Source organism: Pseudonocardia sp. Cha107L01, from assembly GCF_052566575.1.
Map to the genome: position 1 here is coordinate 8,025,688 of NZ_CP199579.1, position 114,626 is coordinate 8,140,313.

The window sequence follows — 114,626 nt, forward strand, 5'->3', positions numbered from 1 at the left end:
GGCTCCTGTGGGTCGGCCGCGTATCTCGACACGGAGATCGTCGCCGAGGACATCGCCACCGACCGGCGCTGGGTCAGGTACCGCGAGCTCGCGCTGCCGCACGGGTTGCGCGCGTGCTGGTCCCGCCCGATCCGAGGACGGACCGGCATCCTGGGGACATTCGCGGTGTATCACGGCGCGCCGCACCAGCCGACCGAGCGCGAGCAGCGGCTGGTCGAGCGGTTCACCCACCTCGCGTCGGTGGCGATCGAGCACGCCCGGCTCTACGGAGAGCTCGCCGTGAGCGAGGACCGGCTCCGCCGTGCCTTCGAGGACAGCGCCGTCGGCATGGCACTGACTACGCTCGACGGCCGGTTCGGCAAGGTCAACCGGGCGCTCCGGGACATGCTGGGGCGATCCGAGCAGGACCTGCTGGCCGCCGACATGTCGTCGCTGCAGCACCCCGACGCGGATCGCACCGCGATCGACGCGCTGCGGCCACTGACCGGCGGCGAGGGCGACTCGGCGCAGTTCGAGACCACTCTCGCGCGCCCCGGCGGCAGCGCGGTACGCGTCGCGGTGACCGCCTCGATCGTCCGGAGCGCGGACGGCACGCCGGTCTACCTCCTGATGAACGTCCTCGACGTCACCGCGAGCCGCGCGGCGCAGCGTGAGCGTCGCGCGCGCCGGGAGGCCGAGGTGGCCCGCGGCGTCGCGGAGGCGGCCAGTCGGGCCAAGTCGGACTTCGTCTCCGCGCTCAGCCACGAGATGCGCACCCCGCTGCAGGCGATCACCGGGTTCACCGAGCTACTGGGCACACTCGACCTGCCCGCGGAGCGCCGCACCGCCGCGCTCGGCCACATCGCGAGTGCCTCCTCGCACATTCTGGAGTTGGTCGACGACGTGCTCGACATCGCCAAGATCGAGGCCGGCGCCCTGCCGTTGCACCTCGCGGAGATCAACCTGGCCGACCTGGTCGGCGAGGTCATCGAACTACTCGAGCCCGTCGCCGCTGAGCGCGGGGTCCGGCTGCGCGCGGGATCTGTCCTCGGCACGGTCCGCGCGGACGGACGTAGGCTCCGTCAGATCCTGCTCAATCTGGTGACCAACGGCGCACGCCACAACCACCCGGGCGGCTGGGTGCTGGTCACGGCGTGGCCCGACCCGCCCGACTGTGTCGCGGTTCGGGTGTCGGACTCGGGGGCGGGGATTCCCAAGGAGCTGATCGACCGGCTCTTCGTCCCGTTCGATCGCCTCGGCGTCGAGGACGATCTGGGAGCCGGCCTGGGGATGGTTCTCGCGCGGGGCCTGACGGACGCGATGGGGGGTGGGCTGTCGGTGCACAGCACAGTGGGCGCGGGGACCACCGTGGAGCTGCGGCTGCCCGCCGCGCGCTGACGCGGACCTCACCCACCCCGGTCAGTAACCGTCGACGTCGACGATGGCCTTGGCAAAGGACCGTGGATCTTCCTGGGGCACATTGTGACCGATACCCGGCAGGACTCGGTGCGAATACTTGCCCGAGAACTTGTTTCGATAGGCCGTTCCGCCCGAGGCCGCGCCGAGACGATCTTCCAGATGAGCTTGTTGAAGTCGTGCGTGTTCTGCCGGTAGCCCAGCACGCCGCGATCGGTGGAGAAGTAGTACTGGTACCACCAGCCCAGTTCGGCCGCCGGCGGCAACGGCTGCGGACCGCCGTGCAGATGCGCCTGCTGCTCCTGCCTGCTAGCAGGCTATGGCACACCAGGACGTGCGTGTCCGACCTACCGCCGGGGGCGGGGCAGGCGTGAACTGACCGGGTGGCCGATCGCCCGACTGAAGCGCTCGACCACCCGCTTGCGGGTCGTACCCAGAACCATCGCGATCGGCGTCCAGCTCCAACCGATCTCCTTCGCCCGCTTCACCGCGTCGGCGAGCTCGGCCTCCGGCGCGCCCACTGTTGCCAGTGCGCTGATCACCCGGAGATGGTCACCGTCGCCGTCCACACCCGGATCGTCGAACGACCGCACGTCGAGCCAGTCCTCGAGGACACCGGTGTTCCGGTCGAGCACAACCCTGATCTTCGGCGTATGAGCCATCGCAAGGGGTTCCCGGCGGGTCGGCCCGGCGAAACTGATCCCGGGGACAACCGCCCGAGGGTGTACTTTTGGCGACGAGGCGAACACACACAGTGACCTTATCGCGGGACGGCGCGCGGGACTTCAGCCCGGTTCGACTCAGCCCGGTTCGAGCTGTCGCCGGAGGTTCTCCAACGTCTTCGCGAGCAGCCGGGAGACGTGCATCTGGGAGACGCCGACCTGTTCCGCGATCTGGGTCTGGGTCAGCTCGCCGAAGAAGCGCAGCATCACGACGTTGCGTTCGCGTTCGGGCAGCGCCTCGAGCAGTGGGCGCAGGACGTGGCGGTACTCCACCATCTCCAGCCGGGAGTCGGCCTCGCCGAGCATGTTGCCCAGGTAGCTGCCCTCCCCCTCGTCGGTGGAGAGTTTCAGGTCGAGGGAGGTGCTGGTGTAGGCCTCTCCCGCCTGCAGCCCCTCCACGACCTCCTCGAGGGTGAGACCCAGCTCCGCGGCGATCTCGCTGGGCCGCGGTGCCCGGTTGAGCTGGGCGGACAGGGTGGAGCTGACGTTCGCGATCGAGACGTGCAGTTCCTTGAGCTTGCGCGGTACCCGCATCGACCAGGTGCGATCGCGGAAGTAGCGGCGGATCTCGCCCTGGATCGTCGGGATGGCGAAGCTGAGGAAGTTCGCCCCGTGATCGGGCTGGAAGCGGTCCACCGCGTTGAGGACCCCGATGGACGCGACCTGGATCAGGTCCTCGACCGGTACCCCACGGTCTCGGTACTTGATCGCCAGGCGGCGTGCCACCGGCAGGTATCCGGTGATCAGCCGTTCGCGCAGCTCGTCGCGGCGCGCCCCCGGTTCCAGGCCGGCGTACTCCTCGAGCAGCGGCTCCAGATCGCCGAACTCGTCATCACCACGCCGCTCGGGCTCCCCCGCTGCCTCGGGCTCCGTACTGGTCAGCGGCGGGCGGGTAGTCACCCGCCGGCGCTCTTCTTGGCCATGCGGATGACGACCTCGTCGCCGTGGACGCCCACCCCGTGCTCGGTACTGAGCTCATCGGCGAGCGACCCGAGCACGTGCCAGCCGAACCCGCCGGTATCGATCCGCCGATCCGGGGGCTGCACGCGAGCGCTGATGTCGACCCGCAGGTAACCGCCGGCGAGGCTGAACACCGCCCGCATGAGGTGGGTCGGGCTGGCCAGCCGCGCCAACGCCGTACAGGCCTCGTCCACGGCCATCCGCACGTCCGAGATCGCGTCCAGGTCGAAGTCGGCACGGCTGGTGACGTCGGCAGCCACCGCGCGCACCGTGGCGATCGACTTCGCTCGCGGGGGTAGTCGGAGCTCGATCAGGAGATCACTGGTGTCACCATCGTCTTCCCGCACAGCGGTGATGCTCCTCCGTCCTGGTCGGCGTGACCACACCCGACTGGTCACAACACGCGCCGCCACGCCGGGCGGTCACCACATCGGGCGATCTTGGCGACCGCCCGGCGTCCCCAATGGACAAGGCCGAAATCACCACTAGAGTGACATCACGAGTTCATGGTAACCGTGAGTGCTGAGAGGTTGCTCCGGTCACTACCCCGCGAACTCGGGACTTACCGCTTGTCGCTGGGGAGCGGATGAGCGGCTGCGATGGCCGGGGCTGGTTGTCTCGGGGGATGACCGGCCCCGGCTAAAAAAAACGTTGGCGCGCGCGGACCGGGTGTCCGGCCGCCCTGACCGTCGCCCGCCGGGCCCGCCCCAGCACAATTGGCCGCCGTGCAACCGTTTCGGCGCCCGCTCCGTCCTATGGGAGTGTCCAGCCCGGCGAACGGAGATCTCGAATGAAGCGTGTCCTGTCCACCTCGGCCGGCCTCGCGCTCGGCGCGCTCGTGCTGACCGCCTGTTCCGCGACCGCGGCGGCGCCGGCCGGCACCGCCGATGCCGGCATCACCGCCCGCGGCCTCGGCACGGTCACCGGTACCCCGGACGTGGTGACCGTCGTGCTCGGTGTGCAGACGCAGGGGCCGAGCGCGAAGGGAGCGCTCGACGCCAACACCCAACAGGCCACCGCGCTCATCAACATGTTGAAGAGCAGAGGGGTGGCCGAGGCCGACCTGCAGACCAGCCAGCTCTCGGTGGATCCCTCGTACAACCCGGCCAACGGGCGGATCTCCGGCTACCAGGTGACGAACCAGGTCACCGCCACCCTGCACAACGTCGGCGCCGCGGGCGCGATCATCGACGCCGCCGGTGAGGCGGCCGGCGACGCCGTGCGGGTCCAGCAGCTGAGCTTCTCCATCGACGACGACAGCGCACTGCGGGCCAAGGCCAGGGCCGACGCGGTGAAGCAGGCCCAGGCCCAGGCGCGCCAGCTGGCGGACGCGGCCGGGGTGCGGCTCGGCCGGATCCGGTCCATCTCGGAAAGCCCCGCCGCGCCGCCGCCGAGCCCCATGTACCGCCAGTCCATGGACGCGGCCGCCGGCGCACCGGTGCCGATCCAGCCGGGCGCCCAGACGCTCAACGTCTCCGTCGACATCGTCTACGACATCGACCAGTAGTCGGGCTCAGTAGTCGGGCTGTAGTCAGGGAATGATCAGCTGAGCGGGCTTCTCGGCCCGCGCCGAGGCGTCGCGGTCGGGCCTGGCGAGCTCCAGCCCGGTCCACCGCGGCGGTACCCCCGCCACGTTCCACTGGTGCAGCAGCAACGCGACCTTCGCCCGCATCTCGGTGCGCAGCCGCAGGAACCCCTCGACCGGGTCGGCGCCGACCTGGCCGAGCAGGAGCCACCAGGCCCAGGCCGCGGCGCCGGCGTTGGCCACGAAGTCGGGGATCACCGGGATGCCGCGGGCGACCAGCATCGCCTCGGCCTCCGGCGTCGTCGCGGAGTTGGCCGCCTCGACGACGACCTTCGCGGCGACGTCGAACATGTTGTCGGCGGTGATCGCGTAGGAGATCGCGGCGGGCACCAGGATGTCCGCCGGTGTGGAGATCACCGCATCCCTGGGCAGCAGCTGGACGTCCGGGGACACCCGCGAGCGGTCGATCTCACCGAAGGCGTCGCGCAGCTCCAGCAGCACCGGGATGTCCAGGCCCTCCGCGCGGTGGAGCGTGCCGGCGGCGTCGGCCACCGCGACCACCCGCATCCCCGCCTCGTGCAGGTACCAGGCGGCGGCGCCGCCCATGGTGCCGATGCCCTGGATCGCCACCGTCGTCTCCGCCACCGGCCAGTCCCACGCCTCGCCGGCGCCCAGGCACGCCTGTGCCACGCCGTAACCGCCGATCACGTCGCCGAGCAACCCGCCCGGCACGGCCGCGGTCAGCCCGGCCCGCACCCGGCGCAGGGTGCGTTCCGGGTCGGCGGAACGGGTGATCGCCGCGTGGTAGGACTGCTGCAGCCCGAGGCGGGCGAACACGTCGTCGATGAGGTGCTGCGGGACGCCGAGATCCTCCGCGGTCACCCAGTGCGCGTCCAACCAGGGGCGCATGGCCTCGCAGAAGCGTTCCAGGACCCCGATGGCACGCGGGTCCTTCGGGTCGAAGTCGATGCCACCCTTGGCGCCACCGACGGGCAGGCCGAAGGTTGCCGTCTTGGCGGCCATCCCCCGCGCCAGGTCCTCGACCTCCGTCACGGTGCAGCCGGCCCGCATCCGGGTTCCGCCGGTCGCCAGCCCGGAGACCAACGTGTGCACGACGAGGTAACCGCGGGTCCCGGTGACCGGATCGGTCCACGTCAGCCGCATCAGGGGCTCGTGGTCGTGCGAGCTCGTCGCACCGGCACCGGACATGTCGCGCGGCTCCCCGCCCGTGACACCCATCGGGTCCTGCATCGTCGTCACGTCAACCCACTCCCACCTGAACTCGTACCCACCGTCCCCGCCGCCCTCCAGGTGCATCCGGACACGCCGAGGCCCAGGCACACCCCGCATCGGGATCGACGTATGCACAGGTGTGCTGAGCTGCGACATCTCCGGGCGGCTACCTCTCGCGCCGGTGATTCCACAGTGCTCCCAGCACGGACCTCGCGTCCAGTTACGGAACATGCACGGTTGCGTTAACGCTTCCTGCACAGCGGCGCCCGAGCGCTTCCGGTTGGGGCCGACGCAGTCCCTGCATACCCTGGCCGGATGGAGCTTTCGTTGCAGCGGTTGCGAATGCTTCGGGAACTGCACCGCCGCGGCACCGTCACCGCCGCGGCCGCCGCCCTGCACTACACCGCCTCCGCCGTCTCCCAGCAGCTGGCCCAGCTCGAACGCGACGTCGGCGCCCGCCTCTTCGAACGACTGGGGCGGCGGGTGCAGCTCACCGAGCTCGGCCTGGTGCTCACCGAGCACGCCGAGGAGATCATCGGGTCGGTGGAGCGGGCCACGCTGGCGCTGGAGGAGGCGCAGGAAGGGGTCTCCGTCCGGCTCACCGCCGGGGTGTGGGCGTCCGTGGCGTCCGGGCTGCTGCCGGCCGCGCTCACCGCGCTGGCCGCCGAGCACCCCGGCATCCAGGTGCGGACCCGGGAGCTCGCGCCGGAGGACACCGAGGGCGCGGTGCGCGACGGCGCCCTCGACTTCTCATTCGTGATCGACTACTCGAACTACCCGATGTCCTGGGACCCCGCGCTGGCCCGGGTGGTGATCGCCGTGGAGCGGCTGCACGCCGCGGTGCCGGCCGGCGCCGTGCCCTCGGCCACCCTCTCCCTGCCGGGGCTGGCCGAGCACCCCTGGATCCTGGCCGGCCCCCGGTCGCACTTCGGCCGCGCCGTGCGCATCGCCTGCCAGCGCAACGGGTTCGAGCCGAAGATCAACCACGAGGTCGGCGAGCAGGCCACCGCGTTGGCGATGGTCGCCGCCGGGCTGGGCGTCACGCTGGTGTCCGATCTCGGGCTGTCGCTGTGCCCGCCCGGGGTGGACATCGTCTCGCTGACCGAGCCGGTGATGCGGACGGTGTCCATCGCCTACCGGATGAAGGCCGCCCGCCGCCCGTCGCTGGAGCTGGTCATCGAGGCGGTGCGGGCCGCGGCGGCCGAGAAGGGCCTCGGGGCGGCGGCTCTGCCCCTGACACTGCCCGAGGTGCGCTGACGTCGCTCAGGGATCCGCGCGACAACGGCGAAGACCCGCTACCACGCGCGAGTTCTACGGGAACGTCCTCGGCTTCGCCAGGGGCCGCTCCGACACCCGCTGGACCGACTGGAACTTTCGCGGCCACCAGGTTGTCACCCACCAGGTCGGCGACGGCACCGCGAGGCCCCCCGGCGGTTTGGACGGCACCGCCGGCACGAACCCGGTCGACGGGCACGAGGTGCCGGTACCGCATTTCGGGCTGGTGCTGTCCGTCCCGGAGTTCAAGGACCTGGCAGCGAAACTCGAGGCCGCCGGCACCGACGTCGTGATCAAGCCGTACGTCCGCTTCGAGGGCCAGCCGGGCGAGCAGTGGACCATGTTCTTCCTCGACCCCTCCGGAAATGCACTGGAGTTCAAGGGTTTCGCCGACCTGGGCCAGGCTGTTCGCCGTCTGACCCGCGGCGGCAGGGCCCGGCGTTGACGACCTCCCGGTGCGGAGATCGTAAGTCGTTACGATGATTTCGAACCCCTGATGCAGAAGTCTGATGGGCGAGGTGCAGCTCTGCGCTGGGCAGTGGCGCCGTTCGTGAGGGCCCCTCGTCGGCACGGTCGGATGGCCGTTGCCCCGGACGACGTCAATGCGGGAAGGGGTGAGGTATGACCTTTGCAAGTACGTTTCGAGTCCTGCTCGCCAGGTGGTACATCACAATTCCGGGACTGCTCCTCTCACTGGCCCTGGCCGGCCTGACTTTCCTGGCTGTCCCTCCGCAGTACTCCTCGAACGCCGTCGCGGTGCTGGTCCAGCCGAAGCTGCACGGCAAGGACCCGACAACCAACCCGTTCCTCACTTTCGACTCCAGCCTGAGCACCACGGCACTGATCATCGTCCAGGCCCTGGACACACCGGAGACCGCGGCGTCGATCGGGCTGTCGCCCGGTGGCGACAGCTACACGGTCAAGGACGTCGGCACCATCGACGTCGGTGACCAGGTCGTGCAGCCGTTCATCTACATCAAGTCACAGGCGTCGACCGAACAGGCCGCCGTGGACATCGTGAACAACGTGTTGGACCTGGCCAGCCAGGATCTGCTCGGCCGGCAGAAGGACAACAAGGTACTGCCGCAGAACTTGATCAAGCTGAACGACGTGGTCGGCACCTCGCCGCCGAAGCCGGTCCTCGGGATCGCGCTCGCGGCGGCCGGTGGGGCCTTGCTGCTCGTGCTCCTCGCGACGACCCTGCTGGCATTCCGGGCCGACAAGGCCGCCGCCAAGCGGCGAGCGCAGGCCGCCTCCGACGCTATCGCCGCCGCCCCCGACGCGCTCACCCCAGACGCGCTCACCCCAGACGCTGTCACCGCCGCCGCTGTCACCGCCGCCGCGCGCACCCCCGACGCCGCCGCCGTCGCCGCCGCGGCTGTCGCCTCCGCCGCTGTCACGTCCGACGCGGTCACCGCCGCCGCTGTCGCTCCCCGCGTCGAGCAAGAAGCCGCTGTCTCTCCCCGCGTCGAGCAAGAAGCCGCCGAGAAGCCCGAGGAAGAGGTCCCGCAGAAAGTCGCCGCCGCTGCCCGGCCGAAATCCACCGCCACCCGGCGGCCGCCCAAGGGCAGGTCGGACAGCACGGTCCGGGCCGGCGACTCCTTCCCCTCGGCCAAGGCACCACTGGCGAAGTCGGGTACCAACGGCTCCGGCCGTCCGTAGGCCGGGCAGATGGACACGTCGACGATCCAGATCAACTACGTCACCGAGTGGTGGCCGCTGCTGCTCATCGGCGTCTCGCTGCTCGCGCTCGTGACCACCGTGCTGTGGGTGGTCGCCAAGCTACGGAATCCGAGTGCCCCGCTCGCGGCACTGGTCGGCGCCACCGCTGGATTCCAGACGGCGCAGGTGGCGAGCATCCACGTGTTCTGCTTCGCGGTGGCACTCTGGCTGCTGATCGGCGCGCTGCGGCGACCGAGGGACCGGCTGCGGTTCGGTTGGCCGCTGCTGGTCGTGGCCTGTGCCTGCCTGCTCGCCTCCACCGTGCTGACCGGCGAGATGGTGAACAGCAAGCTGGTCGCGATCCAGTTGGTGCTGCTGGCAGGTACGTCGGCGTGCCTGATCGCGTTCGGCAGCACCGAGGATGTGCGGCCGTTCCTGCTCGGGTTGCTCACGGTGACCAGCCTCGCCTGCGTCGCCGCGGTGGCGCAGTATGCCGGTGTGCTGCCGTACAAGATCTATCTCGGCACGCACCGGCCCATCGGCTTCTACAGCGAACCGGACTGGCTGGGCATGTTCAGCGCGGTCGGGCTGATGATCGCGTTTCGGAACAAGATCGGCTGGCTGCGCACGCCGTTGGTGTTCCTGCATGTCATCGTCCTGCTCCTGGCGGCGGCCCGGGCGGCGTGGCTCGCGGTGGTCGTGGTCGCCATCGTCGGCTACGTCGTCGGCAAGGTGACCCGTAGGTCCGGCAGGACGAAGGCCGAACCGCTGCGCGGCGGATTCCGCATGGCGGTCGGGTCGATCGTCGTGGTGCTCGTCGCGCTCGCGCTGAGTCCGGAGCTGAGCGACTCGCTGCAGTCCCGCATCGCTGGCGTCTCGGGCGGCCGGACGGAGGTCGGCGCCATGGCGCGGCAACAGCAGAACAACTCTCTGCTCGAGCTGGAGTCACTGGCGCCGTGGACCGGGCTCGGTCTCTCCGCCAGTGGCCGGGTCGGGGTCTCCGGGCGGATCGGCTACATCGGCACGTCGAAGAACAACATCGCGAGCAACTGGCTGCTCGGTTGGTGGGTGGACGGCGGCCTCTTCGCGATCCCGATCATCCTGCTGTTCCTGGGAGCCGCCGCACGCCGGGTGACCGTGACATCCGGCCTGCTGCTGGGCGTCGTCCTGGTGTCCAGCCTGTTCTCCAACGCGACGCTGATTCCGATCTCCTGGCTCGCGCTGGCGATGTGCCTGATGCGGACCACCCCGAACGACCCGGATCCCCCGCCCGAGCTCAAACCCGAGGCCAAACCCGAGCCTCGAGCGGAGCCCATCGAGGCGGCCGAGCCGGCCGCGCTGGAGGTCGCCCGGGTGGCCTGACCCCCTGTTGTTCGTAGGGCCGTGCTGGTCCAACCGTCGTCTTCGACCCTCGGATGCCGAGCTGGTTGCTGAGCCGGTCGGTCCCATGGCGTACCGCCACACAGCGCAGAGCTCAGGTCGTCACAGCGAACGGACAGGTCGGCACGGTGTGGTTGCGGGCATGCTGACAACGCACCCGCGACGTGGCTCGGAACTCCCGGGGCCGCCACACCGGCTGCCGGTCGGCGACGACGAGGACTTCGCCGCCGGCAGGCGTGCCGCGACCGGCTTCATCCAGCACCGGGCCCGGGGTGACAGCGAGGCCCAGTCGCTGCTGGTCGACCAGCTTCTGGAGACCTACGCCGGCGCCTGGGGACTCACCCAGGGGCTGGCCGGATTCACCTACACCCTCGCCGAGGACAGGTTCGGGGACGACGCGCTCCGCCGGGTGTGGGCGCTCGCCGGCAGCCGCGAGGCCAGTGCGTTCATCGAGCGCTTCGCCCTCGGCGACGCCGTCGGGCAGCACCTGCTGCTGCGCGACCGGATCACCGGCCGCGAGGCGTGGGGGTTCGTGCTCGACCTCGCCGACATGGGGATAGCGCTCGCGGAGGCCCGGTTCGGTTCCGGCGGTGCCTGGGCGCGGGCGCTGACCGAGAGGGCCTACGCCGGGGGCTGACCTCGGCGGGGTCGCCCGCTCAGCGGTGTGGCCCGGCGTTGGCGGGGTGTCGGCGCCGGTAGGTGGCCGAGCTCGCCTTCTCCCCGCAGGCAGCCATCGCGCACCACCGGCGGGCCCCCGGTCGCGAGCGGTCGACGAAGAACAGTGAGCAGTCGTGGCCGATGCAGGCCCGGATCCGGTGCCGGTAACTGCCAGTGAACAGCTCGACGGCATCCCTGGCCACGATGGCCAGGACGGTATCCAGCGGCGCCCGCTCGGGCGGGAGCGGGGTGATCCCGTCCGGACCGATCAGCGCGCCCGGCGGACCGGGCCGGGCAGCGGCGTTGACCAGCTCGATCGCCGCCGGGGGGGCCGGCCGTTGGTCGACCCGGGCGCGGGTCAGGTCATGGATCGCCTCCCGCAGCACCCGTGCTCCGGCCACGTCACCGTCGGTGACCGGACCCAGCGCCCCAGGCAGTGCGGCGGCCCGCAGCCAGGTACCCAGCTCGGCGGGCCCGGCGAGAAGCTCCCGGTCCCCCATGCCGCGCTTGGCGAGCGTGGCGACGAAGTCGAGACACAGCGCGCTGGACCGGAACGGGAACCCGGCGCGGCGCAGGTCCTTGGTGGTGACCAGCGCAGGGTCCACCCCGGCCTCGGTTCGCATCGTCGACGACACCCGCTCACCCCGTAGTTGAGAGCGACCATCTTTCCACACTGCGTGAGGGGTTTGACAAATCACTTCGGTCGGGAGACGCTCGGAACCGTGCGAGGGATCGAGCTGCTTCTGGTTCGCCGCCGCGTCGTGGACTTCATGACGATGGCCGGCGCTGCCTGTCCGCGCTAACGCCGCGTACCGGGTCACCCCCGAATCAGCGCCACGCTGACTCGCGCTGACTCCCCCGCGCCACCTTCTCCAGGCGCACCCCCGTTCGTACCTGGGCATGTCGCCCACCATCAGCCACGTCCGCGGCAGCGGAGAGGAATCACCTCCGATGAGCAGTGCAACTTCCCCTGACACACCCCTGAGCTGGGACGAACCCCCCGGACTCGCGCCGAGGGGCACCGTGGTGGTGCTGGCGGGTCGGGGCGAGCGGCCCGGCGTCTACGAGCGCTTCGGCCGGCGGCTCGCCGCCGACGCCTACCGGGTCCGGGCGGTCGGCGACGCCACCGCCGACGCCGGCGTCGAGGCGGTGAGCCTGCAGGTGAAGTCGCTGCTCGAGGAGCCAGGTCGGCCGGGCCCGCTGGTACTGGCCGGCTCGGACACCGGGGCGCTGCTGGCGCTGCGGCTGGTGGCGCTCGGCTCGGTCACCGTGGACGGCCTGATCCTCGCCGGGTTGCCCGACCCCACACTCGACACCGCGCTCGACACAGGGCCCGATACAGCGCTCGACACAGGGCCCGACGCCGTGGCCGAGCCGGAGCTGCGCGCGTCCTGCCCGGCGCACCAGAAGCTGCTGCGCGACGCCGACCGCGACCTGTTCCAGACCGGCGCGCTGACCCGCGAGCGCATCCCGGCGGAGCTGCGTGAGCCGATCGAGGACACCGCCGCCGGCGTTGCGGTCCCCGTTCTCGGACTGCACGGCGACAACGACCAGCTCAGCCCGCTCGCCCAGGTACGCGCGCGCTACACCGGGCTGCCGCACGCCGAGCTACTGACCGTGGCGGACGGCAGGCACGACGTGCTCAACGCGGCGAACCACCGCAGCGTGGCGGCCAGCGTGGTGCTCTGGCTCGAGCGGCTGCGCCTCGGGGCCGGGCTGCCGCCGATCGTGACCCCGGTTCCCGGCGCCGGGCAGGTGCCGGCATGACCGGGCGCGTGGACACCAACACCGACACCAACACCGACACCAACGCCGACTCCGCCACAGCCACCGCCACAGCCACCGAGGCCGAGCAGGCCCGGCGCGCGGTGCTGATCAGCGCGGACGAGCTGGCCGAACTGGTCCGCGGCGGCACGGCGCCGACGCTGCTGGACGTGCGGTGGGCGCTGGGCGACCCGGACGGCCGCGCGCACTACCTCGCCGGGCACCTGCCGGGCGCGGTCTACGTCGACCTCGACACCGAGCTCGCCGCGCCGGCCACCTCGGCGGCCGGGCGCCACCCGCTCCCCCGGCTCGCCGACCTGGGGGCGGCGGCCCGCCGCTGGGGGGTCAGCACCGGGCGGCCGGTGGTGGTCTACGACAACAGCGGTGGTACCGCCGCGGCGCGCGCCTGGTGGCTGCTGCGCTGGGCCGGCGTCCCGGACGTCCGGCTGCTGGACGGCGCGCTCGGTGCCTGGCGCGAGCGCGGCTTCGAGCTGGCCACCGGCGACGAGCGGCCGGCGCCCGGTGACATCGAGCTGACCGGAGGGCACCTGCCGGTGCTGACCGCCGACGGGGCCGCCGCGCTCGCCGAGGGCACCGGCGGGGTGCTGCTGGATGCCCGAGCCGGCGAGCGGTACCGCGGCGAGGTGGAGCCGGTCGACCCGAGGGCCGGGCACATCCCCGGTGCTCGCTCCGCCCCGACCGCCGCCAACCTGAGCGCCGGCGGCACCATCCTGCCCACCGACGAGCTGCGCGACCGCTTCGGGCGCCTCGGCGCGGACCGCGCCACCGAGGTCGGCGTGTACTGCGGATCCGGGGTCACCGCCGCGCACGAGGTCGCCGCGCTCGCCGTCGCCGGCATCGCCGCCGCGCTCTACCCAGGTTCCTGGTCGGCGTGGTCCGCCGATCCAACTCGGCCCGCCGCCACCGGCGCGGACCCGCTGACCAGTGAGGACGTCACATGACCACCACCCAGGAGACGGCCCTGCCGAGCCAGCGGGGCGCACCCCCACCGGCGCCGACGGACCGGGTCACCATCCAGCCGGTCCTCAGCACCCACCGATGGAGCCCGCCACGCCCGGTGCGCCGGGCCGCCGGGCCGATCGGCACGCTGCTGCTCTGGTATCTGCTCAGCGCGACGGGCGTGCTGTCCCCCGAGGTGCTGGCCAGCCCCGCCACGGTGTTCGGCAAGGCACTGGGCATGATCGCCGACGGCGAGCTGCCGGCCGCCATCGCGGTGTCCGGTCAGCGGGTGGTCCTCGGGTTCCTGATCGGCGGCGTGATCGGCACCGCGCTGGCGCTGCTCGCCGGGCTGCTCCGGCTCGGCGAGGACCTGGTCGACTCCACCGTCGGCATGTTCCGCACGCTGCCCTGGGTCGGGCTGATCCCGCTGTTCATCATCTGGTTCGGCATCAACGAGGAACCCAAGATCGCGCTGATCGCGCTTGGCGTCACGTTCCCGATCTACTTCAACATCTACGCCGGCATCCGAGGGGTGGACGCGCAGCTGGTGGAGGCCGGGCGGGTGCTCGGGTTGCGGCGCTGGGGGCTGATCCGGCACGTCGTGCTGCCCGGTGCCCTGCCGGGCGCACTGGTCGGCCTGCGGTACGCGCTCGGCACGGCCTGGCTGGCACTGGTCTGGGCGGAGCAGGTCAACGCCTCGCAGGGCATCGGCTACCTGATGAACAACGCCCAGCAGTTCTTCCAGACCGACGTGATCGTGGTCTGCCTGGTGACCTACGCGGTACTGGGCCTGGTGTGCGACCTGTTCGTCCGGTTGATCAGCAGGTCCGTGCTGTCCTGGCGCGCGTCGTTCGAGGGGGCGTGACCGGAGTGACCGCCACAACCGAGACCCAGACGTCCGAGACCGCCGCGGTGAGCATCCGCGGCCTGAGCAAGGTGTTCGGCGACCGCGCCGTCATCGACGGGCTGGACCTGGACATCCGACCGGGCGAGTTCGTCGCGCTGCTCGGGCGTTCCGGCTGCGGCAAGAGCACCCTGCTGCGCATCCTGGCCGGCCTCGACAGTGAGATCGACGGCCTGGCCACCGTGCCCCGCCGGCGCGCGGTGGCGTTCCAGGCCCCCCGGCTGATGCCCTGGAAGCGGGTCTGGCACAACGTCGTCCTCGGGCTGCCCGGGCGCCCCGACCGGGCGCTGGCGCAGCGGTACCTGGACGAGGTCGGCCTTTCCGCCAAGACCACGGTGTGGCCCAAGACGCTGTCCGGTGGCGAGGCCCAGCGGGTCTCCCTGGCCAGGGCGCTGGTGCGCGAACCGGAGCTGCTGCTGCTCGACGAGCCGTTCGGTGCGCTCGACGCGCTGACCAGGGTGAAGGCGCAGCAGCTGGTCGCCGACCTGTGGGCGAGGCACCGGTGCGCGGTGCTGCTGGTCACCCACGACGTGGAGGAGGCGCTGCTGCTCGCCGACCGGGTGCTGGTGATGGACGGCGGCGTGATCGCCCACGAGGTCACCGTGGCGCTGCCCCGACCCCGCCCTATCGACCACCCGACACTGGTCCGACTGCGTACCGAGCTGCTCGGCCGCCTCGGCATCGTCGAGCCGGACCGGCATGCCAGTGTCGACTGACCCGCGCGGCCGCCGGTCCGCCCGGTTCTGGGTGCTCGGGGTGGCCGCCGCGCTGCTGCTGGCCGGCTGCGCCGGGTCCGGGGCCGGCTCGGCGGGCGGCCAGCTCACCCTCACGCTGGGCGACCAGGCCAACGGGCTGCAGACCCTGATGAAGGCCGCCGGCGCGCTGGAGGGCACCTCGTACCAGGTGAAGTGGGCCGAGTTCCAAGGCGCCGCGCCACTGTTCCAGGCCATGCAGGGCGGCCGGGTGGACACCGGCTACGCCGCCGACCTGCCGACCCTGGCCGCGATCAGCGGCAAGCTGCCGATCAAGTTGGTCGGCGCGCTGCAGGGGTCCGGGGCGAACGACGCGATCCTGGTCCGGGCCGATTCGCCGATCAGGACGGTGGCCGACCTGAAGGGCAAGACGGTGGTGGTGTCCTCCGCACGGGGCAGCATCGCGGAGTACCTGCTGGCCACCGCGCTGCAACAGGCCGGCCTGAAGTACACCGACGTGACCGTCCAGTTCGTGCTCCCGACGGCGGCGCAGGCCGCGTTCAACTCGGGCCAGACCCAGATCTGGGCCACCTTCGAGCCGTACCAGTCGATCGGTGTCCGATCCGGCGGCCGCACCCTGGTCGACGGGCAGGACGGCCGGGTCAGCGGCGTCGGCTTCGTCTCCGCGGCGGCGTCCTCGCTGACCGACCCGGCCAGGAAGGCGGCGATCGGCGACTTCCTCAACCGGCTGGCCAAGGCGGAGAACTGGGCGAACACCCACCAGGCCGAGTACGCGAAGGTCTACGCGCAGACCAATGACGTCGCACCCGAGGTGGCCGCCCAGGTGGTGGCGCACGCCCGCACCAGCGTCGTGCCGATCACCCCGGACATCGTGGCCAAGGTGCAGGCGGTGTCCGACCTCATGCACGGGATCGGCTCGCTGCCCACCGGCGTCGAGGTCGCCTCGGTCGCCGACACCACCGTCTACCAGCCCGTCGCGGGCAACTGACCACGGCGAGAGGGATCCCGATGCCGGTCGAGTTCATCAGTGCCACCAACGCCAACGCCGCATCCGACATCAACCCCGCCGGCACCGGTTTCGACGTCGAGTACGCCCGCCGCTACGCCCGCGCGCTGGACGACGGCGGCTTCGACTACACGCTCGTCGCGTACCACTCCTCGTGGGCGGACGCGAACCAGCTCGCCCAGTTCGTGGTCGGCAACACCGAGCGGATCAAGCCGATGCTCGCGCACCGCCCCGGTGTGGTGTTCCCGACCAACGCGGCGCGGGTGTTCGCCACCCTGGACCAGATCGCCGGTGGCCGGCTGGCCATCCACATCATCTCCGGCGGCAACGACGCCGAACAGCACCGCGAGGGCGACTACCTGACCAAGGCGCAGCGCTACGCCCGCGCCGACGAGTACATCCAGATCCTGCGCAGGTCCTGGCACGAACCGGAGCCGTTCTCCCACCACGGCACCTACTACCGGTTCGAGGACTTCCGCTCCGACGTGCGCCCGTTCCAGCCGACCATCCCGATCTCGGTGGGCGGCTCGTCGGCGGACGCCTACCGGGTGGGTGGCCAACAGGGCGACATCTTCGGGCTCTGGGGTGAGCCGCTGGCCGATACCGCCGAGCAGATCGCCGCCGTCAACGCGATCGCCGACGCGGCCGGGCGGGCGCACCCGAGGATCTGGGTGTCCTTCCGGCCGATCATCGCCGCCACCGACGAGCTGGCCTGGGAGAAGGCACACCGGACACTGCACCGGGTGCGCGCGGCCCGGCCGGTGCGCGCGGCCACGTCCCACTACCCCACCGCCGAGGCGGGCAGGCCGGCGAATGTGGGTTCCCAGCGGCTGCTCGAGGTGGCCGCGCGGGGCGAGCTGCACGACCGGGCGCTGTGGACGCCGCTGGTCACCGCGACCAATGCCGCCGGCAGCTCGACCGCACTGGTCGGCAGCTACGAGACCGTCGCCGCCGCGCTGCTGGACTACGTCGACATCGGCTGCGAACTGCTCTCGGTCCGCGGCTACGACCCGCTCAACGACGCCATCGACCTGGGTCGGTACGTGCTGCCGCTGGTCCGCCAGGAACTCGCCCACCGCACCGCTGCCTGACCCACTCGAGAGGACCCGCCCGTGCCGGACTCCGCATTACCCCGCTCGGTGCGTGCCCTCTGTGTGCTGGCGGTACTGACCGTGGCCGCGTCGGCGTGCAGCTCCGGGACCCCGGCGGCGTCAGCGGCGGGCGACCTGTCGTCGGTCACCCTGCGGGTAGGGGCGACCGGGTGGGCGACCGCGCAGGCCGCGCTACAGGTCGCCGGCCTGGACATCACCCCGTACCGGGTGCGGTGGGCGGTGTTCCCCGGCGGGGACAAGCAGCTGCAGGCGCTGCAGGGCGGTGCTCTGGACCTGGCCGAGTCCAGTGAGATCCCACCGATCTTCGCCGCGGCCGCCGGAAACCCGAAGTTCAAGGTGGTTGCGGTACAGCGGGCGAACACCCTGCAGCAGGAGGTCGTGGTCAAGGCGGGCTCGGCACTGACCGACCTCGGCCAGCTGAAGGGCCGGAAGGTCGGCTACGTCCGCAACACCACCGCCCAGTACTTCCTGGACCGGCTGCTGCAGCGGGCCGGGCTGCGCTGGACGGACATCGAGGCGGTACCGCTGAGTCCCAACGACGGGGTGACCGCGCTGAACAGCGGCGCGATCGACGCGCTCGCCAGCTACGGGAACTCGATCATCACTGTGCACCAGAGCGGCGGCCGGACGCTCGGCGACGGCAAGGACATCCTGTCCGGGAACTTCCCCTGGGAGGCGTCCACCGAGGCGATCGGGGACCCCGGCAGGCGCGCCGCCGTGGCCGACCTGTTGGCTCGGATCAGCCGGGCGTACGCCGTCATCCGCGCCACTCGGATGGATGCGTTCGCGCAGCGCACGGCCGAGGCCACCCACGAACCGCCGGAGCAGGCGCGCGGCCAGCTCGCCGAGGAGGAGGCGCAACGCCCCACCGAGGTGGTGCCCACCAGTGCGGCCGCGATCTCCTCGCAACAGGCCGTGGCGGACACCTTCGCCGAGCTCGGGTCCATCCCGGCCGGTCTCGACGTCGCCGCCTTCTGGACCGAGAACCTCAACGGCGAGCTGACCGCCGCGCTGTCCAGCCCGCCACCACGAAGGTAGTTACGAGCTCATGACACCACCGCACGCCGCCCTGACCGCGCGCACCGAACTGCCGGTGCCCCGGTGGGAGTCGCTGCGCGAGGTCACCTCGACGCTGGCCGACACCGCCGGGGAGTACGACCGGTCGGCGGACTTCCCGGCCAAGGGCATCGCGGCGGTGCACGAGGCCGGGCTGCTCACCGCGTCGGTCGCCACCGACCTCGGCGGTCCGGGGGTCGGGGTGGCCGGTCAGTGCCGGCTGCTGGCCGCGCTCGGCGAGGGCGACCCGTCGGTCGCTCTGATCGCCGCGATGACCCTGCTGAGCCACGCCAAGCAGGCCCGGGCCCGGTTCTGGCCGGCCGAGCTCTACGCCACCGTGCTCGCCGAGTCGGCCCGCCGGCCCACCCTGCTCAACGCGGTGCGGGTGGAGCCCGAGCTGGGCTCGCCGGCGCGCGGTGGGCTGCCCGCCACGGTGGCGCGGCGGACGGCCACCGGGTGGTCGGTCAGCGGCCACAAACGCTTCGCCACCGGCGCCGAGGGGCTGAGCTACTTCCTGGTCTGGGCCCGCACGGACGAGCCGGCGCCCCGGGTCGGCACCTTCGCGGTGCCCGGTGACTCCCCTGGCATCGAGATCCGGCGCAACTGGCACCAACTCGGGCTGCGGGCGAGCGGCAGCCACGACGTCGTGTTCAGCGACGTGCACATCCCGGCCGGCCACCTCGTCGAGGCCACCGAGCTGGGCGCGGCCGCCGAGCAGGACAACCTGGCCATCGGGCCCACCGCCCTGCCGCTGGCCGCGCTCTATCTCGGCGTCGGCCGGGCCGCCCAGCGGTACTTCCACCGGTTCGCCTGGGAACGGGTCCCGGCGAACCTCGGCCGGCCGGTGGCCACCACGGACCGGTTCGGTCAGGCGGCCGGCGAGATCGAGGTGCTGCTCGCCGGCGCCGAGGAGCTGCTGTTCGGCCTCGCCGAGCGGATCGACCGGGGCGACGATGTGCCACCGAGGCGAGCGCTGGGCGCCAGGGTGCTGGCCGACCGGCAGGTGCTGGCCGCCGTACAGACTGCCCTGCGGCTGCTCGGCAATCCCGGCCTGAGCCAGGACAACCCGCTCGAACGCCACTTCCGCGACGTCCAGTCCGCCGCGGTGCACGCCCCGCAGGAGGACACCGCGCTGCTCACCATCGGCCGTGCGACGCTCAGGGGCGTCACGGGCTCAGAGCACTAGTCGCGGAAAGTGGAAAGCCGGAGCTACGGTCCCGGTCGGGACGGTAGCTCCGGCTATGGGCCACCCGTCCGCTCCCCAGCGACAGATGGCGTGTCCAGTCGGGCGCCCAGTCAGCGCACCGATCTCAGTTCCGCTCGCCGGCCGCGGGGAACGTCACCACGACAACGGCAGCGCTTCGTCCCAGAGTGCGCGTCCGCGTAGCTCATACCCACCTCGCCGCTGCCGTGAAATCGTCGGCCCGCGGCGCTGCTACGCCCGACACGTGCGGCGCCCGCTGTCCTGCTTGCATTCTTCGTCCTGCTGAGCGGAGGAAAAGTTACGCCCAGATCCGGCGCGCGCTCTACCGCCGTTCAGCCGAACTCAAGTGGGATTGCGAGCAATTCGGCGCCCGAGTGATCCACCGGTACCGGGTCGACTCCGCGGGCCGGTCGGGCCGTCACCCGAACGTCGGATCGCGGGGCCATGACCGATGGGCCGACCGGGGCGCCACGCCGGCTAAACCTTCCAACGGCGCAACTCGCAGGCTGAACGGGTGGCATCCCGGTGCGACCCGGAACTCTCCGAGTACGTTGGCCACCGCTTCCCTCAGCATCGCCGGAGGGATCATGACTGCGGCAACGCGAACACCATCGCGCCGGGGGTGCGCGCCGCGCTCGCCGACATCTACCGCCAGCACACCGGTGGTTCGGCCGCGCAGGCTCAGGCCTGGCTGGCCGAACTGCGGGCGGCGGACCGATTCCTGGAGGACGTCTGGGGCGGCTGAGCGCCGCGCTAGCCGGATACCGGGCCGGCGTGTCCCGGACCGGCGGAGGCGGGCCGGGCGGCGGTGCGCAACCGGTGCACGACGCGGGTGAGCACCGCCAGGTCCGCCGGCTCCACGTCGGCCCAGCCGGGCGGTGGCGGCGGCACCACCGCGTCGATGGTGGCCAGCATCGCGTTGCCCTCGGCGGTCAGCTCCACGAGCTTGCAGCGCCGGTCGGTGGGGTGTGGCCGCCGAACCATCAGACCGCGCGCGCAGAGGTCGTCCACGGCGACGGTGGCCGCCGGGCGGTCCACCATCATGGCCTCGGCCAGCGCGCCGTGGGTCATCGGACCGAACCGCCGCAGTCGGCGCAGCGCCCGGACCCGGGAGAACGGCAGACCGGTCACCTCGGCGATCTGCTGGCGGGCCTCGTCCAGACCGTCGACGACCAGCATCCGGAAGTCGCGCCAGAGTTCGGCGGGGTCGAGACCGTCCATCAGGGACGCACCGGTGCGGTGCGGGCCGGTACCGCGATGGGATCCTCGAAGTCGTCGAACAGCGCCGCGGCACGGCGGGCGGTGCCCAGTGCCCACCGGCCGGTGGTGACCAGCCCGAGGGCGGCGACGAACACGCCCACCCCGAACACCATCCACCAGACGGTGTGGGTGGCCTCGGTGAACGGCACCCCGCCCCGGGCCAGCGTCGCGCCCACCAGCGAGCCGGACACCGCCACCCCCAGGGTCGTCCCGGTCTGGCGGCTGGTGGAAGCGACCGAGGCGGCGACACCGGCCATCGAACGGGGCATCCCGGACACCGCGGAGTTGGTGATCGGCGGGTTGATCCAACCCTGGCCGAGCCCGAAGAGCACGTACACCCCGAGCAGCGCGATCAACGGCGTGTGCGGAGCCAGCCAGGTGAACGACAGCCCGGCGAGCGCCATCCCGGTACCGGCGACCAGCAGCGGCACCCTCGGCCCCCACCGGCCGACCACCCGACCCGAGATCGGCGCCAGTACCACGATCAGCACGGCGATCGGCAGCGTGCACAGCCCGGCCTGCAGCGCGGAGTACCCCCGCACGTCCTGCAGGTAGAGCGTGTTGAGGAACAGGAACGAGCCGTAGGCGCAGAACCCGGCGACGGCGGTCACCGTCGCCCCGCTGAACGGCATGCTGCGGAAGAACCGCAGCTCCAGCAGCGGGTCGGTGTGCCGCGGCTCGTAGATCAGCAGCGCAACCAGCGCGGCCACCGCCACCGCGGCCAGCACCAGGGTCTCGGTGGACACCCAGCCGACCCTCGGTGCCTCGATGATCCCGTAGACGATGGAGCCCAGTACCACGATCACCAGTACCTGCCCGACCGGGTCGAACCGGCGGGCCCGGACGGCGCGTGACTCGGGCACGAACAGCGCGGTGCCCACGATCGCCGCGATCACGATCGGCACGTTGATCCAGAAGATCGACCGCCAGCCGGCGGAGTCGACCAGCGCGCCCCCGACGATCGGCCCGAGCCCGAGCGAGAGTCCCTGCACGCCACCCCACACACCGATGGCCTTGGCCCGCTCGGCGCGGTCGGTGAAGGTGTTCGAGATGATCGACATCGCCACCGGGTTCAGCATCGTGCCGCCGACGGCCTGCAGCGCGCGCGCCGCGATCAGCCAGCCGACGGTGGGCGCCAGGCTGCACAGCAACGAGCCGAGGCCGAACGAGGCCAAGCCCACCTGGAAGGTGCGGCGGCGCCCGACCCGGTCGGCGGTGGACCCGGCGAGCATCAGGAAACTGGCCAGTACCAGCGTGTATGCGTCAAGAGTCCACTGCAGGCTGGACACCGAGGCGTCAAGCTCCCGACGCAGCGACGGCAGCGCCACGTTGACGATGGTCGCGTCCATGCCGACGACCAGCAGGCTCATGCAGCAGATCGCCAGCACCAGCATCCGGCGGCGGGGGCTGAGCTCGGGCACCTGGATCCCATCTCTTGAGCAACGCTAACTATTAGTAGAATACAACGGTTACCCGGCCGTGCCGATGTGAGCCGGCACCCACTCCCGGAGACGGCCCTTCTAGGTCGCGGCGCCCGCCGCGGCCGGCGCGCGCTCGGCGCTCAGGTCGATCCCCTTGGTCTCCGGCATGAACCAGACCGTGAGCATCGTGACCACCCCGAGGCCGATCGCGTACCAGACGAACACCTGGGGCAGGTGCCGCTGGTTGAAGTAGGTCTGCAGGTAGGGCGCGGTGCCACCGAACAGCGCCACCGCGAGCGAGTACGGCACCCCGACCCCGGCGGCCCTGATCCCGGTCGGGAAGAGCTCGGCGAGCACGGCGGGCCCGATCGCGGAGATCGCCGAGATGATGACCAGCGCGATACTCATCGCCACCAGCAACTGCCAGGTCTCACCCCGGATCAGCGAGTCCAGCGGGAAGTACAGCAGCGCCAGCGCCCCCATCGCGATCAGCATCACCGGGCGGCGGCCGATCCGGTCCGACAGGGCGCCCCATAGCGGCAACGCGAGCATGTACAGCACGGTGGCCGCCGATCCGGCCCACAGCGCGCCCGCCGGATTGGTACCCCGCTCGGCAATCGCGAATGCCGGAGCCGAGATCGCCCACACGTAGTAGATGACGGTGCCGCCCATGGTGAAGCCGATGACCCGCAGCAACGGCACCGGATGGGCCAGTACCTGCCGCGCGATCGACTGTTGAGGCTCGGCCTGGCGCACCGGCCGCTGCGCCTCGAAGATCTCCGTCTCCCGCATCCGGACCCGCAGGACCAGCGCATAGAGCCCGAACAGCCCGCCGAGCAGGAACGGGATCCGCCACCCGAAGCTGATCATCTGCTCATGGCTGAGCGCACCGGAGAGCACCGCGCCGAGCAGGGTGCCGCCCAGTACCCCGACCGAGCCCGAGAAGTAGATCACGCTGGACCACAACCCGCGCCGCTGCCGGGGCGCCACCTCGGACAGGTAGGTCTGCGCGGCCGGCAGCTCACCGCCGTGCGCCAGCCCCTGCAGCAGCCGGGCCAGCACCAGGATGATCGGCGCCGCCACCCCGATGGTCGCCGCCGTCGGGATCACCGCGATGACCAGGCTGCCCGTCGAGGCCATCGCGACCGACCAGACCATGGCCGACTTGCGGCCGCGCCGGTCGGCCAGCCAGCCGAGCAGGAAGCCACCGAACGGCCTGGCCACGAACCCGGCGGCGAACACCGCCAGCGTCTTGAGGAACGCCGCGCCCGGTGTGCCGGTGAAGAACTGGGACGCGAAGAACGCCGAGAAGGTGGCGTAGATGCCCCAGTCGTACCACTCCATCGCATTGCCGGCACCAAGGCCGACCAGGTCCCAACCCCGCCGCGGCCCTGCCGACTCCCCTGCCGACTCCCCGGCCGACCCGCCCGCCGATCCCGGGGCCGACTCCCCCGCCGGCGCCCGCTCCGGCACGGTCACGCGTGCAACCGTTCCGCCGCGAGGCCGGCCAGTAGCGCGGCCGCCGTGGGCAGCACCGAGGCGTCGAACCGGGCCAGCGGCGAGTGGTTCCCCGGTGCCTTCGCCGGATCGGAGTCGGGCATGCAGGCGCCGAGTACGAACATCACCCCGGGCACCGCGTCGAGTACCCGGGAGAAGTCCTCCGAGGCGTTCACCGGGTTCGGCATGGCGACGTAGCGCTGCTCACCGAGCAGCTCGCGGGCGAACCCGGCGGCGAACTCGGCCTCGGCGGCGTCGTTGACCGTGGCCGGGTACTGGGCCCGCAGCTCGACGTCCACATCGACGCCGTGCGCGGCGGCCACCCCGCGCAGGCAGCGGGTGAAGGTGTCGCGCAGCTTGTCCTCGGCGGCCGGGTTGAACGCCCGCACGGTGGCCTCGAAGGACGCCGTGTCCGGGATGATGTTGCGCGCGGTGCCGGCGCGCAGCACGCCGACGGTGAGGATCACCGGGTCGAACACGTCGAACGAGCGGGTCAACGCGACCTGCAGCGCGCCGACCATCTCCGCCGCCGCCGCGATCGGGTCCCTGGCCAGGTGCGGCCATGCGCCGTGACCGCCGGCGCCGCGCACCGTGACGTCCAGCTCGTACGAAGCGGACAACATCACCCCGGGCCGCCCGGACACCACGCCACCGGGCAGCCCCTGGGACAGCACGTGCAGCGCGTAGGCGTGGTCGGGGCGCCGCCCGGCCGCGTCCAGCACGCCCTCCCGGATCATCGCGCCGGCGCCGTCGTAACCCTCCTCGCCGGGCTGGAACATGAACACCACGTCGCCCGCCAGCCGGTCGCGGTGCGCGCACAACAGCCGAGCCGCGCCGACCAGCGCACTCGTGTGCAGATCGTGGCCGCAGGCGTGCATCGCGCCGTTGTCGGCGGCGAAGCCCTCCCCGGAGCGCTCGTCGACCGGCAGCGCGTCCATGTCACCGCGCAGCAGCACCGTCTTGGGCTCGGCGGCGGGCTCGGCGGCGGCGGGCTCGACACTGCGCCGGGTGCCCCGCAGCACGGCGGTGACCGAGGTGGTCCCGACACCGGTTTCGATCTCCAGCGGCAGCCCGCTCAATGCCGTCAGCACCCGCTCCTGGGTGCGCGGCAGTTGCAGCCCGACCTCGGGATCGCGGTGCAGCGCCTCGCGCAGCGCCAGCAGGTCGGGTTGGAGCGAGCGAGCATCGTCGCGCAGGTCCACCGGTAGGCCCCTCTCCCTCGGTACATGCACGCAGATACCGAGTATGGGCTGGCTCACCAGGCGCGGCCAACGTTGCCGCAATTCGTCGTCAGCGCCCGGTCACAGCAGTTGCTCCCGGTAGAGGCCGAGCGCGCGCACCACGGGCTCGTTGGTGTAGGAGAAGAGCATCGCCGCAGCCGAGCGCGAGCTGTTGACGTGCTGGTAGCTCGCCCACGACGGGACGGTCAACACGTCGTGCTCGGCCCAGTGGAACTCCTCGCCGTCGACCACGGTGGTGCCCTCCCCGCGCACCACGTGCAGGATCGTGGCGGCGGTGTGCCGGCGCGCCGCCCCGCGGAAACCGGGGGCCAGGCGCTGGATGCGGCACGACATGGTCGGCAGCACCGGGCCGCCGTTCCACGGGTTGGTGTACTCCAGCAGCACGCCGTCGACCGCGCTGCCCGCCGCGCTGTCGGCGATCGACTCGAACGCGCGCTGCGTCTCCACCCACGGGTAGTTGCCGATCGGCGAGCTGACCGTGCGCTCGCTGACCCAGGCCGGGTTGAGCCGACCGTGGATGAACTGCCGCGACGAAAGGCCGTCGGGCACCGACGCCGGCTGCGCGGTCTCCGGGTAGAGCTCGAAGAACCCGGTGTCCAGCGCATTGACCAGCGGGAAGTCCAGCCCGTCCAACCACATCATCGGGCCGTCCCCCTCGTGGTAGTGGTCGTGCCACCGCCAGCCCGGGGTGAGCAGGAGGTCGCCGGGATGCATGTGCACCCGCTCCCCGGCCACCGTGGTGTACGCCCCGGAGCCCTCGATGATGAACCGGAACGCGTTGGAGGTGTGCCGGTGTGCCTGCGCCTGCTCGCCCGGCAGGATCACCTGGATACCCGCATACAGGCCGGTAGCGGTGGCCGACTGCTCCCGCAGACCGGGGTTCACCAGCATCAACACCCGCCGCTGCGCCTCCTCGATGGACAGCGCCCCGGCAAAGTGCAGCATGTACGGCCGCAGCGCGCGGTAGGACCAGTGGAACGGCACCGCCCTGCTGATCGGTTCCGTGGTGAACAGGTTGCCGAGGTGCCGCCACAGCGCACCCACACCGAGCTCGGCCATCTCCCGGTAGGCCCCGTCACCGGTCATGTCGTCGCCGGTCAGGTCGTCGCCGGTCCTGTCACTGGGTACCGTCGAGGTCATCGCACGTCCTCCCTGATGTCGCCGGCCGGGTTCGGGCACAGCGGGTCGCCGTAGAGCCAGTCGACGGGCTCGAAGTCGTCCGCCGCGCGCTGGCCGAGCAACGCGGCGCGTTCGGTCGCGCCGATGCCACCGACGTGCAGGATCTCGCCCCAGGTCCGTGCCGTCGTCTGCACCCGGGCGGTGCGCGGGAACCGGATCGCCTCGTAGGTCTTGAACGCGGCCTCGACGTCACCGGGGTGCGCCGACACGCTGTCCGCCAGCACCACCGCGTCCTCGATGGCCTGGCAGGCGCCCTGCGCGAGGTACTGCAGCATCGGGTGGGCCGCATCGCCGAGCAGCGTCAGATGGCCCTGGCTCCAGCCGGCGGCGGGTAGGCGGTCCACCATGGCCCAGCGCCTAGACCGGTCGACCATCTCCACCCCCCTGGTGACCTCGGCGCAGGTGCCCTGGAACGCGCGGTCCAGCTGCGCGTCGATGTCGCTGGTGTGACTGGTGCCGCTCTTGCCGCTGTTCTCGCCGCTGGCGGTCGGGAAGGCGCGGGTGTCGAAGGTGGCGACCTGGTTGCACAGCTCACCGCGGCGCACCGGGTACTGCACCAGGTGCCGGCCGGCGCCGACCCAGATCACCATGCCGTCCGGCTCCGGCAGGCCGCCGCGCGCGACCAGCTCCGCGACCCCCACGGTGCCCCGGTAGGCGACGTAACCGCTGTCCACCGGCGGTCCGTCCGCCACCAGTAGCCCCCGGGCAAGCGAGTGCACCCCGTCCGCCGCCACCAGCGCGTCGGTGTCGTACCGGGTGCCGTCGGCGCAGCGGACCAGTGCCCCGCCGGCGCGGGGCTCGACCTCGAGAACCCGCTTGGCCGGCAGCAGCTCGACGAGGCCGGTGTCCCGGCAGGCCTCGACCACCGCGCGGTGCAGGTCGGCGCGGTGGGTCACGAGGTACCGGTAGCCGAACCGCTCCCGGAACGCGTCCGCCGTCTCCAGCGCGGTGATCGGCGCACCGGTGACGGCGTCGCGCAGCAGCAGTCGCCGGGGGAAGAACGCGTCCCGGGTGACGGCGGGGAGCACGCCGAGCCGGTCCAGCATCCGCGACGCGTTCGGCCCGACCTGCAGCCCCGCCCCGACCTCGCCGAACTCGGCCGCCCGCTCGAGCACCAGGACCCGGAGGCCCTCGCGGGCCAGTGCCAGGGCCGCGGCCAGCCCACCGATACCGCCGCCCATGACCAGGAACTCAGCACGCCGAGGTTTCACCGGACCGCTCTCCCTCATTTTCATCAGTATACGGACGAAAATGGCGGACGGATGCCTCCGCATCAAGCCCCGCACCGAATGCGCACCCTGGACCGGCCCGGCCCGACCGAACTCCGGCGGGCCCCCTCGGCCGCGTCGGGCACCTCCGGCGACGGCAGCGTCACCCCGGCCAGGGGGCGCTACTCGTCCTGGTAGTCGAGCAGTCCCCGGTGCTGCTCGAGCAGGGACTGGAGCAGCCCGAGCACCGAGGCCCGCTCAGCATCGGACAGGCCCGCCAACATGGTCTCGTTGACAGCCGCGGCGCGCACTGTCGCCTCCGCGTACACCGAGCGCCCGGCCGCGGTGAGCCGAACCACCCGGCGCCGCGCGTCGGACGAGTCCTTCACCTGGCTGACCAGGCGCCGCGCCACCAATCTACGAACTACGTCGGCGGCACTGGAGCGGTCCAGCCGGGCCCGGGAGCGCAGCGCGGTCTGGTTGAGCGGACCTTCGTGGGCCAGCGCGTGCAGCACGGCGAACTGCGGCGAGGTCAGGCCCGCCGGGAACACGCCGGACCAGATCGCCACATGCAGTTGCTGACACGCCCGCAACAGGTGCCCGATCATCCGCGAGAGGTCGAGCTCGACGGGCTCGACCGCGCCGGTTTGCTCGGTTCGGGCCACCACCACACCTCCGCCCTCCCCGCTGCGGAGCGAGCGGGACCGCACGGCACGCCCCATTCGCCGGGGACGCAACCCTACCGAGCCGGTGGAGCCGCTTGACCACCTGACCCGATCTGCTTATCGTCCGTATACTGATGAATTAACTGGACCTACGATGAACATCCCGACGGACAGCTGGCAGGACGGACTCCCATGCGACTGGTGACCTTCGACGACGGCCGGGTCGGCTATCTCGCCGAGGACCGGGTGGTCGACCTCGGCGACCTGGTGGGCGGCTACAGCCACCCCGGCACGATCAGCGCGATGCGCCGCCTGCTGACCGACTGGGGCGCACTGCGGGAGCAGCTGCCGACCGCGACGGCGGCCAACAGCGTGGCGCTGTCCTCGGTGCGCCTCGGCCCCCCGGTGCCGGACCCGACCAAGATCGTGGCGGCACCGGTCAACTACCGGGACCACAAGTCCGAGATGAAGATGTCCGTCGACATCAGCGACCTCGCCGTGTTCCTCAAGGCCCCGTCCTCGCTGATCGCGCACGGCGGCACGGTGCGGCTCCCCTACTCCGACCGACGGGTCGACCAGGAGGGCGAGCTCGCCGCGGTCATCGGCCGGCGCGCCCGCAACGTCGCGGTGGCCGACGCGCTCGACCACGTCGCCGGCTACACCGGACTGCTCGACATCACGATGCGCGGCGGCGAGGACAGGTCCACCCGCAAGTCGTTCGACACCTTCACCCCGCTCGGCCCGTGGCTGGTCACCAGCGACGAGGCCGCCGCACCCGACGACATCGACCTGGACTGCACGGTCGCCGGCGAGCACCGCCAGTCCAGCAATACCAAGAACCTCATCTGGGGAGTGGCCGAGCTGGTCGCCTACATCTCCACGGTGATGACCCTGGAGGTCGGCGACGTGATCGCCACCGGCACCCCGTCCGGCGTCGGGCCACTCGCCGACGGCGACGAGGTGTCCGTGACGCTGTCCAGCATCGGCACCCTCAGCGTGACCGTGACCAGCGACAACCCCGGCCCGTCCCCGACCGGCACCAGGAACCGCTGACCCCCCGAGCACCGGAGAGAGCCCGATGGCCACCATCGCCGACATTTGGACCACCTGGTCCCGGATCCCGCTCGGCGCCGGCCGGGGCGGGTCGGGTGCCACCACAGTCGACCTGCTGCTGGTCACGGTCGCCGACGACGAGGGCGCCACCGGGACCGGCTTCACCTACGCGCTGACCGGCGGCGCCGACGGCGTGCACGCGCTGCTGACCGGGACCGTACGGGCCCACACCCTGGGTTGCGACCTGGACACCTGGCCGCGGTGCTGGCAGCGGATCTGGGACGACACCCACCGACTGGGCCGGGGCTTCGCACTGCCCGCGCTGTCCGCCCTGGACATCGCGGTGTGGGACCTGCGCGCCCGCCGGGCCGGGCTCCCGCTGTTCCGCTTCCTGGGTGTGCACCACGACGAGGTCGACGTCTACGGCAGCGGCAGGGCCACCCACGGGATGAGCATCGAGCAGCTCGTCGAGGGCACCCGGAGCTACCTCGCGGAGGGCTACACCGCCGTCAAGCTGCGCGTCGGCGCCCGGCGCGCGGAAGACGACCTCGCCCGGGTCGCCGCCGTCCGGGAGGCGGTCGGTGACGGCGTCCGCATCATGGTCGACTGCAACGAGCGCCTCGACCTGCCCACCGCGCGGTGGCTGGGCGGCCGACTCGCCGGACTGGGCGTGTTCTGGCTGGAGGAGCCGCTGCGCTCGGACGACGTCGCCGGGCACGCCAGCCTCAGCGCCGCCATGCCCATCCCGATCGCGGTCGGCGAGCACCTGCACGGCCGTTTCGAGTTCGCCGCCTACCTGCATCAGCGGGCCGCGTCGGTGCTGCAGCCGGACGTGCCGCTGACCGGCGGGATCACCGAGTGGCTGCGGATCTCCGCGGTCGCCGAGGTCTTCGGCGCCACCCTGAGCCCGCACTTCCTGCCGGAACTGCACATCCACCTGGCCGCGGCGGTACCGAACTGCCCCTACGTGGAGCACTTCCCGCTCATCGACGACGTGCTCCGGGAGACGCTGCGGGTCAAGGACGGCCGGGCAGCCCCGCCGGAGCGACCGGGCCACGGGATGCTCTGGAACCTCGACCAGCTCGAGGACCTCCGAGTGCGCTGAGCCCTGACCGATATAACCTATCCGCATTCCGGTGACCTTTGGATACTAAAGTCGCCACCATCCCCTAAAGTAGTATGGGACCGAGAACACACCGGTCCAACCTGCACTCCGACCCAGTCAGTGACGCACACCAACAGGCCAATCGTAAAAGTTTACGATGCGCCTAATTCTTTTTGGTGTTAATCCTTTCACCATGGTTATCATCCTTCCGGATGTAACCCGAAGGTGTGCGGGGCTCTTGACTACGGGGAGGCAGTGGGTGACGGCCCAAACCGAGCGAGCGTCTGTACTCCCGGTAAACAATGCGGAATCACTCGAGGAATTACTCGAGCACGGGCCGTTTGCCGCCGCGCTACGGTCCGCGATCGCCGCGCGGGGGCTCAGCCTCGACCGCATCCAGGACCACCTCCTCCGCCGCGGCATCAAACTCAGCATTGCGACGCTGAGTTACTGGCAATCAGGCCAGCGGCGCCCGGAACGGCCCGCATCCCTGCGCGCGCTCAAACATATCGAGGTCATTCTCGGGCTGCCCACCGACGCGTTGAGCGCACTGCTCGGCCCGGCCAACCGGCGGGAGAACCGGGGCCTCACCGAAGCCGCGCCGGCAATCACCGACCTGTGGCCGCGCAACCCTGCGGTGGCGGACCTGCTGGCCGGCGTGCCCACCCAGGTCGACACCTCGATGCGCCGGCTCACCCAGCACGACCGGGTCACCCTCGGGCCCGACGGCCGGATCATGTCGATGAGGTGCACGCAGCTCATGCGCGCCGACCGGGACGGAGCCGACCATTTCCTGTTCGTCTTCGACTGGGAGGGCCAGGGCCACAGTCCGCCGGTCGTGACCAACCTGCGGAACTGCCGACTCGGCCGGGTCGTGTTCAACACGATGAAGGGCCTGTTCGCCGGCGAGTTCCTCTTCGAGCGGCCACTGCGCCGCGGCGAGACCGTCCTCATCGAATACGAGTTCCGCAACCCGACCCGGAACGCGAGGCCCCGCAAGCCGAGCGACTCCTACTCCCGTCGGTTCGGCCGCCCGATCCGTGAGTACGTGCTCGAGATGTGCTTCGACAAGCAGGCCCTCCCCCGGCAGTGTCAGCATTTCGCGAGCCAACTCGAGGACGAAGAGCCGAAGCTGGTCCGCAATCTCCACATGGGCGTCTCGAATAGCGTCCTCGCAATCGGCCGCGACTTCGGTCCGGGATACTTCGGTGTCCACTGGCGGCTGGGTAGGTAACTCCGCCGACGATTCCGATCCGAACGGACCGCACGTCCGATTTCCCATATCTCCGGCGTGCCCGCAATGCCCGGCGGACGGCAACCAGCCGTCCGCCGGGCCTTTTTCGATCACACCCGCCGACTCGACGGCCTGCTCAATCGACTCCCCGACGGCGTTCACAGCGCCCGAAAGTTAATGTGAAAGGCGCCGTTCACAGCACCCGAAAGTTAATGTGAAAAGCTTGATCGGGGCAATTCTCAGTCGATCTTGACCAAGTTACCGACGGGTCACTACCGTCTCTCCTGTGAATCACCTTTGATTCCGCGGCGAACGGATTCGCCGAATGAGAACGGCTTGAGCGCCCCGCTCGGAGTACTTGATTTTTACGATTCCGCGATTCGATTCGGAGCCTAATGATGAGGGTGTTCCTGCTTGCCGTGGGCTCACAGGGTGACATCCGACCGCTGGTCGCCCTCGCGGAGCGGTTGCGCCGCGAGGGTCATGAGGCCGTGCTGGCGGCCCCTCCGACGTTCAAGCCTCTCGCCATCGCCGCCCGGGTGCCGTTCGCGCCGGTCGACGTCGACATGATGCGCGTCGCCGAGGTGATCTCCGACAGCCACGGGGTCCGGCATTTCGCGCGGCTGGGCAGAACCTTGGGCGGGTTGGCCGAGGGCGCGCTGTCCAGCGCCTGGGCCTCGGCCAAGGACAGCGGCGCGGACGTGGTGGTCCACCATCCGGTGCTCCCGCTCGGTCAGCACATCGCCGAACGTCTCGGGGTGCCCGCCGTGCTGTCCCTGCCGCTGCCCGCGTTGGTGCCCACCAGGCGGTTCGCGGCCCCGATCTGGTCGACCACAGCCCGGCTGCCGGGTGTGGTCAACCGGGCGTCGTACCGGGTGGCCAGGCTGCAGGTCGGCGTCTGGTCCCGGCGCGGGGTCGATCGCTGGCGAGCGGCAGCGGGTCTGCCGCGCCGACCCGGCCGGCACGACCCGCTGCTCAGCCCTGACCTGTCAGCCGCACCGGTGCTGCACGGCCACAGCGAGCACGTGCTGCCCAGGCCCGAGGACTGGCCCGACACGGCCAAAATCTGCGGTTACTGGGTCCTGCACACCCCGCCCGACTGGACCCCACCCCGGAAGCTGGCTGCCTTCCTCGACGCCGGCCCCGCACCGGTCTACATCGGGTTCGGCAGCATGCCGATCGGGGACCCACGCCGATTCAACGTCCTGGTCGAGGAGACGGTCCGACGTCTCGGTACCAGGGCCATCGTGGCCTCGGGCTACCACGGCCTGCGCGGGCTGGCCTCCTCCGACCACATCCTCGTCGTCCGGCACGCACCGCACGACTGGCTGTTCCCGAGGGTGAGCGCCGTGGTGCACCACGGCGGCGCCGGCACGACCGGTGCCGCGGCGGCGGCCGGCCGCCCGCAGATCATCTGCCCGGTCGGGACCGACCAGCCGTTCTGGGCCGAGCGGATGCGCCAACTCGGTGTCTCGGCCGAGGCACCACCCATGCGCGAGCTGACCGGGCCGGCACTGGAACGGGCGCTTCGCCAGGTACTCGACGACCGGGCCCTGCAACAACGGGCCATCGAACTGGGCGACCGGATCCGAGCCGAGGACGGAACGGGCCGCGCCGTGTCACAGCTGGAACAGATCGTGTCCGGCACCCAGCAAATGGAGGCATCACACCGATGACCGTGCTGACCTTGCCCACCGGCGTCGAGCGGCGTGTGTTGAACACCGCGCGAGGCCCCGTCGTCGCCTCCTACGCGCGGCCACGACCGGAGAATGACCTCGGTGCCGCGGTCCTCCTTGTCACCGGGTACGTGGGCTCGAAAGAAGACTTCTGGTCGGTGCTGCCGGCGATTGCCGAGGCCGGCTACCACGCCTGGAGCTATGACCAGATCGGTCAGTACGAGTCCGCCGGGCCAACCGATCCCAGCGCATACGCCATCGAGCTCCTGGCCGAAGATGCCCGGTCGGTGATTCCGCAGGTCGGCGGGGGCACTCCGGTGCACCTGGTCGGACACTGCCTGGGTGGGTTCGTCGCCCGGGCCGCGACGCTGGCCGACCCCGCCGCGGTGGCCAGCCTGACCATGCTCGGGTGCGGACCCGGTCTGACCGAACCCAAACAGCGCGCGGGCCTGGCCGAACTGGACCGCAGGCTCGAGGCGGGCAGCCTCGAGCTGCTGTGGCCGACGATCAAACGAGTGGTGCCGGAGCGGAACGCCGCACTGCGCGAGTTCTGGTTCAACAAGCTGCAAGGCGCCAACCCGGGATTCATGCACGGCACCGCCCGGGCCATGGCCGAGGAGCACGACCGGTCCGCCGAGCTGGCCGCCACCGGGCTGCCGGTGCTTGTCGTGCACGGCAAGCGGGACAAGCGGGTGTGGTCCCGGGCCGCGTTCGCCGCGATGGCCGCCCAGCTCGGCGCCGACCACGTGGTGATCGACAAGGCGGCACACAGCCCCAGCCTGGAACAACCCCAGCAGACCGTCGAGGTACTACTCAACTTCTGGGCGCGGCACCCCGCTGAGGGATTCATGCCCGCCCCGGCCACTTCGGAGGTACGGGCATGAATCCCTCAGCGGTGACCGAGACCCCGGTCCACAGACCCGCCGGTAGCCCTGCCAGTAGTTCGGAGGCGAGGCGGCTGTTCCTGCGGATGGCCCGTCCGCACGCCAACCCGAACCCCTATCCGCTGTACGCCAGACTGCGCGAGATCGGCCCCGTCGTACCGGTGGAGTTCCCCGGGGTGGCGGCGCGGTACCTGGTCACCACGTTCGCCGCGTGCACCGCGATGCTGCGCGACCAGAACATCGGACCGCTCACCGAGGAGCACTTCCACGAGACCAACCCGACCTGGAAGGAGCAGGGCCTGGCGAACAGCCTGTTCGGGTCGATGGCCTTCCACAGCGGCGCCGAGCACCGAGCGGACCGGGCCATGTTCGCCAAGTTCTTCTCCCCGCGCCGGACTGGGGGGCGGCGCGAGGACATGGTCGAGGTGGCCACGACCCTGCTCGACCAGCTGGAGCTGCTGAGCCCGGCCGACGAGCCGGTGGACATCGAGCGCGAGCTCGCTGTGCCGTACTCCGCGCTGATCATCGGACGGCTGATGGGGATGACCGACGACCAGGCGCAGCGGCTGGGCTGGTTGGCCCGCCAGGCCAGCCCGACGCTGGAGCTGGCGCCGTCGCCCGCGCAGCGCCAGCAGGCGGCCGAGGCCGGTGGGCAGATGGTGAAGGAGCTGATCGAGCTCGCCGCCGACCGCCGCCGCCAGCCCCGCGAGGACCTGATCACCGACATCGCCACCCACTGCGGCGACGACGAGGAGCGCCTGGTCAACAGCCTCACGCTGCTGTTCAGTGCCGGGTTCGACTCGCCGACCAGTGTGGTCGGGATGGGCCTGCGGCTGTTCATGGACAACCCGGAACAGGCGCAGCTGCTGCGCGAGGACCCGACCCTGGCCGGCACCGCGACGGAGGAGATCCTGCGCTGCGAGCCGGCGGTCCAGATCATGTTCCGGGCCGCGCTGCGGGACGTCACCCTCGCCGGGGTCAACATCCCCTCGGGCAGCATCCTGCTCGGCGTGATCGCCGGGGCCAGCCGCGACCCCGCCCTGGTCGACGACCCGGACCGGTTCGACATCCGGCGGCGGCCGAGCAGCGGGCTCAGCTTCGGCGGCGGCGCGCACTACTGCCTCGGCGCGCACCTCGCCCGGCTCGCCGCCACGGTGCTGTTCCCGATGCTGCTGCGGCGGTTCCCGCTGATGCAGCTGGCGGAGGAGCCCACCTACCGGGCTCCGGGGGTCGCGCTGCGCGGCTTCGAGCGGATGCCCGTCCTCCTGACCCCGAGCCCGAGCTGAGGACGTCGATGTCTGCATCCCAGAACAGCGCTGGGCCGGCGGTGCGGGCCGAAGGTCTGGTCAAGACCTTCGGCACCACCCGAGCACTGGACGGCGTGGATCTGGAGATCCCGACCGGCACCGTGCTCGGACTGCTCGGCCCGAATGGTGCGGGCAAGACGACGATGGTCCGCATCCTGACCACGCTGTTGCGGCCGGACTCCGGGCGCGCCTGGGTCGCCGGGCACGACGTGACCGCCGAGCCGGACGCGGTGCGCCGGCGCATCGGGCTCTCCGGGCAGTACGCCGCCGTGGACGGCAACCTCACCGGCTACGAGAACCTGTACCTGGTGGCGCGGCTGTACGGGATGTCCCGGCGCGGCGCCTCGGCCAGAGCCAGGGCGCTGCTGCAGCGGTTCCGGCTGGCCGAGGACGGCGCCCGGCCGGCGAAGGAGTACTCCGGTGGGATGCAACGCCGCCTCGACCTCGCCGGGGCACTCATCGCCGAGCCGGCCGTGGTCGTGCTCGACGAACCGACCACCGGTCTGGACCCGCGCGGCCGCCAGGACACCTGGGACGTGATCGGTGAACTGGTGGCCGACGGCGCCACCGTGCTGCTCACCACCCAGTACCTGGAGGAGGCGGACCGCCTGGCCGACACCATCGCGGTGATCGATGGCGGACGGGTGATCGCGCACGGTTCCCCGGACGAGCTCAAGGCACAGATCGGCGGCGAGCGCCTGGAGCTGGTGGTCGCCGAGGCCGATCAGGTGGCCACCGCGCGCACCGTGCTGGCTCAGATCGGCGTCGGCGAGCCGACGGTGAACCAACAGCTGCGCAGGCTGTCGGTCGCGGTTGACGTCGGCCCCAAGGCGCTGTTGGAGGTACTGCGCCGGTTCGAGTCCTACGGGCCGGAGCCCGATCCCGCCACCCTCGGGCGACCGGTTGAGGTGCTGGACATCGCACTGCGCCGGCCGACCCTGGACGACGTGTTCCTGTCCCTGACCGGACACCGTGCCGACGGGGAGAACGCCGACGGGGAGGACACCACATGACGGTACTGATCGGCGGGGCCCGCGACTCGAGCGTGGTGGCCTGGCGCAACCTGGTCACCATCCGCCGCAACCCGGACCTGCTCCTCGGCGCCGTGGTCAGCCCGATCATCTTCGTGCTGGTGTTCGCCTTCGTGTTCGGCGGCAGCCTGGGCGGCGCGGAGTACCGGCACTTCCTGGTCGCGGGGATCTTCGTCCAGACCGTGTCGTTCAACTCGGCGTTCACCACGCTCGGGCTGGCCAACGACCTGACCAAAGGCATGATCGACAGGTTCCGCTCGTTGCCGATGTCCCGGCTCGCCGTCATCCTCGGCCGGACCACCTCGGACCTGACGGTCAGCGCGGTGACCCTGGCGACCATGACCGCGACCGGCCTCGCGGTCGGCTGGCGCATCGAGAGCTCGCCACTCAGCGCGGCGCTCGGCTACCTGCTACTGCTGTTCTTCGCGTTCGCGATGTCCTGGATCGGCGCCTGGATCGGGCTGCTCTGCCGCAGCGTCGAGGTGGCCCAGAGCGCCGGGCTGATCTGGCTGTTCCCGGTGTCGTTCATCGCCAACGTGTTCGTCTCCGCGCAGACGCTGCCCGGCCCGCTGCGCGCGTTCGCGGAGTGGAACCCGATCTCGGCGGTGGCTGACGTGACCCGCTCGCTGTTCGGCAACCCGATCCAACCGCCCGGGGTCGCGCCGGCCAGCAACTGGGTCGCCCAGCACGCCGCGCTCTACGCGGTGCTCAGCTCGCTGGCCATCATCGCGGTGTTCATGCCCCTGGCGCTGGCCCGCTACCGCCGAGTCGCCAGCCACTGAGGGGATACCGTTGACCACCTGCCGCCCCGCGGCCGAGGATTACCTCGAGACGCCTCTCGGCGCGCTCACCCTCGAGCAGAAGGTGCGCCTGCTGACCGGCGCGAACTTCTGGTCCACGCACGCCGAGCCGGCGATCGGGTTGCGCTCGATCGTGTTCTCGGACGGGCCCTCCGGGGTGCGCGGGGTGGTGTGGGACGAGCGGGACCCGTCACTCAACCTGCCGTCTGCCACCGCGCTCGCGGCGTCCTGGGACGTGAACCTGGCGTACCGGTACGGCGCAGCGCTGGCCGGCGAGGCCCGGCGCAAGGGCGTCGACGCCGTCCTCGGACCCACGATCAACCTGCAGCGCAGCCCATTGGCCGGCCGGGGGTTCGAGGCGTTCTCCGAGGACCCGCTCCTGACCGGCGAGCTCGCCTCGGCCTACGTGCGGGGGCTGCAGGACCACGGGGTGGCCGCGTCCCCGAAGCACTACGTGGCCAACGACTCCGAGACCGAGCGACTCACCGCGGACGTCGACGTCGACGAACGAACCCTGCGCGAGCTGTACCTGGTCCCGTTCGAGTGGGCGGTCACCGATGCCGGGGCCTGGCTGGTCATGTCGGCCTACAACTCGGTACGCGGCACCACCATGACCGAAAATGCGCTGCTGTCCACGCCGCTCTGTACCGACTGGGGATTCGACGGCGTCGTGGTCTCGGACTGGACGGCCGTCCGAGGCACCGAAGCGTCCGCCCGCGCCCGCCAGGACCTCGTGATGCCCGGCCCCGTCGGTCCGTGGGGAGCCGCTCTGGTCGACGCGGTCCGCGACGGCCGTGTCCCGGCGGATGCCGTCGACGAGAAGGTCCGCCGGCTGCTGCGGCTGGCCGCCCGCGTCGGCGCGCTCGACGGCGCCGCGCCGCGCGCTGTCGCCCCGACCCCGCCGGTCGAGCAGGGCCCCGCGCTGGCCAGGGAGGTCTGCGCGGCCGGGATGGTGCTGCTGCGCAACGACGGCGCGTTGCCCTGGCCGGCCGGCGGACCCCGGTCGATCGCACTGATCGGCGAGCACTCGGCACTGCCGCGCACCCAGGGCGGCGGCAGCGCCACCGTCCTGCCCGCCCAGGTCACCAGCCCGCTGGACGGGCTGCGGGCCGCCCTGCCCGGCACCCACCTCGTCTGGAGCAGGGGTGTGCCGGTGCGCCAGGGCATCCTTGCGCTGCCGTCGGCGTCGCTGACCGACCCGGTCTCGGCGGAACCCGGACTGCGGGCGCGGTATCTGGGCGCTGACGGACGGGAGCTGCTCGACGAGAACCGGCGCGCCGCCGACCTGGTGTGGCTGGGCACCCTGCCGGAGGGCACCGCGACCGTTGAGCTGCGGACCCGCTACCACCCCGGGGAGACCGGGCCGATTCGACTCGGTGTCGCCGCCGCCGGCCACCTGGAGGTGCACCTCGACGGCAGTCCGGTGTTCGACACCGATCTCGCCCCGGACGGCACCAGCCTCGGCGCCGCCCTGTTCCAACGCCCCACCGCCGCCGCCGAAGTTGACGCGGTCGCCGGCGCCACCCGCGACATCACCGTCCGCTTCCACCTCCCGGAGGTCTGCCGGTCCAGTCGGATCGCCGCGATCACCCTCGGCGCGGAAGCAGCTACCTGGTCGGCGGCTGAGGGAATCGCGGCAGAGGGAATCGCGGCGGCGGTGGCCTCGGCCCGGGCGGCGGAGGTGGCGGTGGTGGTGGTCGGCACCACCCCGCAGCTGGAGAGCGAGGGCTTCGACCGCACCGGACTCGCGCTGCCCGGCGCCCAGGACGACCTGGTCAGGGCGGTCGCCGCCGCGAACCCCCGCACCGTCGTCGTGGTCAACTCGGGTGGCCCGGTCACCATGCCCTGGCGCGACGAGGTGGCCGCGGTCCTGCTCGGCTGGTTCGGCGGCCAGGAGTTCGGCCACGCACTGGCCGACGTCCTGCTCGGCCACACCGAACCAGGCGGCCGGCTGCCCACCACGTGGCCCGCCACCGAAGCCGACGTCCCCGTTCTGAACACCACACCGGAGAACGGTCTGCTCCGCTACGACGAAGGGATCCATATCGGCTACCGAGCTTGGCTACGGGCCGGTCACCAGCCCGCCTACCCGTTCGGCCACGGCCTTGGTTACACCACCTGGGACATCGCCGACCTCACGATCGACACCATCGACACCACCGACGCCGGGGCCGGCGACGCCGACGACGCCGACAACCTCGGCCACTCTGTGCCTGTCACCTTCACCGCACGCAACACCGGACAGCGAGCGGGCCGGCAGGTGTTCCAGGCCTACCTGTCCAAGGAAGAGTCCACCGTGGACCGGCCGGTGTGCTGGCTCGCCGGATTCGCGACCGTGCGCGCCGAACCCGACAGCCAGCACCAGGTCAGACTCACCCTCCCCGCTCGCGCGTTCGCGCACTGGGACGCGGGCTGGCACACCGAACCCGGCAGCTACACCCTCCGCATCGGGACCGACGCCATGCACCTGCCCCTGGCGGCCCGGATCAGTGTCGGAGCACGACCCAGCTACACGCAGCAGTCCAGTAGGACACGCCCATGACCGGCCGTGCCTGGATGACCGAAGTGCGGCGCTACCGGACAGGAGCAAAACAATGCACATCAGCGAGACATTCGCGATGGCCATGCGCAGCCTGCGGGCCAATCGGCTGCGCTCCGCGCTGACCACGATCGGGATCATCATCGGTGTCTCCGCGGTCATCGTGCTGGTCGGCCTCGGTGACGGCATCAAGGCCGGCTTCAACACCCAGTTCGGCGCGCTGGCCGACCAGATCGTGGTGAGCAAGCTCAACGTCTCGGTGCCCGGCAACGGGGCGCCAAAGGACCTGAAAGACAGCGACGTGACCGCGCTGCGCAACGTCTCGAACGCTCCGTCCGTCGCCAGTGTCACCCCGGTGGTGAACGGCACGCAGCTGATCGAGTACCGGCAGAAGCAGTATCTGAGCACGCTGGAGGGCTCCACCTCCGAGTATCTGAACGTGCTCGACCGACAGCTGATGGTCGGCCAGATGTTCACCGAGTCCCAGGCCCGCAGCAACGCCCGGGTAGTGGTGATCGGCCCCGACGTGGTGACCAACCTGTTCAACGGCGACGCCGGGTCGGCGGTCGGCAAGTACATCCGGATCACCCGGAGCAACTTCCGGGTCATCGGAGTGGTCACCAGCAACGGCCAGCAGGACGATGCGGCGATCATGCCGCTGGGGGCCGCTCGGGCCTATCTGGTCGGCGGCAACGACCGGATCAGCCAGATGATCGTCAAGACGGCCAGCTCCGATCAGGTCTCGGCAGCCCAGCGCCAGGTCTACTCGATCATGGATAGCCGGCACAACATCAAGAGTCCGATCGAACGGGACTACTCGGCCACCGCGCTGCAGAACCTGCTCGACAAGGCGAGCACGTTCCTCAACTACCTGACCCTGTTCACCCTGGCGGTGGCCGCGCTGTCGCTGGTCGTCGGCGGTATCGGGGTGGCCAACATCATGCTGGTCTCGGTCACCGAGCGGACCAGGGAGATCGGCATCCGCAAGGCCATCGGGGCGCGGCGCAGCGCGATCCTGAAGCAGTTCCTGATCGAGTCGACGATCCTCGCGGGCCTGGGCGGGGTGATCGGCATCCTGATCGGGGTGTCCGTCACCGGGATGGCCATGCTGATCCTGCCGAGGGTCGCACCCACCTTCGGCACCCCGGACATCTCGGCCGGCGCGATCACCGTGGCGTTCGGGCTCAGCCTGCTGATCGGCCTGGTCGCGGGCGGTTACCCGGCCAGCCGGGCCGCCGGGCTGAGACCGATCGAGGCGCTGCGCTGGCAGTAGCGCGCTGTCAGCTCGACCCCAGCGTGGCTTCGATCAGCACCGTGCGGGTGGGCAGACCTCCGCCGTCGTCGTTCAGGAAACGCCCGTTGGCCTGCGCGAACTCGCTGGCCTGGACCCGGGCCACGTCCCAGCCGTAGCGGCGGAGGCGGTCCCCGGGGTCCTCGCGTTCGTCGAGGTACATCAGATCGGCGATGTCGACGCCGAGCACCTCGGACAGCGGCTGTGATCGTTCCGCCGTCCCGGCCCTGCTGGGGCCGAGATGCTCCACGGCCATCCGGCTGCCCGGGACGGACAGCTGGTGCACCCGGTCGAAGAGGTCGGCCTCGGCCTGCGCGGGCAGGTAGGGCAACAGTCCCTCGGCGAGCCACGCGCTCGGTCTCGCCGGGTCGAACCCGGCGGCCAGCAGCGCGGTGGGCCAGTCCTCCCGCAGGTCGGCCGGCACCACCACCCGGTGGGCCGAGCGGCCCGCGCGGCAGCCGGCGAGCACCCCGTTCTTGAACTCGAACACCCCGGCCTGGTCGACCTCGTAGACGACGCTGCCGGCGGGCCAGTCCAGCCGCAGTGCGCGGGTGTCCAGCCCGGCCGCCAGGATCACGACCTGGGTGATGCCCGCGGCCGCCGCCGCCGCGCAGAACAGGTCGAAGAACCGGGACCGGACACCGATGTAGGTCGACTGCATCGTCCACGCGGCCTCGAAGTTCGGCCCCGAGGGCAACCGCACCCTCGGCGTCGCCGCGACCACGAATGCCTCGGCGTACGGGTCGTCCACCAGCCCGTCGGACCGCCGGGACTCGATGGCCCGCCCCGCCGCGACGCCCAGCGCCGTCACCCCGACGCTCTCAGCGATTCCCCATTGATCACCATGGCGGCGCATACATTCCAAGCTAGCTGGCTGAGCGAGGCTCATCAGCTAATTCACCAGGTCGTGCGCGGGCTCATCCCTGGCAGCCGCGGCATGGTCGGGGAGAGGCGCGTTCTCGCTGGTCACAGCACTACGGAAGAGCAGGTTCGCCAGCACGCCCACCAACGCCGCCATGGTCGCCCCACTGCCGAAAAGGTGGGTGACGTGGCCGAACCGAGGGTCGGGCCGGTCGTGCGGGCACTGCGCAAGGAGCTGGGTCGGACGCTCGCCGATGTCGCCGCGGCCAGCGGCCTCTCGGTGCCGTTTCTCAGCCAGGTGGAGAACGGCAGGACCAGCACCAGCCTCCGCTCGCTGCAGGCGTTGGCCGATGCGCTCGGCACGACAGCGGTCGCACTGCTCACCGCCGCCGAGGAGGCGGCACGGGTGGACGTCGTCCGGGCCGGCGAGAACTCGCTCGATGACGGCGCCACCGGCGAGGTGCGGTTACTGGTGCGCGGCCACCGTCAACTGCACGCCCTGGAGTTCACCGGCGCCACCGGCCGAGGCGATCGCACCTTCCATCACACCAACGACGAGCGATCTACGTGGTGCGTGGCTCCGCGCGGGTGCGGGCCGGCGACGAGGAGCACCTGCTCGCCACCGGCGACACGCTCTACTGGGCCGCCGGCGTGCCGCACAGCTGGCGTGCGCTCACCGACGACACCCAGGTGCTGCTGGTCGCGGTCAACGAGAAGGCCAGGGTCAACCTCGAGCCGCCCCGCTCCTGAGCCGCACCTCGGCGAGCGGTGTCGATCAGCGGCTAACGTGGGCAGCACTGCCGCGCGGGGGCCGCGGCTACGGGGTATCCGGGGGGCGGCCTGCCATGTCAGCGGCATCGGCATCACCATCGGCATCGGCATCGCAGTCGCCATCACCGTCGCGGTCGCCCTTGCCGCTGAAAGGTTCCGTTGCCGTGGTGACCGGCGCCTCGAGCGGCATCGGCGAGGCCATCACGCTGCGACTGGCCGCCGAGGGCGTGGTTGTCGGGTTGCTCGCCCGCCGCGCCGGGGTGCTCGAGGGGTTGCGCGCCCGGATCGCCGAGCAGGGCGGCACCGCGGTCCCGCTGGTCGCCGACGTCACGGACGCCGGTCAGGCCGCGGCGGCGATGGACCGGCTGGGCCGTACCGAGGGCCGGCTGGACATCCTGGTCAACGCGGCCGGTACCGCCATGCCCGGCGGCTTCGGGACCAGCCAGGCCGGTAGCTGGCAGCCCATGATCGATACCAACTTCAGCGGCCTGCTCAACACCACCCATGCCGCCCTGCCGCACCTGGCCCGGGCCGCCGGCGGGCCTCGACAGGTCGCCGACGTGGTCAACATCAGCTCCGTCGCGGGTCGGCGGGTCGGCCCTGGCAACGGGATCTACTCGGCCACCAAGTACGCGGTCGGCACCTTCAGCGAGTACCTGAGGCAGGAGGTGGCCGGCCAGTCGATCCGGGTGTCGCTGGTCGAGCCCGGCTGGGTGGACACGCCGCTCACCAAGGACATCACCAGGGACCGCCACTACGTGTGGCTGCAGCCCGACGAGGTGGCCGACGCCGTCGTGTACATCCTCACCAGGCCGGCACACCTCGCGGTCAACGAGTTGCTGCTGCGACCATTGGGCCAGCTCGACTGAGACTCGTCCGCCGGGCGAGTGGCATTCCAAATCCGCCGGCCTGTGGCCCTTCACTCAGGCCACTTGGTCGGCAAACCTGGACCCGGCATACCTACGCGAACACACCACACTCGATCTGAGGGCACCAACCGATGTACGTCCCTGCGCACTTCGCGGCCGACGACGCCGCCGTGCACGACCTACTGACCCAGCCCAGCGCCGCCGACCTGGTCACCGTCACACCGGCGGGCATGCTGGCCAGCCTGTTGCCGTTCATCTATGACCCGACCATCGGCCAGCACGGCGCACTGCTGGCGCATCTCGCACGGCCCAACGAGCAGTGGCGGCAGCCGGTCATCGGCGAGGCGCTGGCCATCGTGCGCGGGCCGGACGCGTACGTATCACCGTCGTGGTACGCCTCGAAGACCGAGCACGGCCGGGTCGTGCCCACCTGGAACTACATCACCGCGCACGTCTACGGCTCGGTCACCGTGCACGACGACCCGGTGTGGGTCGAGCAGCTGGTGCGGCGGCTGACGGACCTGCACGAAGGCCGCCGGGCCGCTCCCTGGTCGGTCGACGACGCTCCCGGCAAGTTCATCGCCGGGCAGCTGCGCGCGATCGTCGGCATCGAACTGACCATCAGTCGCGTCGAGGCCAAGTTCAAGCTGAGCCAGAACAGGCCGGAGGCCGACATCACCGGTGTGGTCAACGGGCTCGAAGCGCGCGGCGACACCGCCTCGGCGACCGCGGTGGCCACACACCGGCCCGGTGGTAACTAGCGCGTGAGTCAGGGCGCTGCGCCGTGACACGAACCGCCAATGCTCGTCGACGGGGCGGGCGGGACCGGTGTACCCATCGCCTGATCTCCGTCGGGCTGCGCTCGCATTACGTCGCCGCCTACTACGCCGCACCCCTGTTGATCGGCAACAACCGCGGAATCATCGTCAACACCGGACACTACGGTGCTGTTTCCTACTATCAAGGACCGGCGTACGGCGCCCAGAAGGCCGGTGCGGACAAGATGGCAGCCGACATGGCCAAGGAGTTGCGGCCGCACAACGTGGCGGCCGTGTCGATCTGGATGGGCGGCCTCGACACCGAGCGGGCGCGGGCCCATCTGGAGTCGTTGCCAGCGGATAAGCGACCGGACGTCAAGCGGGAGTCTCCACAGTTCACCGGGCGCGTGATCGCGGCGCTGTACGGGCGCGACAACCTCATGTGCTTCTCTGGCCGGTCTCTCATCGGCGCCGAGCTCGGCGCTCACCTCGGTGTCACTGATGTCGACGGCAGCACGCCGATTTCTCATCGCTACTCGATGGGTGGCCCACCCGAACCGCATCACACCCTCCGCTACAGGAGCCGCGGAGATCGTATTGGTTGCACGCGGTACCCCAGCGCCAGCCCGAGGACAGCCCATCCACCAGTCAAATCAAAGACGGACCACTAGCTTCGAATACGTATTCGCCGTGGCCTTCTTCGGGGTGTCTGGGAGTAGTCCATCCATTTTGGTGGGATGAACTCGGGGAGTCCGTCGTGCATGCGGACTTCCCAGTCGGACTGGTGCACCATCCGGTGATGCGTCCAGCATAACATCACCAAATTGTCGAGCTTTGTTTCACCGTGATGGACCCAGTGCACAATATGGTGCACCTCGCAGGAACTCGGAGGCCGGTCACACCCCGGATGCGCACACCCGCCGTCCCGAACCGCGACCGCTTTACGTTGCGCCAACGTGGCACACCGCTTCTCCCGACCCACATCCAACGGCTCACTGTTCGCACCGAGCACGATCGGGGTGATCTGGGCGTCGCAGCTGAGCCGGCGTACTTCACCCGGCCCGATATGGCCGCCCAGTTCCAGGCTCGCCCCGCGCAACCCGGCCTTCAGCGCCTCCAGACCCATGGTGATCGCCACGTGCGGGCGCTCGCCGCCTTGTGCGGGGAGGCGGCCTTCGTCGAGGGTGTGCGCGCAGATCTCCCCGAGCGCATCCGCCTGGCGTTGCCCGAGGGACTTGTTCTCGTCGGCGGCCGGTTTGAGGATCGCCCCGATCGCCCGCGCCACCGTCTCGAACGTCGCCGAGTCGAGCTGGCCCTTGATCTTCCCACCCACACCGTGACGGGACTTGGCCAGATGTAGCTCGTTGACCTGCGGATTGTCCTCACCGGGAGGCGCACCGTCCTGATCGAGTAGGTCGAGTTCTTCGCGGGCTTTGCGGGCCAACAACTCCGGGCTGTACTGCCGCGCCCAGTCGGCGAACAACACCTCCGCCGCCACCCACTGCTCCACCGTGATCCGCCGCGCGGCACCCGTGGCCAACACCGACTCGATCACCTCAGCATGCGCCAGATCGATCTCCAGCGCGCCCAACGCCATCGCCGTCGCCGGCAGTTTCGGCTCCAACACCTCACCCACCAACGACCTGGTGGGAAACACACTGGCGGCCACCGCGACCATCCGCCGCCCGTCCCGCTGGCTCAGGCCGAGCAGATCGCTGACCGCATTCCTCGAGTGCGTCCCCCGCTCGAGGAACTCCCCGTCCCGATCCAACCCGGCGAGCAGCATCAACGAGTCGTACTCACATTGGCGCCGCAGAACCTGGTAACTCTTCAACCCATCAATCCGACACTCCGCATCACCGGAGCGCTCGAGTGCGCGCAACGCGGCCATGGAATCCATGACCACCCGCCGCGCCGCAACAATCGAACCCTCCGACATACCCAAAATTATGGCAAAGAGCCCCGACAGTTTCTGGGTCGATATCGCCCGTCCCCGAAAAAAGATTTCATGATTTTTTGCGAACTCCGCCGAACGTCCCCGACAAGCGTCCCCGACCCAAGCAAAAAGGTGAGACTCCCGACGCCCTAACTGACCGCTGTCCCGTCCAAAGCTTCGGTAAAACGCACCCAGCCGAACTAAGACGACCACCCAATTCGAACCGTCGTAAAACGCGCCCAGCCGCACCAAAGCAGCCGCACCAAGGCAACCGCACCAAAGCAACCCTCTACCCAGCCAACGGCACCCCGGGCTGATCCGCACCGGCCAACCCTGCGCGCCTTCCGTGTAGAGCAGCTCCACCTCGGGTCCGCGCAGCCCGGGCAACCCGTGCATCACCACGTGCCCGGCGGCCTGCTGCAGGTAGGCCAGATGCCGGTAGCCAGCCGGGAACCCCTCCAGCGCGGTGCGGTCGAGGCGCACCGAGGCGGCCGGGTCGAGCACGTCCATCCGGTCCTTCTCGTAGATCGGCTGGCGGCGCACGATGGCCCAGCGCCCCTCGCGCCCCTCGCGCCCCTCGCGCCCCTCGCGCTCCTCGCGCTCCTCAAAGAAGTCGTAGAACCGGCCGGTGCAGGTGACGTCCACCTCGACGCCGTGTACCGAGGCACGCTGCTGGATAGTCATCTTGGTCTGGGCGACCGCGCGCGAGCCGCTCACCTCGACGCTGGTGCCGCCCAGGAAATGCAGGATGTTGACCCCTGATTCCAGGCCGGACCGGCTGGCTTCGATGAACTCGGCGGCCGGACCCTGGAACCAGGTGGCGGTCATCCAGCCGTCGTCGTGCCAGACGGTGGCGTCGGTCCTCGGCGACACGGCACCGGTCCCGTGCCGTGATCACGCTGTTCCGCTGAGTGTCAGCAGCCCGGCGCGGCCGGTGTCCAGCGCCGACACCAGTGCCCCGCGCAGTGGCGCGAACGCGGTGACCGCGCCCGGCTCGATGCGCACCGGGGCCAACGCCGAGAGCGCCACCGTGGCCCGGATCGGCTCCAACAGGCCGGGATGGGCGCCCACCGGCCCGCCCAGCACGACCAGCTCGGGGTCCACGATCGCGCAGGTGGCCGCGACCGCCCGTGCGATCGTGGCGCCCAAGCCCCGCACCGCCGCGCGCGCTTCGGCGTCACCCGCCACGGCCAGGTCCAGCACGCGCAGGATGGTGTCGACGTCCAGCGCCGGGCCGTCCGGCCGACCGAAGCCCAGCCCGGCGATCGCCGCCGCGAGCCCGACCGGCGCGGCCGCCGGGTCAGGTCCGGAGCGGGCACCCAGGTAGCCGATCTCGCCGGCCAGCCCGTGGGCGCCCCGGACCAGTTGGTCACCGAGATGGAAGCTCATGCCGAGGCCGGCGCCGAGGTAGAGGTAGACAAAGCTCTCGGCGGTTGTCGCTACGCCGGACCGGCGCTCGGCCAGCGCGGAGAAGTTCACGTCGTTGTCCACCAGCAACGGGACGCCGGCGAGTGCCGCCGCTGACCCCTGCGCCAGGATCTCCCGCACCGGGACGCGCCCCTCCGGGAACGGGGAGTCCGGCAGCGCGATGACCTCCCTGGTAACCGGGTCGACCGGGTTGGCCACCGACACCGCGACCGCCCTGGGCAGCCCGTGCACCACGGCGGCGGCGACCGTCTCCCGCACGGTGTCGCGCAGCGCGGCGGCCAGCGCGGCCCGATCGCCGGGGCGAACCGCGTGGTGCCGCCGCTGGTCGACGGTGTCGCCGGCGAGGTTCGCGGCCAACGTGTGGATGCCCTGCTGGTCGACCTCGACGGCCAGTACGTAGCCGGCGTCCGGTGCCACCTCGTAGAAGGTGGCGATCCGGCCACGCCGCCCGGTTTGGTCGCTGCCGCTGTCCCGGAGCACACCTGCCGCGGTGAGCCGCCGCACCGACTCGGAGATCGTCGGCTTGGAGATCCCGGTGTGGCTGGAGAGCTCGGCGCGGGTGGTCCGGCCGGTGGCGAAGATCCGGTCCAGCACCGCGCGGTCCGTCATCTCCCGCAGGAGTCCCAGCCGGGGCAATACCGCCTGCGCCTGCGCGGCATGAGCCTGAGCCGGCGCGTCCTGAGCCATTCGCCGGCTCACCCCTTGTCAGTCGCTGTCGGCTGGAGCTACGGTAACAACCTCATCTAGTAAAGACTCCTAACCAAATGGGTGAAGCTCATGACCGGCACCGTTGCCAGCCCGCAGGTCCCGACAGACATGGCGGCCGCGACCAGCGCGGTGAAGCGGGAGCTGCGCGCCCGGCTCGGCTCCCCCACCGCGGTCACCGAGGTGTTCGCCGAGGTCGAGGCGGCCATGCGCGCCGAGGTCGCGGTGATCGAGGCCGAGCGGGCGGCGGGTCAGCCGGTGGTGCCCGTCGTCCGGTTCGCCGACATCGCCGCCGGCACGGTGCCGGACGCCACGGTGGCGGCGATCGCGCGGCGGGGCTGCGCGGTGGTCCGGGGGACCTTCCCCCGCGCCCGCGCCGAGGCCTGGGACGCCGAGTTGGCCGGCTACCTCGATGACAACCGGTTCGCCGAGAACTATCGCGGGCCGGCCGACGACGTGTTCGCCGGCCTCGCCTCCAACCAGCCGCAGATCTACGGGGTGTACTGGTCCAGGCCGCAGATCCAGGCCCGCCAGGACGACAACATGGTCCGGGTCCGCTCGTTCCTGAACTCGTTCTGGCGGCACGAGTCCGAGGGGCGCACCTGGTTCGACCCCACCCGCGACACCGGCTACCCCGACCGCATCCGGCGCCGGCAGCCGGGATCGGCCTCACTCGGGCTCTCCGCGCACACCGACTCCGGATCGGTCGAACGGTGGCTACTGCCCGCCTACCAGCGGGTGTTCCGGCACGTGTTCGCCGGTCGATGGTCCGAGTACGACCCGTGGGACGGCGCCTACCGCACCGAGGTCGACGAGTTCCCGTCCACCGTCATGTGCTCCGCCTTCCGCACCTTCCAGGGTTGGACCGCATTATCGGAGATGCGGCCCACCGACGGCGTGCTGCAGGTGGTGCCGATCCCGTCGGCGATGGCCTACCTGCTGCTGCGGGCGCTGCAGCCCGACCTCGCCGACGACGACCTGTGCGGCGCGGTCAACGGCCAGGCCCTGGCGGTCAACGAGAAGTACCACCCGGTGCTGTTGCCGGCGCTGAGCACCATCCCGGCCGTCGAGCCCGGGGACACCGTCTGGTGGCACGGCGACCTGATCCACGCCGTCGCGGACGGCAGCAACCCGGACCGCTGGGGCAACGTCATGTACATCCCGGCCAGCCCGCACTGCGCGAAGAACGCCGAGTACGCCCGGGCCTGCGGCCGCGCCTTCCTCGCCGGCGCCAGCCCGGACGACTTCGCGGCGGAGGACTACGAGACGAGCTGGACCGGGCGGGCCACGGTCGACGATCTCAACCCCACCGGCCGCGAGCAGCTCGGCCTGGAGTGAGGGACGTCGTGAGTGCCTGGGCCAGGCACTCACGACGCCCGTCACTCCCGGGTCAGACGTTGCGCCGGTACTGGCCGCCCACCTCGAAGAACGCCTCGGTCAGCTGGCCGAGTGAGCACACCCGCGCCGCGGCCATCAGCTCGGCGAAGACGTTCTCCCCCGACGTGGCCGCGTCCTGCAGGCGGCGGATGGCGGCGGGCGCCTCGTCGGCGTGCCGGGCCTGGAAGTCGGCCAGCCGGTCGAGCTGCGACTTCTTCTCTTCCTCGGTGGCTCGGGCGAGCTCGATCTCCTGCGGCTCCTCGTCGTCCGCCCCGGGACGCAGGAAGGTGTTCACGCCGACCAGTGGCAGGGAGCCGTCGTGCTTGCGGTGCTCGTAGAGCATCGACTCGTCCTGGATCTTGCCGCGCTGGTAGCCGGTCTCCATCGCGCCGAGTACGCCGCCCCGCTCGGCGATCGCGTCGAACTCCTTGAGGACGGCCTCCTCGACCAGGTCGGTCAGCTCGTCGATGACGTAGGAACCCTGCAGCGGGTTCTCGTTCATCGAAAGGCCCCACTCCCGGTTGATGATCAGCTGGATGGCCATCGCGCGGCGCACCGAGGACTCGGTCGGCGTGGTCACCGCCTCGTCGTAGGCGTTGGTGTGCAGCGAGTTCGCGTTGTCGTACAGCGCGCACAATGCCTGCAGCGTGGTGCGGATGTCGTTGAAGTTCATCTCCTGCGCGTGCAGCGACCGGCCGGAGGTCTGCACGTGGTACTTGAGCTTCTGCGAGCGCTCGTTGGCGCCGTAGCGCTCGCGCATCGCGACCGCCCAGATCCGCCGCGCCACCCGGCCGATCACCGAGTACTCGGCGTCCATGCCGTTGGAGAAGAAGAACGACAGGTTCGGCGCGAAGTCGTCGACGTTCATGCCCCGGGCCAGGTAGCTCTCCACGAAGGTGAAGCCGTTGGCGAGGGTGAAGGCGAGCTGGCTGATCGGGTTCGCCCCGGCCTCCGCGATGTGGTAGCCGGAGATCGACACCGAGTAAAAGTTCCGCACCTTGTGCTCGATGAACCACTCCTGGATGTCGGCCATCATCCGCAGTGAGAACTCGGTGGAGAAGATGCAGGTGTTCTGGCCCTGGTCCTCCTTGAGGATGTCCGCCTGCACGGTGCCCCGCACGTTGGCCAGCGCGAACTCGGTGAGCTCCGCGCGCTCGGCCTCGTCGGGCTCCCGGTCGTGCTCCTCGCGGAAGTTGTCGACCTGCTGGTCGATCGCCGCGTTCAGGAAGAACGCCAGGATGGACGGCGCCGGGCCGTTGATCGTCATCGAGACCGACGTGCTCGGCGAGCACAGGTCGAACCCGCCGTAGAGCACCTTGAGGTCCTCGATCGTGGCGATCGAGACACCGGAGGTGCCGACCTTGCCGTAGACGTCCGGGCGGGTGCCGGGGTCGCGGCCGTACAGGGTCACCGAGTCGAACGCGGTGGACAGCCGCTTGGCATCGGAGTCGGAGGACAGGTACTTGAACCGGCGGTTGGTACGGAAGGCGTCGCCCTCACCGGCGAACATCCGGGCCGGGTCCTCACCCTCCCGCTTGAACGGGAACACCCCGGCGGTGAAGGGGAAGTGGCCCGGCAGGTTCTCCCGGCGCAGGAAGCGCAGCAGCTCCGCCTCGTCGTCGAACTTGGGCAGCGACACCCGGCGGATCTTGTTGCCGGACAGCGTCTCCCTGGTCAGCTCGGTGCGCAGTTCCTTGTCCCGGATCTTCACCACCAGCTCGTCGCCGGAGTAGTCCTCGACGACCTGGCCCCAGCCGTCCAGCAGCTCGGCGGACTCGGCCGGCAGTGCTTTCTCCGCCGAGGCCAGCACGGTCTCGATGCCGCCGGCGTCCGCCTCGGCCCGCTCCAGCTCGGCCTTGGCGATGCGCAGGGCCTGGCGGCGGCGGGCCGCGTCGGCGTGGTTGGCGGTCTTCGCGTGGTAGCCGCGAAGGGTGTCGGCGATGTCGGCGAGGTAGCGGACCTTCTCCGGCGGGATGACGGCGGCGAACTCCGACGACGTCTTGCGGTCGGTGCGCGGCAACCGCCCGTCGTGGCTGGTCAGGCCCTGCTCGGCCAGCAGGTCGGTGAGGTGGTGGTAGAGCGCGGTGACGCCGTCGTCGTTGAAGGTGGCGGCGGAGGTGCCGTAGACCGGCATGTCCTCCCAGGTCTCGCCGAACGCCTCGCGGTTGCGGACCAGTTGGCGGCCCACGTCGCGGCGCGCGTCCTCGGCACCCCTGCGCTCGAACTTGTTGATCGCCACGACGTCTGCGAAGTCCAGCATGTCGATCTTCTCGAGCTGCGACGCGGCGCCGAACTCCGGCGTCATCACGTACAGCGAGCGGTCCGCGAAGGGCACGATGCCGGCGTCGCCTTGCCCGATGCCCGGGGTCTCCACGATCACCAGGTCGAACCCGGAGGCCTTGAGCACGTCGATCGCATCGCCGAGGCGCTCGGGCAGGCCGCCGTCGCTGCCCCGGGTGGCCATCGAGCGGAAGAACACCTGCTCACCGACCAGCGAGTTCATCCGGATCCGGTCGCCGAGCAGCGCGCCGCCACCCTTGCGCCGGGTCGGGTCGACCGCGAGCACGGCGATCCGCAGCTTGTCCTCCTGGTCCAGCCGGAAGCGGCGGACCAGCTCGTCAGTGAGCGAGGACTTGCCGGAACCGCCGGTGCCGGTGATGCCCAGGACCGGGACGGGGTGCTGCTCGACGGCCTGGCTGATCCGCTCCCGCACCTCGTCGGGCAGCCGGCCGGCCTCGGCGAACGTGAGCGCGCGGGCCAGGGTTGCGGTCTCGCCGGAGAACACGCCGTCGTAGGACGCGGGCGGTTCGGCGGTCAGGTCCACGTCGCACTCGCGGATCATGATGTTGATCATCCCGGGCAGGCCGAGCTTCTGGCCGTCCTCCGGGGAGAAGATGCGGGAGACGCCGCGCGAGTGCAGCAGCCTGATCTCCTCGGGCACGATGACGCCGCCACCGCCGCCGTAGACCTTGACGTGCCCGGCGCCGCGCTCGCGCAGCAGCTCCACCAGGTAGCTGAAGTACTCGACGTGCCCGCCCTGGTACGAGCTGATCGCGACGCCCTGCACGTCCTCCTGGATGGCGGCCGCGACGACCTCGTCCACCGACCGGTTGTGCCCCAGGTGGACGACCTCGGCACCCTGGCGCTGCAGGATGCGCCGCATGATGTTGATCGCCGCGTCGTGCCCGTCGAACAGGCTCGCCGCCGTGACGAACCGGACGGGGTGGGTCGGCACGTGCAGCTCTGCCATCGCGACGCTCCTCAGGCTCGACGGGTCAGCCCACTTAGTTTGACACCCGATCATAGGAAGGCCAACCTTTTGGACCGATGTCGTTCCTCACACCACCCGGTACCGAAGTACCCCCCTAGCAGGGCGTGAAATCGTCGATGCCGCCGGCGACCTGCCGCAGCGTGACGTCGAGCCAGTTCTCCAGCGCCGCCGCCTGCTCGGGACCGGGTTGGGCGAGCACGTACTCGGCAACCGCCTCGGAGGCCATCAGCCGGAAGACCAGGACGAGCTGGGCGGCGGCCACCCTCGGCCGCGGTGCGTGCGGATCCTCGCCGACCTCCTCGGCCAGCACGGCGGCGACCGCCACCTCGAAGTGCTCCCACATCAGCCGCATCCGCGCCTTCAGTACCGCGCTGTCACCCACCGTGCGGCGCAGCCGGTCCAGCCCGGTCACCGCGGGCGGGTCGTAGGACGCCAACAGCTCGCGCAGCAGCCCGCCCATCGCGTCCAGCGGCGTCTCACCGGGGGCACGCCCTCGGATCCGCGCGACGATCCGGTCCCGCATCTCGGCCTCGCCGTCGAAGACCAGGTCCTCCTTGGCGGAGAAGTACACGAACACCGTCTTCGGGGAGATGTTCACCGCGTCGGCGATCTCGGCGACCGTGACGTGGTCGAAACCGCGCTCGGCGAACATCGACCGGGCGGCGTCCAGGATGGCACCGCGGGTCATCAGCTTCTTGCGCTCCCGCAACCCGAGGCGCGCACCGCCGTCACCCTCAGCCATCATGACAGCAGCTTACGAGATGACCTCTGGAAAGAACGACATCCAGTAACTTTTCTCTCCGCTCACCCCCGTTGCGCGCCGAGGCGCCAGGCAACCCGTAAAGCCGTAGCCGACGAACAGGTGAGCCTGTTACTTTTAGTATCAGCATACGTTCGTTAGATGATGTTGCGAGCTGACGGGGGCGGTCGGGTCCGATGAGCACCGAGACCGTCGACCGACCTCCGGTGGCACCGCCGGCCGCGAGCGCGCCGAACAGCAGCTGGCTGGTCCCGCTGCTCGTGCTGATCGTCGGCATGTTCATGTCCGTACTGGACATCAGCATCGTGAACGTGGCGATCCCCACCATCCAGCGTGACTTCGGCGCCACCACCGACGGCATCCAGTGGATCACCACCGCCTACACCCTGTCGCTGGGCGTGGTGGTCCCGCTGAGCGGCTGGCTGGGCGAACGGCTCGGCCAGACCCGCATCTACCTGTACTCGCTGATCGGCTTCGCGGCGTTCTCCGCGCTGTGCGGGCTGGCCTGGGACCTGAACAGCATGGTCGCCTTCCGGATCCTGCAGGCGGTGCCCGGCGGCATCCTGCCGGTGGTCACGATGACGATCGTCTACCTGATCGTGCCCCGGGAGAAGATGGGCGCCGCGATGGGCATCTACGGTCTCGGCGTGGTCGTCGGACCGGCGATCGGGCCCACGCTTGGCGGCTACCTGGTCGAGTACATCGACTGGCGACTCATCTTCTACATCAACGTCCCGGTCGGCATCCTCGGCGCGATCCTGGGCTACCTCCTGCTGCCCAGGGTCGGCGAGATCTCGAAGCGGCCCCTGGACTGGTGGGGGTTCGTGACCATCGGCGCCGGGTTGTTCGCGCTGCTGCTCGCCACCTCCCAGGGTCAGTCCTGGGGCTGGGACGGCTACCGGGTCCGGATGCTGCTGGTGGCCGGGGCGCTGCTGGTGGCCCTGTTCGTGGTCATCGAGCTCGAACGCGACCAGCCGCTGCTCAACCTGCGGGTGTTCAAGTCCTGGCAGTTCGTGAACTCGCTGCTGCTGATCAGCATCCTGTCCGTCGGGTTGTACGCGATCCTGTTCTACCTGCCGCTGTACCTGCAGGAGAGCCAGGGTCTGCAACCGCTGCGCGTCGGCCTGATCCTGCTGCCGGAAGCGCTCATGCTGGCCGTGTTCATGCCGATCGCCGGCACCCTCTACGACAAGATCGGGCCGCGCTGGCCGGCGGTGGTCGGGCTGCTCGTCGCGGTCTGGGGTGGCTTCCTGCTGTGCGGGATCAACCCCGACATGACCCAGGGCGAGGTGGTGTTCTGGACCTCCGTCCGGGCCATCGGCAACGGGCTCGCGCTGATGCCGATCATGACGGCCGGGCTGTCCGCCATCCCGCCCGATCTCGCCAGCTCCGGCGCCACCGTCAACAACATCACCCAGCGGGTCTCGGCCGCCCTCGGGCTCGCCGGCATGACCGTGCTGGCCACCAACCAGGCGAACCAGCTGATGGCCGACCGCGCCGCGCTGATCCCGGCCAGCCCGCAGACCCCGCTGGCCAAGCAGCTCGCCGACCAGGGTCTGACCGGCATGTACGGCTACTACCAGGAGCTGCAGGGCCACGTCATGGCCGACGCCTACAGCAACGTGTTCCTGGTCTGCGCCGTGCTCACCGTCATCGGCCTCGTACTGGCGTTCTTCATCAAGCGCCCGGAGGACTTCCCGACGGCGGACGCCGCGACGGCGGAGCCCGGGGCCGACGGAGCCGCCGCGGACGCCGATGCCGCGCCGGCCGCCGCCACGGCCCGCACCACCCGCGAGCCGGCCGCGATGATGCACTAGAGATCCTCGGGCGTGGGAACTTTGGCACTTGGGCAGAGTTTTCCGGTCTGTTGTTCCGTCCGCCCGCTCCAGCTACTACCCGAGAGGGGTAACGCCACGTCACCGACGGGGCTGCCTGGTGTCGACCCTTGGCGCGTCCATTGTCACCGAGACCAACGCCAGTCCGGTATTTTTCGCGGCCACCACCTTGGCGGTCCCGAGGCGCAGCCTCACCGGGAGCGCCCTGAACAACGCATGCTCTGCGGCGCGGCGCCCGTCGGCGCCTCGCGGCGTTGTCGTCGCGGGCGATACAACCCCGGTATCGGCCACTCCGAGGACGACACAAGCCTTGCGACGCATCCAACTTGATCACCGCTCGCGACGAGAGACATTATTCAGGACCTTCCTGGCGCGGGTCGCTCAGCCGCGGCGGTAGTCGGACAGCCGCGCGCGGTGCGTCCGACGCCAGAACTCGATCGTCGAGGACGGCCAGAGCAGGGTGTTGCGACCGGTCTCCGCGTGCTGGTACCAGCTCCGGCAGCCGCCCGCCTGCCAGACCGAGCCGTCGAGGCAACGCTGCACCCAGTCGTTGTACTCGCGCTCCACCTCCGGGCGCACCTCGACCGACCGGACCCGCCGGCGGCGCATCGCGGCCAGGCAGCTCACCGCGTACCGGGCCTGCGCCTCGATCATGAAGATCTGCGAGTTGTGGCCGAGCCCGGAGTTCGGGCCCATCATCACGAAGTAGTTCGGGAAGCCGGAGACGGTGGTGCCGAGGTAGGCCTCCATCCCGGAGACCCAGCGCCGGGCGAGGTCCAGGCCGCCCCGGCCGGTGACCGGCACGGCGGCGAGCCCGTGCTGGGTGTCGAACCCGGTGCCGAAGATGATCACGTCGACCGGGTGCTGGGCGCCGTCCTCGGTGACGATGCGGTCGGGCAGGACCTCGCGGATGCCTGCGGTCTCCACGGTGGCGTTCGCCCTGCTCACCGCGGGGTAGTAGTCGCTGGAGATGAGCAGTCGCTTGCAGCCGATCGCGTAGTCCGGGGTGAGCTTGGCGCGCAGTTGCGGGTCGGGCACCTGGCGGCGCAGCTGCGAGCGGGCCAGCCGTTCGGCGGCGGCCAACCCGGCGGTGCCGTCCCCCTGAGCGTCCTCGGGCCCGGCGGTGAACCCCTTGCGGCGGGACTCGTGCATCCAGAACAGCCGGGCCCTGCCGTACCAGCGACACGGCGCCAGCCGCCGCAGCAACCGCTGCCGGCCGGTGAACGGGACGTCCCGCTTCGGCACGATCCACGGCGGGGTCCGCTGGAACAGCGACAGGTGCCCGACCTGATCGACGATCCGGGGCACGAACTGGATCGCGCTCGCCCCGGTGCCGATCACCGCGACCCGCTTGCCGCGCAGGTCCAGCCCGTGGTCCCAGGTCGCCGAGTGCATGGTCGGGCCGGCGAAGGTGTCGAGCCCGGGCAACCGGGGGGTGGCCGGCACGTGCAGCGCACCGATCGCCGACACCACCGCGCGCGCGACGTGGCGATCGCCGGTCGCGGTCGTCACCTCCCAGGTGCCGGTGGCCTCCGCCCAGCGGGCACCGGTGACCTCGGTGTCGAAGCGGATGTGCTCGAGCAGCCGGCGGCGGCGCGCGAAGTCGCGCAGGTAGTCCAGGATCTCCGGCTGGCGCGGGAACAACCGGGTCCACCCGGCCCGCTGCGCGAACGAGTACGAGTAGAGCGGCGACGGGATGTCGCAGGCGCAGCCCGGGTAGGTGTTGTCCCGCCAGGTGCCGCCGACGTCGCCGGCCCGCTCCAGGATCCGGAACGAGAAGCCCCGCCGGCGCAGCCCCCGGGCCACGCACAGCCCGCTGAACCCGGCGCCGATGATGAGTACGTCGACCTGCCCGAGCTCGGGGCCTGTGGTCCCGGCCGGCGCGCCCGCGGGGGCTTCCTGACTGGAGACGCTCACCGGGAGCCGCCAAGGCTCATCGTGTTGAGCCCCAGTCCGCCGTGCATCTCGATCTCCTGGGCGGTCAGGTACCCGGCGCTCTCCCCCGCCAGGTAGCCGACCAACCCGGCGATCTCGGCGGGTTCGGCGAACCGGCCCATCGGGATCAGCGGCAGGATCCGGTCCCGCACCGCGTCCGGCATGGCGAGTGCCTTCGGGGTGGCCACCATGCCGGGCAGCACGCAGTTGGCGGTGATGCCACGCTTCGCGTTCTCGGTGGCGATCGTGCGCATCATGCCGTGCAGCCCGGCCTTCGACGCCGCGTAGGCGACCTGGCCAGGCAGCCCGTCGTGGCCGGCCAGGCTCGAGATCGCCACGATCCGCCCCCAGCCGCGCTCGCGCATGCCGACCAGGCAGGCCTGGATCACCCGGAACGCCCCGGTGAGGTTGACGTCGATGTCGCGGCGCCACTGCTCGCCGGTCATCCGGTGCGTCGGGGCGATGGTGTCCACGATGCCGGCGTTGGACACGCACACGTCCACCTCGGCCAGCACCGCCGGCATCGGGTCCGTCGCGATGTCCAGCTGGATGTCGCACGGCCCGCTGATGTCCAGGGTGAGGACCTTCAGACCGTCGGCGCGCAGCCGTTCGGCGATGGCCGCGCCGATGCCGCCGTTGGCGCCGGTCACGAGTGCGGTGCGTCCGGTCATGCGTACAGCTCCTCGATCGTGGCCGCGTACTTGGACCCGATGACGCGGCGGCGCATCTTCATCGTCGGGGTCAGTTCGTCGCCGTCGGGCAGCCAGTCGGCGGGCAGCGGCGAGGACGTCAGCTCGAACACATGTCGATCGATCGATCGACACGCTAAACGTACTATATTTGCTCGTCAAGAAGCCTGAGAGTCTTTCAACGACCGGTTCGATCGACACAATGAACCGGAGCGGTCCGACTCACCCGACCGCCCGGCCAGTGTGGGAGGAAGCCGACGATGGCGCGTAAACGATCACTGGACGGCGGTCAGGACATCGCCGAGCAGATCCTGGACCGGGCCGCCCTGCTGTTCTACGAACGCGGCTACGACGCCACCTCGATCCGCGACCTGGCCGAGGCGATCGGCATCTCGTCCTCGACGCTCTACCACCACTACAGCAACAAGCAGGAGATCCTCTACGCGGTGGTGCACCGTTTCATGGAGGTGTTCAACGCCGAGATCATCCCGACACTGCGCGACCCGCGGCGCTCACCCACCGCACGGTTGCTCGACGCGGTCCGGCTGCACCTGGAGATCAGCGACGCCCGGCGGGCCGAGCTGCTCCGGGTCAACCACATCCGCGCCTCGCTCAACGAGCCGCAGGTCCGCGAGCTGACCCGGTTGCAGTGGGCCTACCAGGACGCGGTCAAGAACGCGATCAAGGAAGGTTGCGCGGCGGGCGAGATCGCCACCGACGACGTGGACCTGTGCACCATGGCGGTGCTGGACATGCTCAACGGGGTGCGCACCTGGTTCCGCCACTCCGGGTCGCTCAGCCTCAACGACGTGGTGGCGCGCTACACCGCGATGGTGCGAAAGATGCTGAGCACACCCTAGAACGCGCCCGCCTCACCGCCGCCAGGCCAGCACCCGGCGGCGCCCCGGTGGCCTCGGTGGTTTCGGTCGCGTCGGTCGTTTCGGGGCGGCGAGCTCGGCGGCCGGGCGCCGGATCCGCCCCCTGGCCACGAGCTCGACGGTGCACAGCACCGCAATCACCTCGGCGGCGAGCAGGCCGATCAGCACCAGCAGCTGTGCCGCGCCGGCCTGCATCGCGTCACCGCTGCCGATCAGCACCCCGACGAACGCACCGGGCAGCGTGACCAGGCCGACGGTGCGGGTCTGGTCGAGCGGCGGCACCAGCGCCTGGGTCGCGGCCGGGCGGCAGATCTCCATGGCCGCGTCGCGCTCCAGCAACCCGAGCGAGAGCCCGGCCTCGTACTCCCCGTACCGGGTGCCGAGCTCGTCCAGGGCGCGGCGACCGGCCAGCGACGTCGCGGTCATGGTGCCCCCGATGACGATGCCCGCAACCGGCACGATCGCAATGCCGGTCAACGGGACCGCGCCACATCCGAGCACCACCGCCAGCACCGGTACGGTGCCCGCCGCGATCGGCAGCCAGACGACCGACGCACCACCGGCCCGGGACACCCGCCGGGCCGAGGTCCACGCCGCCACCGCGAACATGACCAGCACGAACAGCGCGCTCAACCAGAGCGAGCGGGCCACCGCCACGATCACCGAGGAGACCGCGGCGAGCTGGACGACGGCCCGCGCCGCCGCGACCAGCACCTGACGGCTGAGCCCCGAGTGCAGGGCCAGCGCGAACCCGGCCGCAATGAGCATCAACAGCACCAGGGCAAGCCCGAGGCCCCAGCCGAGCACCACCGCCGAACCGCTCACGGGCCGAACTTAGTCCGGCTCGCACAGACCCAGCGCCGGCGGCACAGACACTGCACGGTCTGTGCCGACGCCACGCGGTCTGTGCGAGCTGCTCGGGGTTCAGTGGTTGGTGAATACAGGGTTTGCTGTATCGTCTGGGCGTGCAGACACTGACCTACGGCGACGTGCTGGCCCGGTTCGGGCACGCCCTGTCCGACCCCACCCGGGCGCGGCTGCTCCTGGCGCTGCGCGAGGCGCCCGGGTACCCGGCCGAGCTCGCCGAACTGCTCGGGGTGACCCGCCAGAACCTGTCCAACCACCTGAGCTGTCTGCGCGGCTGTGGGCTCGTGGTGACTGTCCCGGAAGGCCGGCGGGCCCGCTACGAGCTCGCCGACCCCCGGCTCGCGCACGCCCTCGGCGACCTGCTCCAGCTCGTACTGGTCACCGATCCGGCCGCCTGCCCGGTCGCCGGGACGGAGGACTGCTGCTGATGAGCGCCGACACCCCGGCCACCGGCGGTGGCCCCGCACCGACCCTGACCGACTGCACCGACGGCTGCTGCCACCCGACGACGCCGGGCGCGACGACGATGCCGGGCGCGACGATGCCGGGCGCGACGACGCAAGCGCCCGGCGCCGCTGCCGAGGCGCCGGCCGGCGTTGGCACGGTGCGCGGCCAGGTGCTGGTCCGCCGGGTCCGCTACCTGGTGGCCGCCACGATCAGCTACAACGTGATCGAGGCGGCGGTGGCCATCACGGCCGGCACCGCCGCCTCCTCGACCGCGCTGATCGGGTTCGGGCTGGACTCGGTGATCGAGGTCGCCTCGGCCGCCGCGATCGCCTGGCAGTTCAGCGGCCGCGACCCGCAGGCCAGGGAACGGGCCGCACTGCGGGTCGTCGCGCTGTCCTTCTTCGCGCTGGCCGGGTACGTCGGCGTGGAGTCGGTCCGCGCCCTCGCCGGCGCTGGTGAGGCCGCGCCGTCCACCGTCGGCATCGTGCTCGCGGCGCTGTCCCTCGTGGTCATGCCGGTGCTCTCGCACGCACAGCGCCGGGCCGGCCGTGAGCTCCACTCGGCCAGCGCCGTCGCCGACTCGCACCAGACCCTGCTCTGCACGTACCTGTCCGCGATCCTGCTGGCCGGTCTGCTGCTCAACACCCTGTTCGGCTGGTCCGGCGCCGATCCGGTCGCCGCTCTGGTGATCGCCGCGGTCGCGCTGAAAGAGGGCCGCGACACCTGGCGCGGGCGCCCGTGCTGTTGATCAGGCCCCTTACAACACTGGCGAGCGGGCCCGGGGTGCGCGCTACCTTGGGAGAGTGAAGCAGCGCAAGCGGGACGGGCGATCGGCGTTGCTCAAAGGTCGCTATCTGGCGATCGCGGCGGTCATCGTCGTGCTGCTCGGCGGCGGGCTCTGGCTCGGCATCACCACGCGCGGGAGCGGCTATCCGCACACTCCGCCACGCGCGGCGCCGCCGGCCGCCCCCGCCCAGCCCGGACCGGCGAGCAGCATCAGCCTGGACGGTTGGAAGCTGACCATCCCGGAGGAGGGCAAGAAGGGCAACGCGGCGATCATCCAGCCGGCGGCCGCCACCCCGCCGTGGCTGACCGCCAACCCGGACGGCAGCCTGACGTTCTGGGCGCCGGCCGTCGGAGCAACCACCAAGAACTCCGCGCACCCCCGCACCGAGCTCAACAGCCTCAACAACTTCGACGCCGGCAGCGGTCCGCACACGCTGACTGCCGCACTGTCGGTGGCCCAGGTCCCGAGTGACACCAAGGACATCATCATCGGCCAGATCCACGGCGCCGACTCGATCATCTCGGTGCCGTACGTGATGCTGCACTACCAGAACGGCAACCTCCGCGTCGTGGTCAAGACGACCCAGGACGGCAACGACGCGAAGACCTACCCGCTGATCTCCGGGGTACCGCTGGGTGCGCGGTTCAACTTCACGATCAGCGACGTGGGCAACGGCGGGATGGTCTTCTCCGCGACCTACGGCGGCCAGACCCAGCGGGTCACCGCACCCATCCCCACCACCTTCCACGGCGAGCCGGTGCGCTTCCAGGTTGGCGACTACCAGCAGGCCAAGGACAGCGACGACCCGAACGACGGCGGCCGGGTCACCTACTACGCGATCAACGAGGTGACGACGGCACCCTGAGCTCAGGCCGTGTCATCCGATGGCAGCGCGTCATCCGACGGCGCGGGGTGCCGCGGTTCGTCGATGAAGAACAGCACCAGCGCAACGACGATCATCGCGGCGGGTATCCATACCGCGCGGGTACCGACCACCCCGGTGACCAGCGCACCGACCACCGCGCCCGCGCCGAATCCGAGCACCAGCGACACGTAGAGCACGGCGAGCGCGACATCCTCGCGGCGGCGCCCGCGCAGCGCGGTCAGCACCGCATCGGTGGTCCGCATCAGGTTGCCGGTCATCGCCACCGGCACCACGGTGGCCGTGCGCACCGAACGGAACAGGGAGAACTGCAGCGCCGCGACGAACCCGATGCTCGTGGTGATGCTCGGCTCCGGTGCGCTCGCCGGCAGCAGCCCGACCGCGACCAGCACCAGTGCCTGCAGCCCGAGGACGTAGCGCAGCGGGTAGCGCAGTTGGCGCGTGGCCGCCTCGCCGCGGAACAGGTTCGCCACCACGATGCCGACGACGAACGCGATCACCGGCCACAGGTGGGTCAGCGCGTCGACCTCGCCCGGCTTGGCCAGCCCGACCCCGAACAGGATCACATTGCCGGTCTGCGCGTTGGCGAAGACGCCGCCGTGCGCCAGGTAGGTGTAGGCGTCGACGAACCCGTTCGAGGTCACCAGCAACGCCCCGACCCGCCTCGAGGTCGCGGTTGGCCCGGTCACCACAACATCCTCCCCCGGCGCGGGCTCAGAGCTTGCGCAGCCGGATCCGGGTGACCGCGTGGTCGCGCCCCTTGGTCAGCACCAGCGACGCCCGGCTGCGGGTCGGCGCGATGTTGTAGCGCAGGTTCGGCCCGTTGATCTCGTCCCACAGCTGCTCGGCGCGGCGGGTGGCGGACGGCTGGTCCAGGTCGGCATAGCGGCGGAAGTAGGACGCGGGGTCACGGAACGCCGTTTCGCGCAGCCGCAGGAACCGGCTGATGTACCAGCTGCGCACCTCCTCCGGCGGCGCGTCGACGTAGACCGAGAAGTCGATGAAGTCGCTCACCGTCAGGCTGCTGCCCCGGCCGTCCCGGCCCGCCGTGGCCGGTTGCAGCACGTTCAGCCCCTCCAACAGCAGGATGTCCGGCCGACGCACCACCACCGACCGGTCCGGGATGATGTCGTAGGTCAGGTGCGAGTACACCGGCGCGCGCACCTCGTCCTTGCCGCCCTTGACCTCGGTGACGAAACGCAGCAGCGCCCGCCGGTCGTAGGACTCCGGGAACCCCTTGCGCAGCATCAGACCGCGCGCCTCGAGCTGGGCGTTCGGGTAGAGGAAGCCGTCGGTGGTGATCAGCTCCACCCTCGGGTGGTGCGGCCAGCGGGCCAGCAGGGTGCGCAGCAGTCGCGCCGTGGTCGACTTGCCGACCGAGACCGACCCGGCGATGCCGATCACGAACGGCGTCCGGGCCGGCTGGTCGCCCAGGAACGTCCGGTAGGCCCGGTAGAGCCGGCCACCCTCCTGCACATGCAGGTTCAGCAGCCGCGACAGCGGCAGGTAGACCTCGCGGACCTCGTCAAGGTCCACCTCGTCACCGAGGCTGCGGATCTGCGCCAGCTCCGCGGCGGTCAGCGGCAGCGCGATCGACTCGCCGAGGCGGGCCCAGGACGCACGGTCGAAGTCGACGAACGGCGAGGAGGAGCGGGACAGGCTCGAGTGCGCGACCGGACCGGTCTGGGCGGTCCGCGCCGACGCGAGTTCGCTCATTGACTTACCGACATAACGGCGTACTCCACCACGTTGACCCCGGGCGGGGTGCCCAACACATGAACCACCGCGGCGGCGACCGCGCTCGGCGGCAGGCCGTCCGTGCGCAGCCGCTCCCGGAACCGCTCGACGTACTCGCTGTCCGGCACCCTCGCCGCGATGTCGGTGTCCACCATGCCGGGGGCCACCGTGGTGACCCGGATGCCCTGGGGAGCCAGCTCCAACCGCAGCGACTCGCCGAGCGCGTGCACGGCGAACTTGGTGGCCGAGTAGACCCCGGACTCGGCGTTCGGAACCCGCCGCCCGGACATCGATGAGATGTTCACCACGCTGGCCCCCTGACCGGCCCGCAGCAGGTGCGGTACGGCGGCCCGGGTGACGGTCAGCAGCCCCAGCACGTTGACCCCGAACATCGCCCGCCAGGCGGCCGGGTCGGTGTCGGAGAGCGTGCCGGCGCCGAACAGTCCGGCGGAATTCACCACGCCGTCCAAGCCGTCGAGCCGGCGAGCAGCCTCGTCCACGGCGGCCGCGACTGCGTCGTCATCCGTGATATCGCAGGTCACCGAGGTTGCGGCGGGACCGAGCTCGGCGGCGAGGTCAGCCAGCCGATCCTTGTCGCGGGCCAGCAGGGCCACCTGGGCGCCGGCCTCCACCACGGAGCGCGCCACCGCCGCCCCGATGCCCGCCGAGGCGCCGGTCACCAGGACCCGCCGGCCTCGCAATAGCCCCGCCATGGCGGCAACCTACCGCCGCGGCGGCGCCGCGGCTGGCGGGGCGGTCAGGGAATCTCCTCGGCCGGCACCTGGACGTTGAACTCCTTGTAGCGCGCCGCGTCGGTGGTCACCAGCGGCCAGCCCCGCCGCTGCGCGCAGGCCACCGCGTGCGCCGCCTCGAGGTCGCCGGGCTCGAGCTGGCCCACCGCCCGGGCGCGGTCGGCATCCAGGTCGTCGATGACCGTGTTCGGCAGCCGGAGCAGTACCTCGAGCACCGGGTGGTACTTGGCCTCCAGCTGGGACCACGCCGCGGCGACGGCCGCCGACGGCAGTACCAGAACCATGTGTTCCTCGACCACGGTCCACACGAGGGCGGCCGCGTAGACCGAGCGCTGTGAAGCGAAGGCCATTACCGCTGAGGCGTCGAGGACTCGCCCGCCAATCACGCGACCTGCTGACCTGCCGGGGGAAGACCCAAGTCGCGGCGAACCGCTTCCAGCGCCTCGCGCGGCGGCCGTCCCCCGAGGACACGCTCCAGCTCATCCAGCGCCTGGTTCCGCTCGAGCTGACCTCGGAGCGCGTCGGCAACGAAGGCCGAGAGGCTCGCCGCGGCGCCACTGCGCACCGCAATTCGAGCGTTGGCCACCAGCTCAGGCGGCAGGGTGACCGTTATCCGCTCGGATCCCATGCCGCGGAGATTACCGGAGGTTGGAAAGCTGTCAGCAGCCGGTACTCGCGTGAGTGTTGAGACTTGTGCCCGACACGCCGACTCCGGTGAGTAATTACCCTGATCCAGCGAGTAGCCGGCGCCTAAGTCGCAGATCGCCGATCCGTCTGCTAGTCCCGGCGTGTCACAGGCTCAGGCGGCATGATCAACTCAACCTGGTGCACGTTCGATCATGGGTTCGACCTGAACCAGGTTGAACTCGGCGAAACACCCACGGGGACGGGCCTCGGCGGTCACGCTGGGCGGCGTGTTGCACAGGGCTGGTCTGGACGCCCCGTTCCGGGGTAGCGAGGCGCGGGCACTCGGCCTGGTCAGCCGCGGCGAGCTCTACGGGCCCCGGTTCGTCCGACTGTTCCCCGACGTGTTCGCCCCGGGCGCGCTCGAACCGGATCTGGCCGTTCGCTCGCTTGCCGCGTACCTGCTGGTCCGCGATCGGGGCGGGGTGCTCGCCGGTTACTCGGCGGCGCGGCTGCTCGGCGCCGATTGCGCACCCCGGAACGCGCCGGCCGAGGTCCTCGTACCCGGGTACGTCCGGGCGCATCGCGGGCTCCGGATCGGCTACGCGTCGGTGCCCGAGCCGGATGTCACCCTTGCGGCGGGCTGCCGGGTGACCACCGCGCCGCGCACCGGCTGGGATCTTGCTCGACGGCTGCCGCTGGTGGAGGCCGTGGTCGCGGTCGATGCGCTGGCGCACCGCACGGCGTTCGACCCCGCCGACCTGCTCGCCCGCCGGGCCGGGGAACCGGGCGCGCGCGGCTGCCGCCGCCTGGCCTCGGTGGTCGCGCTGTCGGACCCGAGGGCGGAGTCGCCGATGGAAACACGGCTCCGGGTCGGGCTGGTCCGCGCCGGCCTACCCGTGCCGGAGGTGCAGTGCCCGATCGTCGATGAGCACGGGTTCACCCTCGCCCGGGTCGACCTGGCCTACCCCGCCGCCCGGTTGGCCGTCGAGTACGACGGCGCGCTCCACTTCGACCGGCGCCGTGCCGAACTGGACCGGCGCCGCGACTCGCTGCTCGCCAGGTACGGCTGGGAGACCCTGCGCCTGGTCGCGGACGACGTGGGGATCGGCCTGTTCCAGACCACCCAACGGGTCCGCGACATCCTCGAGCTGCGGGGTCGGCCGGCCTGACCCGCGGCGAGCTCAACATGGTTCACGTCGAACTCATGATCGAACATGAACCACGTTGAGTTAATCACTGGCTGTCGTAGCGGGCGACCAGCGCACGGGCCACGGCGGCCAGGCGTTCGCGCAGCTCCGGCGGGGCGAGCACCTCCACGTCGGCGCCGAGGCGCAGCAACACCGACTCCGCGTGCCTGGTCGACTCGATGGGCAGCGTGGCTGTGACCCAGCCGTCCCCGGCCGGCTCACCGGCGGACTCCGCCACCGCGCGCGCCTCCAGCTGCCCGAGCAGCACCGGCACCAGTTCCAGGCCGCGGGGTGAGAGCCGGACGGTCGCCTCCGCCCGCCAGAGCGCGGCGCGCAGCTCGGCGGAGCGGGTGCGCCAGAACTCGGCCAGGGAGAAGTCCGGCGGCCGGTGGGTCCGCCCCGGGGAGGTCCGCAGCGACAGCACCCGGGAGACCCGGTAGGTGCGCGGCGCCCCGGTCGAGCCACCGGCCACCAGGTACCAGACCCCTGCCTTGAGGACCAGGCCGAGCGGGTCCAGCAGCCGGTCCACCTCGTCGTGCCCCCATCGCCGGTAGCGCACCGCGATCCGCTGGTCACGCCACAGCGCGGTGGCGAGGTCGGACAGGAACGGGGTGTCCTCGGCGTCCCGGAACCAGCCCGGGGCGTCCAGGTGGAACCGCTCCCCGACCCGGGCCGCCCGGTCGCGCAGCTCCGCCGGCAGCGCGGCGGTCAGCTTGAGCTGCGCGGCGGCCAGCGCACCGCCGAGACCCAGCTCGGCGGCCGGCCCGGGCACGCCGGCCAGGAAGAGGCTGTCCGCCTCGTCGGAGGTCAGGCCGGTGAGCCGGGTGCGGTAGCCGTCCAGCAGCTGGTAACCGCCGGCCGGGCCACGGTCGGCGTAGATCGGCACGCCGGCGGCGCCGAGCGACTCCACGTCCCGGTACACCGTGCGGACCGACACCTCGAGCTCGGCGGCCAGCGCCGGCGCGGTCATCCGACCCCGGTTCTGCAGCAACAGCAGCAGGGACAGCAACCGGCTCGCGCGCATCCGACCAGTCTGCCGGTACCTGACAGAAGATGTCAGCTACTGCCGAGAGACTGCTCCCATGACCATCCCCGAGCAGCACCTCTTCGTCCTGGCCGAACAGGCCCTCAGCAGCGTCTTCGACCAGATCACCGACGCGCAGTGGGACTGGCCGGTCGCGGCCGAGGGAGGCATGAGTGGCGGCACCGTGCGCGACCTGGTGATCGCGCACGCCCGGGACGACCAGTGGGTCGGCCACACCCTGGCCGGCGGCACCATCGAGGACGGCACGGCGCTGTTCCCCGAGCAGCCACTCGGGGCCGACCTCAAGGCGGGCTGGCGCGCCATCAGCGAACGGGCCTGTGCCGCCGCGCTGGAGCTGACCGAGCCGGACCGGCCGGCGCACCTTTCGTTCGGCTCGCCGGGCGACTTCTCCGCGCGGGACTACCTGCAACAGATCATCGTGTACCGCGCGTTGCAAGCCTGGGACCTGGCCACCGTGCTCAAGGTCTCCGACCCGCTCTCCGACGAGCTGGTGAGCGGCCTGGCCGAGGTGCTGGCGCCGATCGCCGAGCAGTGGCGCGCCTGGGGTGTGTTCGGCCCGGCTGTTGCGGTGCCGGCCGGCGCGAGCGCGCGGGACCGCCTGCTCGGGCTCACCGGCCGCCGCCCCTGAGCCGGCCGCGCGGGTCGCCGACGCGCGCCGGGCACCCCGGCGGTCCTACGCTGCTGGCATGGCACCGAAGATCGCGCGCGCGGACCAGGTGGACCGCGCCGAGCTGACCGAGTTCCTGTCCAGCCGACACCACGCGCTGCTCGTGACCGACCGACGCGACGGCGGCGTGCAGACCTCGCCGGTGACCTGCGGCGTGGACGGCGAGGGCCGGATCGTGGTGTCCACCTACCCGGCCCGGGCCAAGGTCGCCAACATCCGGCGGACCGGGCGCGCGACGGCCTGCGTGCTCTCCGACGACTGGGACGGGGCCTGGGTACAGGTGGAGGGCCCGGCCGAGGTCCTGGACCTGCCCGAGGCGCTGGACGGGCTCGTCGAGTACTTCCGGTGCATCGCCGGCGAGCACCCGGACTGGGACGAGTACCGCGACGCGATGCGGCGCCAGGGCAAGTGCCTGATCCGGCTGACCGTCGAGCGCTGGGGCCCGATCGCCACCGGAGGCTTCCCACCTGAAGACGGGTCGTCCTGACGGCCGTAGAATGGATACCTCCTCAAGGAGGTTCGCACTCTCGTGCCCACGGCCAGTCCCACGCCCGCCGCCGATCCGGGTTGCAGTAGTCAGCCGGGCGCCCTGCCCGGCTTCCCGCGCGCCCAGTTCCTGCCCTCTCCGCCAGGTGTCCGGTGAACACGCTGTGGTCGGTACTCGGCGTGCTGGCGGTGTTCGCGCTCACCTTCGCCGCGGCGACCTTCGTCGCCGCCGAGTTCTCCCTCACCACGCTGGAACGCAGCCAGATCGACTCCCACGTCAACACGGTGGGCGACCGGCGCGCCCGGCAGGTGCAGCGGGCCCACCGCACGCTGTCCTTCCAGCTCTCGGGCGCCCAGCTGGGCATCACCATCACGACCCTGGTCACCGGCTACATCGCCCAGCCGGCGCTGGCCGTGCTGATCGAGCCGCCGCTGCTCGGCCTCGGCCTGCCGAGCTCCTGGGCGGCGGCGGTCGCGCTGGTCATCGCGCTGGCGCTGGCCACCGGGCTGTCGGTGGTGTTCGGCGAGCTGGTCCCGAAGAACCTGGCGATCGCCCGCCCGCTGTCCACCGCACGGGCCGTGGCCGGTGTGCAGACGACCTTCAGCCGGGTGTTCCGCTGGCTGATCAACGGGCTGAACTCGCTGGCGAACTGGATCGTGCGCGGGCTGGGCGTCGAGCCGGCCGAGGAGCTGCGCTCCGCGCGCTCGCCCGATGAGCTGCGCGCGCTGGTCTCCTCGAGTGCCGCGCACGGCACCCTTGACCAGGGCACCGCCGCCCTGCTGACCAGAGCCATCCGGTTCACCGACCGGGTCGCCGAGGACCTCATGACGCCGAGGGTCCAGGTCAAGGCGCTGCCCTCGACGGCGACCGTGCGTGACCTGGTGGCCAACGCTCTGCACACCGGCTTCTCCCGGTTCCCGGTGTACGGCCGGGACCTGGACGAGGTGCACGGTGTGGTGCACGTCAAGCAGGCGTTCGCGGTGCCGGTGCCCGACCGGGCCGCCACCACGATGGCCGACCTGGCCCGACCGGTGCTGACCGTGCCGGAGTCGCTGGACGGCGACGCACTGCTGGCCCGGCTGCGCGCCTCAGGGTCCCAGCTGTCCGTGGTGGTCGACGAGTACGGCGGCACCGCCGGGATCGTCACCCTGGAAGACCTCGTCGAGGAGATCGTCGGCGACGTCCGGGACGAGCACGACCAGGTCGGCCCCGGCCCGGTCCACCCACTCGGCGCGGACAGCTGGCTGGTCTCCGGCCTGCTGCGGGCCGACGAGCTGGTCGAGGCCACCGGTTTCGTGCTGCCGGACGGTGACTACGAAACGCTGGCCGGGCTGGTGCTGGAGCGGCTCGGCCGGATCCCGGTGGTCGGTGACGAGCTGGACCTGGACGGCTGGCGGCTGACCGTGATGCGCCGCGAGGGCAACCGCATCGCCGAGCTGCGGCTGGCCCGCACCGGGACGACCGAAGCCACCCCGGCGGGGGTGGACCGGTGAACGAGTTCGCCGCGCTGCTCGTCTCGGTGCTGCTGCTGATCGGCAACGCGTTCTTCGTCGGCGCCGAGTTCGCCATCATCACCGCCCGCCGGGACCGGCTGACCGCGCTCGCCGAGGACGGCAGCCTCAGCGCCCGGGCCACCCTGCGGGCCGGCGAGCAGCTGCCGCTGCTCATCGCGGGTGCGCAGCTGGGCATCACGCTGTGCTCGCTCGGCCTCGGGCTGCTGGCCGAGCCGGCCTTGGCGGGGCTGCTCGAGCGCCCGTTCGAGGCCCTCGGGGCGCCCGCCGCGATCCTGCACCCGGTGGCCTTCACGCTGGCCCTGGGCCTGGTCGCGATGCTGCACACGGTGCTCGGGGAGATGGTGCCCAAGAACCTGGCGATCGCCGGGCCGGAACGGGTCGCGGTCATCCTGGTGCCGGCGCACTACGCGTTCTGCCGGGTGGCCCGGCCGCTGCTGATGCTGTTCACCATGGCTGCCACGGTCGTGCTGAAGCTGTTCCACGTCACGCCGAGGGACGAGCTGGACAGCGCGTACACCGGCGCCGAGCTGGCGGAGATGATCTCCGACTCCCGGCGCGAGGGACTGCTGGACGATCATGAGAGCAGTCGGCTGACCCAGACCCTCGGCTCGGCGGGGCGCACCGTGGCGGACGTGATGGTGCCGCTGGAGCGGGTGGTCACGCTGCCGGTCGCGGCGACGGTCGGTGACGTCGCCTCGGCGGTGGCCGAGTTCGGGGTCTCCCGGTTCCCGGTCCGCGAGGACTCCGGCCGACTCATCGGCTACCTGCACGTCAAGGATGTGCTCGAGGAGGCCGACGACCCGGGCGCGGTGCTGCCGGCGAGCCGGGTCCGCGGGCTGCCGGAGCTGCCCTGCGACGCCCGGCTCGACGATGCGCTGGCCGCGCTGCGCCGCTCGGCCGCCCACCTGGCCAGGGTGGTGACCACTCGGGGCGGCGAGACAGTGGGCGTGGTGTCGATGGACGACCTGCTGCAGTACTACATGGGCGCGGTGCGGGCACCGGCCGAGTCCACGGTGGACTGAGGCTCGGGCGTGCTGCTGAGTTGGGACGAGGGGACGTGGCGGGCCCGCCAGCGGGAGCACCGCGACCGGGTGGCCCGCTGGACGCTGCCGCACCGGGAACGCCGCCGGCTCGGCGCAGCCCACCCGGTGCTGGACTTCCTGTTCACCTACTACAGCTACCGGCCGACCCGGCTGGAGCGCTGGCACCCGGGCCCCGGGGTCACGCTCACCGGCGACGCGGCGGAGTTCCTGCGCTGGCCCGGCTACCGGCGCACCGGGGACGGGGTGTGCTTCGACCCCGCCCTGCTGCCCGCCGAGCGACGGGCCACCGGCGAGTTCGTGCTGCGGCTGCTGCGGGCGACCGCGGCGCGGCCGGCCCGGTTGGGCTGTTTCGGCCTGCACGAGTGGGCGATGGTGTACCGCGACGACTCGCCCCGCCACGAACAGCTCCCGCTGCGGCTCGGCGCCGCCGGTACGGACGCGGTGGTGGAGTCGATGCCGCTGCGCTGCACGCACCACGACGCGTTCCGGTTCTTCACCCCGCCGGCCCGCCCGCGCAACGAGTCCACGCCGACCAGGGCCGGTCAGGTGGACGCCGAGCAGCCCGGTTGCCTGCACGCCACGATGGACGTCTACAAGTGGGCCTACAAGCTGGCCCCGGCGACCCCGTCCGAGCTGGTCGCGGACTGCTTCGAGCTGGCCGCCGAGGTCCGTGAGCTGGACATGCGGGCCAGTCCGTACGACCTGTCCGCCCTGGGCTACCCGGCGGTGGCCATCGAGACCCCGGCCGGTCGTGCCGAGTACGCCAGGGCGCAGGCCGGGTTCGCCGACCGCGCGGTGCCGCTGCGCGCGCGGCTGGTCGAGGTGGCCGAGCAGGTCGCGGCCGGCGGCACGGCGGACGCACAGCTCACCGGCTGACGCTGCCCCGGGCGGACCCGGGCTCAGCTGGCCAGGTAGCGGAGCACGGCGGTGTCGCCGAGCGAGCGGACGCCGTCCAGCCGCAGCCGCCGCTCCCCCCGCCACGGGAACTCCCCCGCGCCGACCAGCCGGGCCGCGGCGGGGTCACCGACGAAGATCGGCGCCACCGCCAGGCGCAGCTCGTCGACCAGGCCCTCGGTCAGGAACAGCGTGTGCACCACACCGCCGCCCTCCACCAGCAGCCGCGCCACCCCGCGCCCTGCCAGGTCGGCCAGCAGCGCGGCGACGCTCAGCGGGTCGCCGGCGCCGACCACGGTGGCCACGGCGCCGAGCCGCGCGGTGGCCGCCGGCAGCGTCGCGCCGGGCACGTAGACCAGCCGCTCGGTGTCGCCGGCTGTGAAGAACGCGGCGGCCGGGTCGAGCTGGCCACCGCCGCTCAGGGCGACCTTGGTCGGGCTCTCCGGCAGCCCCCGCGCGACGCGGCTCCGCCGGTGCTCCGCCGAGCGCACGAGCAGCCGGGGGTTGTCCGCGCGCACCGTGTTGGCGCCGACCAGGATGGCGTCCACCCCGGCCCGCAGCTCGTCCACCTCGGCGAAGTCCTCCGGGGAGGACAGCAGCAGCCGGTCCGGGCCGGCGTCGTCGAGGTAGCCGTCGATCGAGACGGCGGCGGACAGCAGCACGTACGGCCGGGGCGGGCTCACCCCGCGACGCTAGCGGCCCCCGGCGCGGGTCGGCCGCCGAGGTCCTGTCCCGTTGCGTGCGCAGTTCCGTGCGCCGGGGCCGCGCCGGCCGGCACACTGTAAGTGTGGCCAGGACACTGCTGGTGATCGCCGGGGTGGTGGTGGCGTTGCTGGCGTTGCTGTGGGCGGTGCAGCGGCGGCTGATCTTCCTGCCGGGCGGTGATCCGGGGTCGGCGACGGCGACGGCCGGGGCGACCGCGCGGGAGGTCCGGCTGGGCACCGAGGACGGCCTGGAGCTGCGCGCCTGGCTGGTCGGGCCGACCGGTGCGGACCGCCGGGTGCACGTGCTGTTCGCGCCGGGCAACGCCGGGCACCGGGGCTACCGGGCGGGACTGGCGCGCCGGTTGGCGGCCGACGGGTTCACCGTGCTGCTGCTGGACTACCGGGGGTTCGGCGGCAACCCGGGCAGCCCGTCGGAGGAGGGCCTGGCGCGGGACGCCCGCGCGGCGCGCCGCTTCCTCGTCGACCAGGCAGGCGCCGCGCCGGACCGGCTGCTCTACTTCGGCGAGAGCCTGGGCTCGGCGGTGGTCACCGGGCTGGCGGTCAGTCATCCGCCGGCCGGGCTGCTGCTGCGCTCGCCGTTCACCGACCTGGCCTCGGTCGGCCAGCTGCACTACCCGTTGCTGCCGGTCCGGCACCTGCTGCGGGACCGGTTCGACGTGCTCGGCGCCATCCCCCGGGTGCGGGCGCCCACCATCGTGACCTACGGCGGCGCGGACCGGGTCGTACCGCCGGAGCTGAGCCAGGCGGTGGCGGACGCCGCGCCCGAGCTGGTCCGCGCGCTCCGGCTGCCCGGCGCGGACCACAACGACCAGATCCTGCTGGACGGCACCGAGATCATCGACGCGGTCGCCGAGCTCGCCCCGCACTGACCCTCGTGAGTGGCAAGTGGTCCGATCGGACCACTTGCCACTCACGGCCCGGTCAGGACTCGTAGGCGTCGAGCGGAGGGCAGGAGCAGACCAGGTTGCGGTCGCCGTAGGCACCGTCGATCCGGCGCACCGGTGGCCAGACCTTGCCCGCGGTGTCGCCGGTCGGGTACGCGGCCAGCTCACGCGGGTACGGGTGGTCCCACTTGTCCGCGATGCACGCGGCGGTGTGCGGCGCGCCGCGCAGCGGGTTGTCGTCCACCGGCCACTCCCCCGCCGCGACCCGGTCGATCTCACTCCGGATGGAGATCATCGCGTCGCAGAAGCGGTCCAGCTCGGCCAGGTTCTCGCTCTCCGTCGGCTCCACCATCAGCGTGCCGGCCACCGGGAACGACATGGTCGGCGCGTGCAGCCCGTAGTCGGCCAGCCGCTTGGCCACATCGTCCACCGTCACGCCGGTCGACGAGGTGAGCGGGCGCAGGTCGAGGATGCACTCGTGGGCCACGAACCCGGTCGTTCCGGTGTAGAGCACCGGGTAGTGCTCGCCCAGCCGGCGGGCCACGTAGTTCGCCGCCGCCACCGCGACCAGGGTGGCCCGGCGCAGGCCGTCCACGCCCATCATCCGCAGGTAGGCCCAGGAGATCGGCAGCACGCCGGCGCTGCCGTACTCGGCACCGGACACCGCGCCGGCCCCCCGGTCCGGCAGGTACGGGGCCAGGTGCTCACGGACCGCCACCGGCCCGACCCCGGGGCCGCCGCCGCCGTGCGGGATGCAGAACGTCTTGTGCAGGTTCAGGTGGCTCACGTCGCCGCCGAACTCGCCGGGTTTGGCCAGCCCGAGCAGAGCGTTGAGGTTGGCGCCGTCCACGTAGACCTGCCCGCCGGCCACGTGCACCGCCTTGCACACCTCGCCGACGCCGGCCTCGTACACCCCGTGGGTGGACGGGTACGTGATCATCAGTGCGGCCAGGTCGGTGCCGTGGGCGTCGATCTTCGCGCGCAGGTCGGCCAGGTCCACATCGCCGTTGCCGTCACACGCCACTACGACCACCCGCATGCCGGCCATCACCGCCGACGCGGCGTTGGTGCCGTGCGCGCTGGCCGGGATCAGGCAGACCTCGCGGTGGCTCTCGCCGCGGTCGCGGTGATACCCGCGGATGGCCAGCAGCCCCGCCAGCTCGCCCTGGCTGCCGGCGTTGGGCTGCAGTGACACGGCGGCGTACCCGGTCAGGTCGGCGAGCCAGCGCTCCAGGTCGGCCACCAGCTCGAGCGTGCCCTCGGCGTCGGCGGCCGGTACCATCGGGTGCAGGTCGGCGAAACCGGGCCAGGTGATCGGCTCCATCTCGGCGGTGGCGTTGAGCTTCATGGTGCACGAGCCGAGCGGGATCATGCCCCGGTCCAGCGCCATGTCGGAGTCGGCGAGGCGGCGCAGGTAGCGCAGCAGTGCGGTCTCCGACCGGTAGCGGTGGAACACCTGGTGGGTGAGGTACCCGGTGGTGCGGCGCAGCCCGTCCGGCAGCGCGTCCGGGGTGGCCGCGTCGAGCTCGTCGAGCTCACCGCTGCTGACGGTGACCCCGAACGCCGCGGCCACCGCGACCAGGTGCTCGCGGGTGGTCAGTTCCGAGCAGGACACCCCGACGTGGTCGGCGTCCACCCGGCGCAGCGCGATGCCGCCGGCGTGCGCCGCCTCGACGACCGCGTCGGCCCGCCCCGGCACCTCGGCGAGCACCGTGTCGAAGAACCCGTCCGGCCCGGTCGACACCCCGCCGGCCCGCAGCGCGGCGGCCAGTACGGCGGCCATCCGGTGCGCCCGGGCGGCGATCGCGCGCAGCCCGTCCGGCCCGTGGTACACGGCGTACATCGAGGCGACCACGGCCAGCAGCACCTGCGCGGTGCAGATGTTGCTGGTCGCCTTCTCCCGGCGGATGTGCTGCTCGCGGGTCTGCAGCGCCAGCCGCAGCGCCGGCGCGCCGTCCGCGTCGATCGACACACCGACGAGACGCCCCGGCAGCTGCCGACGCAGGTCGTCGCGGACCGCGAGGTAGCCGGCGTGCGGGCCGCCGAAGCCCAGCGGCACGCCGAAGCGCTGAGTGCTGCCGACCGCAACGTCGGCGCCGATCTCGCCGGGCGGGCGCAGCAGGGTCAGTGCCAGCAGGTCGGCGGCGACCACCACCTTGGCACCCCGCTCGTGCGCCTCCCCGATGACGGCAGCGTGGTCGACGACGGCGCCGGACGCGCCCGGGTAGCTGAGCAGCAGGCCGTAGAACTCCCCGTCCGGGAGACCGTCGCCCAGGTCCGCCTCGACGATCTCGATACCCAGTGGCTCGGCGCGGGTGCGCAACACCGCGAGGGTGCGCGGCAGTGTGTCCGCGTCCACCACGAACCGGGCGCTGCGGGGCCGGGCGGCACGGCGGATCAGGGTCATCGCCTCGGCGGCGGCGGTGGCCTCGTCCAGCACCGAGGCACCGGCGACCGGCAGCCCGGTCAGGTCGGACACCACGGTCTGGAAGTTCAGCAGCGCCTCCAGCCGGCCCTGGCTGATCTCCGGCTGGTACGGCGTGTACGCGGTGTACCAGGCCGGGTTCTCCAGCACCGAGCGGCGGATCACCGGCGGCGTGATGGTGCCGTGGTACCCCAGGCCGATCATCGGCACGGTCAGCCGGTTGCGCGCGGCCAGTGCCCGCAGCTCGGCGAGTGACTCGGACTCGGTGGCCGGCGCGGGCAGGGTGGTCGGCTGGTCGAGGGCGGTCCGGATGCCGGCGGGCAGCGCCCGGTCGGCGAGCTCGTCGAGCGACCCGACGCCGATCACCTCGGCCATCCGGGCCAGCTCGGTGTCGTCCGGCCCGATGTGGCGGTCCACGAAGGGGATGCCGCGCTCGAGCTCGGCGAGAGTGCGGCGGGCCGCGGTCGTCGTCGCCGTAGGCATCGCCGTGGTCGTGGTGGCTGGTTGAGTGTCTGGCGGGGTCATGGCGCCTCCGGGTCCGGGCAGCGTACGGCCTGCCCTCCCCCTCTGTCCGTGCCCCGCCAGGGGCGCCTGAGAGATTCGCCCGGTCACACCGGGTTTTCCCCGTCGGCGAACGGCGCGTGCCGCTCTTTCCAGAGGCGTCTCGCCCACGCGGTCCAGGTGCCTGAGAGGTTCCGGGGAGGATTTGCTCCTTCGGCGCCCGCTCCGCTGGCCGCGGTCGGGCTCTCCCGCATGGGATCAGCGACTACGTGCCCAGCTTAGCGGTGACCTGCACCGTCGGCACCCGCGCGGCCCGATCGGTAACCCAGTCGGAACGTGGCGCTGCACACCGCCCTTGTTACCGAGCTGCACGCGAGGCAGGTTTTCCGCGCCGGCAACCGGCCTGGTGTGCAGCTCGGTAACAACAGGCAGGGTCCGGCCGTCGCGGGCCGGTCGGTGCGGTCAGCGCAGGAACGCGGTCAGCGCAGGAACGCGGCGGCCACGCCGGCGTCCACCGGGATGTGCAGGCCGGTCGTGTGGCTGAGGTCGCCGCCGGTGAGGGCGAACACCGCCGCCGCCACGTGCTCCGGCAGCACCTCGCGCTTGAGCAGGGTGCGCTGGGCGTAGAACGCGCCGAGCTCCTCCTCCGGCACGCCATACACCGCCGCGCGCTGGGCGCCCCAACCGCCGGCGAAGATCCCCGAACCGCGCACCACGCCGTCCGGGTTCACCCCGTTGACCCGGATGCCGTGCTCGCCCAGCTCGGCGGCGAGCAGCCGCACCTGGTGTGCCTGGTCGGCCTTGGCGGCGCCGTAGGCCACGTTGTTCGCGCCGGCGAACACCCCGTTCTTGCTGGAGATGTAGACGATGTCGCCCCCGATGCCCTGGTCGATCATCACCTTGGCGGCGGCCTTGGCGACCAGGAACGAGCCCCGCGCCATCACGTCGTGCTGGATGTCCCAGTCGGCCTCGGTGGTCTCCAGCAGCGGCTTCGAGATGGACAGCCCGGCGTTGTTGACCACCAGGTCCACCCCGCCGAAGGACACCGCGGCGGCGGCCACGGCGGCGGCCACGGCGTCGGCGGAGGTGACGTCGGCGGTCACCGCGACGGCGGTATCGGTGCCGACCGCTGTGCTGATTTCTCTCGCCACGGCCTCGGCGGCGGCACCGTCCCGGTCGGCGACGACGACGCAGGCACCCTCGGCGGCCAGCCGCAGCGCGATCGCCCGCCCGATGCCGGACCCCCCGCCGGTCACGAACGCCACCCGCGCGGCCAGCGGTTTCGGTTTCGGCAGCCGGGCCAGCTTAGCCTCCTCGAGCGCCCAGTACTCGATGCGGAACTTCTCCGACTCGGGGATCGGTGCGTAGCGCGACACCGCCTCGGCGCCGCGCATCACGTTGATCGCGTTGAGGTAGAACTCGCCGGCGACCCTGGCGGTCTGCTTGGTCGCGCCGAAGCTGAACATGCCCACCCCGGGCACCAGCACGATGGCCGGGTCGGCGCCGCGCATGGCCGGGGAGTCCGGCGAGGCGTGCCGCTGGTAGTACGCGGCGTAGTCGTCCCGGTAGGCGGCGTGCAGCTCACGGAGCCGGGCGAGCTGCTCGTCCAGGGCCGCGGTCGCCGGCAGGTCGAGCACCAGCGGCCGGACCTTGGTGCGCAGGAAGTGGTCCGGGCAGGAGGTGCCCAGCGCGGCCAGCGGGGCGAGCTTCTCCCGGGACAGGAAGTCCAGCACGGCGTCGGTGTCGGTGAAGTGCCCGACCTGGCGCCGGTCGGTGGACGCCACACCGCGGATCGCCGGTGCCAGCGCGGCCGCCCTGGCCCGCCGCTCGTCGGTCGGCAGCGGCTCGTACCCCGGGCGCACGGGCCCGAACGGCTCCGCCGCGCCGCGGTCGTCCAGGTACCGCTGGGCGGTGTGGATGATCTCCAGCGAGCTCGCCTCGCACTCCGCGCCGGTGGCGCCCCACGCGGTGATCCCGTGCCCGCCGAGGATCACCCCGATCGCCCTCGGGTTCGCCGCCCTGATCGCCGCGATGTCCAGTCCGAGCTGGAACCCGGGGCGGCGCCACGGCACCCAGGCCACCCGGTCACCGAAGATCTCCTTGGTCAGTGCCTCCCCGTCGGCGGCGGTGGCCAGCGCGATGCCGGCGTCCGGGTGCAGGTGGTCCACGTGCTCGGCGTCGAGCAGGCCGTGCATCGCGGTGTCGATGGAGGGTGGCGCGCCGCCCTTGCCATGCAGGCAGTAGTCGAACGCGGCGACCATCTCGTCCTCCCGCTCGACGCCGGGATAGACGTCGACCAGCCCGCGCAGCCGGTCCAGCCGGAGCACCGCGAGCCCCGGTTCGGTGAGCGTGCCCAGGTCGCCGCCGGAACCCTTGACCCACATCAGCTCGACGGGCCGGCCGGTCGCCGGGTCGGTGTCGGTGCCCTTGGCGGAGGTGTTGCCGCCGGCGTAGTTGGTGTTGCGCGGGTCGGCGCCCAACCGGTTGCTCCGGTCCAGCAGCTCGCGCACGGCCTCGTGGGCCACCTGTCCTCCTTCGTCGGACCCTGTGAGTGGCGAGTGGTCCTTAGGACCACTCGCCACTCACGACGTCAGGCGCCCCAGCCGGCCTGGACGCCGCCGACCCGGTCCGTCTCGATGCGTTGCTGGTAGCCGGAGCGGTGGTACGCCGCGACCGGGTCGGGATCCAGGCCCTGCTCGGTGCGCAGCTCGCGCAGCAGTGGGCGGACGTCGGTGGCGAACGCGTCCATCAGCACCGCGTTCGCGCCCAGCACGTCACCGGTGCGCTGCGCGGTGGCCAGCGCCTCGGCGTCGACCAGCAGCGCCTTGGCGGTCGCCTCCTGGACGTTGAGCACCGAGCGGATGATCGCCGGGATCTTGGCCTCGATGTTGTGGCACTGGTCCAGCATGAAGGCGATCCCGGCATCCGCGCGCAGCGCATCGGCGGCCACGATCTCGTGCATGATCCGGAACAGCTGGAACGGGTCGGCCGCGCCCACCATCAGGTCGTCGTCGGCGTAGAACCGCGAGTTGAAGTCGAACGCGCCGAGCCGGCCGGCCCGCAGCAGGAACGCCACGATGAACTCGATGTTCGTGCCCGGGGCGTGGTGGCCGGTGTCGATGCAGACCGTGGCCCTGGGGCCGAGCTCGATGCAGTGCGCGTACGAGGTGCCCCAGTCCGGCACGTCCATGGTGTAGAACGCCGGCTCGAACAGCTTGTACTCCAGCAACATCCGCTGGTGCTCACCCAGGCGGTCGTACACCTCGCGCAGCGCCTCGGCCAGCCGGTCCTGCCGGGCGCGGATCGAGTCCTGGCCCGGGTAGTTGGTGCCGTCGGAGAACCACAGCTTGAGATCGCGGGACCCGGTCGCGTCCATGACGTCGACGCAGTCCAGCAGGTGGTCGATGGCCTTGCGGCGCACCCGGGGGTCCGGGTTGGTGACGCTGCCGAGCTTGTAGTCGTCGTCCTGGAAGACGTTGGCGTTGATCGCACCGAGGGCCAGACCGGCGTCGGCGGCGAACTTCGCGAGCTCGGCGTAGTCGTCCACCCGGTCCCACGGGATGTGCAGCGCCACCGTCGGGGCCACCCCGGTGAGCTGGTGCACCACCGCGGCGTCGGCGATCTTCTCCCGGGGGGTGCGGGGCACTCCGGCCTGGGCGAACACCTTGAACCTGGTGCCGGAGTTCGCGTAGGCCCATGACGGTGTCTCGATCCGCTGGGCGAGCAGCGCCGACTTCGCGGCGGTCTGGTCGATCATGAGATCCGCTCCGTTCCGAGGTACTGGTCGAGGACCTTCGCAGCGGCCAGACTGAAAGGTTTCAAGTTGTCCATGCACACTGCGGGCCGACGCCTCATGTCCGAGCGAGAACCTCGGACGTTCCTAACTTTGCAGGTAACCGTCATCCCGCGCAATCGCCATCACGGGCCGGGCAGACCACGGTGCCCGCGTCAGTTACTCTCTCCGATCTCATCTGAAAGTGGATTGCTTACGTTTCATGGATCGAGGCCAGCGTGACCACGAACGGCGCACCGAGCATGAAGACGGTGGCCGCGCGCGCCGGCGTCTCCCTCGGCACCGTGTCGAACGTGCTGAACCGGCCGGGTCTGGTCAGCGAGGCCACCCGGAGCCGGGTGCTGGCCGCGATCACCGAGCTGGGCTTCGTGCGCAACGAGTCGGCCCGCCAGCTCCGGGGCGGCAGCAGCCGGACGCTGGCCTACGTGGTGCTGGACGCGTCCAACCCGTTCTTCACCGACGTGGCGAACGGCATGCAGGAGGGCGCCGACGCCGCCGGGCTCGCGTTGTTCCTGTGCAACAGCGGGCAGAGCGGCGAGCGGCAGGCCGCGTACCTCGACCTGCTCGAGCAGCAGCGCGTCGAGGGCATCCTGATCACCCCGGTCGACGCGGCCGACCCCCGGCTCGACGCACTGGCCGCGCGCGGCACTCCGGTCGTGCTGGTCGACCGGGCCGCCGGGCCGGGCCGCTGCTCGGTGACCGTGGACGACGTACTGGGCGGTGACCTCGCCGTGACCCACCTGTTGGAGACCGGGCACCGGAAGATCGCGTTCGTCGGAGGCCCGCTGCCGATCGGGCAGGTTGTCGATCGCATCGCCGGCGCCGAACGGGCGATCGCGCGGGCCGGCGCCGGCGAGCTGACCGTGCTGGAGACCGCCGCGCTCAATGTCGCCGAGGGCCGGCGGGCCGGCGAGCGGTTGGCCGGGCTGCCGGCCGCTCGCCGCCCGACCGCCGCGTTCTGCGCCAACGACCTGCTCGCGCTCGGTCTGCTGCAGCGGATGGTCGGCCTCGGGCTGCGGGTCCCCGACGATCTCGCCATCGTCGGCTACGACGACATCGAGTTCGCGAAGGCCGCCGCCGTTCCGCTCACCTCGGTCAGCCAGCCAAGGCAGCTGCTCGGCACCACGGCGGCGGAACTGGTGCTCGCGGAGAGCCGGGACGGGCCGGAGCACCAGCACCGCCAGCTGATCTTCGACCCGGAGCTGATCGTGCGGGCCTCCACCCGCCTGCGCCCGACCTGAGAGCAGCGCACCCGCCGGTCGGTTACCGAGCTGCACAGGAGGCAGGCCGCGGAGCGCGAAAACCTGCCTGGTGTGTAGCTCGGTAACAACAGGCCGGACCGGACCGGGCTAGCTGATGCGCTTGGTGGCGCGGCGGCGGCTCAGTTCGTCCGGTGGGCTCTCCGGTGCGGCGAGTCCGTCGGCACGCTCGGCGGGGAACTCCCGGATGGTGCCGGTGATCTCCCGCATGGCGCCGCCGATGGCGATGCCGAACACGCCCTGGCCGCCCTGCAACAGGTCGACGACCTCCTCGGGCGAGGCACACTCGTAGACCGTGGTGCCATCACTCAGCAGCGTGATGCCGGCGAGGTCGCGGATGCCCCGGGCCCGCAGGTGGTCCACCGCGAGGCGGATGTTCTGCAGCGAGACCCCGGCGTCCAGCAGCCGCTTGACCACCTTGAGGACCAGCACGTCCTTGAACGAGTAGAGCCGCTGGCTGCCGGAGCCGGACGCACTTCTTATGGTCGGTACGACCAACCCGGTGCGCGCCCAGTAGTCCAGTTGCCGATAGGTGATGCCGACCACCTGACACGCGGTCGGCCCCCGGTAACCGGACAGCTCATCGGGCAGCCCGTCATCGAGCGCCGAGCCGGGGAAGAGCTCACCCTGCTCCGCTGGCTCGCCATTCTCCTCGGGCGGCTCGGAATCCATGTCCGTGACCGTAAGCCGAGGTCACCGGGCGGTCAACGCGACGCGCGGCAACCTTCGAGGGTGACTTCAGGGTTGTGCGCCCCGAAAGTCCTCCGGGGAGACCGAGTCGAGGAACTCGCGGAATTTCTCCACCTCGTCCTCCTGCTCGTCCGGGATGATGAGGCCGGCCTCGGAGAGCACGTTCTCCTCCGCGTGGATCGGCACCCCCACCCGCAGGGCCAACGCCACCGAGTCGCTCGGCCGCGCGGACACCCGTGTCCCGCCGTCGAACACCAACTCCGCGAAGAAAGTGCCCTCCTGCAGATCGGTGATCCGTACCTGCTCCAGCCGGCGACCAAGCGCCTTGACCACGTCCTTGAGCAGATCGTGGGTGAGCGGCCTTGCCGGTTTCACCCCTTGCTGCTCCAGCGCGATCGCGGTGGCCTCAACCGAACCGATCCAAATCGGCAGGTAGCGATCACCGTTGGTCTCCCGTAGCAGGAGAATGGGTTGGTTCGCGGGTAGCTCAACTCGCACACCCACTACGCGCATCTCACTCACGCGTCACGCCTCCCTCCCCGACGGGGACTCGCACCACCTGATCGGCCCCTGTGCATATGCTGTTATCGGGTCAGATCCAGTGGACCGTGATACCTGAAGACGCTACACGGACGAACGCTCATTCGCGCGCCGTCTGGCGATGTACGGCCCGTCCGGACCGAATTCACCGGGGTAGCCCCTCGCGGAGGCCCACCCGTATCAACAGAGCGTGAAGTCGGACCGACAAACCTGCCATCTCTCGGAGTAGGTCCTCCGCCCGAGCGGCCGCATCCGGGTCCCGTTGCCGGGCCATCGGGCCGACGATCTGCTGCAGCAGGCCGGTCTCCCGGTCGGCGGCGGCCCGGAACGCGCGCAGGTGCCGGGGCTCGATGCCGAACTCCGTCAGCGCGCTCGCGGTGCGGGCCAGCTCGACGGCGTCGGTGTCGTAGAACCCGGCCGGGCCAGGCCGCACGATGCCGTACTGCTCGAGCGCGGCGAGCAAACCCCCGTCGATGTCGGCCTCGGACAGCAGGTCCTCGCGGGTCAGCCGCACCTTGTTGGTCACCGACGGCGTCTCCGGTGCTCCGCTGGGTACCGCGACGAGTGGGCGGGCTTCCCCGGGACCATGACCGTCACGCTCGTCCAGTTGCTGCTTGATGACCTTCAGGGGCAGGTAGTGGTCCCGCTGGGCGGCGAGCACGAAGCGCAGCCGGTCCAGGTCCTCGCCGGAGAACTGCCGGTACCCGGACGCACTGCGGGCCGGCGAGATCAACCCCTCCGACTCGAGGAACCTGATCTTGGAAATGGTCACGTCCGGGAATTCGCCGCGCAGTCGGTCGAGCACCGCTCCGATGCTCCATCGCCCGTCCTCCGCGCCGCGGCCCCGGGACCAGTGTGGGGCGGTCACCCGCTGCCCTGGCCTGCCCCCTGACCGGCGTCCCGAGGACCGGTCAGGAAGACCAGCCGGAACTTTCCGATCTGTACCTCGTCCCCGTTCGCGAGGACGGCGGTGTCCACCGGCTCTCGGTTCACGTACGTGCCGTTGAGGCTGCCGACGTCGACCACCACGAATTCGCCGACATCGCGGCGGAACTCGGCGTGTCGCCGGGAAACCGTCACGTCATCGAGGAAGATATCGCTCTCAGGGTGCCGGCCGGCGCTGGTCGTCGCCTGGTCCAACAGGAACCGGGACCCGGCGTTCGGACCGCGCTTCACCACGAGCAGCGCGGAACCCGGAGGCAGCGCATCGACACCGGAGACGGGTTGGTCCGCCGCCGGCGCCTCGTGCTCTTGGAGGAAGTCGGCCCGGAAAACCGACGTAGTCTCCGGGGAGCGTTCTGGTGGCACGCCGGGCCCGTCGTTGGTGGTCACCTCGGGGTCTCCTCCTGCGGTGGTCGGATGGGCCGCTGATGGCGGTGCTGAGTTCAAGCTGGGTTGCGCCCAACCTACCGCGCGGCCACGGGTCAGGATTGTTCGGTCAGCGAGCGGTAGGCCGAGGCGTCGAGCAGTCCCTGCACGCTCTGGGCGACCGGTTCGTCGGTGCGGACCTCGAAGATCCAGCCGGCACCGTAGGGCTCGGAGTTGACCAGTTCCGGCTGGTCCACGAGTGCCTCGTTGACGGCCGTCACCTCCCCGGACACCGGAGCGAACAGATCGGAGACCGACTTGGTCGACTCGATCTCCCCGATCGACGCACCCGCGACGATCCGCTGGCCCACCTCGGGCAACTGGACGAACACCACATCGCCCAGCTGGTTCTGGGCATAGTCGGTGATGCCCACCCGCGCGGTGTCATCAGCGGTCGCGCCCACCCATTCGTGGGCTTCAGAGAATTTCAGGTCCTCAGGGGTCACCCAGTTAGCCTATCGAGTCCCCCTGTCGGGGTTGGCACCGGTCGGCGCATGGCCCGCCCGAACTGGATGAGGTAGACAAAACCCGACCACAGGTAGAGCGCGCCGCCCCACGCCGTGAAGGCGTAGCCGATCGGTCGGCACACCTCGGCCAGCCCCGACGCACCCTGCGCCAGCAGCAACAACGGGAACGCGTAGAGCAGGTTGAAGGTGGCCGCCTTGCCGAGATAGGTCACCGGGAACGGGCCGTAGTCCCGGCGGCGCAGCACCGCGACGCAGATCGCCAGCACCAGGTCGCGGCCGATCAAGGCGGCCACCACCCACCACGGCACGATGCCCCGGATCAGGAACGCGGCCAGGGTGGCCAGGATGTAGAGCCGGTCGGCGGCAGGGTCCAGCAGCTCACCGAGCCGGCTGTACTGGTTGAGCCAGCGCGCGGCCTTGCCGTCGAGCCAGTCGGTGAACCCGGCCACCATCAGCACCGCGACCGCGTAGCCGTCCGCGTGCGGCCCCAGCAGCAGCCAGAGGAACAGCGGCACGCCGGCCAGCCGCACCGCGCTGAGCAGGTTGGGCACGGTCACCACCCGCCCGTCGGGTGCCTGGCTCGACCCACGGGCCGGCTCGGTGTCCGGAGCAGGCGTGGCCACGGACGAAGCGTCCCACACCGGCCGCGAGCCGGCCGCCGTGCGCCGGTGATGTCATGGTCATGTCGGGGTCACGTCGGGGGTCATGTCCAGCCGTCACGCCGCTGGCCCGGCGGCACCGGTGCCGATTAGGCAGACTCGGGGCATGGACGCGACCACGCTCAAGGGCCTGCAGGCCCCACTCAAGACCCAATACCGCGAAGACCCGACCTCCGCCGTGGTCACCCTCAAGGCCGACGGCGAGCTGGACGGCACCGGCGTGGCCTGCCGGGTGCAGACCGCCACCGCGCTCGCCGAGGCGGGGTTGCACCCTGCGACCGGCGGCGACGGGACCCAGCTGTGCTCCGGCGACATGCTGCTCGAGGCACTGGTCGCGTGCGCCGGGGTCACCCTGCGCGCGGTGGCCACCTCGCTCGGGCTGGAGGTCTCCGGCCGGGTGCACGCCGAGGGCGACCTCGACTTCCGGGGCACCCTCGGGGTAGCCAAGGACGCCCCGGTGGGATTCCGGGACATCCGGCTCACCTTCGATCTCAAGAGCTCCGCCTCGGCGGACGAACTGGCCACCCTGGTCAAGCTGACCGAGCGGTACTGCGTCGTGCTGCAGACACTGCGCTCCGCGCCGCCGACCGAGGTGGAGCTGCGTACTTCCGCTTGAGGGACCGAGCCTGAGAGACCGAGCCTGCGGGACCGAGCGTGCGACTCCACTGCCGTCGGACCCCTAAGATCGACTGAGCCGCACAACGTGCTGGCCGCAATCGCTACCGGTCAGTAGGTTCTGGGACAGGGCGGGCGAGGAGGGCGACGATGTCCGACACAGGGACGTCCGATACGGGGACGTCCGGAACAGGGACGTCGGGAACTGTCTCCGCCGATGTCGCGGCCGCGCTGGCCGAGGTCGTCGGCCGGGACCAGGTGCTCACCGGCGACCAGATCAGTCCCGACTACGGCCACGACGAGATGCTCTCGGCGGCGGCCCAGCAACCGGGCGCCGTGGTGCGGCCGGCGAGCGCCGCGGAGGTGTCCGGAGTGCTCCGGGTCGCCTCGGCGCACCAGCTCGCGGTCACCGCGCGAGGCAGCGGCAGCGGGCTGTCCGGGGCGGCGATCCCGGAGCCCGGCGGCCTGGTGATCTCCCTCGAGCGGATGAACCGGGTGCTCGAGATCGACGTGGACAACCACGTCGCGGTGGTCCAGCCCGGGGTGACGCTGAGCGAGCTGGACGAGGCGACCTCGGCGCACGGGCTGACCTACCCGGTCTACCCCGGCGAGCTGAGCGCCAGCCTCGGGGGCAACGTGGCCACCAACGCCGGCGGCATGCGGGCGGTGCGCTACGGGGTCACCCGGAGCCAGGTGCTCGGGCTGGAGGCGGTGCTGCCGACCGGTGAGGTGCTGCGCACCGGCGGCAAGCTGGTCAAGGCCAGTACCGGCTACGACCTCACCCAGCTGATCATCGGCTCGGAGGGCACCCTGGCGGTGGTCACCGAGGTGACCCTGCGGCTCTACCCCCGGCCGCCGCACCAGGCCACCGTGCTGGCCCCGTTCCACACCGTGGACGAGGTCGCCCGCGCGGTGCCGAAGGTGGTGCACAGCGGGGTGGCGCCGCTGATCCTGGAGTACATCGACGGGCTCACCATGGGCGCGATCACGTACGCCCAGAAGCTCGACCTCGGGGTACCCACCGAGGTCAGGGAGAAGGCGCAGGCCTACCTGCTGGTGATGCTGGAGAGCGGGCACGCGCAGCGGCTGGACGAGGACACCGAGCAGCTGGGCAACCTACTCACCGAGCTGGGCGCGATCGATCTGTACGTGCTGCCCGGCCCGTCCGCCCGCCGGCTGGTCGAGGCGCGGGAGAAGGCGTTCTGGACGTCCAAGGCGGCCGGCGCCAACGACATCATCGACACCGTGGTCCCGCGCGCGGCGATCCCGGAGTTCCTGGCCGCCGCACAGGAGATCGGCCAGCGGCACGGCGCCGCGGTGTTCGGCTGCGGGCACGCCGGCGACGGCAACGTGCACCTGGCCGTGTTCCAACCCGACGACGAGGTGCGCTCCGCGCTGCTGCGCGAGCTGTTCGAGGCGAGCATGAAGCTGGGCGGGCTGATCTCCGGCGAGCACGGCATCGGCCGGGCCAAGAAGCGCTACTTCCTCGAGCTGACCGACCCCGCCACGATCGATCTGATGCGCCGCATCAAGCGGGCGTTCGACCCCACCGGGATCCTCAACCCCGGCGTGCTGCTGGAGCCGTGAGTGGCGATGGTCGCCAGAGCGACCATCGCCACTCACAGGTCCGACCAAGGAGGGAGTCCCCCATGAACGGCGCCCAGGCGTTGATCAACACGCTGGTCGAGGGCGGCGTGGAGGTGTGCTTCGCCAACCCGGGGACCTCGGAGATGCACTTCGTGGCCGCCCTGGACTCGGTGCCCGCGATGCGCGGGGTACTCACCCTCTTCGAGGGGGTCGCCACCGGCGCGGCGGACGGCTACGCGCGCATCGCCGGCCGCCCGGCCGCGGTGCTGCTGCACCTGGGCCCCGGCCTCGGCAACGGCCTGGCGAACCTGCACAACGCCCGGCGGGCGCACACCCCGATCGTCAACATCGTCGGCGACCACGCCACGTACCACAAGCAGTACGACGCCCCGCTGGAGTCGGACATCGACGCGATCGCCGGCACCGTGTCCGGCTGGGTCCGGCGCACCGAACGGGTCGAGGACGTGGCGGGCGACGCCGCCGCCGCGGTCGCCGCCGCGATGGGCCCGCCCGGCCAGGTGGCCACCCTGATGCTGCCCGCCGACGTGTCCTGGGGACCGGGCGCTGCCGCCGCGCCGCAGCTCGCCTCCCCCGCGGCGGCAGCTCCCCAGGTGCCCACCGAGGCCGTCGACGAGGCCGCCAAGGCCCTGCGGTCCGGTGAGCACACCGTGCTGCTGATCGGCGGCGCGGCCACCCGCGAGCCCGGGCTCAGCGCGGCCGCCCGGATCGCCGCGGCCACCGGCGCGAAGCTGCTCTGCGAGACGTTCCCGGCGCGGCTGGAGCGCGGCGCCGGGCTGCCCGCGGTCGACCGGCTGGGTTACCTGGCCGAGATGGCCACCTACCAGCTGGGGGGCGCCAAGCACCTGGTACTGGCCGGCGCCCGCTCCCCCGTCACCTTCTTCGCCTACCCCGGCGCACCGAGCGACCTGGTACCCGAGGGCTGCCAGGTGCACGTGCTGGCCGCGCCCGAGGGTTCGCCGGTCGCCGCGCTGGCCCAGCTGGCCGACGAGCTCGCGCCGGGCACCGTGGCGGCCGTCGCACCGGCCAAGCTGCCGGAGCTGCCCACGGGTGCGCTGACCGCGGACACCGCGGCCGCCGTGGTCGGCGCGCTGCTGCCGGAGGGCGCGATCGTGGTCGACGAGGCGGTCACCTCCGGCCTCTCCCTGCCGGCGGCCACCGAGGGCTCACCCCGGCACGACCTGCTGACCCTGACCGGCGGGGCGATCGGCTTCGGGCTGCCTTCGGCCACCGGCGCCGCGGTCGCCGCGCCGGACCGGCCGGTGCTCTGCCTGCAGGCGGACGGCTCGGCGATGTACACCATCTCGGCGCTGTGGACCCACGCCAGGGAGAACCTCGACGTCACCACGGTGATCTACAACAACAGCGCCTACGCCATCCTGCGGCTGGAGCTGCAGAAGGTCGGCGCGGCCACCACCGAGGCCGACGGCGCACCCGGCCCCAAGGCCCGCGAGCTGCTCGACCTGTCCAACCCGAACCTGGACTTCGTCGCGCTGGCCACCGGCATGGGCGTCCCGGCCGTCCGCGCGACGACCAGCGAGGAGTTCGCCGCGGCGATGGCCAACGCGCTCGCCGAGCCCGGCCCACACCTGATCGACGCGGTGCTGCCAGCACTGCTGTGACGCCACGCCCGGCGCCGCCGTGACGCGCAACGGCCGCTGCCCGGCCGCCGCCGGGACGGCTCGGGCGGCACCCCGCGGCTCGGCCGCCGCCGGTGCTCGGACGTCTCAGCTGCCCCAGGGGACGCCGTCGGGTCGGCCGGTCAGCGGTGGGCGACCGGGCGGCTGGTGCACCGGTGCCGGGGTGATCGCGGGCGGGATCGGCTTGGTCAGCGTCTTGCCGGCCCGCACGGTGATCTTCTGCCCGTGGTGGCGCAGCGCCAGCGGCTCGCCGCCGGCCAGCTTGTAGCTCGCCTCGCCGGCGGTGACGTCCACCCGCAGCTGGCTCCCGTGCCAGGTCATCCCGAACCGCAGCCGGGTCCAGCCCGGGGGCAGCCGGGGCGCGAAGGTGAGCGCCCCGTCGTGGTCGCGCATCCCGCCGAACCCGGCGACCAGCCCCAGCCACACGCCCGCCAGGTTGGCCATGTGCAGTCCGCTGCCGGTGTTGTGGTGCAGGTCGTCCAGGTCGGTCAGTGCCACCTCGACCAGGTAGTCCTGGGCCAGCCGCAGGTGCCCGACCTCGGCGGCCACGATGGCCTGGGTGCACGCCGACAGCGACGAGTCGCGCACCGTGAGCGGCTCGTAGTAGGCGAAGTCGCGGGCCTTCTGCTCGGCCGTGAACGCGTCCCCGCGCAGGTGCAGGGCCAGCACCAGGTCGGCCTGCTTGATCACCTGGCGGCGGTAGATGTCGCCGTAGGGGAAGTGCAGCAGCAGCGGGTAGCGCTCCGGCGGGGTGTTCTCGAAGTCCCACCGCTCGTGGTCGGTGAACCCGGTGGCCTGCGGGTGCACGCCGAGGCGCTCGTCGTAGGGCACGTACATCGACTCGGCGGCCCGGCGCCAGCGCTCGATCTCCGGCGGTTGCACGTCCAGCTCGGCGGCCTTCTCCGGGTGCGCCTTCACCACGTCCACCGCGCCGCGCAGGTTCCGCTGCGCCATCAGGTTCGTGTAGACGTTGTTGTCCGCGATCGCGGAGTACTCGTCCGGCCCGGTCACGCCGTCGATGCGGAACTTCCCGGCCGCGTCGGCGTGGCCCAGCGAGATCCACAGCCGGGCCGTCTCGACCAGGATCTCCAGCCCGTAGTCCCGCTCGAAGTCGGCGTCCTGGGTCGCGTTCACGTAGCGCAGCACGGCGTCGGAGATGTCCGCGTTGATGTGGTAGGCGGCCGTCCCGGCCGGCCAGTACGCCGAGTTCTCCTGGCCCCGGATGGTGCGCCACGGGAAGGCGGCGCCGGCCAGCCCGAGCTGGGCGGCCCGCTCCCTGGCCAGATCCAGCGTGCTGTGCCGCCAGCGCAGCGAGTCCCTGGCGGCGTGCGGCGCGGTGTAGGTGAGCACCGGCAGCAGGAACGTCTCGGTGTCCCAGAAGGTGTGCCCGTCGTAGCCGGAGCCGGTCAGCCCCTTGGCCGGGATGGCCCGCTGCTCGGTGCGCGCGCCCGCCTGCAGCACGTGGAACAGCGAGAAGCGGATGGCGTGCTGAAGCCGGTCGTCGCCGTCGAGCCGGACGTCGGCGCGTTCCCAGAAGTCGTCCAGGTACTCACGCTGCTCGGTGCACAGCCCCTCCCAGCCGGTGTGCCGGGCGCCGGTGACCGCGCCGGCCACCTGGCTGCGCAGCGCCGGGCGGGTGCGTTGGCTGGACCAGCCGTAGCCGACGAACTTGGTCAGGGTGAACGTCTGACCGGGTTGCAGCGTGGTGCTCAGGGTGAGCCTGCCGACGTCGGGCTTGCACTCGGTCGTGACCAGTACGTCGTCCGCGCCCGCCCAGAGGTGGTCCATCATGGCGGCCATCCGCAGCCCGCTGACCCTGGTGGAGTGCACCATCACCGCGCCGCTGTGGTTGGCGTCAGCCTCCTCCGCCTCCAGGGGGGCCTCCAGCACCGCCGCCACCCGGGGGTCGTTGCCCGCCGGCGGGAGCTGCTCGTTCGCGATCAGCTCCGACTGCAGCACGATCCGGGCCGGCGCATCCACCGGGGTGACCTCGTACTGGATGGCCACGATGGAGCGCTGCACGAAGGAGACGAGCCGGGTGGACCGGACCTTGACCCGCTGGCCGGCCGGGCTGGTCCACTCCACCTCGCGGCGCAGCACGCCGTCCCGGAAGTCCAGGGTGCGCTCGTGGCGGTGCAGCTCGCCGTAGCGGATGTCGAACGGCTCGTCGTCCAGCAGCAGCCGGATCAGCTTGCCGTTGGTCACGTTGATGACGCTCTGCCCCGACTCGGGGTAGCCGTAGCCCGCCTCGGCGTAGGGCAGCGGCCGCGTCTCGTACAGCGAGTTCAGGTAGGTCCCGGGCAGTGCGTGCGGATCGCCCTCGTCGAGGTTGCCGCGCAGCCCGATGTGCCCGTTGGACAGCGCGAACAGCGACTCGGTCTGCGCCAACCGGTCCACATCGAGCTCAGACTCGACCAGATGCCAGGAATCCACAATCATGACGATCGCACGACCACGCGCAGTGATGGAGCCGGCCCGTTCCGACGGCACCGTGGTTGACCGGCAGCCCAGCTCGGCTGCGCCCCGTGACCGGGGGAATCGGGTTCCGCACGCGATCAGGGTGCCCCGTCATCCGTCGAAGGGCCAGTTAACCATTCGTGAACTGATCCGACACACCCGTTGGAGAGCGCCCGCCTCACCGGGATCGACGGCTCCCGGTGGCACGATCGCGGTGTCGGGAAGATCACTGCCCAACCGGTCGGAACCCGGCCGGGTCCAGGGGGTTGACCATGCGCGGGCGGCACCGGAGCACACCGAGCACGACCGTGCGGGCAGCGCGGGGCGCGGGCTTACCCGGTTTCCGGTGACGTGATGGCCGGCCCGATCGAGCGACCGAGGGTGAACCCCGAACCGCTGCTGGCCGGCAGTCGGCTGGCCTCGACCCTGGTCTGGTGGCCACTGTTGACCGTGCTCTACCTGATGGTGGCGCCCGGCTCGAACCCCGTCGGGGTGGGCCTGGTCGGCGGCGGCCTGGTCGTCATCGGGCTGCTGCGCGCCACGGTCCGGGTGAGCGCCCGCCGGCACGGCGCGCGGGGCCGCATCCGGCCCGGTGAACAGCGCATCGGACGGCCCGGTGAACAGCGCGGTGAACAGCGCGGTGAACAGCTTGGTCAACAGCGCGGTCAGCAGCGCGTCGGACAGCTGGGCGAACAGCTGGGTGACCAGCCCGGCGGGTAGTGCCGGAGATAGCGGCCGCACGCCAGCGGTCTCCGGTGAGTTGCCGGAAAAAGTCGACGAACGTCATACGCATGTTGCGTATGCGGCTGATGTGCAATCTGATACGGGCACGGGCCAGGTCAGCGGGCCGGCAGCCGCTGTTGACGGCTGGTCGAGCGTCCGTTTGGCGCTCTGTTCCCGCCGTCCGGCCTGGCAGAGTGCCGTAGTGCGGTCTCGATCACATACAGTTGGCCCCGAGCGGCACACGGTGATGAACTCGGGCGGGTGAATTTTGTCTGTGTCCAAGACGCTGCACGAGATCGCGCTAGGCGATCACGCATGCGTCGTGATGGATAGCGACGAACAGCATTGGGAGATCGCGGCCGGGTTCGTCGCCGAGGGCTTCAGGCGCCACGAGAAGATCCTCTACTACGACGGCGCCCGCTCCACCGAGCCGCTGCTGCGCCGGCTGCGTGAAGACAATATCGACGTCGACGGCTACCTGAGTACCGGACAGCTGGCCGTCTTCCCGCCGGAGCTGACGAACCAGCTCTGGAAGCTGTCCCTGCCGGAGATGGCCGAGCTGGTCTCCCAGACCATCGGCAAGTCCCTGTCCGAGGGCTATGCCGGCGTCCGGGTCACCGACGAGCCGGGCGGCGCGGTCCACCGGCCGGCGGGCGTCCCGCTCGCCGAGTACGACCGGACACTGCACGAGGGCATGCAGGGCCACCCCGTGACCATGCTGTGCCAATACGAACGGACCGACTGGTCGACCTCCGAACTCACCGAACTACGCGAGATGCATTCGATCGAAGTGGCCACTCCCGCGATCTACGACGACGGGCTGCTGCGGATCACCCGGCATGCGCCGTACACCACCCGGGTATCCGGCGAGATCGACTTCAGCAACCGGCACCTGGTCCGCACCATCATCGACAAGGAACTCGACCGGGCACTGCGCGCGGCCGGCCAGACCGACGAGATCCAGGTCCACCTGGAGTCGCTGCGTTTCGCCGACGTCACCACCATCATCCAGTTCGTGCAGGCCGCCGAGAGCTTCCCGCAGAGCCACCGGCTCGTGCTCTACGGGGTGCAGCCGTGCATCCGCCGGGTGCTGGACCGCTGCGGCGCCGGGTTCACCGCGCAGCTGACGCTGCGGGAAGCGATCGCGCCGTGAGGTTCGAGAGCACCCGGACCGCACTACCGAGGCGGTTCACCCACCGGGCCGCGTACTACTCCTCCTCGGACCATCTGATCGACGTCGCGGTGCCGATGATCGAGCGGGCACTCAACCGGGACACCCCGGTGGCGGTGATTGCATCCGACCCTACCGAACGCCGGCTGCGCGGGGTGCTCGGCGACTCGGCAGGGCTGATCCACCTGCCGCCACCGGACTCCCTGTTGTGTGGGTCCGGCCAGGGGGTGATCTCGCTGCGCGCCCAGGAGCTGAGCGAGCTCACCAACTGGGCCGGGCCCGTGGAGGTGCTCGTGGAACACCACCCGCACCGGCCGGGCCTGCACCCGTCGGCCTGGGTGGAGGCGGACGCGGCCACCAACGTGGCGCTGGCGGCACTGCCGGTCACCATCACCTGCCTCTACCCCACCGCGCTCGAGACCGAGACGGTGTCGGCCGCGGTCCGGTGGAACCACACGGAGGTGATCGGTGCCGATGGCACCCCGAGGGAGAACCCGGAGGTGCGGACGCCGACCGAGGTCCTCTCCATGCATCCGGTGCTGCCACCGCCTCGGCTCGGCCCACCGGACCGCGAGCTGACCTTCACGCCGTGGCAGCTGATCGACCTGCGCACGGCGGTCGGCGAGGCCACCGGGTACACCCGGATGAGCCAGCCGCACGCACAGGACTTCGTGCTCGCGGTGAACGAGGTGGCGAGCAATGCCGTCGAGCACGGCTACGGGGTCGGACTGCTGCAGATCTGGCGCCAGGGCGACCAGTTGATCTGTGAAGTTCACGACAGCGGCACATTGCGCGACCCGCTGCCCGGACTGCGTCCTCCGCATCCGAACAGCCCGCGCGGGCGCGGCATGTGGATCGCCCGGCAACACTGTGACCTGCTACATGTGTGGACAGACGCGCGCGGGACACACGTGCGGCTGCAGTCCGCGCGGACCTGAACGGGCTACCTCAAGCACCCGTCCAGTTAGGACGGACAGGCAATTCCGACCCCGACTCGGGGTGAGCGGCACGAATGGGCGAAGATGTATCCCGGATCGGACCTAGCCAGCATCCCGTACACCGGGGACACTACTTGGGCCGACCCGCGCCCGAAGGCGTTCAGACGCGTCGGCAAACATCATCAGTGTTGGCGGTAGCTCGAGTGGCTCGAGCTCGTCCGCCGGCCGAAATGTGGGGACACACGAAATGTCGGACCAACAGCCATGCTGTGACGTGCCGGTACGCCGGCCCTGGCTGCGAGTACTGGGCTCATTCGAGCTACGAATTCCCCTCGGCGGTAGAACCGACACCGATACCACGACCTCGCCGCTCGACGCGGACGAGCGCCGGTTGCTCGCGCTGCTCGCGGTGACCGCCACTCCGCGCACCACCGGTGAGCTGGCCACGGTGCTCTGGCCGGAACGCTCCACCGACGTCGCGCTGGGCACCCTCGAAGGGGTGTGTGACGCACTCGGCGAGCTGGTGACCGCCGAGGGCGACACGCTCCGGCTGGCCGACCACGTCGACGTCGACCTGGCGCACGCGCTGGAGCGGCTCCGCGCATGGAAGCGGAACCCGGCCCAGGTCGAGGCGACCGCGGCGGACGAGCTGGTCGAAGAGCTCGCCGCGGACCTGTTGCCCGGTTTCGGCGAGGTCTGGGCGCGCCAGGAGCGGGAGCGGTTCCACCGGGTCCGCCTGCACGCCCTCGAGTCGCTCTGCCGCCGCCTGACCGAGGCGGGCCGGCACGAGCCGGCGATCCGCGCCGGGATGCTCGTGGTCGAGGAGGCGCCGCTGCGGGAGAGCGCACGGCGTGCGCTGATCGAGGCGCACCTGGCGGCCGGCAACGTGTCCGAGGCGGTCAAGCAGTACGACGCGTTCGCCGACACCTGCGCCAAGTTCGGGCTGCTGCCCGGCTCGGAGCTCAGCGCGTTCTTCCCGGCCTCGCCGGCCTGGCCGGTGCTGCACGTGCGGCGGCCGATCTACCTCGGCGGTGCGGTGGGTCGCGGACTGCGGCTGGAGCCGCCGTCGCGGCGCGCACAGGTCGGCGTGGGGACCGTCGTCCGGGGGTAACACTGGGGGGTAACACGGGGGTCGGTCCGGCCACGGGGCGTAACGTTGACGACCGTGGTGAGACCCAGGCGCGCCGGGGGGCGGCGATCGGTCATAGATTGGCCGGCACGGCTGCTGCTCGCGGCGGTGATGATCACCGCGAACGTCGTCGGCACGGCTGGTACGGCGGCGTTCGCGCTCTGGGTACTGCCCAAGGGCGACCTGGCCGACCCTCAGCGGGTGCTGCTGGTCAACCTCACGGTCATGTTCGGCTACCTGGCGATCACCATTCCGCTCGGCATGCTCTGGATCGGGCTGTGGTTCCGCGCGCGGGTCGACGACTCCCGCCAGGAGCGCCAGCTCGTGCTCTACGGGCCACTGCGGGTGACGCTGGTCCTGACCGTCATCTGGGTCGCGGCGGCGGTGCTGTTCGGCGTGGTCAACGCGTCCTTCTCGGTCCGGCTGGGGCTGGCTGTCGCCGAGGACGTGCTCGTCGGTGGCATCACCACCTGCGCCCTGTGTTACCTGCTGGCCGAGCGCATCCTGCGCCGCGCGGTATCCCGTGTGCTGGCCGGCAACCCACCCGCGAAGGGCTTCAAGAGCAGCGTGCTGCTGCGGCCGGTGCTGTTCTGGATGCTCGGCACCGGCGTCCCGGTCTGCGGTCTGCTGGTGGCCGGCCTCGGTTCGATGGTCTACGGCGACGTGCCGGCCGACCAGCTGGGCCTGGTGATCCTGGCCGGCTGCGCGGTGGCACTGGGGATGGGCTTCCTCACCACGGTGGGCGCCGCGCGCGCTGTGGCCGACCCGGTCCGCTCGGTGCGGCTGGCCCTGCAGCAGGTCGAACAGGGTGACCTGGACGTGTCGCTGCCGGTCTACGACCGCTCCGAGCTGGGTCAGCTGCAGGCCGGTTTCAACACGATGGCCGCCGGTCTGCGGGAACGCGACCGGATCCGTGACCTGTTCGGCCGCCAGGTCGGCCACGACGTGGCGAGCGCCGCCACCGCCGCCTCGGAAGTCCGGTTGGGCGGTGAGGTGCGCAGGGTCGCGGTGCTGTTCGTCGACCTGGTCGGCTCGACCGCGCTGGCCGGCGCCCGCCCACCGACGGAGGTCGTGGCGCTGCTGAACCAGTTCTTCAGCGTCGTGGTGGAGGTCGTGGAGGCCTGCGGCGGCTGGATCAACAAGTTCGAGGGCGACGCGGCGCTCGCCGTGTTCGGCGCCCCCAACGACATCGACGACCCGGTCAGCCGGGCGCTGGCCGCCGCCCGCCAGCTGGCCGTGCGGCTGGAGGCCGAGGTGCCCGAGGTGTGCGCCGCCATCGGGGTGTCCGCCGGCGACGCGGTGGCCGGCTACATCGGCAACGTGCGGCGCTACGAGTACACCGTGATCGGCGACCCGGTGAACGAGGCGGCCCGGCTCACCGAGCTGGCCAAGAACGTGCCTGGGCGGGTGCTGGCGGCCGGCGGCGCGCTCGCCCTGGCCAGTCCCGCGGAGAGGGGCCGCTGGGCCCTCGGCGACGCCATCACGCTGCGTGGGCGAACCACCCCGACCCGGCTCGCCAGCCCGTTGGCGCTCGCCGAACCACTGCCCCCGGAGCCGATGATCGGGCCCGAACAGTGCCCCGAGCTGGATTCCGGACCCGGGCAGGCACCGCAGCGGCGCGACCCGGAGGGCGCCGCCACGCCGTGAATCCACCCGGGTTGGGCCTTTCGGCTCAGACCAGGCACCATCGACTGTGACATGACGCTCACCGAGAATCTTCCGGACACCGCCGACGCCGATACGCTCTACGACGCCTTCACACTCTGGGCGACCGAGCAGGGAATCACCCTGTACCCGGCGCAGGAGGAAGCGCTGATCGAGATCGTGTCCGGCGCGAACGTCATCCTGAGCACGCCGACCGGTTCCGGCAAGAGCCTGGTCGCCGTCGGCGCCCACTTCGCCGCGCTGGCCCAGGGCATCCGCAGCTTCTACACCGCGCCGATCAAGGCGCTGGTCTCGGAGAAGTTCTTCGCCCTGTGCGACGTGTTCGGCGCCGACCAGGTCGGCATGATGACCGGCGACTCGAGCATCAATCCGCGCGCCCCGATCATCTGCTGCACCGCCGAGGTGTTGGCCAACATCGCGCTGCGCGACGGCGCCGACAGCGACGCCGGCCAGGTCGTGATGGACGAGTTCCACTACTACTCCGACCCGGAGCGCGGCTGGGCCTGGCAGGTCCCGCTGATCGAGCTGCCGCACACCCAGTTCCTGCTGATGTCGGCCACCCTCGGCGACGTCAGGCGGTTCAAGGAGGACCTGACCCGGCGCACCGGTCAACCCACCTCGGTGGTCAGCTCGGGCGAGCGGCCGGTACCGCTGATGTTCTCCTACGCCACCACCCCGCTGCACGAGACGGTGGAGGAGCTGCTCGCCACTCACGGGTCGCCGGTGTACGTCGTGCACTTCACCCAGGTCGCGGCGATCGAGCACGCCCAGGCGCTGATGAGCATCAACGTCTGCAGTCGGGAGGAGAAGGACCAGATCGCCGAGCTGATCGGCGCGTTCCGGTTCTCGGCGGGCTTCGGCCGCACGCTGTCCCGGCTGGTGCGCCACGGCATCGGGGTGCACCACGCCGGCATGCTGCCGAAGTACCGCAGGCTGGTGGAACGGCTCGCCCAGAGCGGCCTGCTCAAGGTGGTCTGCGGCACGGACACCCTCGGGGTCGGCATCAACGTGCCGATCCGCACCGTCGTGTTCACCGGGCTCGCCAAGTACGACGGCACCCGCACCCGGCTGCTCAACGCCCGGGAGTTCCACCAGATCGCCGGCCGCGCCGGGCGGGCCGGCTTCGACACGCTGGGCACGGTCGTGGTGCAGGCGCCCGAGTACGTGACCCTGAACCAGAAGGCGCTGGCCAAGGCCGGCGACGACCCGAAGAAGCGGCGCAAGGTGGTCCGCAAGCAGCCCCGCGAGGGCGAGATCAACTGGGCCGAGTCGACCTTCAACAGGTTGGTGGAGGCCGAGCCGGAGCCGCTCACCTCCAGCTTCCAGGTCAGCCACGCGATGCTGCTCAACGTGATCAACCGACCGGGCGACACGCTCGCGCACATGCGCCACCTGCTGGAGGACAACCACGAGGAGCGGCCGGCGCAGCTGCGGCACATCCGGCGGGCGATCGCCATCTACCGGGCACTGCTCGCCGGCGGCGTCGTCGAGCAGCTGCCGGAGCCGGACGCTGACGGCCGCCGGGCCAAGGTGACGATCGACCTGCAGCTGGACTTCGCGCTCAACCAGCCACTGTCCCCCTTGGCGCTGGCCACCATCGAGCTGCTGGACCGGGAGTCCCCGGACTACGCGCTGGACGTGCTGTCCGTCGTCGAGGCCACCCTGGACGATCCCCGGCAGGTGCTCCAGGCGCAGCGCTCGGCGGCCCGACGGGCCGCCGTGGCCGAGATGAAGGCCGAGGGGCTGGACTACGAGGAGCGCATGGTCCAGCTCGAGGAGATCACCTATCCCAAACCGCTGGCCGAGCTGCTGGATGCCGCCTTCGAGACCTACCGCCGCGGCCACCCCTGGGTCGCCGACTTCGAGCTCTCCCCCAAGTCGGTCGCCCGCGACCTGTACGAGCGGGCCATGACCTTCGTCGAGTACATCGGCCACTACCAGCTGGCCCGCTCGGAGGGCCTGCTGCTGCGCTACCTGTCCGACTCCTACAAGGCGCTGCGCCAGACCGTGCCCGAGGAGGCCCGGACCGAGGCCCTCACCGACCTCATCGAACTGCTCGGCGAACTGGTCCGCGAGGTCGACTCCAGCCTGCTCGACGAGTGGGAGAAGTTGGCGAACCCGGACGGCGAGGAGATCACCGCCCATCCGCGCACCGTCACGGCGGATCCCCGCGCGCTGCGGGTACTGGTCCGCAACGCGATGTTCCGCCGGGTCCAGCTGGTCGCCAGGAAGCGCTGGGACGAGCTCGGCGAGCTGGATCCGTCCGGGCTCTGGGATGCCGACCGCTGGCACCTCGCCATGGAGCGGTACTACGAGCAGTTCGACGAGATCCGCACCGACGCGCACGCCAGGGGCCCCGACCTGTTCCGGGTCACCGAGGGACCGGGCCGCTGGGAGATCCACCAGGTGCTGGACGACCCGGACGGCTTCCACGAGTGGTCCATCTCCGCCGAGGTCGACCTGGACGCCTCGCAGCGGGCCGGGACGGCCGTGCTCAAGGTGATCGCGGTGGAGCCCTTCTAGGCGTGCCGTGTTAGTTGCCTTTGGGCGGCTGGGCGCGTTTTACCGAAGCTTTGGACGGGACAGCAGTCAGTTAGGGCGTCGGGAGTCTCACCCTTTTTGCTTGAGTCGGGGACTTGCGTCGGGGACGTCCGGCGGGGTTCGCAAAAAATCATGAAATCTTTTTTCAGGGGCGGCGGTATCGGCCCGGAAACTGTCGGGGCTGTTCGGCATAATTTTGGGTATGTCGGAGGGTTCGGTTGTTGCGGCGCGGCGGGTGGTCATGGATTCCATGGCCGCGTTGCGCGCACTCGAACGCTCGGGTGATGCGGAATGCCGGATTGACGGGGTGAAGTCTTACTGGGTTTTGCGGCGCCAGTGTGAGTACGACTTGTTGGTGTTGGTCGCCGGGTTGGATCGCGACGGGGAGTTTCTCGAGCGTGGGATGCATTCGGCGAATGCGGTCAGCGATCTGCTCGGGGTGAGCCAGCGGGACGGGCGGCGGATGGTCGCGGTCGCGTCCAGTGTGTTTCCCACCCGGTCGTTGGTGGGTGAGGTGTTGGAGCCTCGGTTGCCGGCGACGGCGATGGCGTTGGGTGCCTTCGAGATCGACCTCGCGCACGCCGAAGTCATCGAGTCGGTGCTGGCTACGGATGCCGCCCGGCGGATCACGGTGGAGCAGTGGGTGGCGGCGGAGGTGTTGTTCGCCGACTGGGCCCGGCAGTACAGCCCGGAGTTGTTGGCCCGCAAGGCCCGCGAGGAACTGGACCTGCTCGATCAGGACGGCGCTCCTCCTGGTGAGGACGATCCGCAGGTCAACGAGCTACACCTGGCCAAGTCCCGCCACGGTGTCGGCGGGAAGATCAAAGGCCAGCTGGACTCGGCGACGTTCGAGACGGTGGCCCGGGCGATCGGGGCGATCCTCAAACCGGCCGCCGACGAGAACAAGTCGTTGGGTCAGCGGCAGGCTGATGCGCTCGGGGAGATCTGCGCGCACGCCCTGGACGAGGGCCGGCTGCCCGCGCAGGGTGGTGAGCGTCCGCACGTGGCGATCACGATGGGTTTGGCAGCGCTGAAGGCCGGGTTGCGTGGGGCGAGCCTGGAACTGGGCGGACATATCGGGCCGGGTGAGGTGCGCCGGCTGTGCTGCGACGCGCAGATCACCCCGATCGTGCTCGGCGCGAACAGTGAGCCGTTGGATGTGGGTCGGGAGAAACGGTGTGCCACGTTGGCGCAGCGGCGGGCGGTTGCGGTTCGGGATGGGGGTTGTGCCCATCCGGGGTGTGATCGGCCTCCGAGTTCCTGCGAGGTGCATCATATTGTTCACTGGGTTCACCATGGTGAGACAAAGCTCGACAATTTGGTGATGTTGTGTTGGACGCATCATCGGATGGTGCACCAGTCCGACTGGGAAGTCCGCATGCGCGACGGGCTCCCCGAATTCATCCCGCCAAAATGGATCGACTACTCACAGACGCCCCGGAGAAAGTCACACCTCGTATACACCTGAGGCTGGCCGCGGAGTTCCACGACCAGCCTCAGGTCCTGACGAGATCTGTGTACTCGCCGGCGTCAGGCGCCGACCGGCTCCTCGGCGTCCGGGTCCGGGGCCTGGCGCTCGGGCAGCGTGGCGAACACCGCCGGTGGTTCGCGCCAGGGCTCGGTCAGGCTGCCCGTCTGAGCCTCGTGAACAGCCCGCCACACGGCCTGCGGGGTGCAGGGCAGGTCGATGTGCCGGACGCCCAGGTGGCTCAGCGCATCCACGATGGCGTTGTGCACCGCCGGCGTCGACCCCACGGTCGCCGACTCCCCGATGCCCTTGGCGCCGAGCGGGTTGAGCGGCGTGGGGGTCTCGGTGTTGCTGACGTCGAACCACGGCAGGTCGGCGGCACTCGGGATGGTGTAGTCCGTCATAGTCGCGGTCAGCGGGTTGCCGTCGGTGTCGTAGATGAAGTGCTCGAACAACACCTGGGACATGCCCTGGGCCAACCCGCCGTGCTGTTGGCCGGCCACGATCATCGGGTTCAGTATCCGACCGCAGTCGTCCACCGCGTAGTGCTTGAGCGGGGTGACCCGGCCGGTGCCGGTGTCCACCTCGACCACGCTGATGTGCGCGCCGAACGGGAAGGTGGAGCCGCCCTCCTGCTCCCAGTCCAACTGGACCGACAGCGGCTTGCCCCGCTCGGTCGCCGCCTGGGAGAGCTTGGCCCAGGTGATCCGCTGATCGGGCACACCGGCGACACCCAGGTCGCCGGAGTCGGTGACCTCGATGTCGTCCACACCCGCCTCGAGCAGGTCGGCTGCCAGTTCGCGGGCCTGCTCCAGCATCACCTCGGCGGCCCGGTTCACCGCGTTGCCGCCGATCTGCAGTGACCGGGAGCCCATGGTGCCGCCACCTCGGGGAACCTGGGCGGTGTCGGCCTGCACGTACTGGATGTTCTCCAGCGGGATGCCCAGCTTGTCCGAGACGATCATGCCGAACGAGGTGGCGTGGCCCTGGCCGTGCGACGAGGTACCCGCCTTCACCGTGGCAGTGCCGTCGGCGTGCACCTCCACCGAGGAGTACTCGGTGAAGTTGCCGGCGCCGGTCACCTCCACGTACGCGCTGATCCCGATGCCGAGTTGCTTGGCGTCGCCGCTCTGCCGGCGGCGGGCCTGCTCGGCACGCAGCGACTCGTACCCGGCCAGCTCCACCGCCTTGGCCAGCGGCGCCTCGTAGTCACCGTTGTCGTACTGGGCGCCGACCACGGTGGTGTGGGGGAACTCGTCGGGCTGGATGAAGTTGCGCCGGCGCAGCTCCACCGGGTCGATGTCCAGCTCGACGGCCGCCATGTCCATGATGCGTTCGAGCAGCTCGGCGGCCTCCGGGCGGCCAGCGCCCCGGAACGCGCCCATCGTGGCGGTGTTGGTCAGCACCGCGGCCACGTTGTAGCTGATCTTGGGGATCCGGTAGACGCCGGCCGACATCAGCCGGGTGAACACAATGCCCAGGAAGCCGTTGAACCCACCGTAGGCACCACAGTCGACGATCACATGCAGCCGCAGGCCGACAATGGTGCCGTCCCGGCGCAGGCCCAGCTCGGCCCACTGCTGCTGGCCGCGGCCGTGCATCATGGACACCGCGTTCTCCGAGCGGGTCTCGACCCATTTGACCGGGCTACCGAGCTTGAGCGCGGCGGCAAGCACCACCAGGTGCTCCGTCTGCGCGCCGATCTTGGCACCGAACCCACCACCCACGTCCGGCGCGATCACCCGCATCCGCGTCGGGTCCAGCCCCAGGCCGCCGGCGAGCAGCCCCAGGGCCATGTGGGCGCCCTGCGCGGAGACGTACACCGTCACGTCGTGGTCCGCGCCGTCCACCCCGCCGGGCACCACCGCCATGGCATTGGGCTCCATCGGCATGGGTGCCAGCCGCTGGTTGCGCATGGTCACCCGGACCACCACATCGGAGCCTTCGAGTGGGTCCTCGTCGCCCGGTTCCCGCTCTCCGGCCGCGACGTTCGAGCCCATCTCCTCGAACTGCAGCGGACCAGTCGGGTCGAGCGCGTGTTCCAGGTCCACCACCGCGTCGAGCGGGTCATAGTCGACCACAATCAGCTCGGCGGCGTCGTTGGCCTGCGCCTTGGTGTCGGCGATGACCGCCGCGACCACGTCGCCGACGAACCTGACCTTGCCCACCGCAAGTGGCGGTCGGGCGGTCTGCGGGTTCAGCGGGATCGGACCGACCTGTGCGGCCAGGCTCAGGTTGTCCGCTGTGTAGACCGCGCGCACCCCGGGCGCGGTCTCGGCCTCCGAGATGTCGATGTTCTCGATGCGGGCGTGCGCTATCGGTGAGCGCACGAAGGTGAGGTGTAGTGCCCCCGGGAGGTCCAGGTTGTCGACGTAGGTGCCTTGACCGCGGATTAGCTCCGCGTCTTCAACCCGGCGAACCTCGGTACCCAGAATTGATCCACGCATGTGCGGACTCTATCGCTGTGTCGACACCTCGGCATCACGCCTCGGGCCAGCAGGTCAGAGCGGCTGCACGTCCGAGATCAACCAGTGCCCATCGGACCAGGTCATGGTGACCCGGACCTGGTTGGTGGCGCTTCGCGGTGCCGGCTGCGAGCTCATCGATGTGGTCTGGTTCACAAAGAGCAGCGCCTGCACCTGTTCCGGCTGGGCGTCGATGACCGCCGCACGGACCACGTTCGCCTTGGTGCTCAAGCTCTGCTGACGCACCGCCGGCACGATCACGCTGTTGGCGAGATCCTCGAACTTGGCAGCGAAGTTGCCGGAGATCAGCGTCCTGGACTTGGCCAGGTCGGCGTCCAGCGTCTTCGAGTCGTAGCTCAGCACCTGGGTGGTGCCGGTGCGCGCGGCATCCAGGGCGGCGTTCTGCGCCGACTGGGCCCGGGAGGCGCTGATCGACTGCCAGCCCAGCACCGCGACCGCGACGAGAGAGGCGAGCGCCAGTACGGCGAGCGCGATCGGCACCAGCACCGGCCGCGCCCGACCGGCATCGGCCGCCGACTTCAACTCCGGCGTCGAGGTCGACTGCACGGGCACCCGAACCTCGGCCGGCTTGTCGACTGCCGCCGGCTTGTCGACTGCTGCCGGCTTGTCGGCGTCAGTGTCGGTGTCCGCTAACGCCGGTTTGTCGGCTTCGATCTCCGCTACCGCTGGCTTGTCGGCTTCGGCTGGCTTGTCAGCCTCCGCCGGCTTGTCAACTGCCGCCGGGTTCTCCGCGGCAGCCGGGGTCTCCGCTTCGGCCGGCTTGTCGGCCTCGGTGTCCGCTACCGCTGGTTCGTCGGCTTCGGCCGGCTTGTCAACTGCCGCCGGCTTGTCAACTGCCGCCGGGGTCTCCGCTTCGGTCGGCTTGTCGGAGGTAGCAGCCCTGTCGGCCACAGCTGCCGCCGGCTTGTCGGCCACGGCTACGGCCGGCGTCTCCGCGTCGGCCGCTACCTGCTTGTCGACGGCAGCCGGGATCTCCGCTTCGGCCGGTTTCCTGGCCGCGGCCGGTTTCCTCGCTGCCGCCGGCTTCCTCGGCGCCGCCGGCTTCCTCGGCGCCGCCGGCTTCCTCGGCGCCGCCGGCTTCCTGGCCGCGGCCGGCTTCCTCGCCGCGGCCGGCTTGTCGGACGGCGCTGCCGCGGGCTGCTCGGTGTCGACAGACGGCTCGGCCTGCGTCGAGTCCGTGGCCCGCGTCGAGCTCAACGGCTCCGCTTTGTCCGATGCTTCGGTCGGCCCGGTCGAGGTCGTTTCCGGCTTCGAGGTCACCGCGGTCTCCGAATCACTGTCTTGGGTGCTCACTGGACGAAGGTCACGTCCGAGGCCAACCACCGGTCGCCCTCACGCTGGAGTTGCACGCCGAGCCGGTAGTTCACCGGCTGCGCGTTGGGCAGCTTGGTGTTGGACACCGTCGCGGTCACCGCGACCAGCACCGACGCCGTGTTCGCGTCCATCCGCTCGATACCGGCGGCGCTCACCGTGCCCTGGGAGCCCGCCCCGCTCTGCTGCAGGATCGCCTGCAGCGCCTGGGCATAGGTGCTGATCTGGTCCCGGAAGCCGCCGGTCGACTCGTTGGTCAGGCTCTGGATCTGCGCCTGGGCATTGCTCGAACTGATGGAGGTGAGGTCACCGGCGACCTTCTGCGCCGCGGCCACCACGTCCTGGCGCTGCGCGGCCAGCTGACTGGCGCCCCGGTTGTGCGCGAACAGCAGTCCGCCGGCTACCCACAGCGCCACCACCAGCACGCTCAGGCCCGCGACCAGCATCGTGTACCGCGACGGCCGGCGACGCTGGCGTGGAGTCGCCCGCGCAGTCGTCGGGGCGGCGTCCTCGGACCCAGCGGCGGCCGCGTCCACCGCTGCCGGCTCGGCCGCCACCGGCTCGGCCGCGGTCGGCTCGGCCGCCGTCGGCTCGGCCACCGTCGGCTCGGCCACCGTCGGCTCGGCCACCGTCGGCTCGGCCACCGTCGGCTCGGCCGCCGTCGGCTCGGCCACCGTCGGCTCGGCCACCGTGTCGGCGGTTGTCGTGTCGGCGGTTGTCGTGTCGGCGGTTGTGTTCTCGGCCGTGTCCTCGATGGCGGGATCCGCCACCTCGGCCGGCTTGGACGTCACCTTGGAAGGCATCGGCTGTCGACCTCGCTCACTGCGCTGTAAAGCGCTGCGACGGCGGCCGTACCGGTTACCGGGGACTTGCGGCCGCCGAATGCACTACCGCCGAGCGGAGCTGTGACCCGCCCGGGATCTTGGGGAGCGCCCCGGCTCGACGATGGTAGGTGGCGCCCGCCACAACCCTTCCGGCGGGGTCAGCGATTGAGCTCGGCGGCCAGCGTCGCGGTGAACACCTCGCCGCGCTCATGGAAGCGCAGCTCCGCGTACGTCACCACGGCAACACCGACCGCGACCATGCCCACCGGGATCTGGATGAATGCCTGCAGCACGTCCTCGTTGAACGTCCCCGGCGTGCTCAGCGCGCTCACCACGAAGCCGGACACGACCGTGTAGGCGGCGCCGGCCGCCACCGCGAGCACCATCCGCCCGACGGTGGGCCAGAATCGCGCGTTGACCAGTTCGAAGCAGCGGGCGATGCCGCCGCGTTCCACGGTCACCACCCCGGCCAGCGCGGCGCCGAACACGATGGCCAGGTACAGACCCGGGACGACCAACATCAGCAGGCCGAACAGCATCAGCATGCCGGCCGCCAGCCCCCAGCCGATGAGCGCCGGCGCACGCAGCGCGGCGAACCGCATCGTCTCCCGCGAAGTGGGCTGGTGCCCCGCGGCGTCCTGAACCGACACGTAGACCGAAGCGCCCTGGGCGAACACGCTGACCGCGATCGCGATCAGCAGTCCGAGCAGGGCCAGTGTGCTGTCGAAACCGGTCGGGTCGTTCGGGGTGGCCAGGGTCGGGCTCATGGTGAACGAGACCAGCGCACTGATCGCCGCCACGCCCACCTGGATGATCAGGAGCGGGACCAGGCTGCGGCGGACCACGGCGATCACCCGGTCGACCCAGCCGCGCAGGTCAGGCGGAACCAGCGGATCACTGAGCGGAGCGGCCATCCGCGCGCGCGGCGGACGGCGCTGAGCAAAGCCCGGCCATGGCTCGGGGTTCCGATCCGCCCCGGGCCGCTCCGGGCCGGGCGGCGGAGGTGACGACATGCCACGACGGTATCGCTGATCGGTTGGCCGCGTCGTCTCCGACCCTGGCGAAACGCCCAGCGGACGTCCGACCAGGGCCGCACCCGCCACGGACCGGAGCCGGTCTGCCACGATGACGGCACGGCCACCGGCTGGCCCCGAGCCCAGCTCAGCCGGAACCCGCCCGCACCGAGGAGGACGCTCCATGACGGCCATCCGCTCCAGCACCGTGGCCGATGTGGTCGCCCGCACCGCCCGCCGTACCCCGGAGCGGGTCGCGCTGCGGTTCGCCGATCGCGTCTGGACCTACCGCGAGCTGGACGACGCGGTGAGCCGCGCGGCCGCCGTACTCCTCGGGCTCGACCTGGCCAACGGCGACCGGGTCGCCGCCTACGGCAAGAACTCCGATGCCTACGTGATCGGGTTCCTGGCCTGCGCCCGGGCCGGCCTGGTGCACGTGCCGATCAACTACAACCTGGCCGGCGACGAGTTGGCCTACCTGCTCGATCAGTCCGGCAGCCGGGCGGTGCTGGTCGACCCGGCGCTGGCGGCCCGGGTGGCCGAGGTGGCCGGGGCACCGGAGCTGGTACTCGCCCTGCGCGACGCGCCGGACTCGCTGCTGGCCCGCTGCGAGGCCGGCCCGGTACCCACCGTCGACGTCGAGATCGCGGAGTCCGACCTGGTCCAGCTGCTGTACACGTCAGGCACCACCAGCCGGCCGAAGGGCGCGATGATGACCCACCGCGCGTTGGTGCACGAGTACCTGTCCTGCATCGTCGCGATGGACTGCCACCCCGACGACGAACCGCTGCACCCGATGCCGCTCTACCACTCGGCCGGCATGCACGTGATGATGCTGCCCTACCTCGCGGTCGGCGCGACCAACCACGTCATGGAGTCGCCGGACGTGCCGGAGATCCTGCGCCGGATCGAGTCGGACGGGATCGGGGCACTGTTCCTGGCGCCGACGGTGTGGGTGCCCCTGTCCAACCACCCGGACTTCGCCGAGCGCGACCTGTCCTCGCTGCGCAAGGCGTACTACGGCGCCTCGATCATGCCCCAGCCGGTGCTGGAGCGGCTCCAGAAGGCGCTGCCCGAGCTGGGCTTCTACAACCTGTTCGGGCAGTCCGAGATCGGTCCGCTGGCCATCGTGCTCGGCCCCGAGGAACACGCCGACCGACCCGCCTCCTGTGGGCGCGCGGTGCTGTTCGTCGAGCTGCGGGTGGTGGACACCGACGGCAACGAGGTGCCGGCCGGTGAGCTCGGCGAGGTGGTCTACCGGTCGCCGCAGCTGTGCGAGGGCTACTGGGACAAGCCCGAGGAGACCGAGGAGGCCTTCACCGGCGGCTGGTTCCACTCCGGCGACCTGGTCCGCGCCGACGAGCAGGGCTACATCACCGTGGTGGACCGGATCAAGGATGTGATCAACACCGGCGGTGTGCTGGTGGCCTCCCGGGAGGTGGAGGACGCGCTGTACAGCCACCCGGCGGTGGCCGAGGCGGCGGTGATCGGCACGCCGGACGACCGCTGGATCGAGGCCATCACCGCGTTCGTCGTGGTGAAGGGGGCCGACCCGGTCGACCCGGCGGACCTGATCGCGTACACGAAGACCCGGCTGGCCGGCTTCAAGGTGCCCAAGAAGGTGCTCCTGGTCGACGAGCTCCCCCGCAACGCCTCCGGCAAGCTGCTCAAGCGGGTGCTGCGGGACCAGCTGGAGGCCTGATCCGGCGCACCCGGCCGGCTGTGCGGCGCACGGGCTACGCGGTGACCGCCTCGGACAACCGGTACCGGATGGGCAGCCGCTTGAGGCCGCTGACGAAGGTGCTGTGCACGCCCTCGACGCTGCCGGCCAGCTCGACCTGCTCCAGCCGGGGCACCAGCTCGGCGAAGAGGGCCTGCGTCTCCATCCGGGCCAGCTGCGCGCCAAGGCAGAAGTGCACCCCGGCACCGAAGGCGACGTGCCGGTTGGGCTTGCGGGTCACGTCGAACTCGTCGGGCCGGTCGAACTCGGTCTCGTCGCGGTTGCCCGACGGGTAGAGCAGCAGCAGCTGCTCGCCCTCCTTGATGGTGGTGCCGCCGATGTCGTAGTCGCGGGTGGCGGTGCGCATGAACTCCTTCACCGGGGTCACCCAGCGGATGATCTCGTCGACCGCGCTCGGCAGCAGGCTCGGGTCGGCCTTGAGCTTGGCCAGCTGCTCCGGGTTCTGGACCAGCGCGTGCATGCCGCCGGCGATCGTCGAGCTGGTGGTGTCGTGCCCGGCGGTCGCGATGATCACGAAGTAGGACGCGGCGTCCAGGTCGTTGAGGTGCTCGCCGTCGATGCGGGCGTTCGCGATGGCCGAGGCGAGGTCCTCGGTCGGGGTCTCCCGCCGGTCGTTGATCAGCCGCTGGAAGTAGGCGAAGAAGTCCAGGACCACGGCCATCTGCTCCTCGGGGCTCTCGCCGCGGCGCCGCTCCGGGTCGTCCCCGCCGAAGATCTCCTGGGTCAGCTGCAGCATCCGGCCGAAGTCGCTCTCCGGCAGCCCGAGCAGCGAGAGGATGACGGACAGCGGGTAGTGCACCGCCACGTCGGCGACGAAGTCGCACTCGCCGCCGCGCTCGACCATCAGGTCCACGTAGCGGCGGGCCAGCCGGTTGACGTTGTCCTGCATGGTCCGCAGCGTCTTGGGCCGGAACCAGTCCGCCGCGATCGGCCGCAGGGCCTTGTGGTCCGGGTCATCGATGTGGATCAGGGTGCGCAGCATCTGACCCTGCTCGGCCTGCCGCTGATCCTCGACGGCGGGCACCAGCAACGGGCGCGGGTGGTTGTGGAACACCTCGTGGTTCTTCTCCACCTCGAGGATGTCCGCCCGCCGGGTGATCACCCAGAACGGGTTGTAGTCCGGCCGCCCGTCCACCCAGTGCACCGGCGACTCCCGGCGCAGCAGTGCCGCCGCCTCGTGCAGCCGGTGTTCCTCCGCGTAGGCACTCGGGTCGACCACCGTCAACCCGGCCTGCTCAACCGACATGGTCATGTTCAGCTCCCATTCACCGGCTGCACTGCCGGAGTGGAACATACCTGAAGGTATGGTTCGTCGAAAGTGGCTCGGTCAGGTCCGGGGCAGATCCAGCGTGGCGTTCTGATCCTCGAGCATGGCGCGCAGGCCCTCCACGTCCACCGGGTACTCCCGCTGCTGGGTGCCCACCAGGATGGCGATCGCGGTCCTGGCCCGCAGCCGGGCTCGGTCCTCGGCAAGCCCGAACAGCTGCAGCGACTCGGTCAGGTGCCGCTCACGTTCCTGGTCGACCCGCTCCACCACCGCCCGGACCTCGGCATTGCTGCGCCCCCAGGCGCGCAGCGCCGCCTCCGCCTCGTGCGGCAGCCCGGCCGCGATGTTCAACAGCAGCTTGAACCGGGTCAGTGGCTCCGGCTCGGCCGCCGACGCGGCGATCAGCCGCCGGCTGCGCTCCTCCTCCCAGAACCCGAGCAGGGCGGTCACGAGCTCGGGCATGCCGGAGAAGTGGTGGTAGAACGATCCCTTGGTGACGCCCAGCCGGGAGCAGAGCTCCGACACGGTCAGGCCCTCACTGCCTGCTTCGGCAAGCACCTCCAGCGCGGACTCCAGATAGCCCGCTCGGTTCGCCCTCGCCATCGACTCCCGCCCGTCGTCGCTGGGCGGAGGGTAGCGGCCGTGGCAGGCTGCCGGTATGACACCGGGGATCCAGACGGTGATGCGCGCACTGGAGCGCGCCTGGGACGAGCACACCGGCGCACTCTGGGACCGCCGGGACGTGCCGGCCGCGCTGGCCGGGCTGACCGACGACGTCGAGGTGCGGCACCTGCCCACCGGGGTCGGCGGAGTCGGCCTGGCCGAGGTCGGGGCGTGCTACGCCACCGAGCTCGTGCCGCACCTGCCCGAGACCCTGCGGCGGTCCAGGGTCAGCCGGACCGTCGACCAGTTCCGCCTGGTGCAGGAGTCGGTGTGGTCGCTGCGGCACGACCGGCCGATGCCCTGGCTCGCGCCGGGGCGGGCGGCCACCGGCGCGGACGTGGCGCTGCTCGTGGTGGAGATCGCCCGGTTCCGGCAGGGCCGGATCGCCGGCCGGCGGCTGCTCTGGGACCAGGCCGAACTGCTCGCCCAGCTGGACCGGGCCGGCCGCTGACCCACCGCGCCTGACCCACCGCGCCTGACCCGCAGCGCCTGACCCACCGCGCCTGACCCACAGCGACTGACCAACCGCGCCTGACCCACCGCGCCTGACCCACCGCGCCTGACCGGGCCCGGCGGCGTGAGATACCCCGCATCGCGGCCGGTCAGCTACCTGTCCTCGGCCGGCCGGTGCGAGGCTGCACCGGTGACTCCGGGGGTATTCGCGCTGCTGGTCGGCGCGGGCGTGGCCGCCGGGCTGTCCGGGTCCATCGCGGGCCTGGCTTCGCTGTTCTCCTACCCGGCGCTGCTCGCCGCCGGCCTTCCGGCGACCTCGGCGAACGTCACCAACACCGTGTCACTCGCGGTCGGCAGCGTCAGCTCGATCACCAGCTCCCGACCGGAGCTCGTCGGCCAGGCCGGCACAGCCCGCAAGCTCGGCGCGATCTGCGCGGTGGGCGGCGCGGCCGGCGCCGGCCTACTGCTGCTCACCCCGCCCGGGCTGTTCACCCGGGTCGTGCCGTTCCTGGTCGCCGGCTCCTCGGTGCTGCTGCTGCTCAGCAGGCGCAACCCGGTCCCGCTCGGCACCCCCATGCCCGCCCCTCCCGGGCCACCGAGGCGGCGCCCCGGCGTGCTGGTCGGCGTGCTCGCGGTGTCGGTGTACGGCGGCTACTTCGGCGCGGCGGCCGGGGTGCTGATGCTGGCCCTGCTGGCGACGGTCCTGCCGGAGACGCTGATGCGGGTCAACGCGCTGAAGAACGTCCTGCTCGGGCTCGCCAATGTCATCGCGGCGGTCGGCTTCGCGGTGTTCGGCCCGGTGTCCTGGCTCGCCGTCGTCCCGCTCACCATCGGCCTGCTGCTGGGCTCCTGGTTCGGCCCGCCGGTGGTCCGGCGACTGCCGGCCAACCTGCTGCGGATCGGGATCGCGGTGGCCGGCATCGGGCTGGCGGTCAAGCTCGGACTGGACGCGTACTGACCTGATCGCCGCATTCGGTGACCCAGCGCGACGACGCCGCGGCATCCGGGCGAAGCATGTCCCTGGCGGGTAGTCGGGGCTTGAAGACCGGGCGCCCGCGTCCCTACGGTCGGTATTACCCATGTAAACGGTGGGTATTAGCCACATGACGGGAGGAACCAGATGATGTCACTGCGGGGCACCGACGGCTGCGCCACCAACTGCGGCTGCAGCACGCCGGCCTGATCCGGGACCGGGGGCCGCGGCGGAAGCCGACGACGCCCGCCGCCGAGGCCCCCGACAGCTGAGTACCGGCGCACCCGGGCGTTGACCATGCGTAGCACCGACAAGCACGATGTGCCCATGGCCGCCACCCAGTCCCAGCTCGCCACCTCCCACCTCTCCGCGCGCGGAATGACCGCCAGCGACCAGCTCTCCCGGCACGCCCGCAAGATCGGTGATGAGGTCGCGCTGCGGTTCGACGACTCCGGCCGCACCTACCGTGAGCTGGACGAACGGGTCACCCGGCTGGCCAATGCACTGCGCGAGCGAGGTGTCGGGGTCGGCGACCGGGTCGCGGTGCTCGGGCTGAACTCGATGGAGGTCATCGAGTCCTACCTGGCCTCGGTGCGGCTCGGCGCGATCGGCGTGCCGATCAACTTCCGGCTGGCGCCCCCCGAGGTGGGCTACGCGCTGGCGGACAGCGGCGCGGTCGCCGCCGTGGTCGACTCCACCTTCGCGGGGCTGCTGGCCGCCGCCCGTGAGCACGCGCCGGCGCTGCGCGGCTGCCTGGTCGTCGGCGGCGGCCCGGAGTCCCCCGTCGGCGAGGACTACGAAGCCGCGGTGGCGGCAGCCGGCACCGAGTTCGCCGAGCTGGCGGTGGACGAGCACGCGCCGGCGTTCATCATGTACACCTCGGGCACCACGGGCCGCCCCAAGGGCGCCGTGCTCACCCACTACAACCTGATGCTGCACGCCTTCAGCAGCAGCGTGCACATGGGTGTGAGCAGCGACGACCGGGTTTCCCTCTCCGGCGCTCCGCTGTTCCACATCGCCGGGCTCTCCGGCTACCTGATGAACCTGCAGCCCGGCGGCACCTTCGTACTCACCCGCTCCGGCGGGTTCGACCCGGCGGCCATGGTCGAGCTGTTGGCGCGGGAGCGGGTCACCACCTGCTTCTTCGTGCCCTCGCAGTGGCAGGCGATCTGCGCGGTGCCCGGAATCGGTGACCACGACCTGTCCGCGCTGCGGCGGATCTCCTGGGGTGCCGCGCCGGCCTCGACGGCACTGCTCCGCACGATGATCGAGACGTTCCCCCAGGCGGAGGTGGTGACCGCGTTCGGCCAGACCGAGTGCAGCCCGGTCACCTGCTACCTGCGCGGCGAGGACTCGATCCGCAAGATCGGCTCGATCGGCACTCCGATGCTCAACGTCGAGGTCCGGGTGGTCGACGAGGAGATGAACGACGTCCCCCAGGGTGAGATCGGCGAGATCGTCTACCGGGGCCCGATGGTCATGCGGGAGTACTGGAACAAGCCGGAGGCGACCGCCGAGGCCTTCGCCGGCGGCTGGTTCCACTCCGGCGACCTGGTCCGTGAGGACGAGGACGGTTACTACTACGTGGTCGACCGCAAGAAAGACATGATCATCTCCGGTGGCGAGAACATCTACTGCGCCGAAGTCGAGAACGTGCTCGCCGGACACCCGAAGATCGCCGACGTCGCGCTGATCGGCATCCCGGACCCCCGGTGGGGCGAGACCCCGCTCGCGGTGCTGGTCCCGGCGGACCCGGCCGACCCGCCGACCGCCGAGGAGGTCCAGCTGTTCAGCCGGACCCAGCTGGCCAGCTACAAGTGCCCGAGAGAGATCGCGCTGGTGGCGGAACTGCCGCGCAACGCCAGCGGCAAGGTGCTCAAGACCGAGCTCCGTACCGCATACGCCGCGGACGGGCTAGTCTCCGCACCTGCTGTGTGACTTACCCGGGTTCTGCACCGCTCCAGAGATAGAGAACGCCGAGTTTTCAAGTAAAGTACGGTTATGAGCTCCAGAAGCGACGTAGTGAACCCAGCGAGGGGCTCGACGGTGATGTTGTCCATGGTGCGTGAGGCGGCCGACGGCGATCCCGACGTCGATCCCGATGTCGACGGGATGGCGGGCGCGCCCGGCGAGCTCATGGACGACGCCGGCGAGTCCGGCAAGCTCATCGACGAGGCCGGCGAGCCTCTCGACGCGTGCATCGACGACGGGTCGGCCAGCTCCGACCACCGCCGGGGTCCACGCCGCCGGGGTGACGCGCTCACCGCGGCGATCTTCGACGCGACCCTCACCGAGCTCGCCGACGTCGGCTATGCCGAGCTGACCATGGAACGGGTGGCCAGCCGCGCGCGAGCCAGCAAGGGGTCCCTGTACCGCCGGTGGTCCAACCGCGCCGAACTGGTCGTGGACGCCATGCACCACGCGCGCCCGCACTACATCGAGCCACCGGACACCGGCCGGGTCAGGGACGACCTGCTGGGCTACCTGCGGGCGGTCGCCGACCTGCTCAACGGGGCCGACGGTGAAGCCGCCCGAGGGTTGATGGTCGAATCCGTGCGGGATCCCGAGTTGATGGCGGTAGTGCGCATCCGGTTCATCGATCCGGGTATCGCGATGGTGCTGGACGTACTGCGGCGCGGCGCGGTGCGCGGCGAGGTCCGGCCGACCGCACTCACCCACCGGATCGCCAGCGTGGGGCCCGGG

Annotated in this window: 101 protein-coding genes, 4 pseudogenes and 1 riboswitch (2 of these 106 only partly in view); of the genes and pseudogenes, 61 read left to right on the forward strand and 44 right to left on the reverse strand. The window is 71.2% G+C overall.

Features of this window, described 5'->3' with window-relative positions:
• A protein-coding gene (locus ACTXG6_RS37875) for an ATP-binding protein (RefSeq protein ID WP_445184128.1) crosses the window boundary here: on the forward strand, positions 1–1,377 show its 3' portion. 291 nt of this gene lie to the left of the window's left edge; only the last 1,377 of its 1,668 coding nucleotides appear in the window; its start codon lies beyond the left edge, outside the window; its stop codon occupies positions 1,375–1,377.
• 365 nt (positions 1,378–1,742) lie between these two features.
• Here the strand turns inward: ACTXG6_RS37875 and ACTXG6_RS37880 are convergent, their stop codons facing one another.
• From ACTXG6_RS37880 to ACTXG6_RS37890, 3 genes are all read right to left on the reverse strand, one after another.
• The gene (locus ACTXG6_RS37880; protein ID WP_445184129.1) at positions 1,743–2,030 is read right to left on the reverse strand and encodes a hypothetical protein; all 288 of its coding nucleotides are present in this window, start codon (positions 2,028–2,030) and stop codon (positions 1,743–1,745) included.
• 165 nt (positions 2,031–2,195) lie between these two features.
• A complete protein-coding gene (locus ACTXG6_RS37885; protein WP_445184130.1) occupies positions 2,196–3,017 on the reverse strand; it encodes a SigB/SigF/SigG family RNA polymerase sigma factor in 822 nt (273 codons plus the stop codon).
• Complete coding sequence (locus ACTXG6_RS37890; protein WP_445184131.1) at positions 3,014–3,424, reverse strand: ATP-binding protein; 411 nt, start codon at positions 3,422–3,424, stop codon at positions 3,014–3,016. Before ACTXG6_RS37890 ends, ACTXG6_RS37885 begins: the two co-directional genes overlap by 4 nt.
• A 443-nt stretch (positions 3,425–3,867) precedes the next feature.
• Here ACTXG6_RS37890 and ACTXG6_RS37895 point away from each other — a divergent pair, with 443 nt between their 5' ends.
• On the forward strand, positions 3,868–4,584 hold the full coding sequence (locus ACTXG6_RS37895) for an SIMPL domain-containing protein (RefSeq protein WP_445184132.1): 717 nt from the start codon (positions 3,868–3,870) through the stop codon (positions 4,582–4,584).
• A gap of 24 nt (positions 4,585–4,608) precedes the next feature.
• On the opposite strand, the gene ACTXG6_RS37900 is transcribed toward ACTXG6_RS37895, so the two are convergent.
• Positions 4,609–5,811 (reverse strand): Glu/Leu/Phe/Val dehydrogenase dimerization domain-containing protein, encoded by a 1,203-nt coding sequence (locus ACTXG6_RS37900; RefSeq protein ID WP_445190214.1) that lies wholly within the window; start codon positions 5,809–5,811, stop codon positions 4,609–4,611.
• A 339-nt stretch (positions 5,812–6,150) separates the two neighbouring features.
• Here ACTXG6_RS37900 and ACTXG6_RS37905 point away from each other — a divergent pair, with 339 nt between their 5' ends.
• The 5 genes and pseudogenes from ACTXG6_RS37905 to ACTXG6_RS37925 all read left to right on the forward strand — a co-directional run bounded on the left by ACTXG6_RS37905 (position 6,151) and on the right by ACTXG6_RS37925 (position 10,789).
• Complete coding sequence (locus tag ACTXG6_RS37905; RefSeq protein ID WP_445184133.1) at positions 6,151–7,092, forward strand: LysR family transcriptional regulator; 942 nt, start codon at positions 6,151–6,153, stop codon at positions 7,090–7,092.
• Positions 7,093–7,129: 37 nt separating this feature from the next.
• Positions 7,130–7,555, forward strand: a pseudogene (locus ACTXG6_RS37910) (VOC family protein); the annotation flags it as partial.
• A gap of 176 nt (positions 7,556–7,731) precedes the next feature.
• The gene (locus ACTXG6_RS37915; RefSeq protein WP_445184134.1) at positions 7,732–8,772 is read left to right on the forward strand and encodes a hypothetical protein; all 1,041 of its coding nucleotides are present in this window, start codon (positions 7,732–7,734) and stop codon (positions 8,770–8,772) included.
• A 9-nt stretch (positions 8,773–8,781) separates the two neighbouring features.
• Entirely contained in the window at positions 8,782–10,134 is a 1,353-nt protein-coding gene (locus tag ACTXG6_RS37920) for a hypothetical protein (RefSeq protein WP_445184135.1), read from the forward strand.
• A gap of 160 nt (positions 10,135–10,294) precedes the next feature.
• Positions 10,295–10,789: a hypothetical protein gene (locus ACTXG6_RS37925; RefSeq protein ID WP_445184136.1), complete on the forward strand. Its 495-nt coding sequence runs from the start codon at positions 10,295–10,297 to the stop codon at positions 10,787–10,789.
• A gap of 19 nt (positions 10,790–10,808) precedes the next feature.
• Here ACTXG6_RS37925 and ACTXG6_RS37930 read toward each other — a convergent pair whose 3' ends face one another.
• On the reverse strand, positions 10,809–11,444 hold the full coding sequence (locus tag ACTXG6_RS37930) for a CGNR zinc finger domain-containing protein (RefSeq protein WP_445184137.1): 636 nt from the start codon (positions 11,442–11,444) through the stop codon (positions 10,809–10,811).
• Positions 11,445–11,760: 316 nt separating this feature from the next.
• Here ACTXG6_RS37930 and ACTXG6_RS37935 point away from each other — a divergent pair, with 316 nt between their 5' ends.
• The 9 genes from ACTXG6_RS37935 to ACTXG6_RS37975 all read left to right on the forward strand — a co-directional run bounded on the left by ACTXG6_RS37935 (position 11,761) and on the right by ACTXG6_RS37975 (position 20,273).
• A complete protein-coding gene (locus tag ACTXG6_RS37935) occupies positions 11,761–12,576 on the forward strand; it encodes an alpha/beta hydrolase (protein WP_445184138.1) in 816 nt (271 codons plus the stop codon).
• Positions 12,573–13,535 carry a sulfurtransferase gene (locus ACTXG6_RS37940; protein WP_445184139.1) on the forward strand — a complete coding sequence of 321 codons (963 nt, stop codon included), beginning with the start codon at positions 12,573–12,575 and terminating at the stop codon, positions 13,533–13,535. The genes ACTXG6_RS37935 and ACTXG6_RS37940 overlap by 4 nt, the downstream gene beginning before the upstream one ends.
• Positions 13,532–14,398, forward strand: a complete 867-nt coding sequence (locus ACTXG6_RS37945) for an ABC transporter permease (RefSeq protein WP_445184140.1) — start codon at positions 13,532–13,534, stop codon at positions 14,396–14,398. Before ACTXG6_RS37940 ends, ACTXG6_RS37945 begins: the two co-directional genes overlap by 4 nt.
• Positions 14,399–14,403: 5 nt before the next feature.
• A complete protein-coding gene (locus ACTXG6_RS37950; protein WP_445184141.1) occupies positions 14,404–15,153 on the forward strand; it encodes an ABC transporter ATP-binding protein in 750 nt (249 codons plus the stop codon).
• Positions 15,137–16,138 (forward strand): ABC transporter substrate-binding protein, encoded by a 1,002-nt coding sequence (locus ACTXG6_RS37955; protein ID WP_445184142.1) that lies wholly within the window; start codon positions 15,137–15,139, stop codon positions 16,136–16,138. Before ACTXG6_RS37950 ends, ACTXG6_RS37955 begins: the two co-directional genes overlap by 17 nt.
• A 20-nt stretch (positions 16,139–16,158) precedes the next feature.
• Positions 16,159–17,247: an LLM class flavin-dependent oxidoreductase gene (locus ACTXG6_RS37960; RefSeq protein ID WP_445184143.1), complete on the forward strand. Its 1,089-nt coding sequence runs from the start codon at positions 16,159–16,161 to the stop codon at positions 17,245–17,247.
• A gap of 21 nt (positions 17,248–17,268) precedes the next feature.
• The gene (locus tag ACTXG6_RS37965; protein WP_445184144.1) at positions 17,269–18,306 is read left to right on the forward strand and encodes an ABC transporter substrate-binding protein; all 1,038 of its coding nucleotides are present in this window, start codon (positions 17,269–17,271) and stop codon (positions 18,304–18,306) included.
• A gap of 10 nt (positions 18,307–18,316) precedes the next feature.
• The gene (locus ACTXG6_RS37970) at positions 18,317–19,510 is read left to right on the forward strand and encodes an acyl-CoA dehydrogenase family protein (protein WP_445184145.1); all 1,194 of its coding nucleotides are present in this window, start codon (positions 18,317–18,319) and stop codon (positions 19,508–19,510) included.
• Positions 19,511–20,042: 532 nt separating this feature from the next.
• Complete coding sequence (locus ACTXG6_RS37975; RefSeq protein WP_445184146.1) at positions 20,043–20,273, forward strand: hypothetical protein; 231 nt, start codon at positions 20,043–20,045, stop codon at positions 20,271–20,273.
• Between the two features lie 8 nt (positions 20,274–20,281).
• On the opposite strand, the gene ACTXG6_RS37980 is transcribed toward ACTXG6_RS37975, so the two are convergent.
• The 6 genes from ACTXG6_RS37980 to ACTXG6_RS38005 form a co-directional block, all read right to left on the reverse strand.
• Positions 20,282–20,749: a MarR family winged helix-turn-helix transcriptional regulator gene (locus tag ACTXG6_RS37980; RefSeq protein ID WP_445184147.1), complete on the reverse strand. Its 468-nt coding sequence runs from the start codon at positions 20,747–20,749 to the stop codon at positions 20,282–20,284.
• The gene (locus ACTXG6_RS37985) at positions 20,749–22,209 is read right to left on the reverse strand and encodes an MFS transporter (protein WP_445184148.1); all 1,461 of its coding nucleotides are present in this window, start codon (positions 22,207–22,209) and stop codon (positions 20,749–20,751) included. The genes ACTXG6_RS37980 and ACTXG6_RS37985 overlap by 1 nt, the downstream gene beginning before the upstream one ends.
• A 99-nt stretch (positions 22,210–22,308) precedes the next feature.
• A complete protein-coding gene (locus ACTXG6_RS37990) occupies positions 22,309–23,688 on the reverse strand; it encodes an MFS transporter (RefSeq protein ID WP_445184149.1) in 1,380 nt (459 codons plus the stop codon).
• Positions 23,685–24,908 carry a M20 metallopeptidase family protein gene (locus tag ACTXG6_RS37995; protein ID WP_445190215.1) on the reverse strand — a complete coding sequence of 408 codons (1,224 nt, stop codon included), beginning with the start codon at positions 24,906–24,908 and terminating at the stop codon, positions 23,685–23,687. The genes ACTXG6_RS37990 and ACTXG6_RS37995 overlap by 4 nt, the downstream gene beginning before the upstream one ends.
• Before the next feature lie 99 nt (positions 24,909–25,007).
• Positions 25,008–26,087 (reverse strand): cupin domain-containing protein, encoded by a 1,080-nt coding sequence (locus ACTXG6_RS38000; protein ID WP_445184150.1) that lies wholly within the window; start codon positions 26,085–26,087, stop codon positions 25,008–25,010.
• Positions 26,084–27,337: an FAD-dependent monooxygenase gene (locus tag ACTXG6_RS38005; RefSeq protein ID WP_445184151.1), complete on the reverse strand. Its 1,254-nt coding sequence runs from the start codon at positions 27,335–27,337 to the stop codon at positions 26,084–26,086. Before ACTXG6_RS38005 ends, ACTXG6_RS38000 begins: the two co-directional genes overlap by 4 nt.
• A gap of 51 nt (positions 27,338–27,388) precedes the next feature.
• On the opposite strand from ACTXG6_RS38005, the gene ACTXG6_RS38010 reads away from it, so the two are divergent.
• A complete protein-coding gene (locus tag ACTXG6_RS38010; RefSeq protein ID WP_445184152.1) occupies positions 27,389–27,532 on the forward strand; it encodes a hypothetical protein in 144 nt (47 codons plus the stop codon).
• Here ACTXG6_RS38010 and ACTXG6_RS38015 read toward each other — a convergent pair.
• On the reverse strand, positions 27,517–27,999 hold the full coding sequence (locus ACTXG6_RS38015; RefSeq protein ID WP_445184153.1) for a MarR family winged helix-turn-helix transcriptional regulator: 483 nt from the start codon (positions 27,997–27,999) through the stop codon (positions 27,517–27,519). The genes ACTXG6_RS38010 and ACTXG6_RS38015 overlap by 16 nt on opposite strands.
• A gap of 192 nt (positions 28,000–28,191) precedes the next feature.
• On the opposite strand from ACTXG6_RS38015, the gene ACTXG6_RS38020 reads away from it, so the two are divergent.
• The 10 genes from ACTXG6_RS38020 to ACTXG6_RS38065 all read left to right on the forward strand — a co-directional run bounded on the left by ACTXG6_RS38020 (position 28,192) and on the right by ACTXG6_RS38065 (position 40,901).
• Positions 28,192–29,052 carry a fumarylacetoacetate hydrolase family protein gene (locus ACTXG6_RS38020; protein WP_445184154.1) on the forward strand — a complete coding sequence of 287 codons (861 nt, stop codon included), beginning with the start codon at positions 28,192–28,194 and terminating at the stop codon, positions 29,050–29,052.
• Positions 29,053–29,077: 25 nt separating this feature from the next.
• Positions 29,078–30,157, forward strand: a complete 1,080-nt coding sequence (locus tag ACTXG6_RS38025) for a mandelate racemase/muconate lactonizing enzyme family protein (RefSeq protein ID WP_445184155.1) — start codon at positions 29,078–29,080, stop codon at positions 30,155–30,157.
• A 259-nt stretch (positions 30,158–30,416) separates the two neighbouring features.
• Positions 30,417–31,391: a hypothetical protein gene (locus ACTXG6_RS38030; RefSeq protein ID WP_445184156.1), complete on the forward strand. Its 975-nt coding sequence runs from the start codon at positions 30,417–30,419 to the stop codon at positions 31,389–31,391.
• 398 nt (positions 31,392–31,789) lie between these two features.
• Positions 31,790–33,067, forward strand: coding sequence for a glycosyltransferase (locus ACTXG6_RS38035; RefSeq protein ID WP_445184157.1), 1,278 nt, complete (start codon positions 31,790–31,792; stop codon positions 33,065–33,067).
• Entirely contained in the window at positions 33,064–33,951 is an 888-nt protein-coding gene (locus ACTXG6_RS38040; protein ID WP_445184158.1) for an alpha/beta fold hydrolase, read from the forward strand. Before ACTXG6_RS38035 ends, ACTXG6_RS38040 begins: the two co-directional genes overlap by 4 nt.
• Positions 33,952–34,037: 86 nt before the next feature.
• Entirely contained in the window at positions 34,038–35,237 is a 1,200-nt protein-coding gene (locus ACTXG6_RS38045) for a cytochrome P450 (RefSeq protein WP_445184159.1), read from the forward strand.
• Positions 35,238–35,245: 8 nt separating this feature from the next.
• Complete coding sequence (locus ACTXG6_RS38050) at positions 35,246–36,271, forward strand: ATP-binding cassette domain-containing protein (protein ID WP_445184160.1); 1,026 nt, start codon at positions 35,246–35,248, stop codon at positions 36,269–36,271.
• The gene (locus ACTXG6_RS38055) at positions 36,268–37,071 is read left to right on the forward strand and encodes an ABC transporter permease (protein WP_445184161.1); all 804 of its coding nucleotides are present in this window, start codon (positions 36,268–36,270) and stop codon (positions 37,069–37,071) included. The genes ACTXG6_RS38050 and ACTXG6_RS38055 overlap by 4 nt, the downstream gene beginning before the upstream one ends.
• Before the next feature lie 10 nt (positions 37,072–37,081).
• Entirely contained in the window at positions 37,082–39,631 is a 2,550-nt protein-coding gene (locus tag ACTXG6_RS38060; RefSeq protein WP_445184162.1) for a beta-glucosidase, read from the forward strand.
• Between the two features lie 52 nt (positions 39,632–39,683).
• Positions 39,684–40,901, forward strand: coding sequence for an ABC transporter permease (locus ACTXG6_RS38065; protein ID WP_445184163.1), 1,218 nt, complete (start codon positions 39,684–39,686; stop codon positions 40,899–40,901).
• 7 nt (positions 40,902–40,908) lie between these two features.
• Here ACTXG6_RS38065 and ACTXG6_RS38070 read toward each other — a convergent pair whose 3' ends face one another.
• A complete protein-coding gene (locus ACTXG6_RS38070) occupies positions 40,909–41,730 on the reverse strand; it encodes an SAM-dependent methyltransferase (protein ID WP_445184164.1) in 822 nt (273 codons plus the stop codon).
• A gap of 126 nt (positions 41,731–41,856) precedes the next feature.
• Between ACTXG6_RS38070 and ACTXG6_RS38075 the strand changes: the two are divergent.
• From ACTXG6_RS38075 to ACTXG6_RS38095, 5 genes and pseudogenes are all read left to right on the forward strand, one after another.
• Positions 41,857–42,141, forward strand: a pseudogene (locus ACTXG6_RS38075) (helix-turn-helix domain-containing protein); the annotation flags it as partial.
• Positions 42,142–42,326: 185 nt separating this feature from the next.
• A pseudogene (locus ACTXG6_RS38080) lies at positions 42,327–42,530 on the forward strand (cupin domain-containing protein); the annotation flags it as partial.
• 188 nt (positions 42,531–42,718) lie between these two features.
• Positions 42,719–43,420: an SDR family oxidoreductase gene (locus ACTXG6_RS38085; protein WP_445184165.1), complete on the forward strand. Its 702-nt coding sequence runs from the start codon at positions 42,719–42,721 to the stop codon at positions 43,418–43,420.
• Between the two features lie 131 nt (positions 43,421–43,551).
• Entirely contained in the window at positions 43,552–44,181 is a 630-nt protein-coding gene (locus ACTXG6_RS38090; protein WP_445184166.1) for an FMN-binding negative transcriptional regulator, read from the forward strand.
• Between the two features lie 23 nt (positions 44,182–44,204).
• Positions 44,205–44,849: an SDR family NAD(P)-dependent oxidoreductase gene (locus ACTXG6_RS38095; protein WP_445184167.1), complete on the forward strand. Its 645-nt coding sequence runs from the start codon at positions 44,205–44,207 to the stop codon at positions 44,847–44,849.
• Here the strand turns inward: ACTXG6_RS38095 and ACTXG6_RS38100 are convergent.
• Both ACTXG6_RS38100 and ACTXG6_RS38105 read right to left on the reverse strand, forming a co-directional pair.
• Positions 44,846–46,987: a DUF222 domain-containing protein gene (locus tag ACTXG6_RS38100; RefSeq protein ID WP_445184168.1), complete on the reverse strand. Its 2,142-nt coding sequence runs from the start codon at positions 46,985–46,987 to the stop codon at positions 44,846–44,848. The genes ACTXG6_RS38095 and ACTXG6_RS38100 overlap by 4 nt on opposite strands.
• A 186-nt stretch (positions 46,988–47,173) precedes the next feature.
• A pseudogene (locus tag ACTXG6_RS38105) lies at positions 47,174–48,229 on the reverse strand (ROK family protein); the annotation flags it as partial.
• A gap of 90 nt (positions 48,230–48,319) precedes the next feature.
• Between ACTXG6_RS38105 and ACTXG6_RS38110 the strand changes: the two are divergent.
• The gene (locus ACTXG6_RS38110; RefSeq protein WP_445184169.1) at positions 48,320–49,585 is read left to right on the forward strand and encodes a YbiU family protein; all 1,266 of its coding nucleotides are present in this window, start codon (positions 48,320–48,322) and stop codon (positions 49,583–49,585) included.
• Between the two features lie 52 nt (positions 49,586–49,637).
• On the opposite strand, the gene icmF is transcribed toward ACTXG6_RS38110, so the two are convergent.
• Together icmF and ACTXG6_RS38120 are read right to left on the reverse strand one after the other, a co-directional pair.
• The gene (gene icmF, locus ACTXG6_RS38115; RefSeq protein WP_445184170.1) at positions 49,638–52,874 is read right to left on the reverse strand and encodes a fused isobutyryl-CoA mutase/GTPase IcmF; all 3,237 of its coding nucleotides are present in this window, start codon (positions 52,872–52,874) and stop codon (positions 49,638–49,640) included.
• Positions 52,875–52,989: 115 nt separating this feature from the next.
• Positions 52,990–53,640 carry a TetR/AcrR family transcriptional regulator gene (locus ACTXG6_RS38120; RefSeq protein WP_445184171.1) on the reverse strand — a complete coding sequence of 217 codons (651 nt, stop codon included), beginning with the start codon at positions 53,638–53,640 and terminating at the stop codon, positions 52,990–52,992.
• A 191-nt stretch (positions 53,641–53,831) separates the two neighbouring features.
• Between ACTXG6_RS38120 and ACTXG6_RS38125 the strand changes: the two genes are divergently transcribed.
• Positions 53,832–55,472 carry a DHA2 family efflux MFS transporter permease subunit gene (locus ACTXG6_RS38125; protein WP_445184172.1) on the forward strand — a complete coding sequence of 547 codons (1,641 nt, stop codon included), beginning with the start codon at positions 53,832–53,834 and terminating at the stop codon, positions 55,470–55,472.
• Between the two features lie 399 nt (positions 55,473–55,871).
• Here ACTXG6_RS38125 and ACTXG6_RS38130 read toward each other — a convergent pair whose 3' ends face one another.
• Genes ACTXG6_RS38130 through ACTXG6_RS38140 form a run of 3 tightly spaced genes read right to left on the reverse strand, consistent with a single transcriptional unit; the run spans position 55,872 to position 58,227 of the window.
• Positions 55,872–57,407 carry a flavin-containing monooxygenase gene (locus tag ACTXG6_RS38130; RefSeq protein WP_445184173.1) on the reverse strand — a complete coding sequence of 512 codons (1,536 nt, stop codon included), beginning with the start codon at positions 57,405–57,407 and terminating at the stop codon, positions 55,872–55,874.
• Entirely contained in the window at positions 57,404–58,096 is a 693-nt protein-coding gene (locus ACTXG6_RS38135) for an SDR family oxidoreductase (protein ID WP_445184174.1), read from the reverse strand. The genes ACTXG6_RS38130 and ACTXG6_RS38135 overlap by 4 nt, the downstream gene beginning before the upstream one ends.
• A complete protein-coding gene (locus ACTXG6_RS38140; protein WP_445184175.1) occupies positions 58,093–58,227 on the reverse strand; it encodes a hypothetical protein in 135 nt (44 codons plus the stop codon). Before ACTXG6_RS38140 ends, ACTXG6_RS38135 begins: the two co-directional genes overlap by 4 nt.
• Positions 58,228–58,374: 147 nt before the next feature.
• Here ACTXG6_RS38140 and ACTXG6_RS38145 point away from each other — a divergent pair, with 147 nt between their 5' ends.
• Positions 58,375–58,974, forward strand: a complete 600-nt coding sequence (locus ACTXG6_RS38145; RefSeq protein ID WP_445184176.1) for a TetR/AcrR family transcriptional regulator — start codon at positions 58,375–58,377, stop codon at positions 58,972–58,974.
• A gap of 12 nt (positions 58,975–58,986) precedes the next feature.
• On the opposite strand, the gene ACTXG6_RS38150 is transcribed toward ACTXG6_RS38145, so the two are convergent.
• The gene (locus ACTXG6_RS38150; RefSeq protein WP_445184177.1) at positions 58,987–59,817 is read right to left on the reverse strand and encodes an ABC transporter permease; all 831 of its coding nucleotides are present in this window, start codon (positions 59,815–59,817) and stop codon (positions 58,987–58,989) included.
• Between the two features lie 140 nt (positions 59,818–59,957).
• Here ACTXG6_RS38150 and ACTXG6_RS38155 point away from each other — a divergent pair, with 140 nt between their 5' ends.
• The 3 genes from ACTXG6_RS38155 (at position 59,958) to ACTXG6_RS38165 (ending at position 61,958) form a co-directional block, all read left to right on the forward strand.
• Positions 59,958–60,287, forward strand: a complete 330-nt coding sequence (locus ACTXG6_RS38155) for an ArsR/SmtB family transcription factor (protein ID WP_445184178.1) — start codon at positions 59,958–59,960, stop codon at positions 60,285–60,287.
• Positions 60,288–60,400: 113 nt separating this feature from the next.
• Positions 60,401–61,054 carry a cation transporter gene (locus ACTXG6_RS38160; protein WP_445190216.1) on the forward strand — a complete coding sequence of 218 codons (654 nt, stop codon included), beginning with the start codon at positions 60,401–60,403 and terminating at the stop codon, positions 61,052–61,054.
• Positions 61,055–61,109: 55 nt separating this feature from the next.
• Positions 61,110–61,958, forward strand: coding sequence for a polysaccharide lyase family 7 protein (locus tag ACTXG6_RS38165; protein WP_445184179.1), 849 nt, complete (start codon positions 61,110–61,112; stop codon positions 61,956–61,958).
• Positions 61,959–61,960: 2 nt separating this feature from the next.
• Here ACTXG6_RS38165 and ACTXG6_RS38170 read toward each other — a convergent pair whose 3' ends face one another.
• The 5 genes from ACTXG6_RS38170 to ACTXG6_RS38190 are packed head-to-tail and all read right to left on the reverse strand — an operon-like array spanning position 61,961 to position 65,093.
• The gene (locus ACTXG6_RS38170; RefSeq protein ID WP_445184180.1) at positions 61,961–62,665 is read right to left on the reverse strand and encodes a YoaK family protein; all 705 of its coding nucleotides are present in this window, start codon (positions 62,663–62,665) and stop codon (positions 61,961–61,963) included.
• 25 nt (positions 62,666–62,690) lie between these two features.
• A complete protein-coding gene (gene coaA / locus ACTXG6_RS38175; RefSeq protein WP_445184181.1) occupies positions 62,691–63,692 on the reverse strand; it encodes a type I pantothenate kinase in 1,002 nt (333 codons plus the stop codon).
• Complete coding sequence (locus ACTXG6_RS38180) at positions 63,689–64,426, reverse strand: SDR family oxidoreductase (RefSeq protein WP_445184182.1); 738 nt, start codon at positions 64,424–64,426, stop codon at positions 63,689–63,691. The genes coaA and ACTXG6_RS38180 overlap by 4 nt, the downstream gene beginning before the upstream one ends.
• 44 nt (positions 64,427–64,470) lie before the next feature.
• Positions 64,471–64,815: a hypothetical protein gene (locus ACTXG6_RS38185; protein ID WP_445184183.1), complete on the reverse strand. Its 345-nt coding sequence runs from the start codon at positions 64,813–64,815 to the stop codon at positions 64,471–64,473.
• A 32-nt stretch (positions 64,816–64,847) separates the two neighbouring features.
• Positions 64,848–65,093: a ribbon-helix-helix domain-containing protein gene (locus tag ACTXG6_RS38190; protein WP_445184184.1), complete on the reverse strand. Its 246-nt coding sequence runs from the start codon at positions 65,091–65,093 to the stop codon at positions 64,848–64,850.
• Positions 65,094–65,379: 286 nt separating this feature from the next.
• On the opposite strand from ACTXG6_RS38190, the gene ACTXG6_RS38195 reads away from it, so the two are divergent.
• Positions 65,380–66,261, forward strand: coding sequence for a DUF559 domain-containing protein (locus tag ACTXG6_RS38195; protein WP_445184185.1), 882 nt, complete (start codon positions 65,380–65,382; stop codon positions 66,259–66,261).
• A 64-nt stretch (positions 66,262–66,325) separates the two neighbouring features.
• Here the strand turns inward: ACTXG6_RS38195 and ACTXG6_RS38200 are convergent, their stop codons facing one another.
• Positions 66,326–67,303, reverse strand: coding sequence for a helix-turn-helix transcriptional regulator (locus ACTXG6_RS38200; protein WP_445184186.1), 978 nt, complete (start codon positions 67,301–67,303; stop codon positions 66,326–66,328).
• A 58-nt stretch (positions 67,304–67,361) separates the two neighbouring features.
• On the opposite strand from ACTXG6_RS38200, the gene ACTXG6_RS38205 reads away from it, so the two are divergent.
• From ACTXG6_RS38205 to ACTXG6_RS38225, 5 genes are all read left to right on the forward strand, one after another.
• Entirely contained in the window at positions 67,362–67,952 is a 591-nt protein-coding gene (locus ACTXG6_RS38205; protein ID WP_445184187.1) for a hypothetical protein, read from the forward strand.
• Positions 67,953–68,010: 58 nt separating this feature from the next.
• Positions 68,011–68,478, forward strand: coding sequence for a PPOX class F420-dependent oxidoreductase (locus ACTXG6_RS38210; protein WP_445184188.1), 468 nt, complete (start codon positions 68,011–68,013; stop codon positions 68,476–68,478).
• A 152-nt stretch (positions 68,479–68,630) separates the two neighbouring features.
• Positions 68,631–69,971, forward strand: a complete 1,341-nt coding sequence (locus ACTXG6_RS38215) for a hemolysin family protein (RefSeq protein WP_445184189.1) — start codon at positions 68,631–68,633, stop codon at positions 69,969–69,971.
• Positions 69,968–71,014 carry a hemolysin family protein gene (locus ACTXG6_RS38220; protein WP_445184190.1) on the forward strand — a complete coding sequence of 349 codons (1,047 nt, stop codon included), beginning with the start codon at positions 69,968–69,970 and terminating at the stop codon, positions 71,012–71,014. The genes ACTXG6_RS38215 and ACTXG6_RS38220 overlap by 4 nt, the downstream gene beginning before the upstream one ends.
• A gap of 9 nt (positions 71,015–71,023) precedes the next feature.
• Positions 71,024–71,911 (forward strand): 3-methyladenine DNA glycosylase, encoded by an 888-nt coding sequence (locus ACTXG6_RS38225; protein ID WP_445184191.1) that lies wholly within the window; start codon positions 71,024–71,026, stop codon positions 71,909–71,911.
• Between the two features lie 23 nt (positions 71,912–71,934).
• Here ACTXG6_RS38225 and ACTXG6_RS38230 read toward each other — a convergent pair whose 3' ends face one another.
• The gene (locus ACTXG6_RS38230) at positions 71,935–72,612 is read right to left on the reverse strand and encodes a RibD family protein (protein WP_445184192.1); all 678 of its coding nucleotides are present in this window, start codon (positions 72,610–72,612) and stop codon (positions 71,935–71,937) included.
• Between the two features lie 104 nt (positions 72,613–72,716).
• On the opposite strand from ACTXG6_RS38230, the gene ACTXG6_RS38235 reads away from it, so the two are divergent.
• Complete coding sequence (locus ACTXG6_RS38235) at positions 72,717–73,523, forward strand: alpha/beta hydrolase (protein WP_445184193.1); 807 nt, start codon at positions 72,717–72,719, stop codon at positions 73,521–73,523.
• 52 nt (positions 73,524–73,575) lie between these two features.
• Here the strand turns inward: ACTXG6_RS38235 and gcvP are convergent, their stop codons facing one another.
• From gcvP to rhaI, 3 genes are all read right to left on the reverse strand, one after another.
• Positions 73,576–76,446, reverse strand: coding sequence for an aminomethyl-transferring glycine dehydrogenase (gene gcvP / locus ACTXG6_RS38240; protein WP_445190217.1), 2,871 nt, complete (start codon positions 76,444–76,446; stop codon positions 73,576–73,578).
• A 180-nt stretch (positions 76,447–76,626) separates the two neighbouring features.
• A riboswitch (glycine riboswitch) is annotated at positions 76,627–76,725 on the reverse strand.
• 218 nt (positions 76,726–76,943) lie between these two features.
• On the reverse strand, positions 76,944–78,989 hold the full coding sequence (locus ACTXG6_RS38245; protein ID WP_445184194.1) for a bifunctional aldolase/short-chain dehydrogenase: 2,046 nt from the start codon (positions 78,987–78,989) through the stop codon (positions 76,944–76,946).
• A 65-nt stretch (positions 78,990–79,054) separates the two neighbouring features.
• Complete coding sequence (gene rhaI, locus ACTXG6_RS38250; RefSeq protein WP_445184195.1) at positions 79,055–80,221, reverse strand: L-rhamnose isomerase; 1,167 nt, start codon at positions 80,219–80,221, stop codon at positions 79,055–79,057.
• A 278-nt stretch (positions 80,222–80,499) separates the two neighbouring features.
• On the opposite strand from rhaI, the gene ACTXG6_RS38255 reads away from it, so the two are divergent.
• Positions 80,500–81,498 (forward strand): LacI family DNA-binding transcriptional regulator, encoded by a 999-nt coding sequence (locus tag ACTXG6_RS38255; RefSeq protein ID WP_445190218.1) that lies wholly within the window; start codon positions 80,500–80,502, stop codon positions 81,496–81,498.
• Positions 81,499–81,606: 108 nt separating this feature from the next.
• On the opposite strand, the gene ACTXG6_RS38260 is transcribed toward ACTXG6_RS38255, so the two are convergent.
• From ACTXG6_RS38260 to ACTXG6_RS38285, 6 genes are all read right to left on the reverse strand, one after another.
• Positions 81,607–82,188 carry a MerR family transcriptional regulator gene (locus tag ACTXG6_RS38260; protein ID WP_445184196.1) on the reverse strand — a complete coding sequence of 194 codons (582 nt, stop codon included), beginning with the start codon at positions 82,186–82,188 and terminating at the stop codon, positions 81,607–81,609.
• Between the two features lie 66 nt (positions 82,189–82,254).
• Entirely contained in the window at positions 82,255–82,728 is a 474-nt protein-coding gene (locus ACTXG6_RS38265; protein ID WP_445184197.1) for a bifunctional nuclease family protein, read from the reverse strand.
• A gap of 163 nt (positions 82,729–82,891) precedes the next feature.
• Entirely contained in the window at positions 82,892–83,614 is a 723-nt protein-coding gene (ftsR, locus tag ACTXG6_RS38270; protein ID WP_445184198.1) for a transcriptional regulator FtsR, read from the reverse strand.
• Positions 83,611–84,078 carry a glycogen accumulation regulator GarA gene (gene garA / locus ACTXG6_RS38275; RefSeq protein WP_445184199.1) on the reverse strand — a complete coding sequence of 156 codons (468 nt, stop codon included), beginning with the start codon at positions 84,076–84,078 and terminating at the stop codon, positions 83,611–83,613. The genes ftsR and garA overlap by 4 nt, the downstream gene beginning before the upstream one ends.
• 92 nt (positions 84,079–84,170) lie before the next feature.
• Entirely contained in the window at positions 84,171–84,560 is a 390-nt protein-coding gene (gene gcvH, locus ACTXG6_RS38280; protein WP_445184200.1) for a glycine cleavage system protein GcvH, read from the reverse strand.
• Positions 84,557–85,204, reverse strand: a complete 648-nt coding sequence (locus ACTXG6_RS38285) for a CDP-alcohol phosphatidyltransferase family protein (protein ID WP_445184201.1) — start codon at positions 85,202–85,204, stop codon at positions 84,557–84,559. The genes gcvH and ACTXG6_RS38285 overlap by 4 nt, the downstream gene beginning before the upstream one ends.
• 142 nt (positions 85,205–85,346) lie before the next feature.
• On the opposite strand from ACTXG6_RS38285, the gene ACTXG6_RS38290 reads away from it, so the two are divergent.
• From ACTXG6_RS38290 to ACTXG6_RS38300, 3 genes are all read left to right on the forward strand, one after another.
• Complete coding sequence (locus ACTXG6_RS38290; protein ID WP_445184202.1) at positions 85,347–85,856, forward strand: OsmC family protein; 510 nt, start codon at positions 85,347–85,349, stop codon at positions 85,854–85,856.
• Between the two features lie 149 nt (positions 85,857–86,005).
• Positions 86,006–87,442, forward strand: coding sequence for an FAD-binding oxidoreductase (locus tag ACTXG6_RS38295; protein ID WP_445184203.1), 1,437 nt, complete (start codon positions 86,006–86,008; stop codon positions 87,440–87,442).
• A 62-nt stretch (positions 87,443–87,504) separates the two neighbouring features.
• Complete coding sequence (locus tag ACTXG6_RS38300; RefSeq protein WP_445184204.1) at positions 87,505–89,082, forward strand: acetolactate synthase large subunit; 1,578 nt, start codon at positions 87,505–87,507, stop codon at positions 89,080–89,082.
• A 105-nt stretch (positions 89,083–89,187) separates the two neighbouring features.
• Here ACTXG6_RS38300 and ACTXG6_RS38305 read toward each other — a convergent pair whose 3' ends face one another.
• Complete coding sequence (locus tag ACTXG6_RS38305; protein ID WP_445184205.1) at positions 89,188–91,539, reverse strand: glycoside hydrolase family 65 protein; 2,352 nt, start codon at positions 91,537–91,539, stop codon at positions 89,188–89,190.
• A 372-nt stretch (positions 91,540–91,911) separates the two neighbouring features.
• Between ACTXG6_RS38305 and ACTXG6_RS38310 the strand changes: the two genes are divergently transcribed.
• The 7 genes from ACTXG6_RS38310 (at position 91,912) to ACTXG6_RS38340 (ending at position 101,192) form a co-directional block, all read left to right on the forward strand.
• Positions 91,912–92,277 (forward strand): hypothetical protein, encoded by a 366-nt coding sequence (locus tag ACTXG6_RS38310; protein WP_445184206.1) that lies wholly within the window; start codon positions 91,912–91,914, stop codon positions 92,275–92,277.
• Positions 92,278–92,554: 277 nt separating this feature from the next.
• Positions 92,555–93,433: an MEDS domain-containing protein gene (locus ACTXG6_RS38315; protein ID WP_445184207.1), complete on the forward strand. Its 879-nt coding sequence runs from the start codon at positions 92,555–92,557 to the stop codon at positions 93,431–93,433.
• On the forward strand, positions 93,430–94,389 hold the full coding sequence (locus ACTXG6_RS38320) for an anti-sigma factor RsbA family regulatory protein (protein WP_445184208.1): 960 nt from the start codon (positions 93,430–93,432) through the stop codon (positions 94,387–94,389). Before ACTXG6_RS38315 ends, ACTXG6_RS38320 begins: the two co-directional genes overlap by 4 nt.
• A gap of 247 nt (positions 94,390–94,636) precedes the next feature.
• On the forward strand, positions 94,637–95,500 hold the full coding sequence (locus tag ACTXG6_RS38325) for an AfsR/SARP family transcriptional regulator (RefSeq protein WP_445184209.1): 864 nt from the start codon (positions 94,637–94,639) through the stop codon (positions 95,498–95,500).
• A 54-nt stretch (positions 95,501–95,554) separates the two neighbouring features.
• Entirely contained in the window at positions 95,555–97,165 is a 1,611-nt protein-coding gene (locus ACTXG6_RS38330; RefSeq protein WP_445184210.1) for an adenylate/guanylate cyclase domain-containing protein, read from the forward strand.
• Between the two features lie 51 nt (positions 97,166–97,216).
• Positions 97,217–99,706 (forward strand): DEAD/DEAH box helicase, encoded by a 2,490-nt coding sequence (locus ACTXG6_RS38335; protein ID WP_445184211.1) that lies wholly within the window; start codon positions 97,217–97,219, stop codon positions 99,704–99,706.
• Positions 99,707–99,974: 268 nt separating this feature from the next.
• Positions 99,975–101,192 (forward strand): DUF222 domain-containing protein, encoded by a 1,218-nt coding sequence (locus ACTXG6_RS38340; protein WP_445190219.1) that lies wholly within the window; start codon positions 99,975–99,977, stop codon positions 101,190–101,192.
• 62 nt (positions 101,193–101,254) lie between these two features.
• On the opposite strand, the gene ACTXG6_RS38345 is transcribed toward ACTXG6_RS38340, so the two are convergent.
• The 4 genes from ACTXG6_RS38345 to ACTXG6_RS38360 all read right to left on the reverse strand — a co-directional run bounded on the left by ACTXG6_RS38345 (position 101,255) and on the right by ACTXG6_RS38360 (position 106,727).
• Complete coding sequence (locus tag ACTXG6_RS38345; protein ID WP_445184212.1) at positions 101,255–103,639, reverse strand: xanthine dehydrogenase family protein molybdopterin-binding subunit; 2,385 nt, start codon at positions 103,637–103,639, stop codon at positions 101,255–101,257.
• A gap of 54 nt (positions 103,640–103,693) precedes the next feature.
• On the reverse strand, positions 103,694–104,593 hold the full coding sequence (locus ACTXG6_RS38350) for a hypothetical protein (RefSeq protein ID WP_445184213.1): 900 nt from the start codon (positions 104,591–104,593) through the stop codon (positions 103,694–103,696).
• Positions 104,594–104,967: 374 nt separating this feature from the next.
• A complete protein-coding gene (locus ACTXG6_RS38355; protein WP_445184214.1) occupies positions 104,968–105,792 on the reverse strand; it encodes a hypothetical protein in 825 nt (274 codons plus the stop codon).
• A 179-nt stretch (positions 105,793–105,971) separates the two neighbouring features.
• A complete protein-coding gene (locus tag ACTXG6_RS38360; protein ID WP_445184215.1) occupies positions 105,972–106,727 on the reverse strand; it encodes a hypothetical protein in 756 nt (251 codons plus the stop codon).
• 283 nt (positions 106,728–107,010) lie between these two features.
• Here ACTXG6_RS38360 and ACTXG6_RS38365 point away from each other — a divergent pair, with 283 nt between their 5' ends.
• Positions 107,011–108,528 carry an acyl-CoA synthetase gene (locus tag ACTXG6_RS38365; protein ID WP_445184216.1) on the forward strand — a complete coding sequence of 506 codons (1,518 nt, stop codon included), beginning with the start codon at positions 107,011–107,013 and terminating at the stop codon, positions 108,526–108,528.
• 34 nt (positions 108,529–108,562) lie between these two features.
• Here the strand turns inward: ACTXG6_RS38365 and ACTXG6_RS38370 are convergent, their stop codons facing one another.
• Both ACTXG6_RS38370 and ACTXG6_RS38375 read right to left on the reverse strand, forming a co-directional pair.
• Positions 108,563–109,819, reverse strand: a complete 1,257-nt coding sequence (locus ACTXG6_RS38370) for a cytochrome P450 (RefSeq protein ID WP_445184217.1) — start codon at positions 109,817–109,819, stop codon at positions 108,563–108,565.
• 75 nt (positions 109,820–109,894) lie between these two features.
• Positions 109,895–110,437 carry a TetR/AcrR family transcriptional regulator gene (locus ACTXG6_RS38375; protein ID WP_445184218.1) on the reverse strand — a complete coding sequence of 181 codons (543 nt, stop codon included), beginning with the start codon at positions 110,435–110,437 and terminating at the stop codon, positions 109,895–109,897.
• Positions 110,438–110,492: 55 nt separating this feature from the next.
• On the opposite strand from ACTXG6_RS38375, the gene ACTXG6_RS38380 reads away from it, so the two are divergent.
• From ACTXG6_RS38380 to ACTXG6_RS38395, 4 genes are all read left to right on the forward strand, one after another.
• Complete coding sequence (locus ACTXG6_RS38380) at positions 110,493–110,948, forward strand: hypothetical protein (RefSeq protein ID WP_445184219.1); 456 nt, start codon at positions 110,493–110,495, stop codon at positions 110,946–110,948.
• A gap of 192 nt (positions 110,949–111,140) precedes the next feature.
• Complete coding sequence (locus ACTXG6_RS38385; protein ID WP_445184220.1) at positions 111,141–111,908, forward strand: sulfite exporter TauE/SafE family protein; 768 nt, start codon at positions 111,141–111,143, stop codon at positions 111,906–111,908.
• A gap of 312 nt (positions 111,909–112,220) precedes the next feature.
• Positions 112,221–113,861, forward strand: coding sequence for a long-chain-fatty-acid--CoA ligase (locus ACTXG6_RS38390; RefSeq protein ID WP_445184221.1), 1,641 nt, complete (start codon positions 112,221–112,223; stop codon positions 113,859–113,861).
• 63 nt (positions 113,862–113,924) lie between these two features.
• Positions 113,925–114,626 carry the 5' portion of a TetR/AcrR family transcriptional regulator gene (locus tag ACTXG6_RS38395; RefSeq protein ID WP_445184222.1) on the forward strand. Its footprint extends 99 nt past the window's final position, so 702 of the gene's 801 nt are visible here — the first part of the coding sequence; its start codon is at positions 113,925–113,927; the stop codon falls past the right edge of the window.

Bases quoted from the DNA above. Each gene is read 5' to 3' on its own strand.
- rhaI (WP_445184195.1), bottom strand. From the start codon at position 80,221: ATGATCGACCAGACCGCCGCGAAGTCGGCGCTGCTCGCCCAGCGGATC.
- ACTXG6_RS37935 (WP_445184138.1), top strand. From the start codon at position 11,761: ATGAGCAGTGCAACTTCCCCTGACACACCCCTGAGCTGGGACGAACCC.
- ACTXG6_RS38135 (WP_445184174.1), bottom strand. From the start codon at position 58,096: ATGACCGGACGCACCGCACTCGTGACCGGCGCCAACGGCGGCATCGGC.
- ACTXG6_RS38205 (WP_445184187.1), top strand. From the start codon at position 67,362: ATGACCATCCCCGAGCAGCACCTCTTCGTCCTGGCCGAACAGGCCCTC.
- ACTXG6_RS38365 (WP_445184216.1), top strand. From the start codon at position 107,011: ATGACGGCCATCCGCTCCAGCACCGTGGCCGATGTGGTCGCCCGCACC.
- ACTXG6_RS37895 (WP_445184132.1), top strand. From the start codon at position 3,868: ATGAAGCGTGTCCTGTCCACCTCGGCCGGCCTCGCGCTCGGCGCGCTC.
- ACTXG6_RS38305 (WP_445184205.1), bottom strand. From the start codon at position 91,539: ATGATTGTGGATTCCTGGCATCTGGTCGAGTCTGAGCTCGATGTGGAC.
- ACTXG6_RS37905 (WP_445184133.1), top strand. From the start codon at position 6,151: ATGGAGCTTTCGTTGCAGCGGTTGCGAATGCTTCGGGAACTGCACCGC.
- ACTXG6_RS38000 (WP_445184150.1), bottom strand. From the start codon at position 26,087: ATGACCTCGACGGTACCCAGTGACAGGACCGGCGACGACCTGACCGGC.
- ACTXG6_RS37940 (WP_445184139.1), top strand. From the start codon at position 12,573: ATGACCGGGCGCGTGGACACCAACACCGACACCAACACCGACACCAAC.
- ACTXG6_RS38300 (WP_445184204.1), top strand. From the start codon at position 87,505: ATGAACGGCGCCCAGGCGTTGATCAACACGCTGGTCGAGGGCGGCGTG.
- ACTXG6_RS38035 (WP_445184157.1), top strand. From the start codon at position 31,790: ATGAGGGTGTTCCTGCTTGCCGTGGGCTCACAGGGTGACATCCGACCG.
- ACTXG6_RS38345 (WP_445184212.1), bottom strand. From the start codon at position 103,639: ATGCGTGGATCAATTCTGGGTACCGAGGTTCGCCGGGTTGAAGACGCG.
- ACTXG6_RS38145 (WP_445184176.1), top strand. From the start codon at position 58,375: ATGGCGCGTAAACGATCACTGGACGGCGGTCAGGACATCGCCGAGCAG.
- ACTXG6_RS38325 (WP_445184209.1), top strand. From the start codon at position 94,637: ATGTCGGACCAACAGCCATGCTGTGACGTGCCGGTACGCCGGCCCTGG.
- ACTXG6_RS38110 (WP_445184169.1), top strand. From the start codon at position 48,320: ATGACCGGCACCGTTGCCAGCCCGCAGGTCCCGACAGACATGGCGGCC.
- ACTXG6_RS38355 (WP_445184214.1), bottom strand. From the start codon at position 105,792: ATGCCTTCCAAGGTGACGTCCAAGCCGGCCGAGGTGGCGGATCCCGCC.
- ACTXG6_RS37955 (WP_445184142.1), top strand. From the start codon at position 15,137: ATGCCAGTGTCGACTGACCCGCGCGGCCGCCGGTCCGCCCGGTTCTGG.
- ACTXG6_RS38360 (WP_445184215.1), bottom strand. From the start codon at position 106,727: ATGGCCGCTCCGCTCAGTGATCCGCTGGTTCCGCCTGACCTGCGCGGC.
- ACTXG6_RS38185 (WP_445184183.1), bottom strand. From the start codon at position 64,815: ATGGCCTTCGCTTCACAGCGCTCGGTCTACGCGGCCGCCCTCGTGTGG.
- ACTXG6_RS38260 (WP_445184196.1), bottom strand. From the start codon at position 82,188: ATGGATTCCGAGCCGCCCGAGGAGAATGGCGAGCCAGCGGAGCAGGGT.
- ACTXG6_RS38255 (WP_445190218.1), top strand. From the start codon at position 80,500: ATGAAGACGGTGGCCGCGCGCGCCGGCGTCTCCCTCGGCACCGTGTCG.
- ACTXG6_RS38335 (WP_445184211.1), top strand. From the start codon at position 97,217: ATGACGCTCACCGAGAATCTTCCGGACACCGCCGACGCCGATACGCTC.
- ACTXG6_RS38125 (WP_445184172.1), top strand. From the start codon at position 53,832: ATGAGCACCGAGACCGTCGACCGACCTCCGGTGGCACCGCCGGCCGCG.
- ACTXG6_RS38340 (WP_445190219.1), top strand. From the start codon at position 99,975: ATGGCCGCGTTGCGCGCACTCGAACGCTCGGGTGATGCGGAATGCCGG.
- ACTXG6_RS38190 (WP_445184184.1), bottom strand. From the start codon at position 65,093: ATGGGATCCGAGCGGATAACGGTCACCCTGCCGCCTGAGCTGGTGGCC.
- ACTXG6_RS38290 (WP_445184202.1), top strand. From the start codon at position 85,347: ATGGACGCGACCACGCTCAAGGGCCTGCAGGCCCCACTCAAGACCCAA.
- ACTXG6_RS38020 (WP_445184154.1), top strand. From the start codon at position 28,192: ATGCGACTGGTGACCTTCGACGACGGCCGGGTCGGCTATCTCGCCGAG.
- ACTXG6_RS38310 (WP_445184206.1), top strand. From the start codon at position 91,912: ATGGCCGGCCCGATCGAGCGACCGAGGGTGAACCCCGAACCGCTGCTG.
- icmF (WP_445184170.1), bottom strand. From the start codon at position 52,874: ATGGCAGAGCTGCACGTGCCGACCCACCCCGTCCGGTTCGTCACGGCG.
- ACTXG6_RS37970 (WP_445184145.1), top strand. From the start codon at position 18,317: ATGACACCACCGCACGCCGCCCTGACCGCGCGCACCGAACTGCCGGTG.
- ACTXG6_RS37900 (WP_445190214.1), bottom strand. From the start codon at position 5,811: ATGTCCGGTGCCGGTGCGACGAGCTCGCACGACCACGAGCCCCTGATG.
- ACTXG6_RS38180 (WP_445184182.1), bottom strand. From the start codon at position 64,426: ATGGCGGGGCTATTGCGAGGCCGGCGGGTCCTGGTGACCGGCGCCTCG.
- ACTXG6_RS38380 (WP_445184219.1), top strand. From the start codon at position 110,493: ATGACACCGGGGATCCAGACGGTGATGCGCGCACTGGAGCGCGCCTGG.
- ACTXG6_RS38295 (WP_445184203.1), top strand. From the start codon at position 86,006: ATGTCCGACACAGGGACGTCCGATACGGGGACGTCCGGAACAGGGACG.
- ACTXG6_RS37945 (WP_445184140.1), top strand. From the start codon at position 13,532: ATGACCACCACCCAGGAGACGGCCCTGCCGAGCCAGCGGGGCGCACCC.
- ACTXG6_RS38045 (WP_445184159.1), top strand. From the start codon at position 34,038: ATGGCCCGTCCGCACGCCAACCCGAACCCCTATCCGCTGTACGCCAGA.
- ACTXG6_RS38210 (WP_445184188.1), top strand. From the start codon at position 68,011: ATGGCACCGAAGATCGCGCGCGCGGACCAGGTGGACCGCGCCGAGCTG.
- ACTXG6_RS37915 (WP_445184134.1), top strand. From the start codon at position 7,732: ATGACCTTTGCAAGTACGTTTCGAGTCCTGCTCGCCAGGTGGTACATC.
- ACTXG6_RS38010 (WP_445184152.1), top strand. From the start codon at position 27,389: ATGCCTCCGCATCAAGCCCCGCACCGAATGCGCACCCTGGACCGGCCC.
- ACTXG6_RS38090 (WP_445184166.1), top strand. From the start codon at position 43,552: ATGTACGTCCCTGCGCACTTCGCGGCCGACGACGCCGCCGTGCACGAC.
- gcvP (WP_445190217.1), bottom strand. From the start codon at position 76,446: ATGCCTACGGCGACGACGACCGCGGCCCGCCGCACTCTCGCCGAGCTC.
- ACTXG6_RS38040 (WP_445184158.1), top strand. From the start codon at position 33,064: ATGACCGTGCTGACCTTGCCCACCGGCGTCGAGCGGCGTGTGTTGAAC.
- ACTXG6_RS38200 (WP_445184186.1), bottom strand. From the start codon at position 67,303: ATGCGCGCGAGCCGGTTGCTGTCCCTGCTGCTGTTGCTGCAGAACCGG.
- ACTXG6_RS38120 (WP_445184171.1), bottom strand. From the start codon at position 53,640: ATGATGGCTGAGGGTGACGGCGGTGCGCGCCTCGGGTTGCGGGAGCGC.
- ACTXG6_RS38025 (WP_445184155.1), top strand. From the start codon at position 29,078: ATGGCCACCATCGCCGACATTTGGACCACCTGGTCCCGGATCCCGCTC.
- ACTXG6_RS38370 (WP_445184217.1), bottom strand. From the start codon at position 109,819: ATGACCATGTCGGTTGAGCAGGCCGGGTTGACGGTGGTCGACCCGAGT.
- ACTXG6_RS37960 (WP_445184143.1), top strand. From the start codon at position 16,159: ATGCCGGTCGAGTTCATCAGTGCCACCAACGCCAACGCCGCATCCGAC.
- ACTXG6_RS37920 (WP_445184135.1), top strand. From the start codon at position 8,782: ATGGACACGTCGACGATCCAGATCAACTACGTCACCGAGTGGTGGCCG.
- coaA (WP_445184181.1), bottom strand. From the start codon at position 63,692: ATGAGCGAACTCGCGTCGGCGCGGACCGCCCAGACCGGTCCGGTCGCG.
- ACTXG6_RS38065 (WP_445184163.1), top strand. From the start codon at position 39,684: ATGCACATCAGCGAGACATTCGCGATGGCCATGCGCAGCCTGCGGGCC.
- ACTXG6_RS38160 (WP_445190216.1), top strand. From the start codon at position 60,401: ATGCCGGGCGCGACGACGCAAGCGCCCGGCGCCGCTGCCGAGGCGCCG.
- ACTXG6_RS38050 (WP_445184160.1), top strand. From the start codon at position 35,246: ATGTCTGCATCCCAGAACAGCGCTGGGCCGGCGGTGCGGGCCGAAGGT.
- ACTXG6_RS38055 (WP_445184161.1), top strand. From the start codon at position 36,268: ATGACGGTACTGATCGGCGGGGCCCGCGACTCGAGCGTGGTGGCCTGG.
- ACTXG6_RS38375 (WP_445184218.1), bottom strand. From the start codon at position 110,437: ATGGCGAGGGCGAACCGAGCGGGCTATCTGGAGTCCGCGCTGGAGGTG.
- ACTXG6_RS37925 (WP_445184136.1), top strand. From the start codon at position 10,295: ATGCTGACAACGCACCCGCGACGTGGCTCGGAACTCCCGGGGCCGCCA.
- ACTXG6_RS38390 (WP_445184221.1), top strand. From the start codon at position 112,221: ATGCGTAGCACCGACAAGCACGATGTGCCCATGGCCGCCACCCAGTCC.
- ACTXG6_RS37980 (WP_445184147.1), bottom strand. From the start codon at position 20,749: ATGGACGGTCTCGACCCCGCCGAACTCTGGCGCGACTTCCGGATGCTG.